Genomic DNA, 115343 nt, shown 5'->3' on the forward strand with positions numbered 1-115343 from the left:
GCCCAAGCCCAGGCACCTAGATAGTTCCAGCGGGCACCCCCAGAGGTTTTCGGGTTTGGTGTAATGATTTCTACACCCGGTTTTACCAGGTCGCCCCAATCCTTGATTTGTTTCGGGTTGCCTTTACGAACCAGGAAGACAATGGTTGAGGTGTATGGTGTAGAGTTGTTCGGAAGTTTCTTTTGCCAGTCAGCAGGAAGTAATTTTGCATTTTTAGCGATTTCATCAATATCTGCTGCCAGCGCCAGGGTCACAACATCTGCATTTAATCCATCAATCACGGCGCGGGCCTGTTTGCCAGAACCACCATGCGATTGTTTAAAGTCAATGTCCTGACCGGTACGCTGTTTCCAGAATGCACCAAACTGCTTGTTGAAATCTGTATAGAGTTCACGGGTCGGATCGTACGACACATTTAAAAACTCTTGTGCTGCAAAAGATGAAACTGAAAGTAATGCGGCAATGACACCGACTTTAACTTGAGAGAAACGCATAAAAAACCCCTTAAATTGACCTGTTATCAGCAGATCTTTAATCACTGTTTGGAATATGTACGCAGCATAGCGCCAGTTTTTTTGCAAAAAAAATAATTAAAATCGAATTTGTTATGAAAAAAATAGAAATAGATAAAACAGATAAGCTTTGCTGAATTATTGATATATAAGAGATTTTTAATTCAGTGGCTGAATTGTTATAATTATTTAAAATCAAAGGCTTATTGTCTTATACCCCGATGACCTCAAAAATGGTGAGCAGGTGCCAGATCATGCAGTGTTATAAAAATGGACAACATGTAGACTCCATTCCTTTATTAGACCGGGCCTTTCACTATGGCGATGGTTGCTTTACCACGGCACGTATTTTTAACGGAAATTTTGAGTTAAAAGAACTACACTTTGCACGTTTAGAACTGGCCTGTAATTGCCTAAGTCTCGATGCCGATTTCTCCATGATTGAGAAGTCTCTGCTGCATTTACAGCAGCAATATGCCATGCTCAACGGGACCTTGAAGGTTGTGATCAGCCGTGGTGAAGGTGAGCGGGGCTATAGTCTTCCTCTACATGCAGCCGACATTTATGTCTGGTATTACCCGAAAGTGCCGCAGGCTGTGCAACCCGAATGGATTGAAAGTGGGGTATTGAATCATGCGCTGGGGCTGAACATGCCACATCTGGTTGGCCTGAAAACACTGAATAGACTGGAACAGGTCTTGTTGCGGCAAGAGGCAGATCAGCATGGCTGGCTGGAAGCCTTGGTCAGTGATGTACAAGGCTATATTGTTGAAGGGGTAAGCAGTAATTGTTTTATTCGTATAAATGATCGATGGATTACGCCTGAACTTCGCTATAATGGCGTCCACGGTGTGATGAGAGCCAAAATCTTGTCGAGAATGCAGCAATACCAGGTTGACTGTGAGCAGCGGTGTATCGATATCAACGAGATTGGACGCATCCAGAGTTTATTTTTTTGCAATGCCTTACATCCAATGAAAGCGGTTGTTCGTTTGAATGCTCGTACCTTAGAGCAGCAACCCTGTCTTGATTTATTTGAAACTTTAAAACTTAGCCAGATTGATTAATATGCCAAAGCCGCCAACCTCCAGCAAATCCAAGAAAAAGCCTAAAGCGCAACCTAAATCGACCTTTTCTTTTTTTAAAGCCTTTTTCATTCTCCTCATTCTTGCGATGGCGGGGATTTTTGGCGTTGTATGGTCAAGCCTGTTTAAGGACTATCCGGTTGAAGGAAAGAAGCATCTGCTGGTGATTTCTGCTGGCGATACCTATTCACGCTTTATTGACCGTTTAGCCAAAGAAAATAAAGTGAACTTTCCGATAGTTTTAAAGCTCTACCAGAAGTTTATGATTCATGACACCATGAAGGCAGGAGTCTATGAAATTACACAAGGCATGAGTATCCGTCAGGTCATGGACATGTTGTCTGATGCAGATAACGCACAAATGAACCGTATTCTGGTGATTGAGGGTACAACTTTCTCCCAGCTTGTCCAGAATCTAAAAAAAGACGCAAATGTTACCAATACCTTGCTTGATCTTCCGCAGACTGAGCTATTAAAACAGTTAGATATTCCATATACACATCCGGAAGGCCTGTTTGCGCCAGATACCTATTTCTTTGCCAAAGGTGAAACCGATAAAAAAATCCTGACCGATTTATATCGCCGCCAGATGAAGTCTCTGGATGAAGCGTGGGCCAAGAAAGCTCCGAACCTGCCATATAAAGACAAATATGAAGCCTTGATCATGGCTTCGATCATTGAAAAAGAAACCAGTCTGGATAGCGAGTTACGACAGGTTTCAGGTGTATTTGTCCGTCGTCTGAAAATGGGCATGCGTCTGCAAACCGATCCAACCGTGATTTATGGTATGGGTGACAACTATAAAGGCAACATTACCCGTAATGACTTGCGTACACCGACTGCCTATAACACTTATACCATCAATGGCTTACCACCGACGCCAATTGCCTTGCCAAGCAAGAAAGCGATTGAAGCAGCGATGCATCCAGACGATGCCAAAAATATCTATTTTGTTGCCACAGGCAATGGCGGACATAAATTTACCGCGTCTTTAGAAGACCATAACCGTGCAGTGCAAGAATATTTAACTGTACTACGTTCAAAGAAAAAGCAGGCTCAATAATGTTTATCAGTTTTGAAGGGACGGAAGGTGTGGGGAAGACCACGCTGATTCGTAAAATTCATCAGTACTTTGAACAGCAAGGTAAAGAAGTGGTGTTAACCCGTGAACCGGGCGGCACACCACTGGCCGAGCAAATACGTTCACTTTTGTTGGCTGTGAATCATGAAGAACAAATGAGTCATGATACCGAGCTGTTATTGATTTATGCGGCACGTGCACAGCATTTACAGCAAGTGATTTTACCTGCATTAGAAGCAGGCAAGATTGTGCTGAGCGATCGTTTTACCGATGCCAGCTTTGCTTATCAATGTTCTGGACGTGGTTTGAGTCAGGAAAAGCTGCAACTGTTAAATCAAACCTTTGTGGCAAAAATGCCGAATATTACCTTTTGGCTGGATGCACCGATTGAGCTGGGTATGACCCGTGCCCGAGAGCGTGGTGCACTGGATCGTTTTGAGCAGGAGAAATTAAGTTTCTTTGCCAAAGTACGTGCGGGTTATGAGTCCTTGTGGCAAGCAGAGCCGGAACGGATCAAGCGTTTGGATGCAACACAAAATGCAGATGTGGTGTTTGAAGAAGCGCTGCAATATTTGAAATAGGCGATTAAATAATAGCTAATCTGAAAATAGCCTGATTTTTACTATTTGAATTCAAGTTGTTATTTGCTATCGAGATTGGCGACATGGATGCCGCCAGTTGGACAGGGGTAACAAGGATGTACCCTATGTCCAACAAGGGATTTTGATTACTTTGATCCTTCAAAGTAATGTATTGCCTATACAAACGAGATCTAATGATTATGTTTATATGAGGCCGTGCCAATTAAAAAATTATAGATGAATAAGTTGAGTGTTATTCATTCACCAACGGCTGTTCTACTTTAAAGTTTGGTGGTGTTAACACGGTCTTGCGAATCTCATTGGAGAGTTCAGGATAATCCAGTGTGTAATGCAAACCACGTGATTCCTTACGCTCCATCGCACAGCGTACAATCATCTCTGAAACCAGAACCAGGTTACGCAATTCAATCAGGTTCTTGCTGACACGATAATCCTGATAATACTCCGTGATTTCATGCTTGAGCATTTCAATACGGTGTAAGGCACGTTGTAAACGTTTGGTGGTACGCACAATCCCCACATAGTTCCACATAGTCGAACGTAGCTCGTCCCAGTTTTGCAGAATCACCACATCTTCATCGGCATCGGTGACTTGCGTTTCATCCCAGGTTGGAACATCAGGGAATTTAAACTCGGCATCAAACTGCTGCTGGATATGTTCTGCGGCGCTCATGCCATAAACAAAGCATTCAAGGAGTGAGTTACTGGCCATACGGTTGGCGCCATGCAGACCTGTATAAGACGTCTCACCAATGGCATATAAGCCATCTAAGTCAGTCTGGCTATGTTCATCGACCACAACACCGCCACAGGTATAGTGTGCTGCTGGCACCACAGGAATCATATCTTTGGTGATATCAATGCCAAGTTCAAGCAAACGGGCATAAAGGGTCGGGAAGTGCTCGGTAATAAACTCTGGCGATTTATGGGTAATGTCTAGCCAGACATGACGAATTCCGAGACGCTTGATTTCATGGTCAATAGTACGAGCCACAATGTCACGGGGAGCAAGTTCAGCACGTTCATCAAAACGCAGCATGAAACGCTCGCCATCTGGCAGGCGCAAATAAGCACCTTCACCACGCATCGCTTCGGTAATTAAGAAAGAACGGGCTTTGGGATGGTATAAACAGGTCGGATGGAACTGGTTAAACTCCATATTGGCCACACGGCAACCGGCACGATAGGCCATGGCAATGCCATCACCTGTGGCAATATCCGGGTTTGAGGTATACAGATAGGCTTTCATGGCACCGCCACAGGCAAGTGCTGTAAAGGGAGCCAGGAAAGTATGCACCTGTTCGGCAGCTTCATCTAAAGCATAGAGGCCGATCGCACGATTGGCCTGATTGTGATGTCCAAGCTTATGCAGGGTAATCAGGTCAATGGCAATATAGTTTTCAAAAATCGTAATATTTTCGCGTTCTTTGGCGCGTTCAACCAAGGTGGTTGAAATGGCCTTACCGGTTGCATCGGCAGAGTGAATGATACGGCGCTGAGAATGACCGCCTTCACGGGTCAGGTGTAATTGCTCATCATCATCTAAAGTAAATTGCACGCCTTGCTTGAGCAGGAAATCGACCGACGGTTTACCGCCTTCAACCGTATGCTTGACTGCTTCCAGTTCACACAGATGACCGCCTGCAATCATGGTGTCATTAATATGTTGTTGAATGGAGTCAGTTTCGTCTAAGACTGCAGCAACACCGCCTTGGGCATAAAAGGTACTGGCTTCCGTCAGTGCGGCCTTGGCCAATATTGCAATGTTGTAATGACTTGGTAAAGAGAGTGCAAGGCTTAAACCTGCACCACCACTGCCCACAATAATCACATCAAAATGGTGAATTGTTTTTAAATCAGGCATGTCGATCTGCTTCAGTTTTAAACGTTTGCTAATGACACCGCTTTTTTGTCAAAAAGGCAAGGGCCAATCTGCCTGGAATTGAGCGAATTTTTAGCGAACGATATTTATTCACCGATTATTTTTTGATTTGTCTGATGTCATCAAAAAGCGATTACGTTTGGGTACATGGTTTTAATCTATGCTTAAGCTGTGCACGCTAAAACCGTACCGGTAATGTGATGGTATGGAAAATCTCCATGATTTATACACATTTGATCATTCTATTTCGTTGTATGCATTGAAGATATAAACATTTTTTTACGAAAAGAATGATAGGCTTATGCTAAAAACATAAACCATAACTTTATTTTAATCATCAGTATGTAGGTTCTTGCTTCATGAAAAGTCGCTATTTACAACAAGGAATGTATGCTGCGGTATTTACGATGGCAGCTGCACAAGTCAACGCTGCTTCGCCAGTGGATTTTTCAAACCTCGTCGAGCAGGTCAGTCCTGCTGTCGTGAGTGTCAACGTTGTAAAGAAAATGACCCAGGAAGAGTTATTGCAGCAACAGGTTCCTGAAATTTTGCGTCGTTTCTTTGGCAATCAGGTCATTATTCCGCAGCAGCAGGGGCCTCAGGAAAAGACTGCATATGGTAGCGCGTTCTTTATTGGTAAGGATGGCTATCTATTGACCAACCGCCATGTGATTGAAGATGCTTCACGGATCAGTATTACCCTGAATGACCGCCGTGAGCTGGACGCAACTTTGGTCGGCAGTGATGAGCGTACTGATATTGCCTTATTAAAAGTAAATGGCAGCAATTTCCCTGAATTGAAAATTGGTAATGTAAATCAGTTACGGGTAGGGGAACCGGTGCTGGCTATCGGCTCGCCATTTGGTTTTGACTACTCGGCCTCAGCAGGGATCGTCAGTGCAAAATCGCGTAATATGAGCGGTGAGACTTCGGTGCCGTTTATCCAGACCGATGCTGCACTCAATCCGGGTAACTCGGGTGGGCCGCTATTCAACCAGCGTGGTGAAGTGGTAGGTGTCAACTCGCGGATCTTTAGTGGTACCGGCGGTTATATGGGCCTGTCATTCTCGATTCCAATTGATGTCGCGATGGATGTGGTACAGCAGCTAAAAACAAACGGTAAAGTCACACGTTCGTATTTGGGGATCATGCTACAAGACATCGACCGCAATCTGGCTGAAGCTTATAAATTACCAAAACCGGAAGGCTCATTAATTACCCAGGTAGCGCCAAAATCGCCTGCTGAAAAAGCAGGGCTGAAGTCAGGCGATGTGATTATGAAGGCTAATGGTGCTTCTATTTTACGTACCAGTGATTTGCTTTATACACTCAACCGTATTGCACCGAACCAGACCGTAAATCTGGAAATTTTACGTGATGATAAGATACGTACCATCGCGGCTACGCTGGGTACTGCACCTGACGATACTGCAGCGACCAAAGATAAAAACAACCCGACCAGTGGCTTGGGAATGAGTATCCGTGACCTGACGCCAACCGAACAGGCGCGTCTGGATGTTCGTGGTGGTATTTTAATCCAGGATGTCAAGCGTGGCGGTCTGGCTTCATTGTCGAATCTGGTGGCTGGTGATGTGATTGTGCAGGTTAATGGTACTCCGATCACTAACAGCCAGATGTTTGCTAAAACTGTAGCTGGCTTACCTAAAAACAGTGTTGCACGCGTTGCAATCATTCGTCAGGGTCAACGTGCCATTCTTGGGCTACGTTTGCCTTAATACGGGTAAATGATATCTACAAACCACCCTGAAACAGGGTGGTTTTTATTTTGTAATATGGATGGGTTTAGACTAGTGTATATAGCTGAACTTTGATTGAAGAAATGAAATAAGCAAGATTATGAGTACGATTTTTGATTTAAAAATACAAGTTCAGCCCGAGCATATTGATGTGCTGGGGCATGCCAATAATGTCATGTATGTCCAGTGGATGCAGGATGTTGCTGCGGCTCATGTTGAAAAGCTGGGCTTGGGGCTGGCCCAATATCTGGAGCTCAAGCATGCCATGGTCGCCGTCGAGCACCATGTGCAATATCGTAAAGCAGCCTTGCAAGGTGAGGAAATTATTTTGCGGACATGGCTGGATGATATTAATGCACTGTATTCTTTCCGCCAATATGTATTTTATCGTCCCAAAGACCAGAGTGTACTGTTTGTTGCAAATACCAAATGGGCCTGTATTGAAATCGAAACCGGACGGCCAAAACGGATGTCTCCAAGTTTTACCCAAGCTTATCAACCGATTGCTGGTGATTTAAATCCCATGGATTTTAGTGTGACTTATTTTACCTAGCCCTAAAGCATGATCGGGCAACGTGGTGAGAGCACAATGCAGCCTTTAAAGATATTACAAACAAAACGTCTGATTTTAAACAGTTTCGAGCGGGAAGATGCGGCATTTGTGCTTGAACTGTTTTCAAATGCACAGGTGCTCGAGTTTTATGATCTGGTTGCCTTTACGGATATTGAGCAGGCTGTTGCACTTATTCAGCGCATGCAGCAGCGCTATCATTCAGCTTCTGGTTTTCGTTATGCGATACGCTTAAAAACGGGTGAAATGATAGGTAGCTGTGGAGTTAACCGTATTCTTGAAGAAGCTGGCGATTATTGTGTAATGATCGGGTATGACTTGCATCCGGACTATTGGGGATACGGTTATATGCTTGAGGCACTGACGGCAATGTTGAACCTGATTGGAAATGAGCTGCTGTTTGACCGGAAAATCCGGCATATAGATGCTCAGGTCATGGAACAAAACAATAAGTCAAAAGGTCTTTTACACAAATTAAAATTTCAACAAATCCAGTCGGTGACTGAAAGAGAGGGGACTCTTTTGCAGTTTAGATTGACGTTATTTTAAGATCGGCGGATAGAGAAACAAAACCATACTGAAAGAGATGTCTCGCTGTAAATTTCTTTCGTCTTCATAACGACCTTCTGTTATAATCGCCAACAATTTTATTAAACCGCTTTGGCTCATTACTTTTTATAAGTATAGGGCGTTCTATTTTCTTAAGGTAACCCATGGCGCAAGCTAAAAAATCCGTAGATATCAAAAATATACGCAATTTCTCGATCATTGCACATATTGACCATGGTAAGTCAACTCTGGCTGACCGTTTCATTCAGATGTGTGGTGGTTTACAAGATCGTGAGATGCAAGCTCAAGTATTAGACTCTATGGAGCTTGAGCGTGAGCGTGGGATTACAATCAAAGCCGCTTCGGTGACGTTGTATTACACCCATCCGAATGGTCAGGAATATCAACTAAACTTCATTGATACACCGGGACACGTTGACTTCTCCTATGAAGTATCACGCTCTTTGGCAGCTTGTGAGGGAGCATTACTGGTTGTTGATGCTGCACAAGGGGTTGAAGCTCAGTCGGTAGCAAACTGCTATACCGCAATCGAGCAGGGGCTGGAAGTTCTTCCTATCTTGAACAAGATTGACTTGCCTCAGGCAGAACCTGAGCGCGTGATCCATGAAATTGAAGAAATTATCGGGATCGAAGCAACAGATGCACCCACCTGTTCTGCAAAAACAGGTTTAGGTGTTGAAGGTGTTCTGGAGCGTCTTGTAGATGTTATTCCGGCACCTGAAGGTGACCGTGATGCATCCCTGCAGGCCCTGATTATTGACTCGTGGTTTGATAACTATTTAGGAGTTGTTTCTCTTGTCCGTATCAAGCAAGGTCGTATCCGCAAGGGCGACAAGATGCTGGTCAAGTCAACAGGCCAGACCCATCCGGTAACTTCGGTTGGGGTGTTTAACCCGAAACATACCGAAACGGATATCCTCGAAGCAGGTGAAGTCGGCTTTGTGATTGCAGGTATTAAAGATATTTTTGGTGCGCCAGTCGGTGATACCATTACGCTTGCATCGACGCCTGAAGTACAGACCTTACCAGGTTTTAAAAAGGTCAAACCGCAGGTTTATGCCGGACTTTTCCCGATCGATTCAAGCGATTTTGAACCGTTCCGTGAGGCGCTACAAAAATTACAAATTAACGATTCAGCTTTATTCTTTGAACCGGAAAGTTCAGATGCATTAGGCTTTGGTTTCCGTTGTGGCTTCTTGGGAATGCTACACATGGAGATTGTACAAGAGCGTTTGGAACGTGAGTATGACCTGGATCTGATCAGTTCAGCACCGACCGTTATTTATGAAGCCCTGACCAAGAAAGGCGATATCATTTATATCGACAGCCCATCAAAAATGCCGGATGGCTCTACGGTTGAAGACCTGCGTGAACCGATTGCCGAGTGCCATATTCTTGTGCCGCAAGAGTATCTTGGTAATGTCATGACTTTATGTATCGAGCGCCGTGGTGTGCAAAAAGACATGAAATTCCTGGGGAATCAGGTTTCTGTCACTTTTGAAATTCCAATGGCAGAAGTGGTCATGGACTTCTTTGACAAATTAAAATCATGTTCGCGTGGCTTTGCATCACTCGACTATAACTTTGTCCGTTTTGAAAGTTCAGCTCTGGTTAAGGTAGATGTATTAATTAATAGCGAGAAGGTCGATGCCTTGGCTATGATTTGCCACCGTCAGGATGCGCGCCATCGTGGTATTGCACTGGTCGAGAAAATGAAAGACCTTATTCCGCGTCAAATGTATGATGTGGCGATTCAGGCAGCAATCGGTGCACAGATCATTGCCCGTTCTACCGTAAAAGCCATGCGTAAAAACGTACTGGCCAAATGTTATGGTGGTGACGTTTCACGTAAGAAGAAACTTCTTGCGAAGCAGAAAGAAGGTAAGAAACGTATGAAGCAGGTGGGAAGTGTTGAAATTCCACAAGAAGCGTTCCTGGCTGTATTAAAAGTCGATAGATAAAGAAATGAGGCCGGATAAAGTATTTTATCCGGCCAGAAGACGGGCAGTGAGACTGCAAGAGAGGGTTTGTGGATTTTGATTTTAATTTGATTCTGGTACCGGCAACACTAATTTTCTTTTTGGTGTGGTTGCTTGATAAGTTGGTGTTCAAACAACGTGCAACCAAAGGACGGAATCAGGAAAATTTTCTGATCACATGGGCATATGATTTTTGGCCAGTTCTGGCGGTCGTACTGATTCTGCGTTCTTTCTTATATGAACCGTTTAATATTCCTTCTGACTCGATGGTACCGACCCTGGAGACAGGTGATTTTATTCTGGTCAATAAATTTGATTATGGTTTGCGTCTTCCTGTAGTGAACACTAAAGTGGTCAATGTCGGCGAGCCTAAGCGTGGCGAAGTGATCGTATTCCGTTATCCGCCACAGCCTACGATTAGCTATATCAAGCGTGTCGTCGGGTTGCCGGGTGACCATATCCAGTTTAAAGCGGGTGAGTTAACCATTAATGGTCAGCAGATTGCAAAGGTTGCGACCCAGTTCTCGCGTGAAAAAGACCAGCAAGATACGCCAACAGCTTTGTATTTTAAAGAAACCTTGGGTGAACACCAGCATTTGATCCGTTATCTGGAAGGGCGTAACCCGCTGGTTGAGCAATTCCAGTTTGCCCAGCTAAAAGGGGCAGAAGCCCTGGTTCCATTTGTGGCCAAAGCCAATGATGTCTTTATTCAGAGCAATGGGCAAGATTGGGAAGTGACTGTGCCGGAAGGACAGTACTTTGCAATGGGTGATAACCGTGACCAGAGTGCAGACAGTCGTTTCTGGGGCTTTGTACCAGAAGCGAACTTAACAGGCCGTGCTTTTTATATATGGATGCATAAAGAGCCAGGCTTTAATCTTCCAAGTTTCAACCGAAATGGTAAGATTGACTGATAAAAACATAAAGGAAATATAAAGATGCGTAAATCTCAACTTGGGACTTCGTATATTGCAATTTTATTTGGGGTGGTTTTGTTTGCAGTTGCCGTGAAGGCGGCAATTGCGATCTGGCCAGCATACTGGGATGACAAGCTGATTAATAATCAGATTGAAAGCCTGTTAAAAGACAGTCCGGCAGATATTACACCGAGTAAATTTGCTTCCCAGATGGATCAACGTTTTGATATGAACGGTATCCGTGATCTGCATTTTAAGGATATTGCGCAAGTGACTTATAAAGATGATCTTGTCGTGGTAAAGAAGTATGAAATCCGTAAGCCTTTCATGCTAAATATTAGTCTAGTTATGACCTTTGAGAAGACTTTTGACCAAAAATCTGCAAAACAAGCTCAATGATACGCGGCTGCAAGGGCGAATTGGTCACCAGTTTAAACAGATTGACTTGTTGAAACTGGCATTGACCCATCGCTCTGTGAGCCATAAACACAATTATGAACGCCTAGAATTTCTAGGCGATTCATTATTGGGAATGATCGTTGCGAATTATTTGTACCATGCTTATCCTCTTGAAAATGAGGGGCGCTTGACGCGTATGCGGGCAACGCTGGTGCGACAGGAAGCATTGGGAAAAATCGCAAATGATTTACAGCTGAGTCGGTCATTAATTTTAAGCACTGGCGAGCTAAAATCGGGTGGCCATCACCGGGAATCGATTTTGGCAGATACAGTAGAGGCAATTATTGGTGCGATTTATTTAGACAGCAATGATCTCAACCTGTTGGAACGCATTGTGCTAAAATGGTATGAACCATATCTTGATCATATCGAACCGACAGATCAACTGAAAGACCCGAAATCACGTTTACAAGAGTATTTACAAGCACGTAAAAAACCTCTCCCAGTTTACGAGGTTGTAGATATTCAGGGCGATGCGCCAAATCAGCATTTCAAGGTGGAATGTCTGGTTGATGGATTGCCAAAAATTCAAGGCGAGGGCTCAAGTCGTCGTTTTGCCGAACAAACGGCAGCGGCAGAGATTTTAAAATTATTGGAGCAATAACCTGATGTCCCATTCAAATGAAAATACGCCAGAGGCCGCTGAGCAGCACGATGGCAATAACCTGATTGATCAATTTTTTAGTTCTCAAGGAACCACGATTCCTTCAGATTTTAAAAGCGGTTTTGTTGCGATTGTAGGTCGCCCGAACGTTGGTAAGTCGACCTTGATGAACCATTTATTGGGTCAGAAATTATCAATTACTTCGCGTAAGCCACAAACCACACGTCACAAGATTGTCGGCATTGATTCGCGTGAAAAATCTCAGGCGGTATTTGTGGATACGCCGGGGATGCATAAGAAAGAAGTCCGTGCCATCAATAAAATGATGAACCGTGCTGCGCACTCGGCATTGCGTGATGTGAATCTGGTGCTGTTTGTGGTAGATGCTCAGAAGTGGACTCAAAATGATGAGCTGGTTCTGGAAAAGCTGAAAAATGCAGATATGCCAGTGATTCTGGTGATCAACAAGCTGGATACTTTCGAGAACAAGAACGAAGCCTTGCCTTTGATCCAGGAGCGTGCCAAGTTAATGAACTTTGCCGAAATCGTTCCTGTATCTGCCTTGCGTGGTGCCAATCTTGAACACTTGCGTGATACGATTGAAAAGTACCTGCCATATCAGCCGCCATTATATTCACTGGACCAGATTACCGATCGTTCTGAACGCTTCCTTGCGAGTGAAATTATTCGTGAGAAAATCATGCGTCAGCTGGGTGAGGAACTGCCATACGATTTGACGGTACAGATCGAATCTTTCAAAACAGAAGAAGCGACTGTCAATGAAAAAACCGGTCGTTTAAAGCCACCTTGTACCTATATTGATGCAACCATCTTTGTTGAGCGCCAAGGGCAAAAAGCCATTGTGATTGGCGATAAAGGTGCGAAGCTGAAAAGTATCGGGATGGATGCACGTGCAGACATGGAAAAAATGTTTGAACAGAAGATCATGCTGACACTTTGGGTAAAAGTGAAGGGCGGCTGGTCTGATGATGAGCGTGCACTGAAAAGCTTGGGTTATAGCGATATTTAAGAATGGGAACCGGTATGAAAACAACAATCCGTGTATTGGCAGTTGTGTCGTGTATTTTGATGTTGCAAGGTTGTGTACATAAGCTGGTAACGGTACCTGTTAAAGTCGCTTATAAGACCACCAAAGGTGTTGTAAAAGGAACGGCTGCTGTAGTGGGTGCCGTGATTCCTGATGGTGATGATGAAAAGGATGAAAAGAAAAAGGACTAATATCATCCCATGATGCGTAATGAAGTCTTGCATGGCTATTTGATTCATCATCGTAAATATCGTGAAAAAAGCCATATCGTGCATTTATTTACGCAAGAATATGGTCGGGTGGATGGAATCTTAAGACAGATTCCGCCACCGCAGTATCAGCCGGTCTGTTTACAAGCCACTGGTAAGTCCGAGCTTAAAAACTTCACTAAACTCGAAATCCTGAACCAGCCTGTTTTCTTTCATGGTGATGCATTTTTTGCTGGCTTTTATTTAAATGAAATCGTGTTGCGCCTTTGTCCGCTTGAAGAAGCCATGCCGCAAACTTTCCAGCAATATCAGTTGACCTTGTTGCAATTACAACAACTTGCCTCACATGAACAGGCCGCTTTGTTTTTGCGGCAAATCCTGCGCCAATTCGAGCATGTTTTATTGCAAGAGTTGGGCTATGCCATTGATTTTTCTGTTGATGCCAATCAGCAGGAGATCCTGCCTGTTCGGCATTACCTGTTTCAGTTGAATGATGGCTTTTTGCCGGTTGCACAAGCAGCATCACGTTCGACACTTTCCGGTTCGCTGATTGCTGCGATGCAAAACTATGAAGATGGACGGGATTTTTCTCACGAACAATTACAGTTATTAGGTAAACTATATCGCCAAATGATTAGTTCATTATTGGGTGACCGGCCTTTAAAAAGCCGTCAACTCTGGATCCAGAGTACACAAACTTGATCTTCCGGATGTATTTGACATCATTATTCGGGACGAAAACGATAGGATATTTTTTATGGCTGCAATCTTGGGTGTAAACATCGATCATGTTGCAACATTGAGACAGGCACGTGGTACAACTTACCCTGATCCGGTTCAGGCTGCCCTGGTTTGTGAACAGGCGGGTGCAGAGGGGATTACCTTGCATTTACGTGAAGATCGTCGCCATATACAGGATGATGATGTGCGTCGTATGCGACCATTATTGCAAACACGTATGAATCTGGAACTGGCTGTGACAGATGAAATGGTTGAGTTTGCCAAGGAAATCCAGCCACAGCATGTCTGTTTTGTGCCTGAGCGTCGTCAGGAAGTGACTACCGAAGGTGGTCTGGATGTGGTAGGACACTTTAAAAAAGTACAGGCGGCTACACGGGCACTTACTGCAATTGGCAGTGATGTATCATTATTTATTGATGCTGATCTTGCACAGATTGATGCTGCAGTCGCCTGTGGTGCACCTACCATCGAGATTCATACGGGTGCTTATGCGGATGCTGAAACCGATGAGCAGCAACAGGCTGAGTTGGTGCGTATTATCAAGGCTGCCGAATATGCTGCAGCCAAAGGTCTGGTGGTCAATGCCGGTCATGGTTTAAACCTGAATAATGTGGCTGCGATTGCTGCGATTCCCCAAATCCATGAGCTAAACATCGGACATTCGATTATTGCAGAAAGTGTATTTGTGGGCCTTGCTCAAGCGGTAAAAGATATGAAGGCAGCGATTGAGGCTGCTGCGAGATAAAAATGAGTAGTATAGATTACGATGAGTTAATGCAACCTGTTATTGCGTTTTTAGGTTGTACCACTCCTCAGGCATGGCTGGATGAAGCGCTGAACAATCTGGACATTCTGATGCAGGACCATGCCAATTGTGAGAAAAAAGCTGCCGGAACGGCCATGAATCTGATGTTCCGCTATAGTTTTTTTACCGATTTACAGGTCAAGTTGGCACAACTGGTTCGTGAAGAGATGCTGCATTATGAGCAGGTGTTGCAATTCATGAATAAACGTGGTCAGGAGTGGAAAGGGTTGAGTGCAGGGCGTTATGCAGGTGAGTTGCGTAAAGAAATCCGGACTTATGAACCGGAAGCCCTGATTGATGTGATGATTATTGGTGCATTTGTCGAAGCACGCTCATGTGAGCGTTTCTATGCGCTGGCACCGATTGTAGATGATGAGCTGGGGCGTTACTACCGTTATTTGCTTAAGTCTGAATCTCGTCATTTTGAGGACTATCTGGCCTTGGCACTGGATGTCGCAAAATCTGCAAAACTCAAAGACCCGGAAGAAGATATTCAGCAGCGGATCAGGCATATCCGTGAAGTGGAGAAAAATCTGATTTTAAGTCCGGATGATACTTTCCGTTTCCATAGTGGGGTACCGGCGAAAGTACCTGCTTAAGCTGAACATAAAAACCTCTGAGCAAACAGGGGTTTTTTTTATATCTGTGCTATGGATGTAGCTATATACCCCCATAAAAAAAGCCCAGATCAATAATCTGGGCTTTTTAGAATCTTGGCTCTCCCACCTGGGCTCGAACCAGGGACCTGCGGATTAACAGTCCGTCGCTCTACCGACTGAGCTATGGGAGAATAGTAGATTGGCTCTCCAACCTGGGCTCGAACCAGGGACCTGCGGATTAACAGTCCGTCGCTCTACCGACTGAGCTATTGGAGAATCTGATGCGCATTTTAGGCATGAAAAGCAGATGCGTCAACAACAATAGTAAATAAAATTAATCGTTTGCTTGATTAATAGTCTTTTTGGCACAAAGTGATCAAAAAATACTAGCAAAACAACTTATTTACTTAAAAATTAATCAGTTAATGTGTTGTTCCTTAAACTTTGCCAGTGCTTCAATTCGATACTGAATCAGCATTTCACCAATTTCCGGGCCGGTCACATGTTCAGGTAAATCCTGCGCACGGATATTTCTGACGATTTGCATTGCATCTAACATATATTGCGCTTGCGGATAAGGACGTTGTTCCAGACCTAAACGGCCTTTGGCATCACATTCACAGGCCTGCACAAAAGCTTCTACTTTTTCCGGTCGACGCAGTACATCCAGACGTTGTAACAGACGCCATAAAGTACCGGGTTTCAGGTTTTTTGCCTGATGGCATTTTAAATGTTCCTTACATACAATCAGGGCCAGACTCTTCAGCGCAGCCGGAACCTTCAGACGGTCACAAATTTGAGTAACAGGCTGGATTCCTCGTTCTTCATGCATGATGTGTCGTGGTAGCTCCTCAACCGGGGTGAGGGCCTTACCCAGATCATGAACCAGTACGGCAAAACGCACTTCAAGGGCATAGTCTGCAAGGCAGGCCTGTTTAAGCGCCATCAGGGTATGCACACCGCAATCGATCTCAGGATGATATTCCGGGCGTTGAGGAATGCCGAATAATGCGTTGATTTCTGGAAATAGGACTTCCAGGGCATCACATGCTTTCAGAACCTGAAAATAAACATCGGCATGCGTTTCCATCAAGGCACGCGAGGTTTCTTTCCAGACACGTTCCGGAGTGAGCGCACTTAATTCTCCTGATCGGGCAATTGTTTGCATCAGTTGCAGGGTTTCATCGGCCACTGAGAACCCGTAAGGTGCATAACGGGCAGCAAATCGCGCTACACGGAGTACACGTAATGGATCTTCGGTAAAAGCGTCGGAAACATGACGCAGGATTTTGTGTTCCAGATCCTGTTGACCCCCATAAGGATCATAAATTTTTCCGGTTTCATCCATGGCCATGGCATTGATGGTCAGGTCACGGCGGATCAGGTCATCTTCTAGTGTGACACTGCGATCTGTAAAGAACTGGAAGCCATGATAACCTACACCAGATTTACGTTCGGTGCGTGCGAGTGCGTATTCTTCTTTTGTTTTTGGATGTAAAAATACAGGAAAATCCTTACCGACAGGTTGATAACCTTCAGCCAATAATTGTTCTGGTGTTGCTCCAACCACCACATAATCTTTTTCGTGATAGGGGTAGCCGAGTAAGTGATCCCGGACTGCACCGCCTACTAAATAAACTTGCATGAAAAAACCTCTATTCTTCACACAATCATGCTACAGAATAGAGGTTTTCTCAAGCGCTCAAAGAAGCTTTTGCAGAAAAGCTTTTTTGTGGTGAACTTTAGTTCTGGCTTTGCTGGATTTCAGCAACCGTTAATGCTGTCATATTGACCAGACGACGAGTCGTTGCTGTAGGTGTCAGAATATGAACAGGTTTTGCCGCACCAAGTAAAATTGGACCAATGGTCACATTATTACCAGAGGTGGCTTTTAACAGGTTGAAAGAGATGTTTGCTGCATCCAGGTTAGGCATGATTAACAGGTTTGCTGACCCTTTAAAACGTGAATTCGGGAAGGCAAAGTGTCGGATATTTTCATCCAGTGCTGCATCGCCATGCATTTCACCTTCAACTTCAAGTTCAGGCGCCTGTTCAGATAACAAACGGTAAACTTCACGCATTTTTTGCGCGCTCGGATCGGTTTGATCGCTACCGAAACTCGAGTGAGAAAGCAGGGCCACGCGTGGTGTAATACCAAAACGGCGGACTTCTTCAGCTGCCAAAATGGTCATTTCAGCAAGCTGGGCGGCCGTAGGGTTAGTATTGACATACGTATCGGCGATAAATAAATTGCGGTCTTCCAGCATCAATGCGTTCAAGGTAAAGAATGTGCTGCGGCCTTCTTTCAAGCCAATGATATTTTTCACGAAGTCCAAGTGAATATCGTAGCTTGAATAGGTACCACATAACATACCGTCAGCTTTACCAAACTTCACCAGCATGGCTGCGATCAGGGTAGAGCGGCGGCGAGCTTCACGTTGGGCATATTCAACAGTCACACCCTTACGTTGCATAATTTGATGGTATTCTTTAGAGAACTCGTCGTACAGAGGATTTTTTTCCTGATCGACGATTTCAATATTGACACCATGTTGCAAACGTAAACCGAGCTTTTTGATATTTTCTTCGATCACGGCGGTACGACCAACCAGAATCGGTTTTGCCAGACCTTCATCTACCGCAATCTGGACAGCACGTAATACACGCAGATCTTCGCCTTCTGCATAGGCAATGCGTTTAGGATCGGTTTTTGCCTGTGCAAAGATCGGCTTCATCAGGAAAGCAGAGTTATAAACGAACTCGGAAAGACGCTGACGATATGCAGAGAAGTCTTCGATTGGACGGGTTGCGACCCCCGAATCCATAGCTGCTTTGGCAACCGCTGGTGCAATTTCCAGAATCAGGCGTTGATCAAGTGGACGCGGAATCAGGTAGTCACGACCAAATGAAGCTGATTTTTCTCCATAGGTTGCTGCATCTGCTTCGACATGTGCCATACGCGCAATGGCGTGAACACAGGCGATCTTCATTTCTTCGTTAATGGTTGTCGCGCCTACATCCAGCGCACCACGGAAGATATAAGGGAAGCAAAGTGCGTTATTGACCTGGTTTGGATAGTCAGAACGGCCCGTTGCCATAATCGCATCTGGACGCACTTCATGGGCATGTTCAGGCAAGATTTCCGGATCAGGGTTGGCCAGTGCAAAAATGATCGGATTCTCCGCCATTTCCTTCACCATGTCTTTGGTTAGGATTCCTGCTGCTGAAAGGCCAAGGAACATGTCTGCACCTGCCATCACTTCATGCAGCTGGCTGGCCTGAATGTCCTGAACGTAGCGTTTTTTCGATTCATCCAGACCTTCACGTGCTGTATTCAGCAGGCCGCGAGAGTCGGCAACAATGATATTTTGCTTGTTTACACCCAAAGCACAGAGTAAGTCGAGGCAAGAAAGCGCAGCGGCGCCTGCACCTGAGGCAACGATTTTAATTTCATCAATTTTTTTATTTACAATCTGCAATGCATTTAGTAAAGCTGAACCGACAATAATACTGGTTCCATGCTGGTCATCATGGAATACCGGAATTTTCATGCGTTCACGAAGTTTCTTTTCAATATAGAAGCATTCCGGTGCCTTGATATCTTCAAGGTTGATCCCGCCAAATGTTGGCTCTAGCGCAGCAACAATATCGACGATCTTGTCTGGATCATTTTCATCAATTTCGATATCGAAGACATCTACACCAGCAAATTTCTTAAATAGAACGCCTTTACCTTCCATCACCGGCTTAGAAGCAAGAGGACCAATATTTCCCAAACCAAGCACGGCTGTACCATTACTCACGACGGCGACCAGATTACCTCGTGCTGTATATTTTGCAGCAGTAGAAGGGTCCCGTTCAATTTCTAGACATGGAGCTGCAACACCAGGGGAATACGCAAGCGCTAAATCTCGTTGGTTAACGAGCTGCTTGTTTGGTGTCACACTGATTTTTCCCGGGGTTGGAAATTCATGGTAATACAAAGCGGCTTGTTTTAAAGATTGATCGTCCATCTGAGTCTCATTTGTTCCGATAATAATCAGACATCTACAAGTCCAATTACTATATTAAGATAAGTGCACAAGAATATAGCACTAGTTCATGCTTTCGCACAGTCAAAAAAGCTTATTTTCACTGAACCATGAAGCTGTTCACAGTCGTTCTTCAGCGTTAGAGAAAGAGCTAAAACGCTGAAAATTGACGGTTAAATGGAATATCCTGCGGTTGACAGGTGAAGATGCTGTTGCAGGTATTCAGTAGCACCTGTTGCAGTCAATGGCTTGGAGAACAGGTAACCCTGCAATATATCGCAATTTTGCCGTTTCAAATAATCACGTTGCTGTTCTGTTTCCACACCTTCAGCCACGACTTTTAGGCCAATGGTTTTGCCCATGGCGATCATGGCATTAACGATTGCATCCTGTTTTGGATCACCAATTTTTAAAATAAATGCGCGGTCAATCTTTAAAATATCAATAGGATATTCGGTGAGGTAGGCCAGAGATGAATAGCCGGTACCAAAGTCATCCAGAGCAATTGAAATTTCACGCTTTTTCAAGGCATTGAGGATGGTTTTTACACTTTCCGTATTCTCCAGAAAGGCAGATTCGGTAATTTCCAGTTCCAGATTTTTACCTGAGATTCCATAGCTGGTCAGGACTTCATCGATATCATGTAATAACTGGCCACGTAAAATCTGCTGGGCAACAATATTGACGGCGATATTAATATTGGAAAAACCTAGTGCTTGCCAGGCCTGTAACTGTTTGGCGGCTTCGTGCAAGACAAATTGGCCTATATCGGAAATTAAACTGGTACTTTCTGCTAAAGGAATAAATATGCTTGGCATAATTAAGCCTTTTGTCGGATGTTTCCAGCGAATCAGGGCTTCAAAGCCATTGACCTGCTGTGTCTGGATGCTGATCTTGGGTTGATAGTAAACCACCAGTTCCTTGTTCTGGATCGCTTTTCTGAGGTCCAGTTCCAGATCACTATATTTCGCAACAAAATTGGCCCTTTCATTGGAATAATAGTGGATGGTATTGCCGCCTAGGCGCTTGGCTTCATTCAGGGCCTGTTCTGCATGGGTATTTAAATTATCCACCTGACGGCCATGTTCCGGATAAATGGCGACCCCAATCGAGATGCTGACAAAATATTCCTGATCGGCAATGTAAAAGGCTTTACTCAAGGTTTCGACAATATTGTTGCACAATTGATGAATAGGCGGATGTAGATGCGACATTTCATAAATGATGGCAAAATCATCGGCACTGAGGTGGGCCACCAGTAAGGCATCGATATTGCTAATCCTGAGCCGCTGTGCAACCTGTTTCAAGAGTTCGTTGCCGGCTTTGTTACTGATAATTTCATTGAGCGCACGGAAGCGGTCGATATTTAGCCGGATCACCGCCAGATGTTGAATGGCAGGCTCATTGACCAGATACTGATGCAACTGTTGCTGGTAATAAAAACGGTTGGGCAGGTCAGTTAGGGTATCGTAATTGGTCAAATAAGACAGGCGCTGTTCCTGATGCTTACGCTCGGTCTGATCTGAAACAATGCCGATATAGTTAATCACCCGGTCCTGTTCATCTTTAACCGCATTGATATGCATCCATAAAAAACAGGACTTTTCCGAGCTATAGGTTTCCTGAAATTCGCCTTCATATTCTTCTGCTTCCAGTAGGGTATCAATAATGGAAAGATGAAAATTATGATGATGCTGTTTATTCTGCTTGGTAATTTCAAAAAGTTGCTTGTTCAGGATGGCCTGTTTGTCCAGCCCGGTTAACTTTTCGTATTTGGGATTGACTTCAATATAGTTAAAGTTTTCATCCAGAATAAAAATACCTTCGGAAGCCTGTTCAAATACACTGGCAGCCAGCTTTAAGCGTTCCTGATCCTTTCTTTCCTGATGAATATCACGATGGATGCCCACCATACGCAAAGGTGTGCCATCTTTGGGATTTCTTAAAATGACCTGACCAACATCATGAATCCAGGTCCATTCACCATTGTGGCGCTTGATGCGGAAAGTTTCCTCATAACGTTTGGTTTGTCCACACAAATGGCTGTAGAGGGTGTTTTTTACCCTTTCAATATCTTCAGGATGGATAATCTTGTGCAGCAGGGCGTAATGATTGGCCGAGTTTCGGGTAACGGCCTGACTATGGGCATTGGTGATCCCGACCGTGTGGTTTTCAAGGTTCCAGTCCCACGGCCGAATACCGGCGGTTTCATGGGCAAAGGTCAAGTTCTGGCGATGTTCCTCCAGACTTTCATTCATTTGGGTCAGATCGAAGGTACGTTCACGGACTTTCTGTTCAAGCAGGTGATTATTGAATTGTAGCTGCGCCTCGATATCCTTGGACTTGTTAACTTCTCGTTGCAATTGCTGGCATAGTTCATCTGTCCACTGATTGTGCTGTTCGGCAACATCGATCAACTGCTTGTTTTTTTCCAGTACCAGTCCAAGCCGTTTATGAATCTTGTAGGTTGCATGTGCACACAGTACCGTTGCAAAAAAAGAACAGTAATACGCCAAATAAAACAGGGTATGTTGATGATCCTGCTGTAATAGCTGGGAAATAAGTAATGGCGTAATACTTGGGATAAAAAATAAAAAGAAATAGCGGATATGTTGCGTTAAAAAGGTGAGTGCAATGATGTGAGAAGCATTTAGCAGCAATGCCGTCAGGGTTAAAACATGTGAAGCGAGCAGTTGCGGAACATCGGTTTCCAAATAATGATTAATGATGACGGTATTGATCCCAACCAGCACACCGGTAAAAAAACAGATCAGCTGGAAAACGCGATGGGTCCGGTGAGTATAGCGTGTGGAAGAATATCGCTTTAATAAAAAATGGCAGGTACCGGCAAACATCAACAGGATAAGTAGGGTTAAACTCATCCATTGGGTAAAAATGTTGGATTCAAAGGAATAAAAAACACCAAAGAGTGCAAAATCTAACAGACAAATACAAAGCACGCTTATGACAAATAAGCGGACATGATTCGGATAACTGATTTGATCCGTATAGATAAACTGAGGCAAGCTTTTTTCCTGAACTCCTAACATATAAAGCATAATCCTTTTCATTTTTTATCTATGTTCACAGTCTTTGTTTTTTTGTAAACACAGCCGAATTTTGTTTTTAAATTAACGTTGTACAAAATGGAAAGCAATGCAGACGCATGTTTAGGAGCTAAAGTGATAATTTAAAATCGACAAGGCGACCACCGGAGCAGTTTCAGTTCTTAAAATGCGCTCGCCGATACACCAGTTTTGAAAATGATGCTGATTGGCCGTGTTAATTTCTGCCTCGCTCAGGCCACCTTCCGGGCCGATCAATAAAGCCAGGTCAGGAGAGCAGTCAAGCAGTACATTTTGCTGGTCTTTGTTGGGAGCCAGCACGAAACGCGCCGCAGGCAGTTCGGATTTGACCCAGTCTGCCAATGCAACCGGAGGGAGAATGACCGGGATGCGATTCATGCCACATTGTTCACAAGCAGCAATGGCGACTGATTGCCAGTGATCCAGCTTTTTTTGATCGCGGTCGTATTTTAAACGCATTTCGCAACGTTCACTGGTCAGCAGCTGAATGGTACTCACGCCAAGCTCGGTGGCTTTCTGGATGGCATAATCCATACGATCACCTTTACTCATGACCTGGCCTAAAATCACCTTGAATGGCGCTGTACGGTCTGCCGCTTCAAACTGGTCTACAGAAGCAAATGCTGTTTTTTTATTGATTTGTGTGAGAGTCACGACATATTCACCACCTTTTCCATTGAAAAAGATGGCTTGATCTTGCTCTTTTGCGCGAAGCACACGGACCCAGTGATGAAAAACCGATTCTGTTAATTCAATCGTATTGCCAGTTGTTAATTCGGTTTCGATATAAAAACGGTTCATGCTTGGGGTGTGCTCGTACAAATTAATTTAAACCCAGATCAACAACGAGTTGTCGAGTCGGTTCGGTTTGGTTCATGGAATAAAAATGCAGGGTTGGCGCACCACCAGCGATTAAACGTTCACAAAGATTGACAATAACTTCGTGACCGAAAGCTTTGATGCTTTCGCTATCATCTCCATAAGCAGCCAGTTGCTTACGAATCCAGCGCGGAATTTCTGCACCTGTACCATCTGCAAAGCGGATCAGGTTACTTGCATTGGTGATGGGCATAATACCCGGTGCAACAGGAATATTCACGCCTGCTTTTGCAATCCGTTCGATAAAATAGAAATATGCGTCCGGATTGAAGAAAAATTGAGTAATACCGGCATTTGCGCCTGCATTGACTTTCTCTACAAAACGCTGAATATCCAGATCAAAGCTATCAGCTTGCGGATGCATTTCAGGATAGGCGGCAACTTCAATGTGGAAGTGATCGCCTGTGTGTTCACGGATAAAGCGCACCAGATCCTGTGCATAAGGCAATTCGCCCAGGCCCACCTGACCTGACGGCAAGTCACCACGCAATGCAACAATACGGTCAATACCCTGAGATTTATATAAATCCAGAAGTTCGGCAATACGGGCTTTATCGTCACCAATACAGGACAGGTGCGGTGCAACCGGCGTACCCTTGCCATTAAATTCATGAATGGCAGCTAAAGTGCGTTCACGTGTAGAGCCGCCTGCACCATAGGTAATTGAAAAAAACTCGGGGTTTAACTGTTGTAATTCTTGATGAACAACTTTTAGCTTTTCCGCACCTGCATCGGTTTTTGGCGGGAAAAACTCAAAAGAAATAGGAACACGTTTTGTCATTTCAAATCCTTTTTAAAATCGCCTGGAAAATTTAGAAAAAAGGGCAGTCCGTAAAACGTCTGCCCTGATTTTCTTAGTATTTATAAGCGTCAGATTTGAACGGGCCTTCTACAGGAACACCCAGATAATCTGCCTGTTCCTGGGTCAGTTGTGTTAACACACCACCAAAACCAACAACCATTGCTGCAGCAACTTCTTCATCCAGTTTCTTCGGAAGTACTTCAACACGTATAGCAGCCTGTTTTTGATCGGCTGGCAAGTCAGCAAACTTCTCGGCAAATAAATGCATCTGGCCTAAAACCTGATTGGCAAAAGAACCATCCATCACACGCGAAGGGTGACCTGTTGCATTACCAAGGTTAACCAGGCGACCTTCAGATAAAAGGATCAAATAGTTGTTTTCATCTTCTGAACGATAGACCTGATGTACTTGTGGCTTCACTTCAACCCATTTGTAACCACGCAGGTAAGCCGTATCGATTTCAGTATCAAAGTGACCGATGTTACATACCACCGCACCTGCTTTTAAGCTATCCAGCATGGCTGCATCACAGACGTGATAGTTACCAGTCGTTGTCACAACAAGGTCGGTATTGCCAAGTAGGTCGTGGTTAATGTCTTCTTTGTTGCCAGTTTGCACACCATTTTTATATGGAGAAACAACTTCGTAGCCATCCATACATGCCTGCATTGCACAGATCGGGTCAACCTCAGTGACACGTACGATCATGCCTTCCTGACGTAAAGATTGTGCAGAACCTTTACCTACGTCACCATAACCGATGACAAGTGCACGGCGGCCAGAAAGTAACATGTCAGTCGCACGTTTGATGGCATCGTTTAATGAATGACGGCAACCGTACTTGTTGTCATTTTTTGATTTGGTAATCGAGTCATTGACGTTGATTGCCGGAACTTTAAGGGTACCTTCTTTCCACATCTCTAACAGACGTTGAACACCTGTTGTGGTTTCTTCGGTAATACCGTGAATACGTTCAAGCAGAGCAGGGTATTTTTCATGCACAAGTGCAGTCAGGTCACCGCCATCATCCAGAATCATGTTGGCATCCCACGGCTGACCATTTACATTGATCTGCTGTTCGAGACACCACATATATTCTTCTTCTGTTTCACCTTTCCAGGCAAACACTGGAACACCGCTTGCAGCAATGGCAGCAGCAGCATGATCTTGGGTCGAGAAGATGTTACAAGAAGTCCAGCGTACTTCTGCACCAAGTTCAACCAGAGTTTCGATTAGCACGGCAGTCTGGATGGTCATGTGGATACAACCCAGAATCTTGGCACCAGCAAGCGGTTTAGCTGCTGAATAACGCTTACGCAAGCCGATCAAAGCTGGCATTTCTGCTTCAGCAAGTTTGATCTCTTTACGACCGTAGTCAGCAAGGGAAATATCGGCAACTTTATAATCTGTAAATGAAGCATTCACCGCGTTCATCAGGATCTCCTAGAAAAAAATAGTATGGATCATTCTGTCCGCGGATGCCGTTGTTGGTTAAAGCGAAGGTCTAACCGATCGTCGAGCCTGGCAAATTGATCTTTAGTGCCGATCAATCGTCGCAGCATCCCTCGACTGGGGCATATGATACTTTGAAATCGGTTTTGTTCCAATAGGAACTGCTGACATTTCACAGATAGTTGCAACATGATTCATTTTGGCTGACAGGTTTTTATCCATTCGCTGGCAGGTTTGACGTGATCAGATATTCTAAGGGTGAATAGTCACTGAAACTATAGCAGGCAATGTAACTATCGTTAGGATGCCCAAAGCATATTTAATTATTGCTCAGCTCTGGAGAGAAGCCGGGGAGAGCCTGAGATTTTATTTAACTGGAAAATGCAGCATTAAATCTGAATCTGGGGGAAAAGGAAGAGGAGATGTATAAATCAAGGATTCCAAATCCCTTTGGAATCCATATATTGAGGAAATTTTGTCATTAGGCTTTTAAATGATCTTCGAATTCTTCACCTAACTGCATTGCTAAAGCGTTACCAGAAAGATCGCCAGTCACCAAACCATATTCTTTTTTAAAGCTAAAGGTAAACCCACGATTATCTGTCAGATTTTTAACGGAATATCCTAATTTTTCTAACCAAATACGGAATGCCAGTACGTTTTTTGCTTTAACAACTCTGTTTTTCATGACAGATCTCCTTGTGAACATGTATTTATTAATAAGGGCCAGATAATTTTTTTTAAAGGGGCATTGCATAGAATTATTTTGCCACATGTAAGTAATGTAAAATTAGCGTAATTTTTCTAGGTAGAATTTTATCTCATAATTTGGTATCTATTTGAATTTAAAAATTAAAATTTTTTGTTTTTCACCTGTTTTAAAATTATTTTTTAAATAAATATTTCATGATAAATGTAAAAAATGATTTCATTTTCTACCTTGAGAGAAAAGTAGAAAATGAATTGTCCGGATTTGAATCAATAATTAAAACTGATCTTTCAGGCTGCGGATACGTGCGAAATCTTCGGCACTTTCGGTACGTAAAAACGGATTGGTCTCAAGTTCCAGCTCAATGGTACTGGGTAAGGTCATTTGTCCGGCAGCTCTTAATACCTTGACCTGTCGCATACGTTCTTGCAAGGCAACATTGTGAGGTTCTACCGTCAGGGCAAACTCGCCATTGGCCAAAGTATATTCATGCGTACAGTATACTTTGGTCTGGATCGGTAAAGCCGCAAGCCGGTTTAATGAGTGATACATCTGTTCGGGGGTACCTTCAAACAAGCGGCCGCATCCCATTGCAAATAAGGTATCACCGCTAAACAGACTGTCTAGTTCTTCAATAAAGTAAGTGATATGGCCTAAAGTGTGACCTGGGGTGGCAATAATTTCAATTTTCAGGTCATTAAAATAAAAATGATCGTTATTTTGTAATGGATTGGAGATTGAGGAAACCTTGCTCAGTTCATCGCGTGGTCCGTACACCAGAAGATTCTGGCTGGCCAGCAAGCCGGGTACACCGCCGGTATGGTCAGGATGCCAGTGTGTCAGCCAGACCTGCTTCAAGGTCAGTTGATGTGCTGCACAAAAATCTATAACCAGTTCAGCTTCGGTCGGATCAATTGCAACAGCTTCCTTGCGCTGCGTATCTTCCAATAACCAGATATAATTTTTTAAGGCATTTTTTACGTCAATTGCATGAATCTTATAATGCATAGCCGGGTCCTGAATCTTTGTAGCGTGTGGTTATAGCGATTGAAACATTAAATGTTTAATGCTTTTTTCTAGTTTAAGTGCAAATCAGGTGAAGTGCAAAAATGGGGCTGCTTCTATGGCAGGACTGACTATTTAGGGCAGATTCTGACGGTCAAATTCACCCGCCCTGTTTGTGGTTGACAACGGTGCCATTTTAAATAAACATTAAATAAAATTTTTATAAGTTAATGGTTTACATTCATCTTTACGGCTATAAAAATACTTTATTAAAGCTAAATAATCTCTACGATTTGATTTAACAAGATAAAGCCGGGGAGTGTTAAATCATGATAACAGTAGGGGGCTTATGTCTGATTTAGTCGATCATGAAGTGGTCAGGATTTTTAAAACATATTTATCTCCGCTCTCTGCCAAGCTGACAGAAATGCTGAATGAGCACTTTAGCCATCAAACCGAGCGTCGGGGGTGTGGCTATACACAAGCGACCCGGGTAATTGCCGAATTTGTTTCACAGACCCGTGATCCGGTGGGCTTTCAGGACTTACGGATTTTTGAAGATTATGAAACCAGAGCCCTGAAGAATATTCTCAATCAATCAGCTTCCTATGGTCTGGCACTGGATACATGGCGCAACCTTGATCTCAATATCGAAGTGCGGCAATGTCTGATGCGTTTGAACCCTGACGAGACTTTTGCCCAGTATTTGCAGCAGGAAGTTGATTTTCAAGCCAGATTAAGAACGGTTTATCAATATGCACAGCTGGAAGAAAGTGTCCTGATCTGCAAGTTACTTGCTGATATTATCCTGCCACAAACAGCCTCAGCCGCAGGGGTGATCGAATGTCGTGCCTTGCCAGAGAAACCCAAGGTTGGCTCTTGTCCTATGGCAGAAAAATTCTTTTTACGTATTGCCCATCACCGTCTATTAAGGCAGGGTGAAATCAATATATTTGTCGATGCCCAGAATCGACCGATTATGATGGAAAAACTGAATATGGGAGACAATCATTCCTGTATCAGTCTGGTGCCTTTAATGATGAATGGCGTGCGCTTGCCTGCAGGTAGCCTGTTTTCAGCGAACTATGCACTTGAGCAACTCAGCAAACATAAAAACAAGCAATATAAAGGCTATGTAATACCGGTTGCCGAGATGAACGGTTTCTGGTTTTTACGCCTGACCACCTTGGCTGTATCTCCGGAAAATCGTGCCCGAGCCTTTGGTTACCACTTTAAACAGCAGGTCGATAACGGACTGTTCCGTCCAGACAGTACTGAATTAAGCCAGCTGATCGATATAGCCCAGGATCAAATTTATGTAGGGCATCCATGTTAAAAGCCTGTTATTCCCCACGCTATTATGCCCAGACCCATACCAACAGTATGGAAAAACTGACCGCTGTTGCAGAGGTGCTGCGTGCCCGGAACATGGTTGAGTTGGTCGATCCCGGACTGATTGATGCTGAAGTTTTAAGGAAATTGCATCACCCGCAATATGTGGATGCATTTTTGTCAGGTGAATCTGCCTTTGCAACCATTCAGGGATTCAAACCATGGAATGAACAGTTGCGGGATGCCATTCTATCTGTGCAGGCAGGGCAACTGTTAGGCGCGCAAATTGCCATGAAAGAAGGGATCGCTGCCAATATTGCCCAAGGCTTTCATCATGCCAGTTATGAGTCTGGTGCGGCCTATTGTACTTTTAATGGTCTGGCACTGGTGGCAAAGCAGTTTCCAGAAAAACGCATTTTCGTTCTGGATTGCGATCAGCATGGCGGTGACGGTACTGCAATCTTTAGCAATCGTTTGAGTAACCTGATCAATTTTGGAATTTTTGGAATCCGTTTTGGCTGTAGGGCTGGAGAACGTAGTTTGACCCGTTATATTCATCCGAAACAGGGCAATTTCGACTTATACCGCGAGGCAATCTTTGAAGCCTTTCAATATGCATCTCATCGGGACACAGACCTGATAATTTATCAGGCCGGGATGGACTGCCATCAGCATGATAAATATGGTTCAAAATGGTTGACCACCGAGTTGCTATTTGAACGTGACCGGCTTGTTTTTGACATGGCCAAGAAAATGAAAATCCCGTTACTGTTTGTATTGGCAGGTGGATATCAGGCGCTGGAAGCATTGGTGCCCTTACATGTCAATACATTCAAGGCAGCCAATGCAATTTACTTTCCATAAGTTCGGCTACTGTGACCCTATTGCCAGAAATAAGCCTAAAGAAATAAAGACTAAACCACCCAATAGGGACATATTTTTTTGTATGTTGCTGGATTTATTGAATTTGTTCATGACAAAACTGGCCAGAAAAACACAAACAAGATCTGCAGAAATAAAGATCGTATTTACAATTAAACCTAAAACTATAAATTGCAACCACATTGGAAAATGAACATTCATCGTGATGAATTGCGGTAAAAATGCGAGATAAAAAATCGCAGTTTTAGGATTTAACACTTCGACCAAAATACTTTGTTTAAATGTTTTTTCAGCTGTCTGTTTGAGGGTATCAGGTGTATCAGGTTTTGGATTACTTTTTATAAGTTTAATCCCTAACCAAATCAACCAGCAGGCGCCGATCAGTTTAATCGTGGTATATAAAAATGGAAATAGATGAAATAGGGTCGTAAGTCCGGCTGCGGTGGCGATGATATGAACGCATCCTCCTATAAACAGGCCTAAAATAGCCATTAAACCTGATTGCCGGCCCTTTGCTATGGTCTGTGCAGCGGTATATAGCATTGCTGGCCCTGGAATATAGGCAAAAATAAAGGTGGTAATCAAAAAAGTACTTAATATTGCAAACGATGCCATGTTGTTCTCATGAATGAATTATTTTACTGTTATTTGAATAGTTTCTTATTTTAGATTATTTGGTTGTTTTTTGAGTATAAAATTAAAGGAATATACTGACTGAGCAATATATTCCTTAATTATGCATCCAGTGAAAATTAGCGTAATTTAGCCAGCCATTCGCCTAGCATCTGCACCAGTTGAACCAGTAGCAGTAACACGATGACCGTTAAAATCACCACGCTGGTATCAAAACGTTGATAACCATACGAAATCGCCAGATCACCGATCCCCCCTGCACCTACAGCACCTGCCATTGCAGTCGCACCGATCAGGGAAATGGTGCCCGTGGTCAGGTTAAGAATCAGGGAACTACGTGCTTCCGGAATAATAAAGCGGAAGATAATTTGCCAAGGCGAGGCGCCCATTGCCTGAGCCGATTCCACAATACCTTCATTGACTTCAAGCAATGAGGTTTCAATCAAGCGGCCTAAATAGGGACCGACATAGATCGTCAGGGGCACAATTGCGGCCCATGTTCCGATTGAAGTACCCACCAGCATTTTGGTAAGCGGGATCACGGCGATCAAGAGAATAATGAAGGGAAGGGAGCGCAGGGCATTCACAATCGGGTTGAGAAAATAATAAATCGCACGATTCTGTAAAATGCCGCCCGTACGCGTAACCACTAATGTAATGCCCTGAACAAGTCCCCAGATACAACCAAATAACAGCGAGAAGAATACCATTTGAAAGGTTTCTTGTAGCGCTGTAACAAACTGGTCGATCGAAAGCGAACTATGCCAAAACGGGGCTGTGGCTTCAGTCAGCCATTGTACAATTAAATCTCTCATTGGCCGACTACTCCCGATTGTTCCACTTTGACACCCTGGCGTTCAAGGAATTGCACGGTCTCCTGAATAATTAATGGATCACCCAGAAGCTGGATAAACATTTGTCCGATCACGGTACCGTTAATTTCGGTCATATTGGCAAACAGAATATTCAGACTGACATCAAACTGCTTGATCGCAGCCTGAATGACGGTTTCCTGTGCCGAAGTACCCAGAAACTGCAAGCTGTAAATACTATTATGATGCTGGTGTTCAAGATTGCTTAAAATGTTCACCGGTAATTGCTGCTGCAATACGGTTTGAATAAAGGTTTTAGTGGTCGGGTGCTGTGGCTGGCTAAAGATATCCAGTGTCGGGCCGGTTTCAATGACACGGCCTGCTTCCATGACCGCGACATAATCACAAACAGTTTCAATCACATCCATCTCATGGGTCACCATGACAATGGTAATGTTTTGTTCCTGGTTAATCTTTTTTAAAAGCGCCAGAACCGATTGAGTTGTTTGTGGGTCAAGCGCCGAAGTTGCTTCGTCACAGAGCAGGATTTTAGGATGGTTGGCCAGCGCACGGGCAATCCCGACACGTTGTTTTTGTCCGCCTGAAAGTTCATCCGGATAGGCATCTTTTTTATGTTTGAGATCGATAAAATCAAGTAGTTCAGCCAGCCGTTTTTCACGTTCGGCCTTGCTGTGACCTAATAACTTAAGTGGCATTTCAATATTCTCAGACACGGTTTTGGTCTGCAGTAAATTGAAGTGCTGAAAGATCATGCCAATATTTGCACGTTCTTGACGAAGGGTACGCGCATCCATTGCAGTAAAGTCTTTTTGATTGATTATCACTTGTCCCTGAGAAGGGCGTTCCAGCAAATTAATCAAACGGATTAACGTACTTTTACCTGCACCACTGTAGCCGATAATGCCAAAGATGCTACCGTCCGGGATCTCTAAATTGATCTGGTTCAGGGCGTTGATCGTTTGACCTTTCAACTGATAGTGTTTCGAAATGTTTTTAAATTGGATCATGTTCGTCAATACTATGCAAAAATGAAAAAACAGGCAAAATCACTTTGCCTGTTTTATGTCAGGGAATTATATTACGAATTCGCTTCAGTGAGATAGCTAGTTGGCTTATTTACGTCAACTTTGGTACCTGCAAAGTGTTCTTGTACATATTTTTTCACAGCTTCAGTATGGTAAAGCGTGCCTACTTTTTGCAAGACCGGATCATCTTTGCGAGATTCTGCAGTCGCCAGTACGTTAACATTCAGCTTGGTGCTCTGGTCTACAGGCTCATAGAAGATCGCATCTTTCAGAACGTTCAAACCACCTTCCATTGCCAGCGTATTGCCCAGTAAAATCGCATCTACTTCATCTTTGACACGTACTGCTGTTGCCATTTGAATTGGTTTGATAACGATTTTCTTAGGGTTCTCGATAATGTCAGCCGGTGTGCCTTTAACCGGATCGAAATCTGCTTTTAGCTTGACCAGCCCCGCACTTTGTAAAAGCAATAAAGCACGTGATTCGTTTGCGCCGTCATTTGGAATGGCAATGGTTGCCCCTTCAGCAAATTCTTCAACTTTTTTAACCTTGCTTGAGTAGATCCCCATAGGTTCTAGATAGGTTGTTGAAACAGGCGCAATCTTGTCTTTATTGGCAGCATTAAATGCCACAAGGTAAGCGTAAGACTGGAATGCGTTCAAATCGACTTCTTTATTTGCTGCTGCTGTATTCATGGCAACATAGTCAGTGAAGTTCTTGATTTCCAGTTTAAGACCCGCAGCTTTAGTTTCAGGTAAAGTTGCGATATAACGCCAGATATCGGCGTCAGAACCTGTAGAAGCGATTACAACAGTTTGTAATGCAGCAGCATCACCTTTTTGCTCGGTAGATGCGGTATCCGGTTGTTTACTGCATGCTGCAAGTAATAACACCGATACACTTAAAAAAAGACTAATCAGCTTTTTCATGTATAAATCCTAATCGGAATAATGTCGAGAAAATCAGCATTTCTCAGGCATTAATGATGGCAATAGGTTTGTATGTTGTAAATTGGCATCGGCCTCAAACAATCACGTGAGTTATTCTTGAGGTTTTCGTAGAGTCCTTTCCACAACACGCGAAAAATAAATGAATATTCATGTTCCCATGTCATATTTATACAGCGGGAAATGCAGTATTCATATCTTTTTCTCATCAAATCTGGATTTAGCTGCAATTTGTTTCGTTAGGCTAAATATTCTAATCATTTGAAATAAATCAAAAAGAATATCGAGTTAACATAAAAACAACATCTAAAATTTCGGCAATCATAGCAATAAATGCATGCAGGGGACAGTGGACAGCGGCGGGTTATGTTGCATAAGAGCCTGATAAGTTAAAGGAAATTCTGGGCAGGGTAAATCTAAACCAATGATAGTTTTATATATTTTTTAAAAAAGATAGTGTGGCAGTTCAGTTGAATAATAAATATATATTTTTCTGAATTTTATATTTAAATAATGAATATAGAAGCCGGAATTATGCAATTTAAAGAATAAAAAAGCCTTCCGAAGAAGGCTTTATACGAAAGTCGTTTATTCTGCTTTTTCACGGGCAATGGCGCGATAACCAATATCGCTACGGTATTGCATACCTGTGAAAGTAACCTGACCACAAACTTCGAGTGCATTGATTTGTGCTTCGAGTACAGTATCACCTAATGCGGTGACACACAGTACACGACCCCCTGCCGTAATGACATGACCATCAGCACTCATCGCAGTACCGGCATGGAAAATCTTGGTGTCTTCTGGAGATTGTCCCAGTCCTGAAATCACATCGCCTTTACGTACTGTTTCAGGGTAACCCTCAGCAGCAAGTACGATCCCAATCGATTTGCGCTCATCCCATTCCGCTTCACTTGGTAAATTACCCGCGATACCTGCTTCCACCAAATCGACCAGAGATGATTTTAAGCGCATCATGATCGGTTGTGTTTCCGGATCACCAAAACGGCAGTTAAACTCGATCACACGTGGTTGACCTTGCTCATCGATCATCAAGCCAGCATATAAGAAACCTGTATAAACGTGACCGTCTGCTGCCATACCTTCTACGGTCGGACGCATCACTTCATTCATGACCCGCTCAAAGACCTCGGCAGTAACTACCGGAGCAGGCGAGTAGGCGCCCATGCCCCCTGTATTTGGACCTTCATCATTTTCAAAAATACGCTTATGGTCTTGTGAGGTTGCCATAGGCAGGATATTTTTACCATCAATCATACAGATAAAGCTGGCTTCTTCACCGGCCAGGAACTGTTCGATCACGACCCGTGAGCCTGCATCACCAAACTTGTTGCCTGCCAGCATGTCATCAATGGCAGCAAAAGCTTCTTCATTGGTCATGGCTACGATCACGCCTTTACCCGCAGCAAGGCCATCGGCTTTAATCACGATCGGTGCGCCGTTTTGCTCAACATACGCTTTGGCAGCGTCGACTTCGGTAAATACTTCATAAAACGCGGTTGGAATGTTATGGCGTTTCAGGAAGTGTTTGGCAAATGCTTTAGAGCCTTCAAGCTGTGCCGCATACTGGGTTGGCCCCCAGATCTTTAAGCCGGCTTCACGGGCAGCATCGACTACGCCATTGACTAATGGTGCTTCCGGGCCAACAATGACCAGAGCTACATCGTTTTCTTTGGCAAAAGCAATGATGGCTGGATTATCTAAAATATTCAGTTCAACATTTTCACATTTGTCTTCAGTTGCGGTACCGGCATTACCAGGTGCAACAAAAACTTTAGTGACTTTTTCATCTTGTGCGATTTTCCATGCAAGTGCATGTTCACGGCCACCGCTACCCAAAACTAAAATATTCATTATAAAGTTATTTCCCTTTTTCCGTATTTAAAGAATATACCTGTTCAGAATAAAAAAGTCCCACTGAATCTCCCCCAAACCCCTCTTTGAGAAAGAGGGGAGCAAGCTTATTCGAGTGAAAAAGTAAGTCCCCCTTTTTTAAAGGGGGATTTAGGAGGATTGCGTTGAGACTCAGATCATTTAATGACGGAAGTGACGCATACCCGTGAACACCATGGCAATCCCGGCTTCATCTGCTGCCGCAATGGTTTCTTCGTCACGCATTGAACCGCCCGGCTGGATAATGCATTTGATGCCAGCTTTGGCAGCATTGTCGATTCCGTCACGGAATGGGAAGAATGCATCAGAGGCCATGACTGCACCTTCAACCACCAGACCTGCATGTTCGGCTTTAATTGCTGCAATACGGGCAGAGTTGACACGACTCATCTGACCTGCGCCGACACCAATGGTCTGACGGTTTTTCGCATATACGATTGCATTTGATTTCACATATTTTGCAACTTTCCATGCAAAAATAAGGTCATCGATTTCCTGTTCAGTCGGTGCACGTTTGGTCACGACCTTCAGGTCATCTTTGGTGATCATGCCTAAATCCTGGTCTTGAACCAGTAAGCCGCCATTGACGCGTTTGTAGTCCAGTTGTGGCGCACGTGCATCAATTGCAGGGAGCTCGCCGCAGACCAGTACGCGGACATTCTTTTTCGCACCGGTGATTTCAAGTACACCCTCTGCAATGCTTGGTGCAATAATCACTTCAACGAACTGGCGATCAACGATTGCTTGTGCTGTTGCAGTGTCCAATTCGCGGTTGAAAGCGATAATGCCGCCAAAAGCCGACTCAGGATCGGTAGCATACGCAAGGTCATAAGCAGCCTTGATGCCATCTAGTGAAACGGCAACACCACAAGGGTTGGCATGTTTGACGATGACACAGGCAGGTTTCGCAAATGATTTGACACATTCAAGTGCTGCATCGGTATCTGCAATATTGTTGTAAGAAAGTTCTTTGCCTTGTAATTGCTTCGCAGTAGAAACAGAGGCTTCTTTGGCATTGGCTTCAACATAGAAGGCTGCGTTCTGATGCGGATTTTCACCATAACGTAAATCTTGTGCTTTATTTAGTTGTGTATTGAAGGTACGCGGGAACAGGTCCGCTTCACCTTCTGCTTTACCCACGCGTGCACCTAAATAAGAAGCAATCATGCCATCGTATTGCGCAGTATGTTCAAATGCTTTTACGGCTAAATCGAAACGTGTTTCATAAGAAAGGTTACCGTTGGCTTTTAATTCGGCAATCACTGCATCATAGTCAGTAGCATTTACAATGATACCGACTGACGCATGGTTTTTCGCTGCTGCGCGAACCATGGTCGGACCGCCAATGTCGATATTCTCAATGGCATCTGCAAGTGAGCAGTCTGGCTTTGCTACAGTTGCGGCAAACGGATAAAGGTTAACAATCACCAGATCAATTGGATCGATGTTGTGTTCTTGCATGACAGCTTCGTCTAGACCACGACGAGCCAGAATGCCTCCATGAATTTTTGGATGCAGAGTTTTTACACGACCATCCATCATTTCAGGAAAACCTGTATGTTCAGAAACTTCTACCACAGCGATATTGTTGTCTTTAAGCAACTTGTAAGTACCGCCGGTAGACAAGATTTCTACCCCTAGCGCTACAAGATTTTGAGCGAATTCAACGATTCCGGTTTTGTCGGATACAGAGATTAAAGCACGTTTGATAGTCATGATTTTAGTCAACAGTTTGAAGTCTACAGATTAAAACAAAGGCAAAAAAAATGCCCACGAGAACGTGAGCATTTTATCAATTATTCACTCATTAAACCGTGAGCTTTTAACTTTTTGCGTAAAGTTCCGCGGTTAAGGCCTAAAATCTCGGCAGCACGTGTTTGGTTGCCACGAGTATATTCTAAGACCACAGATAAAAGAGGTTTCTCCATTTCTGCTAAAACCATGTCATAAACTTGAGATGGTTGCTCACCTTGCAATTGTGCAAAATAATGACGTACTGCGCGATCTACGTGGATGCGAAGAGCGACATCAGATTGAGCCGTAAAAATAGGAGATTTGCTATTCATGCGTGTTAATCCGAAAAATCAAAATATCACTTGGGTAAAGTGATATAAATGTGGTCTAAATTACTGAGCCCTGTTTTAGATCCTAAAACAGTGACTCTAAAACAAAAGAACTATTAGCTTGCCACAAATCCTCGAGTTGTGTAAAAAATAAGCGTAACAATAGTTAAATATTTGTTACCGCCTACTTTCAAAAACAAAAAAACCAACAATGCGCTTATTGGATTAAAGCACAGTCCGTTTAACGATTTTATTGTCTGTAAATTACGAGGAGTAAGTGGGTTAAAGCATTCGTGGCGCGTATCATACCACTGTCAGCGAAAAAGTGAGCAAATTAACTGCACTTTTTTTTGTTTTTTTGTCACTTTTTTGAGCTTTCAGGGCTGTACAAATTCTAAACTATAGTCATTGAAGCTGTTTTTGCTGGCCGGAAGGGTAAATTCAAAGCGGAAAGGGCTGTTAGATGGAATACGCTGAATGGTTTTCAAACTGTCTACCAGATAGTCTTGCGGTTTCAAGGTGGTATTGAAAACAGCCTCACCGTTTTGTTTCAGCACTACTTTAATCGGGGGCAGGACCACACTGTTTTCATCGTGGTTCAGCAGTACCCCCGAGAATCCGGTTGTACTTTGACTAAGACGTTTTAGTTTTACTTTCTCGAAACTGAGCGACTGATACTGTTCATTGGTCGTTTTGCAAGCCAGCAGGCCACAGGCATAATTAAACATTTTGTTTAGTGCCGGACTTTCATGCATGAGCTTGGGATTAAACCAGAGAATCTGGAATGCAAACACCAGAATCAGTGCAATATTACCGACCCCCCAGAGGGTGTAATACAGCCAGCCATGCTGTTTTTCATTATTTTCCTGATCGATCAGCAGGGCATCTTCTGACAGGTTCAGGTTGGGAAGGGCTGTGACAGGCTCAGTATTGAAATAGTTCAGATTATTAAGATAAGTCAGCAGGTCAATATTTGAGTTTTCAATTTTCTGGTCAAAGATCTTCAAGATTTGCATCTGCTTTTCTGCAAATGAACTGTCTGGCTGAATGGACGAGAAAAGTGAACGATTGACAGGTGCAGCAATAGTGTCGTTATCTGTATTTAATAGATTGGTCAACGCATTAAAGTTAATGACACATTTTGGACAACAAACCATACCCTGTGCAACACTGAGTTGTGAAAGGGTCACTTTGTACACAGTTGAACATTTAGGGCAGCGGGTTTGTTTTTCACTCATAAGTTATAAAGTTCTCAGTTTGTTTTTCGTTTTCCTGAAATGCGACACCAGTTTTCTTCACGCTTTTCGATCTCTAATATATCAAAAAACTCAGCGTAAACGCTAGAAACATCAGCAACTTGCTCTTCAATTACACCGGCAAGTGCGAACTCTCCCTCATTTTTTATTAAAGTTGAGAATTCAGGCGCAAGTGCCATAAGCGGAGCGGCAAGAATGTTGGCCACCAGAATGTCTGCCTGTTGAGGTTTGAATTCCTGATCAAACTCTTCAGGCAAACCGACATAAAGACGGTCAAGCACGCCATTTAACTCGGCATTTTGCTTGGTTGCCAGTACAGCTTGCGGATCAATATCGGTTGCATAGACTTTTTTTGCACCCAGCAAAAGGGCTGCAACACCTAAAATGCCTGAACCGCAGCCATAATCGATCACGACTTTGTCTTTGACGTCGGTTTTGCCTAACCATTGCAAGCATAAGAAGGTGCTGGCGTGGTTGCCTGTACCAAAAGCCAGCCCTGGATCAAGCTTGATGTTGGTTGCGTCTGCTTCTGGTGGCTCTAGCCATTCCGGGACAATCCAGAATTTTTCGCTAATCTGGATTGGCTCATAATAATCCATCCATGCACGTTCCCAGACCTGATTTTCAAGGTATTCATGGCGCATCGGCACATCTGGAAGTTGAGCTTTAAGGAAAGTTTCCAAAGCATCTACATCAATCGGGTCATCTTCTTCTTGCTGGTAAATACCGGTCACGATGACCTTGTTCCAAAGCGGGGTCTCCCCAGGTAATGGCTCAAGCAGTGCCTGATCTTCTGCATCATCCAAAGTAACACTCACCGCACCTAATGAAAGAAGCAATGTCTCGGTAAGTTCAACTTGATTTTGATCAACAGTAATATGAATTTGTAGCCAGTTCACAGGAAAACCTAAATAAATGTATTTGTGGGTATTGTAATAGATTAAAACTTATTAAAGGGATTATAAAATAGGCAGATTACAATTTTAAGAGCAAATAATTTGGCAAGCAGGCTTTATCTTATTATTTTTCAGATGGGATTGATAAAAAAAGAAGGCCATAAAGACCTTCTTTATTTGTGCTGCAATTAAGGTGCAGTTTGTTCTACACCTGGAGCTGCCGGTGCAGGTGCGACAGGTGCCGCTTCCATTGGTGCACTACTGACTGGACGAGGCGCTGACTGGGTTTCCGAAATGCGGCTTTGAGTATCTACAGCAGCGTTTGAGGCTGGCATTGGTGGCTGGAAAGCAAGCTTGCCGGCTTCATTCGGTTCACATGAGCCATTGAAAACAACACCTTTATAGGCAAATGAAACTGGATCGCCTTGTTTTTTGCCTTTACAAACCTGTTGATACTTTTTGGCTTGCTGATCTTGGGTTGCTTTGGTATCTGCCGCATGTGCAGCTACACTAAAACATAGGCCACAAATAAGAGATGAAAATAAAAGCTTTGTGTTCATATCATTTTCCTAAAGTATTTGTTATGCACTTTTTAGGATAAGAAATTCATCAAATAAAACAGTGGTGTTCGAGTTAATAGTTTAGGCAGCTCTGTTAAGTATAAGATGAAAATGCAACAGAACGTTTCTTTTTGTATGTTTTGCCGGCGCTAAAGCGGCTTGGGTTCAACAAGAATATCGACGGTTTTTGCCAATTTGATCCAAAACTCCTGTATAATACTCTGTCATTTTTTGAATACATATTTACCACTATGCACTATCCTAAAGTTTACGACGTTATCGTAATTGGTGGCGGTCACGCTGGTACGGAAGCGGCGCTTGCTGCGGCTCGTATGGGAAGACAAACATTATTGTTGACGCATAATATTGAAACTTTGGGGCAGATGAGCTGTAACCCGGCAATTGGTGGTATTGGTAAATCACATCTGGTCCGTGAGATCGATGCCCTGGGCGGCGCAATGGCCCTTGCGGCAGATAAGGGCGGTATCCAGTTCCGTATTCTCAACTCGCGTAAGGGCGCTGCTGTTCGTGCAACACGTGCACAGGCAGACCGTGTACGCTATAAAGCTGCTATTCGTCATACTCTGGAAAATCAGGCCAATCTGGATATCTTCCAGCAGGCAGCGGATGACCTGATTGTTGAAGGCGATACAGTGAAGGGTGTGGTGACCCAGATGGGAATCCGTTTTGACACCAAAACGGTTGTACTGACCACAGGAACCTTTCTGGGCGGCGTGATTCATGTCGGTTTACAAAACTCAAGTGGTGGCCGGGCAGGTGATCCTCCATCAATTGCACTGGCGCATCGTTTACGTGAACTCAAACTTCCGGTTGGACGTTTAAAAACAGGTACGCCTCCGCGTATTGATGCCCGTACTGTTGATTTCTCTGTCATGACGCCACAACCGGGCGATTTCCCGTCACCGGTAATGTCATTTATGGGCGATGTATCCATGCATCCTGAGCAGGTCAATTGCTATATCACCCATACCAGTGAAAAAACCCATGAAATTATTCGTGGCGGTCTGGACCGTTCACCGATGTATACCGGTGTGATTGAGGGTGTAGGGCCACGTTATTGCCCTTCAATTGAAGACAAGATTCATCGTTTTGCCGATAAAGACTCGCATCAGGTCTTCCTGGAGCCAGAAGGTCTGGATACCCATGAGCTTTATCCAAACGGTATTTCGACTTCATTACCATTTGATGTGCAGTTCAATCTGGTTCGTTCGATTCGCGGTATGGAAAATGCACATATCCTGCGTCCTGGCTATGCCATTGAATATGATTATTTCAATCCACAGGCACTGAAATTTACGCTGGAAACCAAAGCCATTCAGAACTTGTATTTTGCCGGTCAGATTAACGGTACTACAGGTTATGAAGAAGCGGGCGCACAAGGTTTGCTGGCCGGTCTAAATGCTGCACGCCGTGCCTGGGAGCAGGATGAGTGGACGCCGAAACGTGATCAGGCATATATGGGTGTACTGGTCGATGACCTGATTACGCTGGGAACAAAAGAGCCATACCGTATGTTTACCTCACGTGCGGAATACCGCCTGATGTTGCGCGAAGACAATGCGGATCAGCGTTTAACGACAATTGGTCGTGAGCTTGGTCTGGTCGATGACGAGCGTTGGGCAGCTTATAGCGAGAAAATGGAAGCAGTTGAGCGCGAAACTTCCCGTTTACAGCATTTGTGGGCAGCGCCAAATAATCCGATGGGTAAAAAATTCGTTGAGATGACGGGCGCTGATCTGAGCAAGGAATGTAGTGCGATTGACTTGCTTAAACGTCCAAATATTAACTTTGAGCAAATTGCAGAATTAACCGGTTCGGAAGTTTCACAGCAAGTGGGTGAGCAAATCGAAATTGCGGTGAAGTATGAAGGTTATATTAACCGTCAGCATGAAGATGTTGCCCAGCTAAAACGCCTTGAGGAAACTCGTATACCGGCTGATTTTGAATATGACGGTATTTCAGGTTTATCGCGTGAGATTACCTTGAAGTTAAAAACTGTACGTCCGGAAACTCTGGCACAAGCAAGCCGTATTCCGGGGGTGACACCAGCGGCTGTACAGTTACTGATGATTACCATCCGTAAAAATAATATGGCAAAGAAGTCGGCATAACTGATAGCTTGGTCTATCAGAAACTGACATTAAAAACACCCTTGATCATAAGGGTGTTTTTTTCTATGGATGCTTTATCCTGATCATCTGGACTGGCTGAGGGCGTGGTAAATGAAGAACTGGATTATCTTGTTTATTGCAATTATTGCAGAAGTGATTGCGACTTCGGCATTAAAAAGTAGTGAGGGCTTTACCAAACCGGTTGCTTCAATTGTTGTGGTGGTCGGGTATCTGGTTGCATTCTATTGCCTGTCCTTGACCCTTAAAACCATTCCTGTCGGGATTGCGTATGCCATCTGGTCTGGAGTCGGAATTGTCCTGATTACCACGGTAGCCTGGTTTGTATTTGACCAGAAACTGGATGTTTGGGGGATCATTGGCATAGTGCTGATCATGAGTGGGGTACTGATCTTAAATCTGTTGTCAAAATCTGCTACACATTAATGCAGCCTCTTAAAACCGAACCTAAATTTCACTTTTAGCCAGGCACTGTTATGTGTGCATTGCTTATTGGCCGGATTGAATAGGTTGGTCTAAAACAGCTGATAAGGCGGCGAAGGGGCGTGCGATTCGGTCAGGCACTTTCTTGATCAGTTTGATTTAAGATGAGCGCTTTAACTTTTGTGGCTTTTTCAAAATGATCAAGCCGATGTTGCATAATCCACCAGTGCGCTGCTTCCATCAAACATTCAGGATCATCATTTTTATTGGCAAAAAAAGCATAAAATGACAGCCCGACATCACTGCCTTTTTTGGCAATTTTTTCTTCGCAGACTTGAATAATTTTGGCCTTGAGTTCAGCTCTCATATTTGAATAATCCGGGGCTTGATCGGGGACGACATAGCATACCTGTCTGATTTGTTAAGTTTCAATGCAAACTACCATAAAGTCATTTTTGATATAAAAGGCAAATATCCTCAATCAAGGCAAACCGTACCTTTATTCCGGGCAGTTTGTGGAAAGTTAACAATCCATATCCATTTCGCTAAAAAGCCGACTGTTTAACAAATAGACAGAAAAAATGAAATCAATAGAAAAGTAATGAAAATGAGAATGATTTTTATTAAAATTGTTGCGTTTGTATATTTTTAAGTTTTTTTTAATTTTAGTCTGCGTTTTTCTGGAAATTTTATGAATTCTTCTTGCTTGGGTGGAAGTGGTGCACCTGTTTTTAAGTTTAGTCTGTTCAGTATCATGATGTTGCAAGCGCACTATGCGATTGCCAATGAGACCAACGCCCCAACCGCAGTGATGCCAACCATTAAAATCGAGGCAATGAGCGAGCTGGATCCAGTCAAGAGTTATATCGATTATCAACAAGCCAGTGTCACACGTAATGGACTCAATAAAAAAGATATTCCACAGACCATTGATACCATTGATGTGCAAAAGTACAAAATTTATGGGGCCAATGACTTGAGTGTGATGCTGCAAGGTACAGCTGGGGTTTCCACCGGGTATGACATGCGTGGTGATGGCATTAATTTAAGAGGATTCAATGCAGATACAGGCGATATTTATCGTGACGGTATCCGGGAAAGCGGACAGGTGCGCCGTAGCACTGCCAATATTGAGCGGATCGAGATTTTAAAAGGCCCGGCCTCTGTACTTTATGGACGTAGTTCGGGGGGAGGTGTCATTAATATGGTGAGTAAGTTTGCCAATTTTGACTCAAAAAGTTCGGTTGGGGTTTATGGTGGTTCTTATGATAATTATGGCACCACCCTCGATTTAAATCAGGTGCTGACCGATAATGTTGCGGTACGTTTAACTGGGGAATATGGCCAGTCAGATAGCTTCCGTTCAGGAATCGAAAATAAGATCGAAATGCTGTCACCAAGTTTTACTTATAAAAATGATGAAGGGCTTACCTGGACGATGCAATATACCTATGACAAATTGCATCGGGTTCCAGACCGTGGTCCATCTTATACGGCTTTGCCAAAGGGCACTTCGATCAAGACCGGTTTTGCGCAGGAAGGAGATTTCGTCAATGATATCCTGCAGGTTGCACGTTCTGACCTGAATTACGAGTTTGCGCCAAACTGGAATTTCCACTGGGCATTGAGCTATCGTCAGGCTGAACAAAACTTTGATCATTTTTATGGTGGTACCTACTGTGCGACCAGATCAACTACAAGTAATGGTGAAAGCAGTAGGGTTGGAGACAGTAATTATGTCCCGGAGGAGCAACGCCGTTGCTATAATAATGTAGGAAAAATTTCGCAAAATTATTATTGGCAGAAAACAAATAATAAAACCACCAGCAATACCTTTGATATTCGTGGTGAGTTTGATACTGGTCGTTTAAAGCATAACCTGCTGGTCGGAGCCGACTGGACCTACGAACAACGTGAACCGCTATTGGCAAATAAAAATATGAATGGTTCAAGAATTGACGGATTTTATGATCCATTAACAGGTGCGCTTACACAACAAAATCGCGCAGGTAATAAAGCCATTAATCAACATAACTACAACCAGTCAGAAGGTTATGGTTTATTTATCCAGGATTTAATTAGCTTTAATGACTATTTTAAAGTCATGCTGGGTGGGCGCTATGACTATTTTAGTTCACAAACCACTAACCGCCTAAAAAACAGTGGCGATAAAGACTACCAGCGCAGCATTGATGGAGAAAGTTTTAGCCCTAATATCGGTTTTATCTGGCAACCTGTTGAAAGCCAAAGCTTCTATGCCTCTTACAGTAAAAGCTTTGCACCATTTGGTGGCCGGGTTGGGGTAAATGTCGTATCTGCAAATACTGATGTAAATGCATTTGATGCTAAACCACAATATAACGAACAGTATGAAGTCGGGGTGAAGAGCGACTGGTTAAATGACCGTTTAAGTACCCAGCTTTCTGTTTATGATATCCGTAAGAATAATATCCGTTATCAGCCAGAACCTGAAAATAAACCTGAAGAATGGGTTGTCGGTGGACAGCATCAGTCCAAGGGTGTTGAGTTTAGCTTTATTGGGCGGGCATTAGACAATCTTTTTGTCCGTGGCGGTTATAGTTACATGGATACCGAGGTGACTAAGGATCACAAGCCGGACAATGTCGGCAAGGTTTTAAACAATACGCCGCGTCATACCGGAAATCTGTTTGTTCGCTATTTACCAACCGATAAGATTTATGGTGAAGTCGGCGCAACATATGTGGGTGATGCTAAAATTTATCCAAATGGTAATCTGGATCGGGTTGCGAATGATTTTGCCGGTTTTACCCGCCTTGATGCAGCAATTGGCTATAGTGCCAATCCATGGAACCTTACTCTTGCGGTCAATAATCTGACGAATAAAGAGTACTGGCGTTCAGAGTCAATGCCGGGAACTCCACGCAATTTCTTGGTGCGTTTAAATTACCAGTTCTAGAGTATTGATCTGGCTTTATGGTCAATTTGCTTTTTGAATATCCCTGTTCTGGCAGGGATATTTTTTTGAAGGGGTTCAAGAAAAAAAGCTCGAAATAAAAAGCTGCTTCTGGGCCTTATCGTCTTGCGATATAAAATGTCATTGCTTAAATTACGGTAATATTCTACTATTTGATTGAGTAAAAAATATTCATCCAAGCATTAAAAACAACTGTATAATTGTGACGTGGTTAACATTTTTGGTTTTATTATGCTTATTTTTACTTCGTTTGGTACTTTTTTGCTAGTATTAAAGCAAATATTAAAATAGAGATAATAATAATGAAGATTGTAGTGACACTACTCGTAAGCTTTGCGATTCTGGTTCTAGGCTATGTGGCTTATGTGGATGCCCAAACAAAAAAACGTCAGGAACTTATCAAGGTCGTTGAGGATGCTGAACATAGCCTGAATACTATTCAGCATGATCCCCGTACACATTTATCTTCTTATAAACCCAACCATTAGTTGATCAGCTCTTGAGTATGCTGGGGAAGTGCTGTGCTTTTGGGGAGTTCGCCGATTAAGTGATCTTTTTTTACTTTGTGGTGCGCAAGTTTTAATGAGAATCTGCTAAAATATTTGCCACTAAATAAAAAGCTGCATCAAGAAATGCGGCTTTTTACGTTTTGATAGCGAAATTAAATTTATACATGTTGTCTATGTAACAAGTACCAAGCTGGCATATAGATTGCTTTCTAGCTTCGGGTACTCTTTTGTGCAAATTCAAACAAGATTGTCGCACAAGAGGATAGATTTCACGTCCTACGATCTTAGATTTTAACAGGTGCTATGTTATGACAACGCCTAATGCTTCAGCTGGTTTGTTAGAACGCTTATTTAAATTAAGCGATAACAAAACTAACTTTAGAACGGAAGTTTTGGCAGGTGTAACCACATTCTTAACCATGTGTTACATCATTATTGTAAATCCGCTTATTCTTTCTGAAACCGGAATGGATCATGGTGCGGTGTTTGTTGCGACCTGTCTGGCTGCTGCAATCGGCTGTTTGGTTATGGGGATTATTGCGAATTATCCAATCGCATTAGCACCTGGTATGGGCTTGAATGCTTATTTTACTTATTCCGTCTGTCTTGGCATGGGTGTTCCATGGCAAACTGCGCTGGCCGCAGTTTTTGTCTCAGGCATTATTTTCCTGGCGATCAGCTTCTTCAAAATCCGTGAAGCCATTGTCAATGCAATTCCGATGTCACTCAAGTTTGCCATTGGGGGCGGTATTGGTTTGTTCCTGGCTTTGGTTGCATTAAAGAACTCAGGGATTATTGTTGCAAATCAGGCAACCTTGGTTGGTTTGGGTGATATTAAACAGCCAACCGTGTTACTTGCCTTGTTCGGCTTTTTGCTGATTGTGTTGTTACATCAGTTTAAAGTACGTGGTGCAATCATTATCAGCATCTTGGCTGTAACTGCAATCGCGACATTACTGGGTTTAAACGAATTTAAAGGCGTAGTGGGAGAGATTCCTTCAATTGCGCCGACATTCATGCAAATGGACTTTGAAGGTCTGTTTACAGCCAGTATGGTGGGCGTGATCTTTGTCTTCTTTATTGTTGACCTGTTCGACAGTACCGGGACACTGGTTGGGGTTTCGCATCGGGCGGGTTTGTTACAAGATGGCAAATTACCGCGATTGAAAAAAGCCTTGTTTGCTGACTCAACTGCCATTGTTGCGGGTGCTGCCTTAGGTACTTCATCAACCACACCTTATATTGAATCGGCATCTGGTGTTGCAGCAGGCGGCCGTACTGGTTTGACGGCTGTTGTTGTCGCATGCCTGTTTGTAGGCTGTTTGTTCCTTGCGCCATTGGCTCAATCTGTTCCGGGTTTTGCAACTGCTCCGGCACTATTGTTTATTGGTGTATTGATGATTCAGGGAATCACCAATATTGACTGGGATGATATTACTGAAGCTGTGCCTGCATTTTTAACTATCGTATTCATGCCGTTTGCATATTCAATCGCTGATGGTATTGCGATGGGCTTTATCAGTTATGCATTAGTCAAGCTGTTAACAGGCAAGGCAAAAACCGTACCATACATGGTGTGGATTATCGCTGCGCTTTGGGTATTCAAATTTGCTGCCTTTGGTGGTTAATCTCATATTTATCATTTTTACCTTATTCCTTGCTTGTATTGTTATTCAGGCAGGGAACCCGAAAAGGGTGTTCATCTGGTAACACCCTTTTTTCTTTAGACGTGGAGTTCATATGAATCAAATCGAGCTGATTCGTGCCTTACCCAAAGCCGAATTGCATGTGCATATTGAAGGGACTTTTGAACCGGAACTGATGTTTGCTATTGCACAGCGTAATCAGATTCAGATTCCCTACCAATCTGTTGAAGAAGTGAAACAAGCCTATAACTTTCATAATCTTCAATCTTTTTTAGATATCTACTATGCTGGCGCAAATGTGCTGGTGCACGAGCAGGACTTTTATGACCTGGCTTGGGCATATTTTGAAAAATGTGCTGAAGATCATGTGGTACATACCGAAATGTTCTTTGATCCGCAAACGCATACCGAGCGTGGGGTGGCATTTGCCACGGTGCTGGCTGGCCTGAAACGTGCCTGCCATGATGCACAGGAAAAATTAGGCATTAGCTCGCACTTGATCATGTGCTTCCTGCGTCATTTAAGTGAAGAAAAAGCGTTTGAAACCCTTGAACAGGCGTTACCATTTAAAGATGACATTATTGCGATTGGCCTTGACTCAAGTGAAGTAGGGCATCCACCTTCGAAATTTGAGCGTGTCTTTGCCAAGGCACGTGAAGCAGGTTTCCTGATTGTGGCGCACGCAGGGGAAGAAGGCCCGCCAGAATACATCTGGGAAGCGCTGGATTTGCTCAAGGTTAACCGGATTGACCATGGGGTGCGCTCGGAAGAAGACGAGCGTCTGATGACGCGCCTGATTGCAGAAAAGATGCCGTTGACGGTATGTCCTTTAAGCAATCTGAAGCTTTGTGTTGTGAAGGACATGGCAGATCACAATATTCGCCGTTTATTGCAAAAAGGCGTTCATGTCACAGTGAACTCGGATGATCCTTCATACTTCGGTGGTTATATGAATGATAACTTCATTGCCATTCAGCAAGCGCTGGAATTGAGTAATGAAGAGTTAAAGCAACTGGCGATTAACTCTTTTGAGGCTTCGTTTATTGCTGATGAAGCAAAGCAAAAGTGGATTGCTGAAGTCAACAAGCTCTAAATGGTTCACATAAAAAAAACCGCGTAAAGCGGTTTTTTTTATGTCTGCATGTTTTACTTTTTCGGCTGACGTAACATGCTCAGTAGCACATTATCTTTATCAACTACATGGTGCTTGATTGCGGCCAGTATATGTCCTGCAACCAGCAAGCCTGCGAACCATGACAGATAAATATGCAGAGGCTTGACGATGGCAAGCAGGTCCGGATTGTCCTGCACTAGACGTGGAATTTCGAATAAATACAGTACAGGTGCCGGGTGACCGGCGCTCCAGCTAAATAAACAGCCTGTAATCGGAAGGGCCAGCAACATTAAGTACAGAAAGAAATGTCCGGCATGGGCGAGGGTTTTCATCATGGGCGACATGCTGTCCGGAAGTTGCGGGACAGGATGGGTATAGCGCCATAAAATCCGGATTACGACCAGAAAAATAATTGTTGTGGCAATATTTTTATGAAGTGTAATGACATTTCCTTTAAAGCTGCCATCAACCTCGTAGCTGAGAAAGTTACCACTATAAAAGCCGATCAGCCAGGCAATAATAAAAATTGCAGCCATAAGCCAATGAAGAATTTGTGCTGTCCGTGTGTAATATTGGGCTGAGGTTGACATCGCAACATCCTAGCTGTGATAGATGAGTCATTTAATTCTAAATAGCACGGTTTCATTCGCATACAACGTAAATGTAACGGAGCGTTTTATGGCTGCAACGGTTGAGCTGGGTTCCCGGTGCAACAATTGTTATATTATGTAAAGATTGCATTGAGTCATATCATAACGTCGGCCATTTAGGCACAATACGCCTGCCAAAAATTTAGATACAGGTTAGAAATCATGAAAAAGTTGGTACTTGTTGTTGCCCCTGTTGTTTTAGCTTTAACAGGATGTGTAACTCCTGATGGAACAAGCTCGGCGGGTGCGACGTCTCAGCAACTGGGCATGGCAGCATTAAAAGTTGCCGTAAATGCAAAATGTATTAATGAGATTAATACCTTGCCAGCATGGAAAACTGCGACCCGTGTAATGACTGCAGAGCAGCGTGATAGCATCCAGACTGAAGTGTGTGGTTGTGTGAGTGAAAAAGCGCCCAATAGCGTAACTGGCGTTGAGTTGGCGACGGCTGCAATTGATCCTGCTGCACGCGCAACAATTGTGACTCAGGTGGTTTCACAGACGGTCAATGCATGTGTAGCTGAAACGTTCAAGAAAGCCGGTTAATAAAGGCTGAGTCATCAGCCTGTTTTGAGAGATGTAGTATGACAATTGCGGGTGTGGATGAAGCAGGGCGCGGGCCACTGGTGGGTTCTGTTGTTGCTGCTGCCGTCATTTTAGATCCAGACAACCCGATAGAGGGGTTGAATGATTCTAAGAAGCTGACCGAAAAGAAGCGGGAAAAATTATTCCTGGAGATTCAGGAAAAAGCCTTGGCATGGTCGATTGCCGAAGCAACACATGCTGAAATTGATGAGCTTAATATCCTGCAGGCAACTTTTCTGGCAATGTGTCGTGCGGTGGATGGTTTGCATGCCCGGCCGCTCAAGGTGATTGTAGATGGGAATCAGATACCGAAAGGGATGGTGATTCCATGTGAAGCAATTGTGGGCGGGGATGCAAGTCATGCCGAGATCAGTGCAGCCAGTATTCTGGCAAAAGTCACGCGTGATCGCCAGATGCAGGCCCTTGACCAGCAATATCCTGATTATGGTTTTGCAAAACATAAAGGATATCCAACCAAGGCTCATTTTGAAGCGATCGCGGCCCATGGTGTCATTGATGAACACCGCCGCAGTTATGGGCCAGTTAAAAAAGCACTAGGCCTATAAACAATTAAAGCGACTAAGAATAGTCGCTTTAATCATTCAGAAAAAATTCTGCACATTAACGGTTGAAGTTATTATGACGAGGGAACTCGTTATTATCTTCTTCGTAAGAATGTTGATAATCTTGATCAAGATGTTGCAGATGCTCATGCATGGCACGTTCATGTTGGATACGTTGGTAAATTTCCTCACGATGCACAGAAACTTCTTTTGGAGCATTTACACCAATACGCACCTGATTGCCTTTTACGCCAAGCACAGTAACACTGACTTGATCCCCAATCATTAATGTTTCTCCGACACGACGGGTCAGAATCAGCATGTTTATCTCCTTGCTAAACGCTTAAACTTGCGACAGGGAATTCATTGTTTGAAAGCACAGCCTAATATACAGAAAATTCTAACAGAATTATGTAAAAAACATTCTTTTTCGTAAGTCCTGTGAGAATCTTCTTAAAAACCTCAGGGCTAATATAACAGAGCCACTATAAAAAAAACTATAGTGGCTCTGTTTTTTTTCTTATTTACTCACAAGTAAATGTGTTTAAGCAGCTAATAATTAAGCACGCGCACTGCTTTCGCCGTGTTCACGGTCTAGGCCAAAAGCTGTATGTAAACAACGAACTGCCAGCTCAAGATAATTTTCTTCAATCAGGACAGAAACCTTAATTTCTGATGTAGAAATCATGAGAATATTAATGCTTTCTTCAGCCAGAGCAGTGAACATTTTGCTCGCTACGCCTGCATGAGAGCGCATACCGACGCCTACGATCGATACTTTTACGATGTCATCACGTGTTACAACTTCACAACCTTCAATGCTGCTTGCTGTCTGGTCGAGGATTGCTTTAGCCTTGGCCAGATCATTGCGATTGACGGTAAATGTAAAATCGGTAGTACCATCTTCCTCAACATTCTGGATAATCATATCCACTTCAATGTTGGCATCACTGATAGGTGACAAGATTTTAGATGCAATGCCTGGCTCGTCAGGAACACCCAAAATGGTTAATTTCGCTTCGTCACGGTTAAATGCAATACCTGCAATGATTGGTTGTTCCATATCGTCTTCTGCCTCAGTCGTAATTAGGGTGCCTACGTTTTGTTTGAAATCTTCATCAAATGCACCATCATCTTCATTATCAAAACTTGATAATACGCGTAATGGAACCTGATATTTGCCTGCGAATTCAACAGAGCGGATTTGTAACACTTTTGAACCTAAAGATGCCATTTCAAGCATTTCTTCAAAAGAGATACGGTCAACTTTTTTCGCTTTCGGTGCAACACGCGGGTCAGTAGTATACACACCGTCCACATCGGTATAAATCTGGCATTCATCTGCTTTTAATGCTGCTGCAAGGGCAACCCCGGAAGTGTCAGAACCACCACGGCCTAAGGTTGTGGTGTTGCCATGCGCATCGTAACCCTGGAAGCCAGCAACCACGATGACACGGCCTGCATCCAGATCGGCCGTCATCACATCAGTATCAATCGATTCAATGCGTGCTTTGGTAAACGCGCTATCGGTTTTGATCCCAACCTGACGACCTGTATATGATTTAGCTTCTACACCAATTGAATTGAGTGCCATAGCTAACATGGAAATCGTTACTTGTTCACCCGTTGACACCATTTGATCCAGTTCACGTGGGTCAGGGGTGCTGGTAATGGCTTTGGCAAGCGCAAGTAAGCGGTTGGTTTCACCACTCATTGCAGATACGACCACGACCACCTTGTGACCATGATCATGCCAGCGCTTGACACGACGAGCAACATTTAAAATGCGCTCAGGAGTACCCATTGAGGTTCCGCCATATTTTTGAACGATTAAAGCCATAGTTGTTCCATATAAGCCATGACCCTGAGAGGCATCAGGGTCAGTTACACAAAAGTGAAGTTCTGATTATTGATTCAGCCAGGCTGGCAAAGCCGCCATGACTTGATCAAACTTCTCGTTAAGTGGCGCGCCACCTTGTGCTAAGTCAGGTTTACCACCACCTTTACCACCCAGCTCTTGAGCCAGGTGTTTGATAATGTCACCTGCTTTTAGAGTTGCAGCATACTGTTTAGCAACTGAGGCGATTAAACTCACTTTATCGCCTTCAATACCAGCTAAAATAATGACTGCATCTTCCAATTTTGATTTTACGCTGTCATGCAGATTGCGTAATGATTTGGCATCTAAACCTTTTACCGATGTAATAAGTGTTTGACGACCGGCAATTTCTTGCACTTGACCTAATAGTTCTGCTGCCTGGAAGCTTGCCAGCTTCTGATTCAATTGCTCGATTTGCTTTTGCAGGCTAGACGCTGTTTCAACAATGCTTTCAACTTTCTCTACAGTCTGGTCTTTTTGGGCTTTCAGCAGTCCGTTAATCGTCTGGATATCGGTTTCTGCTTTTTGTACCACTTCGAGAGCCTTGGTGCCGGTCACTGCTTCAATACGGCGAACACCTGCGGCAACACCACCTTCAGAGGTAATTTTGAACAGGCCAATATCACCGGTACGTTTTACATGTATACCGCCACAGAGTTCGATCGAGAAGTTTTTCTCATCAATCACAGAGCCCATAGACAATACGCGAACTTCCTCGCCATATTTTTCACCGAACAGCATCATCGCACCTTTGGCTTTTGCGGTGTCGATATCCAGCAGTTCGGTACTCACGGCTGTATTGGCAATGATTTCAGCATTAACTAAGCGCTCGATCTGTTGCAACTGTTCAAATGAAACAGGCTGATCATTAGCAAAGTCAAAGCGTAAAACATCGCTTGCAACCAGAGAGCCTTTTTGCTGTACATGAGAACCAAGTATCTGGCGTAGAGCAGCATGCAAAAGGTGAGTTGCTGAGTGGTTACGCGCTGTTGCTGCACGAATGTCTGCCTTAACCGTCGCTTCGACTTGTTGAGCCGCTTTTAAGCTACCAACCGTTACGATCCCCTGGTGTACAAAAGCACCACCCGATTTTTTTGTATCCTGTACTTCAAAGATACCGGTATCGTTCTTGAAAATACCAGTGTCACCAATCTGGCCACCGCTTTCTGCATAGAACGGGGTCTGGTTCAGTACGATCAGGGCTTCATCGCCTTCATTGACTTCGTCAACTTGAACGCCATCTTTATAGATTGCAACAATCTGACCTTGGCCTTGAGTCGCGTCATAGCCATCAAACTGGGTTTCGCCTTCAACTTTTACAATGCTGTTGTAGTCAACTGCGAATTTGCCGGCATCACGTGCACGTTGACGTTGTGCTGCCATTTCCACTTCAAAACCAGCTTCGTCAATGGTCAGATCACGTTCACGAGCGATATCGGCAGTTAAATCTGTTGGGAAGCCATAGGTATCATACAGTTTAAATACGGTTTCACCTGGAATGACATTGCCTTTTAACTGAGCCAGCTCACCTTCAAGTAATTTCAGGCCTTGCTCAAGTGTTTTGGCAAATTGCTCTTCTTCTTTTACCAGCTGCGCTTCAATGCGTGCCTGCTGGGCTGCAAGTTCAGGATAGGCATCACCCATTACTTCAATCAGTGGTTGCAACATCTTGTAGAAGAATGTTCCCGTTGCACCCAACTTGTTGCCATGACGCACTGCACGACGAATGATACGGCGCAATACATAACCACGTCCTTCATTAGACGGGTTGACACCATCGGCGATCAGGAAGCAGCAAGAACGAGCATGGTCTGCAATGACTTTTAACGAAGCCGGATATTCAACCGGTTTATTCTGTGCTTTTGCTTCAGCTTCAATTGCTGATGTATCCAGACCAATGATGTTGGCTGCTGCTTTGAGCAAGTGCTGGAACAGGTCAATTTCATAGTTTGAATTAACATGTTGCAAGACCGCAGAAATACGCTCCAGGCCCATACCTGTATCGACAGACGGTGCTGGAAGAGGGTGCATTACGCCATCGGCAGTACGGTTGAACTGCATGAAAACGTTGTTCCAGATTTCGATGAAACGGTCGCCATCTTCTTCTGGTGAGCCCGGTAAGCCCCCCCAGATATGATCGCCATGATCATAGAAAATCTCAGAACATGGACCACATGGGCCTGTGTCGCCCATTGCCCAGAAGTTGTCTGATGCGTATTGGCCGCCTTTATTGTCACCAATACGGATAATACGGCTGGCATCCAGACCGATTTCTTTGTTCCAGATATCAAAGGCTTCATCATCAGTGTGATAAACCGTGACATATAAACGGTCTTTCGGTAAACCTAACCATTGTTCGCTGGTTAAAAATTCCCAGGCAAACTTGAGTGCATTCTGTTTGAAATAATCACCGAAAGAGAAGTTACCTAACATTTCAAAGAAGGTATGGTGACGTGCGGTGTAACCTACGTTGTCGAGGTCATTATGTTTACCGCCCGCACGGACACATTTTTGTGACGAAACTGCACGGACATAATCGCGCTTTTCCAGCCCAAGGAAGCAGTCTTTAAACTGGTTCATGCCGGCATTGGTAAATAGCAAGGTTGGGTCGTTGGCGGGAACGAGAGAACTCGACGCGACGCGTGTATGCCCTTGCGATTCGAAATAACGCAAAAATGCTTCACGGATTTCAGCTGATGTCATAAAGCGAGTACTCACAACCAAGACACTCCATAATTTTGAATTTGGCTATATGCAACAAGGCACGTTGTCTTTAACGTTCTACAATCGAACCCAGTGCGTGGCATAGATTTTAAAAGTGCTAAATTATAACGGAAAATGCCTGCCTCACCAACGATTTTGCATGCAATATCATATAAAACTGTGTTTAAGCTAAAAATCTATATTCAACAATGTACTTCATGTTTTACCATATAGCATAGATAAGATGATGTTTTGATGAATAAGGACGCTACATGCAACGTATCGCTATCAATGGATTTGGTCGAATTGGCCGGAATGTATTACGTGCATGGTTTGAAAGTCCGAAACAGTTTCAATTTGAAATTGTGGCCATTAATGATATAGCTGACGTACAAACGCTGGTTCATTTATTCAAGTATGATACCACGCATGGCCGTTTTGCCGGGCAAGTTAAAATTCTGATTGAAAATGAAAATATTTTTCTGGATATCCAGTCCAATCAACGCCAGTTAAAACTGCAGGTTTTTAAGCAGGGTAAACCCGAATTATTGCCTTGGGCCAGCTTGAATGTAGATGTAGTTCTTGAATGTACAGGGTTATTCCGCTCACGTGCCGATGCAACCCGTCATGTGGAAGCCGGGGCCAAACGTGTGATTATCGGCGCTGCGCCATTTGATTCGGTAGATGCTGCCATTGTATATGGTGTCAATCACAGCGAGGTCAAAGCAACGGATCAGATTATATCCAGTGTGTCGTGTACGACCCAGGCTTTGGTGCCGCTGGTCAAGATTATTGATGACGCTTTCGGGATTGATACGGCATTAATGACCGAAATACATGCGGTTACTGCTGACCAGTCGGTACTGGACCATGCCCATCGGGACTTACGCCGTGCCCGAGCATCTGGCCAGAATATTATTCCGACGACTTCGAGTGCCTTGGGTGCGTTAAAACAGGTCATGCCGAAAATGGAAAATCGTATTGATGGTTATTCCATTCGTGTTCCGACCATTAATGTCGCCGCCATTGATTTAACCTTTGTCTCGCATTCACCGATTACCGTGCATAAAGTCAATCAAGTCTTAACCAAGGCTGCACAATTCGATTATGCGCAGATTATGCAAGTGACGGATGAAGATCTGGTGTCGAGTGACTTTAATCATTCACCTTATTCTTTAATTGTCGATTTGACCCAAACTATGGTAGTGGGACATCAGGCAAAAGTTTTCGCGTGGTATGATAATGAATGGGGATATGCAAACCGCTTACTGGATTTGTGTGAATCATTTTGTGATTAATTTTTAAATAAATAGATAAAAGAATAATCTGGAGTAATGGATGACAATGATATTGATCTGGGGCTTTTTGCTTTTGTTGTTGATGGCAGTGGTATTTTTATTCTGGCTACAGTTCAAAAATGTAGACGTTCAATCACCGGATATCCAGATGGTGCAACTTGAGGAAAAAGTGCTGCATCTGGAGCTGCATCTCAAGAAAAGTCTGGAAATCATGCAGGATCTGGCGAAAAAAATGCATGTGCAGCAGGAAGTGCTGGACCGGACGGTGGCCAATATTGCTGCACTGGAAAAGCAGAATGTTGAACTGGTCAATGTGTTAGAAATGATGGTTAAAGGAAGCAACAAAAGCCTTTAGTCCGATTTTTATAATTGAATTGACTGATATGAATTTTTTGATAATAAATAATGTAAAGTGATGATATGGTAAAGAATTCTAAAAATAACAAGGTTGGTATTTTCGTAACTACTGTGCTGTTGTCAGCCTGTGGTGGTGGCTCTGGTCATAATGATGAAGCTAAAGTTGAAGAAAAACCTACTCAGGAAGATGTGCTTTACCAGGTTTATTATCAGGAGCCTAAACCCTATGACAATATTGTTGAGGACTATTTTGAGGTAACAAACTATTCTATTAAGAATAATCAGATTAATTTCAATAAGTCACATAACGAACCTTTAGACCAGAAGATATTGACTGAAACAAAAGTGATAGAAAAAGGTACGCCACAATCCAATGTAATAAGAAGGATATCTTCTACGCAATGGTTGTATGAGCGCACGCCTGAACTCAAGCAAAATTTAAACTTTGAATGGATAAAATTAGAAGGTGAAAACATCTTTGATCGGGTCATGCCGGGTTATCGGGAACATTTTGATTTAACAGCCAGCCCGGATCGGCTGGATCAGAATTTAATTAAATTTTACCAAAGCTATAAAAACGCTGTATTCCCTAAAGGGAGCTATTGCTATCGTTTAAAAGAGACTCAGTGGAATCAGGCCCATGTTGAATCTGATCTGTCTTTTAGTGCTTTTCCATCATTTGGTGAGCAGAAGCAATACATTGCAGATCGATATAATCATTTGGCGGAAGATAAGAAATATTACAGACTTTTAGATGCTGAATGGCATGGCTATAAGCTGATTGCATTAGAAAATCTAGAGACGGCTGAAACAGACAGTAGATTGGGAAATAGTGAAAATCAAAGTACCAATAGCCAGTTTGTTTCTGGTCATGTATGGGATGCAGACAAGCATTTGGCCTATGAAAAAAGTCATCCTTATCGAGGTGGAGATTCCCCGATAGATGTATGGCTGAGACAAAGACAAGGTTTAAATATTGCCAAGCTGGAGAAAGGCTGTTTTGCATTCAACACTCAGGCTGTCAATGCAATCAAAACACTGAACCTGATCAACTGGAAGCAAGGCGATAGTTCAGATGTTGGACAGTTCTTGGGGTTAAAAACAACGACGAGTATTTCAAATGTAATCACTCAATCTGTTGAATCTAATCATTAATTTTATATTCGAGTTGAGATGGCCGGATTATAAAACTATAAAGATTTATGCAAATTCGAAGGTGCATCACATAAATCTTCGTGCTACACTACGCTGAATCGGGCATTCACCCGATTTTTTTATGTGGTTGCTTTTTGTGTGGATGCCTCCACATTGAACAGATTTTAGGTTTGGAACATGACCATTTCAGAGACATGGTTGCTCCCTGACGGGGTAGCAGATGTATTGCCCGAACAAGCGCAAGTTGTTGAAACATTGCGTCGAGAAGCACTCGATTTCCTCGCAGCTCGAGGTTATCAGCTGGTTTATACGCCATTTATTGAATACATCGAATCGTTGTCTTTACTTTCAGAATCTAATCAGGATTTAGACCTTGTTACCTTCAAAGTAATTGACCAGCTGTCTGGCCGTTTACTCGGCGTTCGGGCGGATATGACCCCGCAAGTTGCCCGTATTGATGCCCATGTCCGTCCGGTTGAAGGCGTGGCGCGTTATTGCTATGCAGGTTCAGTCTTGCATACCAAACCACAGAATTTTAATGCAACCCGCGCACCTTTACAGTTGGGGGCCGAGTTGTATGGTCATGACAGCATTGAAGCCGATGTTGAGATGGTCAATGTCATGCTGGCTTTAATCGAGCATACGCATACGCTTGAAGGTGCCCATTTAGATCTGGGGCATGTTGGCCTGTTCCGTAGTCTGGTGAAGCGTGCCGGACTCAACAAGAATACTGAAAGCGAACTTTCGGATTTATATCAGCGTAAGGCATTACCTGAGCTGGAAGAGTTTACCCAGAATTTGGCAATGGGTGCGGACTTTTATGCCTTGGGTCGCTATGCAAGTGATCTGGATGCATTACAAGATCATTTAAGTCAGGAAATCTTAAATGATGTTGATTTCAAAATTGCTTTTGATGCTTTGAAAACAACTTTAGCGCAAATCCAGTCAAGCTGGCCAAATCTGAACATCGGTGTGGACGTGGTTGAGCTACGCAGTTACCACTACCACACTGGCCTGATGTATGCCATTTATGCACCGAACCGCGCTGCGCCACTGGCTCAGGGTGGCCGTTACGACGGGATTGGCGAACATTTTGGCCGTTCACGTCCAGCGACAGGATTCAGTTGTGACTTATATGCTTTAGGTGCCACACAGTTTGTAGAGATTGAAACTGTTGTCGCTCCAAAAGGCAATCAGCAGGATTTAGTAAAGGCAATTGCAGAAGCGCGTGCCAAAGGTTTACGCGTGGTGCAGTTGTTAGGTAATGATGATTTAAGCTCGGTACCTTATGCGACCCATCAGATGGTGTCACAAAATGGTCAATGGGTGATTGAACAGATTTAATTGCCAGGTGATTTAACATCTGGTTTCCAATTTTAACAGCATGATGTAATGAGGCTATTATGGGCAAAAATGTTGTGGTACTTGGTACCCAATGGGGCGACGAAGGAAAAGGTAAAATCGTCGACCTGCTCACAGATCAAGCGGCTGCGGTAGTACGCTATCAAGGCGGACACAACGCCGGTCATACTCTTGTGGTAGGTGGTAAGAAGACTGTATTGCACCTCATTCCATCAGGTATTTTACGTGAAAACGTATTATGCTTAATCGGGAATGGTGTGGTTCTTTCTCCTGAAGCATTAATTAAAGAAATGGCAATTTTGGAACAAGAAGGCGTGCCTGTTAAGGAACGTTTACGTATTTCTCCAAACTGTCCATTGATTTTGCCAAACCACATTGCGCTTGATCAGGCACGTGAGAAAAAGCGTGGTAACGCGAAAATCGGAACCACAGGTCGTGGTATTGGCCCAGCTTATGAAGATAAAGTTGCACGTCGTGCTGTACGCGTTGCTGACTTGATCCGTGGCGGCGCATTGCTTGAAGAAAAACTCAAGGAAATGCTTGAGCTTCATAACTTCCAGCTTTCTCAATTCTATGGCGTTGAAGAAGTCAAGTTTGAAGATGTATTGGCGCTTTGCAACCAATGGCGTGAAGTGCTTGCTCCATTAGTGATTGACGTGACCAAAGTGTTGCATGATTACCGTAAAGAAGGTAAGGCAATCATGTTTGAAGGCGCACAAGGTTCATTGCTTGACATCGATCATGGTACATACCCATTTGTGACCAGTTCAAATACCACTGCTGGCGGCGTAAGCTCTGGTTCAGGTATGGGACCACTGCATTTGGATTATGTACTGGGTATTACCAAAGCTTATACAACACGTGTTGGTGCTGGCCCATTCCCGACAGAATTGCACTATGACGCTGCAACCGATACGGGTGATGCGATTGGTCGTCACTTGGGTACTGTCGGTCATGAATTTGGTGCGTCAACTGGCCGTCAACGTCGTTGTGGCTGGTTTGATGCTGAAATCCTGCGCCGTTCGGTTGAAGTAAACTCTTTGTCTGGTATTTGCTTGACTAAACTTGATGTACTGGATGGTTTGGAAGAAGTAAAAATCTGCGTAGGTTATGAAGATGTCGATTCTGGCTGTGCCGGTTCTTCTGATGCGATTTCATTTGAAAGCTTGAAACCGATTTATGAAACCATGCCGGGCTGGAGCGAATCGACTGTAGGTCTTACCCAAATCGACCAGCTTCCTGCAAATGCATTGGCTTATGTGCGCCGTATTGAAACGTTGATTGGTTGCCCGATTGATATCGTTTCAACAGGTCCTGACCGTGCAGAAACAATTATTTTACGTCATCCATTTTCAGCATAAGCTGATGGTGTGAATCAGGCTCCCTTCGGGGAGCTTTTTTATTGGCCTGATTTATATATTCAAAACGCCTAGCAAAAAATCAGCTTTTTATTGCAATCTTTGTTATTTCACAGCTTTAATAATTCTGGTTATATTAGCTCTACGTTCAAACAAAGAGGGTTTTAAGCATGACTAAAAAGAGAATCCGTTACAATGGCTATGAATTGGCGTGCCGATGTTGATCATATCGAAGCGCAAAAAGGTACAAACCAATTTTGATCAAGGCGGGGAGAGAGGTTGGTTTGAACATTTAAAACAATAACAATAAAACTGAGTGTTCAATAATAAAAATGATAAAAGTCGAAGAGAACCGAAAGGTTCTCTTTTTTTATGGCGCATGCTCTTCAATTTCTTTTACTGCATTGTAAACAGCAGCAGGTTCGATATTCAGAATTTTTTTACCAAAACTTCTGAGCCACCAGACCAGTTGTGAAGTAAACGGGACGGTTGCAGAGACTTCTACAATATTTTCTTCTAGGCTTTGAATGGTTTGATCTTTGCTAAGCTGACTTTCATAGAAGCTTTTCGCGGTACTCTCGCTCATGGTGAGTTTTAGCTGAATCTGTTCGGTTGGCTTGTTATAGTCCACACGAAAACCGAGTGCTCCTGATTCTATATAGTCATCGATATCAAAATTCACCGGATGCAAGGCGCGGTTGTCCAGCACGGTTGCGGACTTAAAACGGTGTAAGGCGAAGGTCTGGACTTCGGTTTTATCGTTACGGGTACAGATCAGATAAATTACAGCCCCTTTTTGTACCAGTGCCAGAGGATTTAAAATGTAGGTCTTGTCTTCGCCCTGGTGGGTTCGGGCACGGTAAATACATTCAATCTGCTTATCTTGCAGCAGGCCTTCATAAATCGCCTGCTGGGCATGTTTATCTACGACTGGCGGGATTAAAGGCTGGGTTGCCGGTACAATCCGAACCCGGTTAATCCATTGTCTGACGTTATTCTGGGTAGAAAGGCTACGCTTGGCGAGGTCAAACCATGGCATCATTTCTTCTAGCAAGCTTGGTGGCAGCAGGTGACGTAAATGTTCTTCCACCATCATAAATGTTACTGCTTGCGAGCTGGTCATGTGGGGCAAGCTTTGAATCGGGGCATCAGAGCGCCAGCGCCAGCCCTGAGGGACGGTTTTATTGCTTTCAATAGGGAAGCGCTGCGCAATCTGGTTTAAATCGCGCTGAATGGTTCTTAAGCTAATATCGATACCTTCGCGTTCTAGTATTTCTTGTAATTCCCGGGTACCCATCCATTTTCCGGTCGAAAGGCGGGATAAAATTTGCCACTGGCGATAAAGGCTATTCGAAGTTTCTTTTTCTTGTACGGATGACATAAGCGTAATACGTAATTCAATGGTCTAAAGCACACACAATAAAAAAACTATACTTATTTAGCAAGTCCATCCGGTCAGGATTACGTATTTACGACTGAAATGGATACGCTTTTGCTTAAATATTTTAAATATGAAGAAGAAATAATCATTTCATGGTGTCTATGATTCAACCTTGTGCGTGTTCAATGTAGAGGTAAAAAGATGACCTATTGTTGTGCTTTAAGACTGGAACAGGGGCTGGTGCTGATTAGTGATACGCGTACCAATGCCGGGGTCGACCATATTTCTGTATTCAGGAAGCTGCATACCTTTGGTATAGAAGGGGAGCGCTTTGTCGCCTTGCAGACCTCCGGGAATCTGGCGACGACCCAGGCGGTAATCGGGCATTTAAAAAATGCGCTGGTTTTACGGCAGGAACCGAATCTGAATACCGTCAATACCATGTTTGAGGTTGCTGAACTGATTGGCAAGACACTGCGTAAGGTACTGGCCGATATTAGCTCAGATCCGCATGAGCAGATGAATTATTCTTGCAGCATTCTGGTGGCAGGACAAATCAGGGGCGATAAAATGCAGTTATATAATGTTTATCCGCAGGGTAATTTTATCTGTGCGACCACCGATACTCCTTACTTCCAGATCGGGGAAAGTAAATATGGCAAACCGATTCTGGATCGGGCCTTGTATTATAAGATGCCCTTGGACGATGCCTTGAGATGTGCGCTCATTTCATTTGATTCTACCTTGCGCTCCAATGTTTCGGTGGGTCTGCCGCTAGATGCACTGGTGTATCATAAAGACAGTTTTAAAATCCCTACAGGAAAGCGGATTAGTGAAAATGATCCATATTTTACCCAGATCAGTAAGCAATGGTCAGAAACCTTGCGGCGGGGATTGCAAGAGTTGCCAAAACCGACCGCAGATTATGATCTGTAAATAAAAAATCCAGACATTAGCCTGAATTTTTTATATCTTTTATATCATCTTACGAAGTGGCCGCTTGCTTAAGCGACATAACAATTCATAGCCAATGGTGCCGTTTGCAGTGGCAACATCATCGACCAGACGTCGCTGGCCCCATAGCTCAACCTGGGTACCAAGTTCCGCTGTGACATTGGTGACATCAATTGCCATCATGTCCATGCTGACCCGTCCAACCACAGGCACCAGTTGCTGACCAATGGCCACAAAATTTTGCCGGGTATAGGCCCGTGGATAGCCGTCACCATAGCCGATTGAAACAATCGCAATGGTGGAAGGGCAGGTTGCCGCATAGCTTGAACCATAACCCACACACTCGCCTGAGTGGATCTGGTTTAATGCGATGATTTCTGCGGTAAAGGTCATCACCGGTTTCAGGTCGAGATCGTGCACATTTTTATCGGCGAATGGAGATGCACCATAAAGCATGATACCTGGCCGTACAAAATCAAACTGCAGTTCAGGATATTTGTAGATTGCCGCAGAGTTGCAGCATGAGGCCAGAATCGGCGCGCAAGCCTGCTTGACCTGTAAAAATTGTTCGATCTGCTGGTCATTGAGTGGATGGTCGACATCGGCATTGGCAAAATGCATGGTCAGGACACAGGTAAAACCTTCGGTTTTTAAACGCTGAATGACTTCAATAATTTCAGCAAGTTTAAAGCCTAATCGGTTCATGCCACTGTTGAGCTTGACCCAGACTTTTAAACCCAATGCATTATAGGCCGCTTTGTGCCGGATCAGCCATTCAACCTGTTGAGTGTGATGAACAATACATTCCAGTTTTTGTTCAAGCACATGGGACATTTCATCTTCAGAAAAAACACCTTCAATCAGTGTAATCGGCTGGTTATATCCAAGTCGCCTGATTTCCAGGGCTTCTTCCAGACAGGCGACCCCAAAGGCATCGGTGGCATCCAAGGCGGCTAAACATGCTTCGACTCCGTGGCCATAAGCATTGGATTTGACCATACTTACAATTTTTGAGTTTGGAGCAAGTTGTTTAACACGGTTAAAATTATATTGTAGCGCTTGGCTATCAATATAAACTGTTGCTTGGCGCACCCTGGTTTCTCCTTTGGGATGACTTTGAAACTGAATAAAGCAATTTTAAATGGACTGGAAGTTATTCCTCATCATCATATTGAGCATAGAACTCAGGTGAGAGGTTACTAAAACGGGTATATTGACCTTCAAAGGCCAGACGCACGGTTCCAATCGGACCGTTACGCTGTTTACCGATAATGATTTCGGCGGTACCGGCTTCTTTCGATTCCTTGTTATAGACTTCGTCACGATAAATAAACATGATCAAGTCGGCATCCTGCTCAATCGCTCCCGATTCACGCAAGTCCGACATAACCGGGCGTTTATTTGGCCGGTTTTCCAGACTTCGGTTCAGCTGCGACAGTGCAATCACTGGACAGTGCATTTCTTTGGCCAAGGCTTTTAAGCTTCGGGAAATTTCCGAAATCTCGCCTACACGGTTATCACCCATGCCGGGAACTTTCATTAACTGCAAATAGTCGACCATGATACAGCCGATCTTGCCATCATGCATTTTGGCAATACGACGCGCCCGTGCCCGGACTTCCGTTGGTGGCAGTGCAGAAGAATCGTCGATATACAGGTGCATTTCCTGCAATTGCAGAATTGTACCTGTAACTTTGGTCCATTCATCTGCATCCAGATTACCGGAACGCAGATGACCCTGATGCACTTTCCCCATTGCAGAAATCAAACGCATGGCAATCGAGTCTGCAGGCATCTCCATGGAGAAGACCAGTGCTGGTAAGCGGTTATATTGTAAGACGCTTTCTACCAGGTTCATCGCAAATGTGGTTTTACCCATCGATGGTCGGGCTGCCACAATAATCAAATCGCCGGGTTGCATCCCGGATGTTTTGTTATCTAGCTCCAGGAATCCTGTGGTAAGACCGGTGATGTTGCCGTCTAATTTGGACAGTTCGTCGAGTTTGGAAATAACGTCAGCTGTCACAGAACTGATTGATTTTGGCCCCGCATCTTTCTTATTGTTATTGTGTTGTTCGGCAAGGGAGAAAATACTGGTTTCTGCCAGATCCAGAATTTCACTGACAGGGCGACCTTTAGTGTCATAAGCATTTTGTAAAATATCGCTACTGACCTTGATCATGCTGCGCAGGGTCGAAAATTCTTTAATTTTATTGGCGTAAATTTCCAGGTTATAAAAGCTTGATGGTGAATCGGCCATCAATTGCATCAGATATTCTTCACCACCAATGGCATCAAGCAAGTTCTGCTTCAAAAGCCAGTCACTGACCAAAACGGCATCATAAGGAGAGTTTTCTTGTGCCAGTTTTTCAATGGCACGATAAATATACTTGTGACGTGTTGCATAAAAATCATTTTCTTTGAGCAAGTCACTGACTTGCTCGAATGATTCTGCAACTGTCATTAAAGCGGCCAGAACTGCCTGCTCAATCGCAAGATTATGGGGTGGGGTACGGAATTCTTTTAGTTGACCTGAGTCACTCACTTTACTCTCTGTGGCTGGAGAATTTTTTGTAAAATTGGCATTCGCCTGTGACATAACAAGACCTAATAAAAAAGATAAAACACGACCAGGTGACTATCTTAATCCAAATGGAGCTGATCTGGACAATTTAATTCAGGGAAAATTGTGTAAGTGATGCAATAGCATAATAGATAGTCAGTTCTGCTCTTGCATTCAAGATGGCTGCTTTGGGAAGGTGTCTAATTTAAGGTTTTGCAAACCAGTCCTGTACAAATTTCCCGTTTTTTAACCGGTAGGCCGACAGGCCATAACGCAGGTCATTTTTATGGGCATCCTTAACCAGACCTGTGTCTTTGCCTAAAGAATACAAGAAGGCATCAAGCAAGAGCAGGGTAGCATCAATGAACCACCACAAGCCTAAACCGCCAAAGGTAATTAATTTTAAAATACCGCTGGTCTTTTTGCCGAGGTAAAAACGGTCAATACCAAAGAAGCCTAAAAACAGCGCCAGTACTAAAGCAATAATACGATTCTTCTTGTGCATATTTATGGTCCTATAGAGATCAATAATGATCAAAAATTTAAAAATGAATTGGAATGAGATGTCTTTTTATATTATTTAGACATAAAAAAAGAGCATGTAAAAACATGCCCTTTTTCTTTGCAGAAATTACTCAGATACGATAGTAACGAGAACTTCAGCAACAACATCATGATGCAATTGGATTGCGATGTTGAATTCACCAGTGTGACGAAGCGCACCGTTTGGTAAACGAACTTCTGCACGGTCAACAGCAAGACCAGCATTCGTTAAAGCATCAGCGATGTCACGAGTACCGATTGAACCGAACAGTTTACCTTCATCACCAGCTTTCGCAGTGATCACGATGTTTACTTCGTTCAATTGTTCAGCACGTGCAGTTGCAGCTGCCAATACTTCAGCTTCTTGTTTTTCAAGTTCAGCGCGACGAGCTTCAAAAGCAGCAGTGTTTGCTTCAGTTGCAGCTACAGCTTTACCTTGAGGGATCAAGAAGTTACGACCGTAACCAGCTTTAACTGATACTTTGTCGCCTAATTTACCAAGGTTCTTAATGCGTTGTAATAAGATAACGTCCACAGCTCACCTCACTTACTTATGGTTGTCAGTGTACGGAATCAAAGACAAGTAGCGAGCTTGTTTAATAGCTAACGCTAATTGACGTTGATAACGAGCTTTAGTACCTGTAATACGGCTAGGAACAATCTTGCCGTTTTCAGTGATGTACTGTTTTAAAGTGTCGATATCTTTGTAGTCGATGTACGCAACATTCTCAGCTGTAAAGCGGCAGAACTTGCGACGACGGTAAAAACGTGCCATTGATGTTCTCCTTATTCAGCTTCTTGAACTGCTTGTTGTGCTTCTTCACGTTGAGCTTTACGCGCACGTTTTTCTTCAGCACTCTTAGCAAGTAAAGATTCTTCAGTAATTGCGTTTTCACGACGGATGATGATGTTACGAATGATTGCGTCGTTATAACGGAACAATTCTTCTAATTCATCAAGAGTCGCTTGACCACATTCAACATTCATAAGAATGTAGTGTGCTTTGTGAATTTTGTTAATTGGGTAAGCCAATTGGCGACGGCCCCAATCTTCTAGACGGTGAATTTGACCATCAGCTTCTTTGATCTGAGAGATATAGCGTTCAACCATACCTACAACTTGATCGCTTTGGTCTGGATGTACCAATAGTACGATTTCGTAGTGACGCATTGTCAGCTCCTTACGGTTTAGGCAGCCCCTAATCATAAAAATTAGAAGCAAGGAGTCATAACTCAACAGTTATGTCGCAAATTGCGAAGCGGCGATTATATGCAAATTGGAGGGATAAAGCAAATGTGTGCCGAATTTCGGCGATTTATTTTTTGTGCGGCAAATGTGAGTAGCAAACTGCGTGTTGTTAAATGATCACGTAGAAAAAAGAGGACAGTGATTTGATCGGGCGATTTCATTTGGCAATAAAGAAGAAATTATTTATTGCGCGAAATGAATATGCTAGGGGGAGAATAAAAAGATAGAGCATTCTCTATCTTTTTAAAAAATAGGGAAGAGTGGTGCAGGGCTTTTAAAGGTAAAGCTAAAGCTTAAACTGATGACAGTAACTAAAATTACTGAAAAAAGGAAAAAGCGTTTTGCCCAGAGCTGATCATTCTCAGCTTTAAAGCCTAAAAGACCAATGTAGAACCAGTAGATACACAGTGCATTACAGATCACCAGAAAGATGGTATTGGTGTAACCATAAACATACAGTGCATTCATCGCTATGGTAAAGAGAACGACATAAATCAGTGATTCGATTTTGGTTCTCAAAATTGAGCGTGCTACAGGTAAAATTGGAACGCCCGCATTTTTGTAATCGTCAAAACGATAAATTGCAATTGCCCATGAGTGTGGCATCTGCCATAAGGCATATGCAACAAAAATCAATAGGGCTGCCATATCGAATTGATGACTTACAGCCGTATAACCAATAACAGGAGGACTCGCTCCGGAAATGCTACCGATGACGGTCTGATGGATTGTGGTGCGTTTGGTCCACAAGCTATAAAAACCGACATAGACCACAAAACCAATGACAGCGAATAAAAATGCATAGGCATTCACATAAAACCAGAGAATGCTAAAACCAATAACACCCAGGATCAGTGCATAGCACATTGCGACAGCAGGGGAAATGGTTTTGGTCACAAGCGCACGGTTCATGGTGCGTTGCATTTTTTGATCGATGTCCTGATCAATTACATTATTCACCACACATCCGGAAGCAACCACAAACGTTGTTCCTAGCAGGGTGAGTAATAATAACAGGAGGTCTATAGAGCCTTGGGCGGCTAAGAAGAAGCCGCCCAAGGTGGTAATAAAATTACCGAAGAGAATTCCTGGTTTAGTCAGGAATAAGTACTTTTTCCACATGACAATCAGTTTAGATCATCATGTTGTAGTGTAGGTAATTCATAATCCACACAGAGCCGACTAACAGTACAGCGATACATAAGATTGTGTAGATAAATGCAATAAGGTTCCAACGTTGTTCAGATGATGTATTCATGTGCAAGAAGTACACAAGCTGTACAAGTACCTGAGCAACCGCAGTAATTGCAATTACAGTAACCAGAACACCACGACTGAAACCGCCAGCCATCACCATCCCGAACGGGATGATGGTCAGGATAACAGATAGAATAAATCCAACAGTGTATTGTTTAAAGTTACCGTGTGACGCACCTGCAGCATTATGGTCATGACTACTCATTAGAGAACTCCCAGTAAGTAAACGACGCTGAATACACAGATCCAAACGATGTCAAGGAAGTGCCAGAACAAGCTTAAGCAAGCAAGACGACGTGTATTCGGTAAGGTCAAACCATTCTTTTTGATTTGATACATCAATACCAGCATCCAGACTAAACCAGAAGTTACGTGGATACCGTGTGTACCTACCAGGGTAAAGAATGATGATAGGAATGCACTGTGAGTAGGACCATGGCCTTCGTGTACAAGGTGACGGAACTCATAGATTTCCATACCAATGAACGATGCACCAAAAAGGAATGTAATGAATAACCAGGTGATCACCTGACCTACATTCTTTTTATAAGATGCCAGTACAGCAAAACCGAAAGTTACCGATGAGATCAAGAGGGCAAATGTTTCAGTTAATACAAAGCCTAATGAATCATGGAACAGGTCGTATGCACTTGGGGTTCCTGGTGGAATATGACTGCTTAATACAGCGAACGCGATGAAGAGTGATCCGAAAAGAATCAAGTCACTCATCAAGTATGTCCAGAAACCAAAGACCGTTAAATCGGTATCATCATGTTCATGATGACCGTCGTGGCCGTGGTGGTCGTGATGAAGTACTTCAGCCATTTCCTTAGTCCTTCTTCAAGTGTTTTTCAAGTAACGCGTAGCGTTCGTTTTCAATACGCTCAACTTCAGCAGCAGGAACGTAGTAATCAACATTCTTGGTGAATGAGCTTACGATCAAGCTAACGACAGCTGCAACGAATGAAACAACAACAAGCCACCAAATATGCCAGATAAGAGCAAAGCCAAGTAATGTAATGAACATTGCAATGACAAAACCAGCAGCACGATCAGTCGGCATGTGGATGTCTTCATATTTAGTGTTACGTGCGTATGCTACACCATTTTCTTTGTCAGTCCAGAAACGGTCGATACCGCTTGCATCTGGTTCATGCGCAAAGTTATAGAATGGAGCAGGGGAAGAAGTCGCCCATTCAAGCGTACGACCATCCCATGGATCGCCTGTGTGGTCCATGTTGTCTTTGCGCTGTAAGAAACCAACGATGATTTGCATCAAGAAACATGCAATACCGATCGCAACAAGAACAGCACCGAACAATGCGATAGCCAGATACGGATCCCATTCTGGGTTGTCATATGTATTCAAGCGACGAGTCATACCCATGAAACCAAGGATATAAAGTGGCATGAATGCAAAATAGAAACCGAAGAACCAGAACCAGAATGCAGCTTTACCCCATGCTTCATTGAGCTTCCAACCAAACATTTTTGGCCAGTAGAAGATGATGCCGGCAAACATACCGAACACCACACCACCGATAATCACGTTATGGAAGTGAGCGATCAAGAATAATGAGTTGTGTACAAGGAAGTCCGCAGGCGGAACAGCCATAAGTACACCAGTTAAACCACCAATACCGAATGTTACAAGGAAGCCAAGCGTCCATAACATTGGAGTAGTAAAGGTGATGCGACCTTTATACATGGTGAATAACCAAGAGAAGATTTTCACACCAGTCGGAATCGCAATAACCATGGTCATGATACCGAAGAACGCATTCACGTTCGCACCAGCACCCATGGTGAAGAAGTGGTGAAGCCATACAACAAACGCAAGTACAGTAATCGCAATTGTTGCATACACCATAGACTTGTAACCGAACAACGCTTTACGAGAGAAGGTTGCAACGATTTCCGAGTATAGACCAAATGCAGGTAATACCAGGATGTATACTTCAGGGTGGCCCCATGTCCAGATCAGGTTCACATACAGCATTGGGCTACCGCCAAGCTCGTTTGTGAAGAAGTGGAAACCAAAGTAACGGTCAAGCGTCAGCATTGCAAGTGTACCTGTTAATACAGGGAAAGATGCAATGATCAGTACTGCCGTACAAAGTGAAGTCCAGGTAAAGATCGGCATGTCCATCAGTTTCATGCCAGGTGCACGCATCTTGATGATGGTAACGAAGAAGTTAACACCAGATAAAAGCGTACCCAGACCAGAAACCTGCAGAGCCCAGATATAGTAATCAACACCAACACCAGGAGAATACTGAATGCCAGACAGTGGAGGGTAAGCCATCCAACCTGTTGCAGCAAATTCACCTAATACGAGTGAAAGCATCATCAAACCAGCAGCGCCGGCAAATAGCCAGAAGCTTAAAGAGTTCAATAATGGGAAAGCAACGTCACGTGCACCAATCTGTAAAGGTACAGAGATGTTCATCATACCGACAACGAGACCCATTGCCACGAAGAAGATCATGATGACACCGTGTGCGGTGAAGATCTGGTCGTAGTGGTCTGGATGTAGATAACCTTCACCGCCGCCTTTAGCGAGGAAAAGTTGTAAACGCATCATGATCGCATCGGCGAAACCACGCAAAAGCATGACGACAGATACGATGATATACATGATACCGATCTTTTTATGGTCTACTGTTGTAAACCATTCATTCCACAAGTATCCCCATTTTTTGAAATAGGTGATACCGCCAAGCACAGCAATTGCACCAAGTGCCATAAAGACCATGGTGACAAGTACGATTGGCTCTGTCGGGATTGAGTCCCAACCCAGTTTACCAAAAATCATATCCATGTCTTATTCCCCTTGAGCAGCGTGTTCAGCTGCAGCATGAGTTTCTGCTGTTGCATGCGCAGCAGAGTGGTCAGCACCGTGATAGTTACTCATATAGTGGTTGATAATTGTTTCAAACAATTTTGGTTCAACTGATGAGTAATAAGTCACAGGGTGTGGCTTAGTCGGGAACGGTTTCATCGCTTCAGCTTTAGCAAGCGCTTCTTCATCACCCGCAGCTTTAGCACGATTGACTAAATGCTCGATCTGATGCTTAGAACGATCACCATCTTTAAGCGTTGCTAGCTCTGCCTGGTCAAGCGTACCTTTTTGAATTGCTTCAGGGTTAATGCTTGTACCGTTACCAGCTTTAACTGCTTCTACCCATTGCGCAAATTCTGGTTCAGTTACACTGTGTGCCTTAAAGCGCATTTGTGAGAAACCGTAACCTGAATAGTTTGCCGAGAAACCACGGAATACACCCGGTTCATCTGCCAATAGGTGGAGGTGAGTCTGCATACCCGCCATCGCATAGATCTGGCCGCCTAACTGTGGGATGAAGAACGAGTTCATCGTAAAGTTAGAGGTAATCCTAAAGCTGATAGGCGTTTGTTCTGGGAAGCGTACTTCGTTTACCGTTGCGATGTTTTGCTCAGGATAGATAAAAATCCACTTGAACTGTTCAGCGACAGCTTGAATAGTCAACGGTGCTTTATCTGATTCTAACGGACGGTAAGGGTCGTACTTGTGGGAACCCCACCAAGTTAACCAAGCTAAAATACCAATAATAATGACAGGAACACCCCAAACAACGATCTCAATTGTCGTAGAGTGTGCCCAAGTAGGTTTATAGTCTGCATCTTTATTCGATGCGCGATATTGCCAACCAAACCATAATGCCATAATAATTGATGGAATCACCACCAATAGCATTAAGTAGATCGCAGTCATCATCAAGTTACTTTGACCTTGACCAACTGGACCTTTGTTGTTTAGAAGTACCATATCACCACCGCACCCAGTTAAGAGTGCAGCCATCGTTGATAAAGACAATACAGCTAAAATCGTTTGTCTCATTTTACAACCTCGGTGAAGAGTCCCATTCCCTAATTAAATTATGGGATAGCGATTAAAGTGTCGCGTGATTGATAAGAAATTGTTTAAAAAATGCTTAGCAATCACGCGACACCGCTACGTTGTTGGGCATTATGCCTCATATTGAAGAACTAAGCTACTGATAAAGTGGCCTGAAATGCTTGTTTTAAAACCCGATTTATCTTGTAGGGATTGTACTTGAGTTAAGTTCTTTTTCTATAGATATCAACTTAATATAAAAGAAAAGAGGATTAAATCCTCTTTTCTTTATTGATTTGTGATTACTGTTTAATTACCTTGGTTTTTGCTAGTTTATCGTGCAATGCCTGACGATTTTTACCCAAAGCGAATAAAGATTCGATAACCGAGATCAGGGGAACGATCATCAAATTTAAAATAATAAAAACAATACTTCTGAGCCAGAATGCACGGATTGAACTGACAGCCGTATATGTTTCAGCATCCACAATTTTAATTTTTGTTAATTTTTTTCCGATGCTCTGGCCAGATTTGCCAATGAAAAAAGCTTGTACCATCAGCATCGCAATGATGTAGATACACATTGCCATCCAGGCCTGAGTTGGAATGATGCTAACAATTTCTGCCTGTACCTTTTGGGCCAGGGCAATATCAGCAGAACGGTCAGACATTAAATGCAGCAATTGTTCATTGAGCTGGGTAAATTTCTGAGCCTGTTCCGGGCTGAAAAAAGCTGTCAGTATGAATGTAGCAGGAATCCATAATATGACATCAATCAGTTTGGCAAGGAAACGTGAGTGCAGAGGAGCGGACTCTGGTGTCGCTTTGTGTTCAACCTTGATTTTAAAAGAGCTGGTTGTTTCCGGTTGGGCCGGTGTACTAAAAGGTGAATAACCTACAGGTTCGTATACAAGTTTACCTTGAGTAAGTTCACCAAGTGTTTTCCATTCAGTCATACCTTCGTGCCAAGCCAGATCAGTCAATAGTACCTGTTGACTGGCAAGCATCTGGTTCACTTGTTCTAAACTATAGGGACCAGCTTGTTGATTGTTACGAGCCAAGTAAATTTGCATAATTTAAAAATCTCAATTACAAGGGTGTGTAGACATTTCAGACATGTCTTGTGTTATAGGCTAAAACAACCCAGACAAGGCATGAAACGTAGACAATGGCAGGCCGCTTGTCAAGTTTCATAACGAAGCTGGATACAGTTTTGGCCATCATCTGAGTCATCACAAAACATCGCTCTGATTGCAAAAAGCCCAGACCAAAAATGGCACATGCTACAATTATCTCTAAAATGCCCACATCCCTATGATGAAAAAAGACCCTGCAAAAGAGGGCCTTTTTCTAAAAAAGACTAGGCTTTCTTGATTTGTTCTTCAGCAAGGAAGAACCAGGTATCAAGAACAGAGTCAGGGTTCAGTGACACAGATTCAATCCCTTGCTCCATGAGCCATTTGGCAAGATCAGGATGATCTGAAGGGCCCTGGCCACAAATCCCTACATATTTACCAGCTTTACGGCATGCATGAATCGCCATGGAAAGAAGGGCTTTTACTGCCGCATCACGCTCATCAAATAGGTGGGAAACGATACCTGAGTCACGGTCAAGACCAAGCGTTAACTGGGTCAGGTCATTTGAGCCGATAGAGAAGCCATCAAAGTGTTCGAGGAACTGTTCAGCCAGTAATGCATTGGTTGGAAGTTCACACATCATGATGACCTTGAGGCCGTTTTCACCACGCTTCAAGCCGTTTTGAGCAAGCAGTTCAATTACACGTTTTGCTTCAGAAACTGTACGTACGAATGGAATCATGATCTGGATATTGGTAAGACCCATTTCATCACGTACTTTTTTCAATGCACGGCATTCAAGTTCAAAACAGTCACGGAAGTTGTCTGAAACATAACGGCTCGCACCACGGAAGCCCAGCATCGGGTTTTCTTCTTCTGGTTCGTACAGTTTACCGCCGATCAGGTTGGCATATTCATTTGACTTGAAGTCAGACATACGAACGATTACAGGCTTGTCTGCAAATGCTGCTGCAAGTGTCGAAATCCCTTCAACCAGCTTCTCGACATAAAACTCGATTGGAGAAGAGTAGCCCGCAGTACGCGCCATTACTGCTGCACGGGTTTCACGTGGCAGGCTGTCAATGTTCAATAAGGCTTTCGGGTGCACACCGATCATACGGTTAATGATGAACTCGAGACGTGCAAGGCCAATCCCTTCATTCGGGATCTGGGCAAAGTCAAATGCACGGTCAGGGTTACCGACATTCATCATGATCTTGAACGGTAATTGTGGCATTGAGTGGATGGAGTTGCGCTGTACCTCAAAGTCCAGGGCACCTTCATAAATGAAGCCTGTATCACCTTCTGCACATGAAACGGTAACTTCCTGACCGTCACTCAGTACTTCTGTTGCATTGCCACAACCGACAATGGCAGGGACACCCAGTTCACGCGCAATAATGGCAGCGTGGCAGGTACGGCCACCACGGTTTGTCACAATGGCTGCGGCACGTTTCATCACTGGTTCCCAATCCGGATCAGTCATGTCAGATACCAGTACGTCACCGTCCTGTACCTTGTCCATTTCCTTGATAGAAGTCACAACACGGACTTTACCTGAACCGATACGCTGACCGATTGAACGGCCTTCACAAATTACGGTACCGCGCTGTTTTAACAGGTAACGTTCCATTGTGCCCACATTCTGGCGGCTTTTGACTGTTTCTGGACGTGCCTGAACGATATAGATCTGGCCATCATCACCGTCTTTTGCCCATTCGATATCCATTGGAGAGCCGTAATGCTTCTCAATGATTAATGCCTGTTTTGCAAGCTCATGCAGTTCATGATCATTTAAGGCAAACTGTTGACGTTCCTGTTTTTCGACATCGACGATCACGACAGATTTGCCTGCTGCGCCTTCTTCACCATAAATCATCTTCTGGTGCTTAGAACCCAGGTTGCGGCGTAGAACAGAATGTTTGCCCGCATTTAAGAGTGGTTTGGATAAATAGAATTCGTCAGGGTTCACTGCGCCCTGTACCACCATCTCGCCGAGGCCATAAGATGCAGTAATGAATACTACATCACGGAAACCTGATTCTGTATCAAGGGTAAACATCACGCCGGCAGCGCCTGTTTCAGAGCGAACCATACGTTGCACGCCAGCAGAAAGGGCAACAACACTGTGTTCAAAACCTTGGTGGACACGGTAAGCAATGGCGCGGTCATTATAAAGAGAGGCAAATACTTCCTTGATCGCGATAAGAATGTTATCAATACCACGAATATTCAAGAAGGTTTCTTGTTGCCCTGCAAATGAAGCGTCTGGTAAGTCTTCAGCAGTTGCAGAAGAACGTACAGCAACGGCAATGTCTGGGTTACCGTTGGAAAGTGCTGCAAAGGCATCACGAATTTCTTGTTCTAATGTAGCAGTAAGCGGAGTATCAACAATCCATTTACGGATTTTCGCACCAGTTTCAGCCAGTGCATTTACATCATCGACGTTGAGTTGGCTAAGTTCAGCCTGAATACGAGCATTTAAGCCGCTTTGATCCAAGAACTCACGATAGGCAGCAGCAGTTGTTGCAAAACCACCCGGTACCGATACACCAGCATTGGATAAATGGCTGATCATTTCACCCAGAGATGAGTTTTTCCCACCTACGAGTTCGACATCGTGTTTTCCTAATTTTTCCAGACCGATTACGCGCGCTTCCAAAGTATTTACTCCACTTTTTTTGCAGTATGAATGACCATCATTGGTATGAAATTATACAAAAGTGCCTAGATTTAGTATTTTACTAAGCGACAGTCATGTTAGATGAGTTTACTATAAAGATTATAGAGCACTAAGACAAATGTTTAAGGAGAATTTTGATGCCCGTAAGTAAAGAAATTAAACGGAGCGTTTTTTTTATTTCGGATGGTACCGCGATTACCGCAGAAACCCTTGGACATTCACTACTTGCGCAATTTCCAAACGTGGATTTTGATATCCATATCATGCCTTATATTGCCACCGAAGAGGCTGCCATGATCGCGGTGGCAGAGATTAATGCCTGTCAGTCCCGTGACGGTTCTTTGCCTCTGGTTTTTGATACGCTGGTTGACCCTCATGTCCGTGAAATCATCAATACGGCAAAAGCAGTCAATCTGGATGTGTTCGAGGGCCTGATCAGTAAACTGGAACAAGAAATCGGGGTGCCACCAACCACACTGGTCGGGCAAACGCATGCGGTTACCGATTCTGAATATTATAAAGCCCGTATCGATGCGGTGCATTTCGCGCTGGACAATGATGATGGCGCCAGAACACGTCATTATGATAAAGCCGATATTATTTTGATTGGGGTATCGCGTTCCGGAAAAACCCCGACCTCGATTTATCTGTCATTACAATTCGGGATTCGGGTTGCAAACTATCCTCTGACTGAAGAAGATCTGGACGATAACCGTTTGCCAAAAGTGCTGCGTGAACATAAAAACAAACTGTTTGGCCTGATGATTGATGCCGAGCGTCTGGTGGCAATCCGCAATGAACGTAAAGCCAATAGCCGTTATGCAAGTTTCAGTCAGTGCCAGATGGAGCTGCGTGCAATTGAGGGGATTTATATTTCAGAAGGAATTAAATACCTGAATGTCACCGAAATGTCGATTGAAGAGATTTCAACACGCATTTTACAAATGACCGGTTTAAAACGTCGTATTGGTTAAAACAGCTGGAACACTGAAAAAGCGTGGACAGTGGACTGCGCTTTTTTTCGGGATGATAAAAACAGGAAAAATATAATGAAAATAGGTTTAGTGCTTTGTGCTTTTCTGGGGATGTCGCAAGCCCACGCTGAAACCTTGGCACAATTTGAAAAAAAGCTCATTCAAAAATATGAAAATAATGCTTTTTATCAGGTTAATCAGGCAGTCGAGTCAGATATTGTTAATAAAATAGAGCATGATCCTGCCAGTTTCGATTATTCCTTTCGAGCTTTTCAAGACCGTTACCATGTGCGGATTCAGTTTTCACCGGATCAGCAGTTAAAGTTTTATACATTTGATATTGGTGGTGGAGGCACGATGGGGGAATACGCCTCCTATGTACAAACCCGGACAGGTGACAAGACGCGCTTAACCGCGATTGAAACGGGTGCGATTCTGGAGGTGAAGCAAACCGTATTGGCGCAACAACCGGTTTATCTGGTAGAGAGTTACTATAAAGGCAGTAGTTGCGTTGGTGCTTATGCGATTGGTGCATTTCAGGCGAAGGCGGGTGCGGTACAGGCAGTAAAGGTATTCCAGACCAAAACCAGATTACTGGATCACATCCAGGTCGATTTTGACTGCAATAATCATGAGGGACCGACAGATGTGCCTGACTATATTCGCAGTGATAAAAAACTAGATACGATTGATATTATGCTGCTGGATCAAAATTCAAAACCGCAGGCCAAGTATTTACGTTATCGCAAAAGCGATACAGTGTACAAGTATATCGGGGTCGTGCGCTAAGCACCCTTATGGATCGGGGATGCTTAGCTTCCATCGAGCCTAGTTCTGTTGAATATCCATTAACAGGCTAAAGTTGTCCAGACGTTTCTGGGTATCATAAATATCACAGGTAAAGATAAACTCATCCACCTCATATTGACTGGCAATTTTATTGAGACCGGCTTTCACGGTGTCTGCCGAACCGATCTGGGCCATGGCATAGAAATTTTGTATAGCCAGCTGTTCGGCAGCAGTAGCTAGACCTTGAGTCGATGCAACGGGCGGTTTGAGCTTCAGACTGTGGCCACGGATCAGATTCAAGATACGTTGATAAGAACTGGTTGCCAGATATTGCGCCTCGTCGTCTGTCTCGGCAACTACAGTCGGTACACCCATTGAAACATAAGGCTTATCCAGATATTCAGAAGGCTGGAAATTATCCCGATAGAGGTCGATGGCCTGACCCAGCATGCGTGGGGCAAAATGCGAAGCAAAGGAATAGGGAAGTCCCAGTTTGGCCGCCAGTTGGGCGCTAAATAAACTAGAGCCTAACAACCAGACGGGTACATGGGTATCTTGACCCGGTGTGGCAATAATTCGCTGACCCGGTTGAGGCGCTTTAAAATATTGTAAAATTTCCAGTACATCTTGCGGAAACTGATCTTCGGTTTCCTGACGACCCCGTCTTAATGCGCGCATGGTCACCTGATCTGTGCCCGGTGCACGGCCTAGACCGAGTTCAAAACGGTCCGGATAGAGGGTGGCCAATGTTCCAAACTGTTCTGCAACAACCAGTGGAGCATGGTTGGGCAACATGATGCCGCCTGAACCTAAACGGATCTTGTCGGTATGTGCTGCAATAAAGCCTAATAAAACAGCAGTCGCAGAACTGGCAATACCATCCATATTGTGGTGTTCTGCCAGCCAGAAGCGTTCATAACCTAATTTTTCGGCATGTTGTGCCAGCTCCAAGGCGTGGCGTAGTGAAAATTCAATACTCTTGTCATCCCTGACGGGAGCAAGTTCCAGTATAGAGAACTTTATGTCTTGTAGTGTTTTCATCATGACTTCTCAAAGCAATATATCGAAATAATACGATATAAGTTTGAGCTTGTATATCGAATTTGATCGATATATTGTAAGGAGACACAAAAAAAGCACCCGAAGGTGCTATAAAGGGTAGAACGATTGACAATTCGTCCGGATTAACGGTCTTTGTACCAGCCACGATGACGGCCATTGTCGTGGCGATAATGATGACGTGAATTGTAGTAACGGCGATCATCATAAGAGCGGCGATTGTCATAACGGCGATCATAGCGACGGTCATCATCACGATCCTGGCCTACTTTTTTGCCCAAGGCAGCGCCACCAGCAGCACCTAACGCTGCACCAATATAGCCACCATTGGTGCCGCCCATGTTACGGCCCACGGTATAACCACCGACGCCACCAAGACCACCACCAATGGCAGCTTCAGTACGGTCACGTCGGTTACTTGATGCAGCGGCACCACCCGCACCACCAATGGCTGAACCGATCATGGCTCCTGTATTGCCACCCAGCTGTTTGCCTATTGCTGTACCGACAACGCTACCGAGTGCGGAGGTTGCTGCAACACGAGTTGTGTTGTCTGCATGCGCTACAGTCACCATTGATGTTGATGCAAGGATGATGCTGCATAACCACATATTTGCTTTCATGATGAAACTCCTTATCCATTCTTTTGGACAGTATTCTTTTTGCTTGTGACAAATGTAACAAGACTTTTTAGCGAAAATATGGAGTGCAATATCCGGATTGAGAGTGTTTGACGAGGGTTTTGTATTGGTTCTATTACAAGTGGAGAAATTGTGAATAAATTATAAAAATAAAGAATGAATACGCAATGAACAACGGGCTTTGTGCTAATCGGGTACAATGGAACAAGTTTGGTTGAGGATCCCGATATGCTGCTGGAAAAAATTTTGCAATCTCAAGGCTTTGGCTCACGTAAGTATTGCCAGCAGTTAATTAAAAACGGTTCTGTCCTGATTGATCATCAGGTTTGTGATAATCCCAAGCAGAACATCAATACCGATCAATTGGTGTTTCAGGTGTTTGGTGAAGAATATCAATATCGCGAGCATGTCTATCTGGTTCTGAATAAACCGCAAGGTTACGAATGTTCCCATCAGGCCACCCATCATAAAAGTGTATTCAGTTTATTTCCTGAAATTTTAATTCATCGTGGCATTCAATGTGTAGGTCGGCTAGATCAGGATACGACAGGCCTGTTACTTTTGACTGATGATGGGCAGTTTTTACAGGCATTGACCCATCCCCGTAAACATGTGCCTAAGGTTTATCATGTCACCACAGCTGATCCGGTGAGTTCCGAGCAAATACAGGCGTTGCAGCAGGGCGTCGAACTTCGTAATGAAAAAGGAATTTATGCGGCAACAGATGTTAAGTTATTTTCCGAATATCAGTTAAGCATGACCATTCATCAAGGGGTTTATCATCAGGTCAAGCGGATGCTGGCTGCTGTCGGAAACAGAGTCGAGGCTTTACATCGCCATCAGGTCGGCCGGCTTGAATTGCCTGACTTGCAAGCAGGGCAATGGTGTTATTTAAGTGCAGAACAAAAACTGCTCAGTCAAAATATGGCTATAGAAGATAAATAAACTATTTCAGGAAGCAATGGTAGGTTTTAAATTCGCTATCCTGAATAAATCCCATCTGCTCATAAAGACGATGGGATTGATAGTTATTTTTCTGGGTCTCCAGACTGATACGCAGTGCATTTTCATGGCGTGCAAACAGGATGGCGGTATCAATCAGCTGTTTGGCGGAACCCTGTTTCCGATAGCTTGGCGTTACATAGACATCATCTAGAATATAATAGGTTTCACAGGCAACCGACGAGAAGGCGAGGTAGAGTAGTACAAACCCTGTAATAACATCATCTTTGACATGAATGAAAATAACACTTTCTTTATTGTCAAAACGCTGTTTGAGAAATTGATAAGATTGTTCTAAATTGGATGATGCACCGTAGAACTGACGATATTCGTCAAACAAGACAGCAAGTTGATGAAGGTCTTCCTTTGTGGCTCGCTTAACAATCATTCCAGCCCGTCCTTACACTTATAATTTTATTTGGACTGTCAGAATAGCGAAAAAAATTCAGCTTAAAAAATAAAAACTTGTTTATAAATGCAACATTGTTAAGTTTTGTCACTTTCACCGAGTAGTGCATTTAACTCTTCAAACAGATCTTCATGGTCGTCTTCAATCCCGACTGTAGCCGGACTCTCGGTAGAGGCTGCTGCCTTGGACTTACGTAATTTAAGCAACTGTTCCATATTGATATTCTGGTTTTCAATTGCAAATGGAATAGATTTGGTCAGTACCACCTGTTTAAAGAAAAGGCGGACAGCTTGGGCAGGGGAGATCCCTAACTGCTTAAACACGGCAAAGGCCTGTTTCTTTTCCTGAGAATCGAGACGAACCTGATAAACTTCTGTTTTACGCATGAAGAATGTAACCACATATTTTTAGTTATCGTTATGTATTTTAAACCATTGCAATGTAATTTCAATATTTTTGAGGTGAAAAAATAGAATTTTTGTCATTACGATGTAGCTACAGTGTCAGTTCAAATCGGGAGCTAAAGGACATTTCCTGTTGCAAGACAGGATCAATGAAATAAATTTCCTTGGCCAGCAACTGTAATGGATGGCTAAAGTCATGTTCTGCCTTGTGGGCAATTACCGGATAAAACGGATCGTTTAAAATGGGAATGCCCAGATAATTCAAATGAACACGTAACTGGTGCTGTTTGCCTGTTTTAGGTTTGAGGCAGTACTTTGCAAAGTACTGGTTGTGCTGCAGTAATTCGATTGAGGTTTGCGTATTCTGGGGCTTATCTGGATTGACCTGCATGGTGTAAAAGGGAGTGCCTTTTTCCAGATGCAATTGCAAGGTTTGTGGAAAATTGAGTTCTGGCCGATGCGCTGCAATGGCATGATAGGTTTTTTCGACTTTGCGCTCGGCAAACAGCTGCTGGTAAATACCACGGGTAGCCGGTGTTTTGCAAAATAGCACCACACCCGCTGTTTCCCGGTCCAGTCGGTGAATCGGTGTAAGCTCAGCATAACCGGTCTGCTTCTTTAATCTCACCAGAAGCGTTTCCTGAACATATTGTCCAGTGGGTGTCATGGTAAGAAAGTGGGGTTTGTCGACCACCAGCAGATCTTCATTTTCAAATAAAATTTCATGTTCAAACGGTACATGGATTTCATGGGCAAGAAAACGGTAATAAAAGATGTGGGTATTGGGAGTATAAATATGTTCTATACCGAGTTTGCTACCATCTGCTGCATAGATTAATCCGTCACTAAAGCGTTGTTGCCATTCTTGTGGCTGGATATGCGGAAAATGGTGGCACAGATAGTCAAAAATGGTATTTGCAGAAGTATCAGGAGGTAAAAAGACCTTACTGGCACTCACGCCGTCGATCAGTGGCGGGGTAAAATCTGTATTTGAGAATTTATTCATAGAGTTAAATTATGCCCTTAAAAAAACAAGATGCGCATTTTAAGGTCAAATCAGAGTAAGTATACCGTTGATGTTATTGCTGAGATTGACATAATCAGAATTGATGAATTGCCTGTGTCCATCAATTCCTCTATGAATGATGGCATGAGTGGTCGGATGAAGCTCTTTGTCGCTAGCAACTTGAATAAGATGCTCTACGAAATCTTTAGCTTGTTGAGGGGCATATTTAAATTCTGCAGTCAAAGTAAAAATGGCAAGTTTATGAATCTCTAAAGCGGGTAGCTGATTTAAAAAACATTGGGCATGAATGGCACCGAAACTAAAACTCGCAAGAATTTGCCTTTCTAGCTCAGTTGTTTTTTCAAAAGGTTTCCCGATGGATAAAAAAAGCTGATGCGTAAATTTCGAAATGAGTATCCGATGTTCTTCCACAACAGTTTCCTCAGAAAATAATTTAGAAGTTGTTTTAAAAAGTAGCAACTTCTTTCTATGGATTAGGCTTTGAAGCAGGGCAATGTTATCATAGACAGCATCCCAATTTTGTTCTATTTGCCATGTCATATTCAGTGAAATTTAACTTAAATCATGAACAGGACACACAACAGTTTGCACAGTTACTGTCGCAGCATGTGCATTCAGGCATTATTTACTTGATTGGTGATTTAGGGGCTGGCAAGACCACCTTCACCCGGTATTTCTTGCAAAACCTCGGTCATCAGGGGGCGGTGAAAAGCCCGACTTATACATTGGTTGAACCCTATATTATTCAGGGCAAGGAAATTTTTCATTTCGACCTGTATCGTCTGGATGACCCTTATGAGCTGGAGCTGATGGGTATTCGTGATTATCTGGAAACGCCCGGCGCCTTATTCCTGTTTGAATGGCCCTCTAAAGGGGGCGATGAAATTCCGAAGCCGGATATCGTGATTGATATTCAAAAATCAGAAGATGAATTGACCCGGTCTGTCACTTTAAGCACAGAATCAGAATCTTTAATTCAAGTTTTGCAGGAACAATTGAATGGCGCATGATTCAACTCGTCGTATTCATACCCTTGATGCAGCCTTAGCCAACCAGATTGCCGCGGGTGAAGTGATTGAACGTCCTTCATCAGTGGTCAAGGAGTTGCTGGAAAACTCGATTGATGCGGGTGCAACCGAACTGATTATCCGGGTGGCGCAGGGCGGTTCTACCCTGATTGAAATCATTGATAACGGTAACGGGATTCATCCGGAAGATTTGCCTCTGGCCGTGATGCGACATGCCACCAGTAAAATTCAGACGGCAGATGACCTGCATGCCATTGTAAGTCTGGGCTTTCGTGGTGAGGCACTGGCGTCAATTGCTGCTGTGTCGCGCTTAACCTTAACCAGTAGCCAGGATGAACAGGGGGTGGGCTATCAGGTTGAAGTGAATGGAACGGCGTTTGATCATCAGCAGGTACAGGCGGTTGCAGCACAAAAAGGCACACATATCCGGGTGCAGGATTTATTTTTTAATGTCCCGGCACGCCGTAAATTTTTAAAAAAACCGGCTACCGAATTTAATCATATTGAAGAAATTGTGCGCCGTCTGGCGTTAACCCATTTCGATATCCGCTTTGTACTGGAACATAACGACAATATCCGTCTAAACTTGCCGGTAGCCGATAGTGGTGAGCTACGTTATCAGCGTGTACAACAGTTATTGGGACAGCAATTTATTCAAAATGCATACTGGATTGATGCTGAAAGTATCAATATGCGCTTGTCCGGCTGGCTGGGGCATCCCTCCGATGCGCGAGCGCAGGCAGATTTGCAATATGTCTATGTCAACGGACGTATCGTCAAGGACAAAACGATTTCACATGCCTTGCGTATGGCTTATGACGGGATTTTGCATGGCCATCAGCATTCATCGTATTTGCTGTTTTTAGAGGTTGATCCTGAAAATATTGATGTCAATGTGCATCCGACCAAACATGAAATCCGTTTCCTGAACCAGCGTGAAGTGCATGAATTTGTCCGGCACTATGCCAAGGCAACCTTGTCACAATTCCAGACTGCAACGGCTGATCTGGCACAAGCGATGAAAGCAGGTGAGACAGATAATCATGTACAGCCACAGCCAAAATATCAGGAACAGTTCAATTTACACCGTGCAGCCGTAGAAACAGTACCTGAGCCAGATCAGCCGGTTCAGGTCTCGACAGAGTTATTGACCGAGTTTAATCAAAGCCGGCCACAGGCAGTACAGTACAGTTCGGCACAAACTCAGCAGCCCAAATATAATGGCTCGGTACAATTAAATAATGCCTTGAAAACCTATCTGGCACCTTTGCGTGATGATGAGCAAATCCCCTCAGCCCTCATTAATAAAGGAGGAGTAACAGATGATCAAGCAATGTCATCTCGAGTGGATGAGTTTCCGTTAGGTATAGCCATTGCTCAGCTACATGGCATCTATATTCTGGCCCAAAATACGGAAGGCCTGATTATTGTGGACATGCATGCTGCCCATGAGCGGATTTTGTTGCAACAGATGAAATCGGCCTGGGATAAGCCCGAGTTCTGGACATCACAACAATTACTGATACCGAAAGTGGTTACGATTACCCGGATGCAGGCGACACGGATTGAAGATTTGCAGCCGCAATTGCAGCGTTTAGGTCTGGAAATTGATCAATACGGCGATGAACAGGTGATTGTCCGTGGAGTACCTGCCATTTTGCACAAGGCTGATTTTGGCAAGCTGATTCCTGAATTGCTAAACGATCTTGACCCAAATGATGAGGCGAGAGGTTTATTGCAAAAACGTGATGAACTGCTGGCCGGGATGGCCTGCCATGGTGCAGTACGGGCGCATCGTCAGTTAAGCCTTTCAGAAATGAATGCCTTATTGCGCCAGATGGAACAGACCGAGTTTGCCAGTCAGTGTAACCATGGCCGTCCTACCTGGCGTGCCTTTCCGTTGCATCAACTAGATAAATTATTTGCTCGAGGAGAGTAGTTTTACATGTCGAATCAATTGCCCGTCATCAATTTAATGGGGCCTACCGCAAGTGGTAAAACAGCATTGGCATGTGAACTTTACGAGCGCGGTAATTATGAACTGATATCCGTGGATTCGGCTTTGGTTTATAAAGATATGGATATTGGCACAGCCAAACCCACCAAAGAAGAACAGGCGCAATATCCACATCATTTGATCGATATTATTACACCTTTAGAAGTGTATTCGGCGGCACAATTTGTGGATGACGTCTGTCCATTGATTGATGACATGCATGCACGTGGCAAGACGCCGATTCTGGTAGGCGGTACCATGCTGTATTTTAAAGCCTTGCTGGAAGGTCTGGCGAATAATTTGCCAAATGCTGACCAGACCATTCGTGATGCGATTCTCGCCAAGGCTGATCTTGAAGGCTGGCAAGCGGTTTATGATGAACTGGTTGCGGTCGACCCGGTCGCAGGACAAAAATTTAAGGTATCTGACAAACAGCGGATTATCCGCGCATTGGAAGTGTACCGGATTACCGGTCAGCCGATAACAAAACTACAGGCGGAACAACCTAAAAATCAACCATATCGTTACACATTTTATAACTACGCACTGATGCCGGATCGGTTAGAATTACATCAACGCATTGAGCAAAGATTGCGCAGGATGTGGGATATTGGTTTTTTGAATGAAGTAGAGGCACTAATTGAAAAATACGATTTAAACGAAGATTTACCATCTATGCGGTCTGTTGGTTATCGTCAAGCTTTAGAATTTTTATTAAAAAGTGACTTGAGTCTCGAAAATAAAGTAGAAATGGAGAACAAAGCGCTGTTTGCTACTAGGCAATTGGCTAAACGTCAATACACTTGGTTACGTTCTTTGCAAGAAATACACGATTTTAAAACTTACCTGACGATAAAGCAGGCGAAAGAAGACTTGCGAAACTTCTTTGGATAAAGCAAAATTCGCAGGCTGTCTTTTTAATAATTTTTAGTTGAAAAATAAAGATAGTTTTTTTGCGCTGATTTAAAAATTTTTTGGAGTTAAAAATGTCTAAAGGTCAAACTTTACAAGATCCGTTCTTAAATTCTCTCCGTAAAGAACGTATTCCAGTTTCTATTTTCCTTGTAAACGGTATCAAATTACAGGGACACATTGAGTCTTTTGACCAATATGTCGTTTTATTAAAGAACACTGTAAGTCAAATGGTTTATAAACACGCGATTTCTACGGTTGTTCCTGCACGTAACCCTCGTCCAGCAGGTGCTCAAGGCGCTGCAGGTGGCTTCCCGGCTCAAGGCGCTGCGGGTGGCTTCGGCGGTCAAGGCTCTACTGGTGGCTTCGGCGGTCAAGGTGGCTTCGGCGGTCAAGGCGGCTTCGGTGGTCAAGGTGGCTTCGGCGGTCAAGGCGGCTTTGGTGGTCAAGGTGGCTTCGGTGGTCAAGGTGGCTTTGGCGGCGGTCAAAGCGGCTTCGGTGGTCAAGGTGGCTTTGGTCATCAAGGTGGCTTCGATGGCGAAACTAAATTTGAAGATGGTCAAGAAGACGAAAATAATCGTTAATTGATCGATGATCTTTAAGAAAATGCCAGTCTGTTGATCGACTGGCATTTTTTTGTGTGTTAGAAAGCTAGAATAAATATTATGGAAATGATTGTTGCTGCGGCATGTTGTAGTGTTCTCGTCTCGATTGTATTGAAATATCTAAAAGCAAAGGGATTTGATGTTTTTCAGATGATTGCATGGAATTATTTAAGTGCAAGCATTTTATGTTTTTACTGGTTTAAGACCGATATCACCCATATTTCCTTAAATCATACCCCTTGGTGGCTGATTTTAATTCTTGCTGTTTTATTACCCGGTATTTTTCTTTGTCTGGCCAAGTCGTTGCAATTTGCCGGAATCCTGAAAACCGAGATTGCGCAACGTCTTGCGGTGATTTTATCTTTATTGGCCGCTTATTTTATATTTGGTGAACAGTTTAGCCAGCTAAAGTTGGTCGGCGTGGGCTTGGGAATCGTTGCAATCCTGGCGATCATTATTGGTCAGTCGACTGAAAAAAACGGCACGGGATTAAATTTAAAGTCTGCCTTGTTTTTATTCAGTGTCTGGGCCGGTTATGCCGCAGTCGATATCCTGCTCAAGTACAGCAGTAGTCTGGGTTTGCAGTTTGCGGTCACCCTCAATTTGACTTTTATTGCAGCCTTTGTTTTATCTATCGCTTATATCTCGATTACCCAGTCAAACTGGCAGCCTAAAAATATTTTTACAGGGCTGTTTTTAGGGGTGCTGAATTTCGCCAATATTGCCTTGTATGTTAAAGCGCATATGCTATTTAAAGAAACACCTGCCATTGTGTTTGCGGGTATGAATATTCTTGTGGTGGTATTAGGTGTCTTAAGTGGCGTGGTTCTGTTTAAAGAACGTTTGCAAGCTTATAGCTGGATCGGGCTGGTGAGTGGCATTGTGGCGGTGCTATGTCTGGCAAAAGCGATGATGTAAAAAAGGGAGTTTGCACTCCCTTTTTTCAAGTTTATAAACGGGTAAAAATGGCCTGATCTGGCAGGCGTGATTTAGGTAATCGGGCATTGAAGTCATCTTCGCTACGATAACCTAAAGATACGATCACGGATGCCTTTAAGCCTTTTTCAGCTAATCCAAACTCTTTATTAATGGTTTCACGGTCAAAGCCTTCCATCGGAGTGGCATCGATACCTTCAAGACCGGCAGCGAAGAGAAGTTGTCCTAATGCCAGATAGGTCTGATTTTCCATCCATGCTGAAAGATTTTTTAACTCGTTACGGTAAAATTCGACATAGCCTTCACGGGTGTTGCGTTGTCCCTGTTTGGCTGCTTCATCTTTAAAACGGCCACTCAGTTCATCTTGCTGCAATAGCTGCTCCAGATATTCGGGTGAGATATCAGTACGGGTGCAAAAGATCAGGGTATGGGATGAATGAAGGACTTTAGCAGCATTATAAATATAAGTGCCGGTCAGGCCTGTGGCAACCCGTTGCTTGGCTTCGTCAGTTTCAGCAATCAGAAAATGCCAGGGCTGGATATTCACTGAAGAGGGGCTAAAGCGTAAGATTTCCAGCAGCTTTTCAAATTGGGCCTGAGGGATTTTTTTATCGGCATCATAAGCTTTGGTTGCATAACGTGTTTTTGCTGTAACTAAGGTATCCATCCGTCATTCACTCAATTAAAAAATTTAATTTATTTTACTTGATCTGCCTGCTGCTAAAAGTAGCTAAATGTGATTTCTATATGGATTTGGTGATAAGCGCTATCGTGGGTGAGGTAACTGAAGCTAATGCACAGTGAAATAGATCGAAATGCTGTATCCGGCTGAGGTAATAAAGAAAAGAGCAGCTCAGGAAGTTACACTAGCTAATAGCGCCATTGCTTAAACTCCAGTTGATAATGATTTTGCGGACTGATCTCCAAAATCCAGGCTGAATCTGCACGCCAGTCTCCTAAGACAATGCGCTGTTTGTTCTGGAGCTGATGTATTTCAGGACGATGGGTATGACCATGAATCAAGAAGTCGACTTGTGAAATCACATTTTCTACCGCTTGTGCATTTACATCCATGATGTCATCGCTTTTCAGCTGCTTGGTTTCACTGCTTTTTTTCCGGAAACCATTGGCAAGTTTCTGCCTGAAACTGAGCGGTGTACGCTTGAGTAGGCCTAACAGCACCGGGTTGCGAATCACTTTACGGAAGCGCTGGTACGCAATATCATCGGTGCACAGTGCATCGCCATGTTCAAGACGAAATTTCTGTTGATTGATGTCCAGAGAATAGACATCCGGCAGTAGAATGCCGTTAAATAATTGCAGAAATTTTTTGCCTAGGGCGAAATCACGATTGCCGACCTGAAAGTAAATCTGGTTATTTGCTGCAGTAAAGCGTTGCAAGGCAGTGACAATTTCATCGAGCCAAGGCGCTGTATAATCATCACCAATCCAGGCATTAAACCAGTCACCCAGAATGTAGAGTCGGGTGTTTTTATGTTGGTATGCGTCCAATAAGGCTAAAAACCCTCGAACGAGTCGAGGGTGATCAGGTGACAGGTGTAAATCTGAGATAAACAGGTAGGTCACATATTTTTCCTATTTTATAATCCCTTCTAACCTCCCTTTGTAAAGGAAGGAGTTCCCTCTTTTTAAAAAAGAGAGGTTAGGGGAGATTTTTATTCAGAAATAATTTTAGCAGATTCAATCACAACGTTTTCTAAAGGAACGTCGGCGTGATAACCACGGTTACCTGTACGAACACCTTTAATTTCGTTGACAACGTCCATACCTTCAACAACTTTACCAAATACGGCATAGCCCCAGCCTTGTGCTGTTTTACCCGTGTGGTTCAGGAAAGAGTTGTTTTTAACGTTAATGAAGAATTGGGCAGAAGCAGAGTGCGGAGCTTGAGTACGCGCCATTGCAATTGTGCCTTCATCGTTGCTTAAGCCGTTATCCGCTTCGTTTTCGATAGAGTCGCGAGTTGCTTTTTCTTTGAAGTTTTCATCCATGCCACCGCCCTGGATCATAAAACCATCAATCACGCGGTGGAAAATTACGCCGTCATAGAAACCGTCGCGTACATATTCTAAGAAATTTGCAACCGTTTTTGGTGCTTTTTCAGCGTTAAGCTCAAGAACAATACGACCTTTATTGGTATTTAATTCGACTTGAGGAAAACTCATTACATTAATCTCCTAAACATGGGCAAATTGACCATGGGTTTTTGGTTGAGAGAAGCATAAGCAAACTGTAAACTACAAGGCAAGTAAAAAACGTTAAAATCTTTCAGAAAAAGCAAAGATTGCGTTTTTATTTCCTATTTTTTAACTGTAAGAAGTGATTTACACCCTATGAAGCCAAATGATGTTGTTTCAGAACTGCCAAAGACCCCGACACCGAATACTCATGCCTCTGTCGATGCTGCGCAGCAAGAACAACAGGCAGGCTTAGATTTTGTTCGTCAGGTCATTACGGATGATCTAAAAGAAGGTCGTACCCAGAAAGTCATAACACGTTTCCCGCCTGAGCCAAATGGTTATCTGCATATTGGCCATGTCAAGGCCATCTGTTTGAACTTTGGTATTGCCGAAGAGTTTGATGGTCTATGTAACCTGCGCTTTGACGATACCAACCCGGATGCCGAAGAACAAGAATATGTGGATGGGATTGCCAATGATGTGAAATGGTTAGGCTTCCACTGGAATGGTGAGCCCCGCTATGCATCGGGTTATTTTGATCAGTTATATGCATGGGCAGTGCAACTGGTTGAACAGGGCGATGCCTATGTCGATTTGCAAACTCCTGAGGAAATCAAGCTAAACCGCGGTAACTTCGTTGAACCGGGTAAAAACTCACCTTACCGGGATGCATCGGTTGCAGAAAACCTGGCACGTTTTGAACAAATGCGAAATGGTGAAATTCAGGAAGGTGGTGCTGTCCTACGTGCCAAAATTGATATGGCAAGCCCGAATGTACATATGCGTGATCCGATTCTTTATCGTGTACTGCATTCAGAACATCACCAGACAGGTGACAAGTGGAAAATGTACCCGATGTATGACTATGCTCATCCATTGTCTGATGCCATTGAAGGGATCACTCATTCACTGTGTACATTAGAGTTCCAGGATCATCGACCATTCTACGACTGGATTGTCGCGAAAGTTCACTCGCCAGCTGTGCCTCGTCAGTACGAGTCTTCACGTTTAAATGTCGACTATACCATTACCTCTAAACGTAAATTGCGTAAGCTGGTTGAAGGCAACTATGTACAGGGGTGGGATGACCCACGTATGCCAACGGTTGTTGGGATGCGCCGTCGCGGTTTTACGCCAGAAGGTTTACGTGATTTCTGTAAGCGTGTGGGTGTTTCAAAAACAGATGGTATTGTCGATGTGGCAATGCTTGAGTTCTGTATTCGCCAGTCTCTGGAAAATACTGCCGCGCGTGGTATGGCCGTACTGAATCCGCTCAAGGTTACATTGACGAATTTACCTGAAGAATTGGATCTAACCCATGCACGCCATCCAAATGTTGATATGGGCGAGCGTATTATTCCATTAACCCGTGAACTGTATATTGACCGTAAAGACTTTGAAGAAGTACCACCAAAAGGCTTTAAGCGTTTAATTCCGGATGGTGAGGTGCGTCTGCGTCATGCGTATGTCATCAAGTGTGATGAAGTCATTAAAGATGCCAATGGTGAAGTGGTCGAGCTTAAATGTTCAATCGATCCAGACACACTAGGCAAGAACCCTGAAGGCCGTAAGGTGAAAGGGGTGATTCACTGGGTGTCTGCGAGCAAGGGTGTACCGGCTGAGGTACGTATTTATGATCGCTTGTTTACTGAAGCAGCACCGGATGCAGATGATGATTTCCTGGCAAATCTCAATCCGGAATCATTAAAAGTTGTGCAGGCCGTGATTGAGCCGGCTTTGGCGCAAGCAAAACCGGAAGATCGCTTCCAGTTTGAACGTGAAGGTTACTTTGTTGCAGATCAGCATGATCATCAGACTGAGAAACCTGTATTCAACCGTATTCTTGACCTGAAAGACAGTTTTAAAGTCGAGAAGAAGTAATGATAAAAAAGGGCCTGATATGATTTAGGCCCTTTTTATTTAAACAAGGCATCTTGCCGGTTTGGCTGTGTATTTTCAGCTTTAAATCTGGAACGTTGTCATTAAAGTGGATTAATCTGGTAGAAATAGATCACTAACACCAATAATAAAATAACAGCCAAAACTAAATAGGTGTTCATGGTATGAAAACTTTTGATGAATTTTAAAATACTCATTTTGCTCCATTACCGAAATAGGATTAATAGTTGGTCATGATCCTAAGACTGGTTCACAGTAGAGTGAATTGGGTGAGCTTTCAATATTTTGCGATTTAAGAACCTGTATTTGTCCTGAAGCGTATTGGTTTTCTGTCTGAACTGTTTTTTTTATTAGTGTTTGTGCGTTGATTTTGCTTGGTTTAGAGTAAAACTGAAGTGTTTTAGCCATTAAAACACTCCATTTGCTATTTTATGCCTTGAAGAGGTTTGGATTAAGCCTGTTCCAGCTGTGTCAGAAAATGCTGGATAACTTGAGCCGTGTGCGTTTCCAGCTGGGCTGCATAATTGAGATTATCCTGTCTGAGTTGGGGAATAGACAGGCCTGCCTGACGTATTTCACAGGTATGGCCAATCAGCCATTTTTCAAAGTTGTGCCCGACCACTTCCAGATGGAACTGTAATGCCAGAATATTATTTCCGACAGAAAAAGCCTGGTTGGGATAGATTGCCGAACTTGCCAGTAAAGTTGCATTATCTGGCAAATCAAAGGTGTCGCCATGCCAGTGTAATACTTCAACATGTTCAAGCGGTGCTAAGGGATTATTGGCAACCGCTTTGATTTCCAGCTGACTCCAGCCGATTTCTTTTTGATGGCCTGCATAAACTTTTGCACCGAGTGCATGGGCAATTAACTGTGCACCCAGACAGATCCCAAGGGTAGGCTTGTTGGCTTTTAAGCGTTGTTTTAGCCCGGCAATTTCATTTTCCAGAAAAGGATAATCCTCGGTTTCGTATACTCCAATCGGCCCACCTAATATAACGGTCAAGCCTTCATAGTTAAGGGCAGGGCTAAGGTCATCAACACCTGCTTCAAAATAACGTACGCGAAAACCGAGCTGATAAAAAACATCTTCCAGAGAACCTAGATCTTCAAAAGCAAGATGCTGAATTACATTGACTGTTTTCATAAAGGTTGATTTTGTCATTATCGCGTACCAAGGATAGAAATAGGAAACCCATGCATCTTAAAGCATTTGCATCATCGATGTCTTTAGTCCGTTTCCAGTTGAATAGAACCATACAGCCTGGATTAAAGCATTTTTAAAATAATAGTTTAAGTGGATAAGATTGCTCTAGTACGGGGACCACATGCTCATCTTTAAGATCGATACCAGAGCGGCCGAGTTGTCTGGTGGTGAATGATAAAACAGATGCTCAAACACTATCAGGATAGTTGAGCATCAAAAAGCTCATGAGGGTCATTGAAGTTTTTCTGAGAGCCAGTCAAACAGTGCCTGATAGACTTTTTCCCGTACCGGTGGGGCTGAAAGCACAAGGTCATGTACACCATTATGTATTGCCAAGGTCTGTACATCACCTTTCATTTTCTTGGCATTATGCGTCATGTCTTTGACATCCAAAATGATATCGCTTTGCTGTGCATCAATACCCCATTTTTTCGGATAGCGGGATTGATGAGAATGCATGATCAAGGTTGGAACACTTAAACTTACGCCGTGATGAATTTCTTTCTGCGCTTCATGAATGGCTGTGACAAAACTCAAACTCACAAATGGCAGGGTCTTGGGCTTCCAGTCGAGATTAAAATCCCATTCCCCATAAAAATCTTGATGCAGGCTAGGGGTATACCATGGGTTGAGCCCACTTGGGAACTTTGCCTTGGGGAATCGTTTACCAACTTCACTCAGGAGCGGAATACCTAGTTTTTTCTCGATGGTACTTTTGTAGAAATCATAAAATGGACTGTTGGCCCAGACGGCCTTGATTAAACGGTGATCCGGATAATGTGCCGCATAAAGTGTCGCAATCAGACCGCCAGTCGAATGCCCGGCCAGTAGAACCTGTTGATGATTTTCCTGACCAATAATCTCCAGCGCTTTACTGATTTCAGCGTCATATTCACGTAGATCAAGTACATAATAGAATTTTTGATGGGGCAGTCTGGAACGGCCATATTTTCTCAGGTCGAGTGCATAAAAATCATAACCATGCTGGTTAAACTGCTGTGCCATTTCTTTTTGAAAAAAATAATCGGCAAATCCATGAATGTATAAAACGGCCTTTTTGGTGGCTTGAACGGCTTTTTTGCGTATCAGTGTTGCGACAACTTTTCCATCATAATCATCAGCAAAGTTCAAAGTCAGTTGCTGATAATCTTCACCTAATATATCTGGTTGATAAGAATAAGGATTTGAAGTCGTCATTTTTATAGATCAAGCCTGGATTCATTCATAAATACCATAAATGAAAACCTCTGGATGTCAATCTCAATCTCTGACCGGTGCAGTTGCAATGACGTAATGGACAAACACTGCAGAATATGGAGGAAGCTATACTATTTTTATTTTCAGCAAAAAATCGTTAAGCTATGCACTGTTGTTTTTGACTGAAGAAATTATGAAACAAGAGACTGCACTGAAGTTACTAAAAGCTGGGGAAAATGTTTTTTTAACGGGATCAGCCGGTGCAGGAAAAACCTATACGCTTAATCAGTACATTCATTATTTAAAAGCACGTAAAGTTCCTGTGGCGATTACCGCATCGACCGGTATTGCGGCAACGCACATGAATGGAATGACGATTCATACCTGGGCGGGTATCGGGATTAAAGACAGCCTGAGTGATGATGATCTCAAGCGTATGAAAGAACGTAAATATTTAAAAGAGCATTTGGAAAATGCCCAGGTTCTGGTGATCGACGAAATTTCCATGTTGCATGCCAAGCAACTCAATCTGGTCAATCAGGTGTTAAAGTACTTTAAAGAAAGTGACGAAGCTTTTGGTGGCATTCAGGTGATTGTGGCAGGAGATTTTTTCCAGTTACCGCCTGTGGGGAAAAAGGACGAAAATAACCGGGACAAATTCTGTTTTATGTCTGAAGCATGGGTCGAAGCCAAATTTCGCGTTTGCTACTTGACCGAACAGCACCGGCAGGATGACGAAATCCTGAACCAGATTCTGAATGCGATTCGGGCACAGAATATCCAGCATCATCATATCTCGGCATTACAACAATCTCGACAACATGATATTGGGGAAACCTTTACCCGTTTATACACGCATAATATGGATGTGGATAATATCAACTATCAGCATCTCAATGAAATCGATAACGAAAGCCATCAGTTTAATGCGGTTCTGGATGGTAATGAAAAATTAATCGAAACCCTGAAATCCTCAGTCCGTGCGCCTGAAGAACTGACCCTTAAAAAACATGCCAAAGTGATGTTTGTTAAAAATAACTTTGATATGGGGTATATCAATGGCAGCTTGGGCGAAGTCATTGGCTTTGAAGAAGATGATAAGCAAGGTATTTTACCGAAAGTCAAACTGACTGATGGCACTACTTTTCTGGTTGAGCCAGAAACATGGTCAATCGAAAATGAGGCAGGCAAGGTGATTGCCAGTTATCAGCAGATTCCTTTACGTCTGGCTTGGGCCATTACCATTCATAAAAGCCAAGGCATGACGCTAGAAGCCGCAGAAATCAATTTAAGCCATACCTTTGAAAAAGGTCAGGGCTATGTGGCTTTATCCCGTTTGAAGTCACTGACCGGATTGAAACTGCTGGGCTTTAATGAGCAGGCGCTGGAGCTGGATAGTCTGGCCATTAAAGCCGATCGCCGTTTTCAGGAGCTGTCTGCCGAAGCGGAAGCCAACTTTGAAAATATTGACCTCACGACCCAGCACAATGCCTTTATTCGTCATTGCGGTGGTACGCTGAATGCGACTGAAATTGCACGCAATGAGAAGAAAATTGCCAAAGGCGGCAAGCAGAACTATGCTGCAGCGACCTTAGATGAAACCCGTGCTTTATTTGAAGGCGGTTATGAAATTGAAGATATTGCGCATGAGCGTGGTTTAACGCCTGCCACGATTATCAATCATCTGGCACGGCTTCATCGTGAGCAGGGGCTGGATATTTCCGTGGCCAGCCCGGGGGATGAAGTGATTGAAGAAGTGCGCAAGATTTATAAACGACTGCATAAGCGTAAAAATCCGGAACATTTCACTGATGATGGTGCAATCAAGTTGCGTCCTATCGTGGAAGCCACCAGCCCGCGTATGGCCTATGATCAGGTTCGTCTGGCTTTACTGTTTATTGAATAGGATACATCAAACATGCCTCATCTCGTTGCCAACTATTCAGCCAATCTGACTGAACTGGATCAGCACACATTGCTCAGCAGTGTCAATTCGGCACTGATTGCAACCCATCTGTTTAGCCCGAATGACGTAAAGTCGCGTATTTTTAAAGATGAGGCTTTTTTGATTGGAATGGGCGATACGCAAGATGCCTATATCCATTTAAAGCTGTATTTGCTCAGTGGTAGAACTGCGGCACAAAAGCAGGATTTAGGCCGTGTTTTACTGGCGATACTGGAACAAAAAGCCTATTTGCCTGTCGTACATGAATCGCCGATCCAGTTTTGTGTGGAAGTAATTGATATGCCAAGCGAGTATTATTTTAAGGCAACGGTCTGATGTGAGCTGAATCAACTGCACTTGAGTGCAGAGGTGAAGTTGATTCATTTTTGAAAAAATATTCCTGATTTTTGGACTACTCCGTACAGTGAGCTATGTTTTTATTTTTTCATATGTTTTTTGTTTAGCGTAGCAAAGCAGATAGTGGCATAACGTTAAAAATATAGACAAGTATGTATGCTGTTTATAAAATGCGCTAAAGTTTATTAAATAACCTATAAAAAAATGCTGAATCATATCTTTCACGTTTTAGAAAGCTTAGGGCTGAGTGCGCAAAAACGTGCAATTCATGCTCAATTTTCCAACTCTGCTTTAAATGATCAAGTATTCTTACAATATGTCGAAGGCACCCATCAGCTTAATCAGGGCATTGAGCTTCAGTTGCTCTGTCTTTCGACCAGTGCCGTCATTCCATTAAAAAGTTTTATTGGCAGTCAGGTCGCCATTGATATTGTGACTGATCGGGCTGAACTGAACCGTATCACCGGTATCGTGACCCAGGCTGATGTTGGAGCGAGTGATGGTTCGCTCACCCTGTATAAACTCGGTGTACAAGACCCGACAGCTTTATGGAGGCATCGACGTAATAGCCGTGTGTTTATGGCGAAATCAGTTCCAGATGTTATCCAGACCATCTTTAAGGAATGGCAGTCTAAAAGTCCGTTATTTGCTGCCAGTTTGACTCTGGATGTCAGCGGGCTTGGCAAAGACTATGATGTTCGTCCTTTTATTATGCAGAGCAATGAAAGCGATTATGACTTTCTGACCCGTTTGATGCGGAGTGAAGGGATCAACTGGCTGATTGATGAAGCCCGGTTAAAAGTCGCCAGCTCAAGTGAACAGATTCAGGCCCAGAAACTCAGACTGATTGATGATAATAGTCATTATAACGCTTTGGATCGCCGTCATATCCGTTTTCATCGCAGTAGTGCTACGGAAACACAGGACAGTATCACGGCATTGGTTGCACAGCGTACATTACAACCTGGCGCGGTCCATGTACAGCGTTGGCAGGCTGACGCTTTGGAACAGGAAGAAGGTGCGGGTAGTGTTCAGAGCAAGCATCAACATAGTGACCAGCATGATAACCAGCAACTGGCACTGGAACAGGCATGGCATTTTTCACCGGCCTGGATTCAGGACCTGAATGGTGAAGATGGCACCACCAAAGCAGGCAATGCCCAGATCGAAAAACTGAATCAGAATTTAGGACAATACTACGATGCTCAGGCCAAGCAGTTTGTTGCAAATTCGACCGTTCGGGATGCACAGGTCGGTTACTGGTTTGAATTGAAGGAACATCCTGAAATTGATCAGCATCAGGGTGCAGACAAAGAATTTTTAATTACCTCAAAGCACTTTTATAACCAGAATAATTTACCCAAGGATCTGACGGATCAGGTGCATGCCTTACTCCAGCATAGTCATTGGCAGTTAAAAGGCTTGAATGCAGCACAGGCCGACGAACGCCAGGCGAATCAGCTGACGCTACAGCGCCGTAATGTGGCATTGGTGCCAGAATACAATCCCTTGCAGCATCGACCAGCAGCCCATCCGCAACGCGCGCGCGTGGTGGGACCGAGTGGTGATGAGATCCATGTCGATGAATGGGGGCGTATTAAAATCCGCTTCCTGTTTACCCGTACAGAGGACCATAGCCACGATGGGGGTGCTGGTGCCAATGACAACGACACCGATTCAGCCTGGATCGATGTGCTGACACCGTGGGCAGGTGAAGGTTATGGTGCACGTTTCTTGCCACGTATCGGTGAGATTGTGGTGATCAACTTCTTTGACGGTAATATTGACCGCCCTTATGTGGTGGGGCGAATTCATGAAGCACAGCGTAGCCCGACCAGGTTTGATAATGCTGGCAAGCTGCCGGATACCAAGAAACTGGCCGGGATCAAATCTAAAGAAGTCCAAGGCGAAGGTTTTAACCAGTTACGTTTTGATGACACCACCGGACAAATCAGCGCGCAACTGCAAAGCAGTCATGCCGCCAGCCAACTGAATCTCGGTAAACTGAGCCATCCAAAGGACAAGGCTGAGAGTGAGGACCGTGGTGAAGGTTTTGAACTGCGTACCGATCAATGGGGGGCTGTGCGTGCAGGTCAAGGTTTGTTGCTGAGTACGCAGAAACAGGATCAGGCGCAAGGCGAGCATCTAGATGCGCAGCCAGCCAGACAACAGATCGAAGGCAACCAAAGCAATGCCAAAGCCTTAAGCGAAGTTGCCAAGAACCAACAGACTGACGAAATTGAATCGGTTGAACAATTGAAAGCATTTGCAGAACAGATTGAAGCAAAAATTGCCAGATTTAATAAAGCTTTATTGTTGCTGAGCTCACCCGCGGGAATTGGCCTGAGTACCAATGAAGATATTCATCTTTCAGCAGATGGACAGATTAATCAGCTGGCAGGCGATAGTATTAACCTGAGTACGCAAAAGAATCTGATTACGCATGCGCAAAATCGAATCAGTCTGTTTGCAGCACAGAATGGGATCAAGCAGGTCGCTGCCAAAGGTAAATTTGAAGCGCATGCCCAATCGGATGGCATGGATTTACTAGCCAAGCAAGGCATCCAGATTATCTCGACTGAAGATCGTATTGAAATTACCAGTCCAAAAGAAATTGTAATTACAGCGGGTGGATCTCAAATCAAGCTCAATGGCTCAGGGATTTTTCCGACCACAAGTGGCAAGTTTGAGGTGAAGGCGGGGCAGCATTTGTTTATGGGCGGGGCGAAAGCGAATGTACAATTACCCGCTTTGCCTAAATTCGATAATAAAAATTGGATTGCTTTGGAGTTACTGGATACCTTGGGTGAACCATATACTGATATTAATTATAAAATTCATTTTGAAAATAATCAGGTTATTGAGGGGAAGCTTGACTCGGAAGGTAAAGCTCATCATGACAATGTTCCTCAAAAGGCGATTAAAGTGGAATACGAATTTGATCCAAGTGATGATCCTTGGCCAGATTTTGATGAATTATTCCAGGCAGTAGAAAGAAATATTAAGTAGAGAAAAAATATGTCGGATTTTTTAGATGATGTTGCAAATAGTGCAAAGAAAATAAAAAACACAATCACAAATACGATTTCTACTGGTGCTTCTAATGCACAAAAAACAGTTGCGTCGGGATATGACACGGCTAAAAAAGGAATAAACCAGGCTCAAAAAGAAATTTCTGAGAATATAGATGCTGCTAAAAAGAAGGCACAAGAAATCAGCACTGATATTTCTAAAAATTTAGATGAAGGTAAAAAGAAACTAGAGGCTGCAAAAAAACAGGTGCAAGGGGCTGCTCAACAGGCTGCGGATGCGGTTACTGATCAGACTCTTAAAAATGCTTTAGCTTTTTTTTCAGCTGCACAAAAAGGTAGTGAGGCTGCTAAAAATGTTGGGATATGGCTATGGGAAGTTATAAAAGGTGACTTTCATGAAGATCCGACTACAGCACAAATTGCTACAGGTATGGTTGTTTCAATGATCCCTGTCGTGGATCAGATTTGTGATGTACGTGATTTCTTTGCATGTGCAATTCAAGTTAGAGAGAAGCCCGACGACAATATGCCTAAAATTATGATGGTAATTACCGTTGTTGGAATTGTTCCAACTGTAGGTTCTTTTGCAAAAGGTATGTTGAAAATTATACTTTCAACGCTTCGACGTAGTTTTAAAAATGTACCTGCCAATTTTCATCGTTTACCTGTATTCGAGAAAAAAATAGATGAAACGCTAGAAAAAGCTTTAAAACAAGTCAGAATATTTTTAAATAGGGCTGATGTTCAGAAATATATTCAATTTAAAAAAATTGGTGATCCTTATAAATTTGTAGCTAAAAAAATTGAAATAATAATTGCAGAAACAAGTAAAAATAGCTCATTTGTAATTAAACAATCAAAGTATTTATTGAGTAAATTTGATCAGCTGATTACTTATGTTAAGCGTCTGGGCGGAAATAATAAGCTAGTACAAGAAGCCTTGGAAGAGCAAAAAAAATTACAGGACTTTGTGAATAATAAATTACCAAAGCTGTTGCAAGATAATGAAGTCTTAGGAACAGTGATTAAAATGCTGAGAAAAATTCAACGTCGTTTAGAAATTGAAAGTGATATGGCTTTTAGGGCATCTGTAAATAAAACCAATCTGGATCGAGTCTGGTTTCCATATCTAGATGAACTGGAACAGATGAAAAAGAAAACACCAAGTTGGGCTGACAGAAATGTAGATAAATTGGCTAATCCACCACATATGTCTGCTAAACCTCCTAACAGTCAAGCTGAATTTTTAACAGAAGGGTATCCAGATATAAAAAATGATTTTAAAACATTCGCTAAAAATGCAGCTAAAGCAACTGAGTTTAAAGAGGGAGAAGTTTTATACCGAGTAATTTCTCCTGCTTCTATGGATAATTCAGTTTGCTGGATGCGTGAGTCAGAATTTAAAAAGCTCAAGAATAAGGATGACTGGCGTCGTAACTTTGCTGTATGGGGGAGCTGGAATAGTAATGGCGAATATGTAACCTATACTGTTCCTAAAGGTGGTCTAAAAGCTTGGGAAGGTAAGGTTGGTTCTCAAGTTATGGATACAGCAGGGAGAAAACCAGCAGGTCTGTCTGATGCAGAATGGGCAAAAAAACTGGAAGAAGCAAAGGAATTTTCTTTAGAAGGTGGAGCAATCCAAATTGTACTGGATCCTACAATGTTGCAGTCTTCCAATATAAGTGCGCGTAAAGCAACAGGCTGGGGCTATGGAGATAATGAATTAGGTCATACAATTGATCTAGTGGGAGTACCAGTGCTTAAAAATAATGTGAAGTCGTGAGTAAATATGATTGATTTAAAGAAACTAGAGTTATTTCCGCAAGAGATCTATGCGATTGAACAATTTATTTCATATAACTATTACTATGAAACGGTAAAGTTATGGGAGGAATTGATTCAATATGCTGAAGAACTATTAGATAAATATAGTGCTCATTTAGCACTCGATCATCGTGCTCAGCACCCATCTCATCAAGCCGATTATGTCTGGGGAACCATCGTACTACCAAATTTTAAAGGAGTCCTCCATCATTTAGTTGATGGCCTGGATGACTTAAAAGAAGGTTTTTTGCCTATATTAAGAAGAATGAGTAGCATTAATAATGCTGTAATCGCACAGGGTAGAGATTATCCCTATGATTGGATGGACAAAGTAGAAAAAGGAGCCGTAGAGCAATATGAAGCCAAAGAGAAAATTGTTCTAACTCGAGCAACGAATATCTATATTGCTAGTGATTATTATACAGCTCAATGGGATTATAAAGATCTATTAAAAGATGAGTACGTTGTGGGAATAGATTTTCCAGAGCATTTACCTAAATATCAGCTCAATACGAATATTATGGTCAAAACTGGTGAGCCAATCATGGTGACAGGGATTTATCGTTCAATTGAGTCATACTCTGCTTGTAATTTTATGATAAAAGAAGAAAAAATGTCAGCCAAGCATCCTGAAGACTGGAAATTAGCCCCAGCGGTTCAGTGTTTTAAAACGAATCCTGACCTTTTTACGACATCAGATACAATTGAAAATTCAGAAGAGGTAGAAACGACATGGATACTGGTGGAAAAAGTAGTTGAGGATGGGGGTAGCAGTTCGGTATTTAGTAAAAAGAAGATTTCTCAATAAACTTTATCACTGGTGTAAAATGATAGATTACGCTAAAAAAATTTTATTAGGCTTTTTACCTATTATTTTATGTATCAGTTGCAGCAATGGTCATCCAACTGCCCAGACAGATTCTGATACCGAAGGGTTTATAAAAAAATTAAATCCACAACATCAGTTTAAGGTGCATGGCTGTGCAATTAATTATAATGGTACAGATCTCTATATGAACTCGACTGTTGAGCCTTGGATCAAGGCATTAGGAAAAAATTATAGAAAAGTGGACAGTACGGATGGAGCTAACTTAACCAATTTATATATCTATGATGATATAGGTGTTCGCTTGGTTGAGAGAAAGAATGACAAGCAAATCGATAGTTTGCGTTTCCGTTTAGAAAGACCTGAGCATGATATAAAGAAAGAAACCGATGCAGTAATAGAAGAAGAGTTGAAGAAACCTGATACAGGGCAAGTGAGAAGTATCTTTAAAGATGCGATTGATGTAGATGGTGTACTTGTTGGCGCTTATCCAATGCATGATGAAATTAGAAGTAAATTTCATTCAAAAACACGGGTGAGCTACAATTTTACGGCGGTCTGTAATCAAAATCAAAAAGGTGAGGAATTTGGAATTGAGTTAAGTACCAGCTTTAATGATCCAGAAGTAATTGATCATATGTTTTTTTATAATTACTTAGATTCGATGACTGAGGAACAAAAAAAGGAATTAGGACGTAGAACTGATGAAAATGGCAGGGAAATTTGTGGCGAATATTTTGATGTAAAAACTATGAAAATTGTTCCAAGTTACTGTACGCCAGAACAATTGGGGGAGGAAAAGAATAAGAAATAGTTTTAAGAAAATGACGTGTTCTTGGTAAAACTTTCCTGTGATTTAAATAGATTGCTTTTTTATCTATGGGTAACCTGATATATGAACTTATTTTACTCAACGGAGATATTACCATCGCTTCCTAAAGCAGATGGGGAATGCATTAGGGTTCTTGGATATTGAAAAAAATAATCTATCCCATGAAAAAAACGCACTCATCCGTGCGTTTTATCTCGTCCATATGGTGCATCAAATAACATCAATATCAACATACTGCTGGATTAAATTATCATCAAGCATATGAACATAATCCAAAAATGCGATATTAAAACTACCGACAGTCTGCGCATGCTCAAAGGCCAGTTTTCCTGCGATAGCAAAATGAATATGTGCAGCCAGCGCTGCAATTGTAGCTGGAGCAACTGCATGATAGGCCGAGGTTAAAGCCCCTAAAGCACAGCCAGTGGCGGTAATTTTAGGCTGTAAATGACAACCACCATTGACCTGAATAACCGCATCGAGTTGCTTGGATATGATGAAATCAGACTCGCCAGAGACCGCGATACATTCACTATGCTGCAACAAACTTTTTGCCTGTGCATATACATCCTGACTATTTAAGGTACTGTCTACACCTTTAGACTGGTTTTGGTTACCAGCTAATGTACTGATTTCAGAAGCATTGCCTCGAATAATACCGGGGCGATATTGCAGAAGCTGATCAACAGTTTCGCTACGCCATTTCAAAACTGCGCCATAACCTACCGGATCAAGCACCCAAGGCACCTGACGCTGCTGGGCTGTTTGAGCCGAAATTAACATGGCCTGGGTCTGCTCAGTGGTAGGAGTGCCAATATTAATACTTAATGCTGAACTGATTTTGGTAAAATCTTCAGCTTCAAAAGGGTTGTCAATCATGGCTGGTGAAGCGCCCGCAGCCAATAAAATATTGGCTGCATAATTACTGGCAACACTATTGGTGATACATTGCACCAATGGTGTTTGTTGTTGTAGCCCATGCCAAGCCTGAATAACCTGATCGATCAGTTGTTGCTTTTGTGACATGACATCTCCTTCAGACAAGCTCGTCATTGGCGGTTAACGGGTAAAATAATGATCTTGATGTTTACATTTACGACAGATCAAAGAGACATAGTCCTGAGCATCATAATCTACGACCAGATCGTTGGAACCACAATACATACAGCGTTTAACCGAATAAAAGTTTAACCTCGGTTCGATTTTCCGCCACGATTTCCAGACCGGCTGGATAAAAATACTCTCATCATAGCCCAGAAATTTAAACAGCAAGATTTCACTCATTTTACTGAATGGTATGGTATAAGGGCGAGGCAAGGTGGTGGTTTCCCAGCGTTCGGCCAAGGCCCGTTCTCGATATTGTTCCAGCGTTTTTTTCAACAGATTGGTATTGATAAACTTGTCATTGCGGGGCTGTAAGGCCTTTTGTTTATAAAGATATTCCAGGGCCGTCTGGATCAGATAGAAAATCTGTCCGACCGCGAGGCCTTCCATCAGGCGATAACAGAAAGCCTGAAACGGCCGGTTCCCTGCAATCTGAATGCCCCAGGTCCGGCAATAGAACTGCATAAACTGGACAATCTCCTGATAGAGCACCAAATACAGTGCATCTTTAACTTCATCTGTATTTTTAAACGGGATGCCCAAACTCAGGTTCTCATAAAACCAGTGGCGTAATTGTTGTGTAACGCTAAACAGGCTCGGGTCTGAATATCCATCAAGCCGGATATTCAGATAGAAATGTTCGGTTTCAATATCACTATCTTGTGATTTTAATACCCCTAATTTCAGCAGTTCCTGAACAATCTGGTTCTGAAACAGGTAGTTGGGGGTAAAGTCATGATATTTAATGTTTTGCCAGTGAATCAGCTCATCATGCGGTACGTCTTCACGGGCGTAACGGTCGAGTAAACTCAATAAAAACAGCTTATGCAGGAAGCTCAGCTGGTTAAGGCTATAAACCACTTCATCTTTAACTTTATACTTGCGCTGTTCTTGTAAAATGGTCTGCTGGGTCTGCTTTTTACGCTGGGCGGTACATTGTGCACAATGACAGTTGAGTCTACTATCGCTCTTAAATACCCGATGCTGGCAATGGCTACATTCATGGAACTGAAACTCTTGCGAATATTGTTCAGCTTCAATCCAGAGCATGGAAGCCTGACAGAGGGGACAATGGCTACTTTCATCTAACTGTTTTTGTAGAATCTGTAAATCCATTGATGTTAAGCCTGTAACCATGAAAAAAAGGAATTATACATGTTGTATGGGGGAGTGATGCAAAGTTTATGTTCAGTTAAATCGCCATGCTTCAATGCGCTTTTATAAGCTGAATGAGATCGGTAGTAAATATAAAAGTAGCTCAACAATATTAAAAGGAGCGGGTTTTTCTGGCGGTATTTCTGTCATGAGCTGTATGGACAGTGCCAGGTCAGAATCACCAGTCATCCATTCAGTCACCGTACATTTTTTAGAAGGACTAAACGAATACTTCGGGCTTTTTTATTTCACTAAAAAGTAACGCTGATGCGATCTTCAGAACAGTCACTTCTTATGCAAATGAACGCTAGCGTACAGTGTAACTTTATGAAAATTGTGATAATTTTCGTGGCTTAAACCTATAACGTTAAATAGGTTACTTTTTTAGATGGGGTCAATATGCTAAATCGTTTACTCATGAAAGGAATCATGGGATTCACTTTTGCCTGCGCGAGCGCAGCATCATGTTCTGCTTCAATTGAAGGATACTGGAAAAGTATTGAAGAACGTACCGGTGAACAACTGTCTATTGTCGAAATCCGTAAAGGAAATGACGGGCGTTATCATGGAAAGATTGTTTACCGGTATCCAAACTCACATGGGATTGCATTGACAAATTGCACAAAATGTCCGGCACCCAATACCAACAAGCCGATTCTGGGACTGGAAATCTTGTCGGGTTTTAGAGAAGACCCGAACAAGGCAGATGCTTATATTGATGGACGTGTACTCGAGCCGACATCGGGGCGTGTCTATAAAGGAAAAGGTGTGGTCACAGGTGAGGGGAAGCGCTTGCGTATGCGAGGGTATATGGGGGTTTCTGCACTTGGCCGTACAGTCGTCTGGTTACGTACTGACAGTGCAACGCCATAATGAGCATAAAAAAACCTCGATCAGATATCGAGGTTTTTTTATGGTTAAAGTGAAGTATTAGACCGGGCATGGCAAGTTCTCGTCTTCCTGTCCGATTTTTTTCGCTGCAATTAATGCCTGAACCTTTTTACTCGGCAGTTTTTCTTTACCCAGTGCATCATAGGTATTGACAATATTGCTCACTTCCAGCGCACTTAAGTTGACGCCTTCTGCGGTCAAAAAAACGGAAATGACATGATGATCCAGACCCGCCTTGGCGAGTTCATGGATCGCCTTGATATTTTCTAAACGATAAAGATGTGATTTTAATTCCATGGTAATTGCCCTCTTTTGCTATTTATCTACATTGGCATAAAAGGTTAAGCAATAACCGTGCACAAAATGTAAAACCCGGCGAAAAAATGTAAGGGCGGCTTATAAAAACGATCGGTTCTGTAGTTTTTATTTAAAAACAGAAAACAGTGTTGTGATTTTGTCTAAACAACATGCTTCTGTGTGGCCTAAATTTGAAAATTTGCATAGTAAACCCAATAAAATGCTTAAAACGGCAATGTCGTTTTAAAGACAGGTCATACAAGTTGGCGTATGATCGGATAGGATCTATCGATCATTCATTGCAAGTGCAGCGAATGTCGGGGCCGGGCAAACTGCTACGGTAGCTGGCTTTAGGCATGATTTGTGCAACCGAATGACTCCAATCAAGAAGTCTTGCCAACAAGACCATTTAAACGACATGATGAAAGACAAGGAATACTGATGAATATTGCGGCACAGCCTCCGGTACAAGCAGACCAAACAATTTATTTAAAAGACTATCAAAAACCTTCATTTCTGGTGGAATCGATCAATCTGGATATTCAGGTCTATGATGACCATACCATTGTCGATTCAACCTTGGTCATGAAGCGCCAGACTGCTGGTAACTTGATTCTGCTGGGTCGTGATCTTGAGTTAAAATCCATCCAGTTAAATGGTCAGTTGCTTAATGCCGGTCAGTATCGTCTAGACAGTGAACAGTTGGTGATCACCGATGCACCAGATGAGGTCATTATTCAGACCCGGGTGCTGATCCACCCAGAATCCAATACCCAGCTTGAAGGACTATATCAGGCAGGTGATCTGTTCGTGACCCAGAATGAGCCGGAAGGTTTCCGTAAAATTACCTTCTATCCTGATCGTCCTGATGTACTGTCAGTATTTACGACCCGTGTAGAGGCTGACAAGAAATATCCGGTGCTATTGGCCAATGGTAACTTGCTCGAGACTGGTGAGGTCGGGGAAAACCGGCATTTTGCCATCTGGCAAGATCCGACCAAAAAGCCAAGCTATTTATTTGCCTGCGTCATTGGCGATCTGGCTGTACTCAAAGACCGTTATACCACCTCGGAAGGTCGTGATGTTGCCCTTGAAATTTACGCGATTGAAAAAGATATTCCAAAATGCCATATCGCGATGGAAGCTTTAAAGCATTCGATGCGTTGGGATGAAGAACATTATGGTCGCCCTTATGACCTTGATAACTACATGATTGTTGCGGTGAGCCAGTTCAACATGGGCGCAATGGAAAATAAAGGTTTAAATATCTTTAATACCTCCTGTGTGCTGGCCGATGAAGAGTACACTACCGATGCTGCGATCATGCGGGTACAGTCGGTGATTGCCCATGAATATTTCCATAACTGGACCGGCAACCGGATTACCTGCCGTGACTGGTTCCAGTTATGTCTAAAAGAAGGTTTGACGGTTTTCCGTGATCAGTCTTTCTCTGAAGATTTACAATCTGCCGCCGTGCAGCGTATTGATGATGTGGCCGTGTTGAAATCGCACCAGTTCCCTGAAGATGCAGGCCCATTATCGCATCCGCCACGTCCGGACCATTTTGTTGAAATTAATAACTTCTACACGGCGACGGTGTATGAGAAAGGTGCGGAAATCAACCGCATGATGGCGACCTTACTGGGTAAGGAAAAATACCGTCAGGGTACCGATGAATACTTCCGCCGTCATGATGGGCAAGCGGTTACAGTGGAAGACTGGGTTGCTGCATTGAGTGCAGGTTCAGGTGTTGACCTGTCTAACTTCCTGACCTGGTATAACCAGCCTGGTACACCGAAGCTTGAAGCCAAAGGTGAATATGATGCGGCTGCGCAAACCTATCGCCTCAGCTTTAAGCAAAGTCTGAAAGCCCATCCTAAGTATCCGGACCTAAAAGCCGTGCCGATTCCGGTGGCCTTGGCGTTATTTAATGCCCATACAGGCGAGCAATATACCTTGCATAGTGCCGACCTGTTTGTAAATGAGGTTAAGGATGGGGTGTATTTATTTGACCAGAATGAAGCCACTATCGAATTTACAGGGGTGACAGAGCAACCGGTTGTCTCGCTACTGCGTAACTTCTCTGCGCCTGTCAATCTGGTGTTTGATTATTCAAATGAAGATCTGGCGTTCCTGATCCAGCATGAAACCAACGGTTTTAATCAGTGGCAGGCCACCCAAACCTTGCTGGAACGGATTTTACTGGAAGATCATAAAGCCGACATTTACATTCAGGCGATTCAGAACACCTTGCCTGAGCTGGTCAATAAAGATCCTCTATTGGCATCCCGTTTATTTGATGTGCCAAGTGAGAATTATTTAGGCAGCCGTATTGATCACGACTATGAGCCTGAGCTGGTGCTGGAAAAGCGCGAAGCGGTACTTAATCGTCTGGCGCGTGAATTGGGCAGTTTCTGGAAAGATACCTATCTGGCGCTGGATCCGGATCAGCAAAAAGAGTTTTCTCTGGCTATGGGGGTACGTGCGCTAAAAAATATCATGCTGAATATGCTGGCACGCCAAGGCGATGATGCCGTGTTTGAGCTGGCTTATGCGCAATACCAGGAAACAGGCAACATGTCTGAACGCTTAGGTGCGTTACGGGTACTGGTCTGGAACGATGCACCGCAGGCACCGGCGGCACTTGCTGATTTCTATAACCGGTTTAAAGATGAAGCCTTGTCTCTGGACCAATGGTTTAGCATTCAGGCATCCAATCCGAATGCAACGGCTGAAACCATCCGGTATCTCACCACACATGCTGATTATGATCTTGGTACACCAAACCGTATCCGTGCGGTCAGTGGCGGATTGGCGGCAAATCCTGTCAACACCTGGAGCTTTGGTGTTGATCATTTCATTCATCTTGCCGGTTATCTGGATGAGAAAAACCCGATTTTAGGTTCGCGTCTACTACAGGTGCTTTCTCGATGGTATACGCTGGCTGAACCACAGCGCACACAGGTACAGCAGGCACTACAGGCATTGCAACCAAAAGTAAAATCTAAAAATGTAGCTGAAACATTAAATAGCTTATTAAGTATTTAATTCAGGCTTCAACTCCATTGCAAAAGGGATGTCGTCAGACATCTCTTTTTATTTGACAATAATAATTGTCAGAAATAGTATGAAAACGATATAAATGCAACGGATGACTGCAATGGAAATAAAAACAATCACATTACCCACCCGTTAAATCGAAGTGGAAGTCTATGCGCCTGCACAGACTTCGGACAAGGTTCCAGCGATTTTATTATTACACGAGTTATTTGGCATACTTGATGTGTACCGGGAAGATGCCCGGGATTTGGCAAGCCGTGGTTATCTGGTCTATGTACCGAACCTGTTTAGTGGCGGGGCTGTGAAATATTGTATTCGCGCCATGGTGAGCAAAGCAGGGCGCAGTAATACAGCGGAGAGTGAGGTTAATCAGGAAATCCATGTATTGCTGGATGCGCTTAAAGCAGACCCTCGTGCAAATGGCCGTTTAGGAATGCTGGGGCAGTGCTTAACTGGTGGTTATGTGATCCAGATGGCAAAACGTGACGATATGCTGGCACCCGTGGTTTATCATCATTCATTAGGGATTGAAGGGGCAGGTGTTCCGAAAAAAGAATCTCTGGATGATATCCGTATTTTACAGGGACACTGGTCAAACATAGACCCATTTTGCCCGGCCCGTAAACGCAATCAGTTGCTCCGGCAATTGGGTGACCGGGTAGAGGCTTATACCTATAACATGCCGCATGGTTTCAGAAGTGTCAGTCGTGGCTTGCCGGAGGCAAAAGTAGCATGGCAGCGTTCCCTTGATTTCTTTAACCGGGAATTAAAACAAAACTTAATATAAATCATTGGAACAACAGGTTATTATGCTTAATCATCGATTTTTTTATAAATAAAAAGTGAGGGGAAAATGTCTGATAAATACGAGTATGCAGGCTTCTGGATTCGTGTCGGTGCAGCAATTATCGACTCGATTATCGTAATCGTTGCGATGATTCCGTTAACCATGATTTTTGGTGGGGGCGAAACTACAGTCGCTTCTGATGGATTTTCATCGTTCCAGTTTATGTCAACCTCGGACTGGATCTGGCAAATCATTACGGCCGTATTTTATGTTTTCTGCTGGATTAAATTTGCCGGCACACCGGGTAAGCGTTTACTTCGTTTAAAAGTGCTAGACGAAAAAACCGGTGAAAACGTGACAGTTGGACAGGGGATTATCCGTTATATCGGTTATATTCCTGCTACTTTAGTATTTTTTATTGGCTTGATCTGGGTGGCTTTCGATGCCAAGAAACAGGGCTGGCACGACAAAATGGCAAAAACAGTAGTGGTCAGAGAGCTTTGATTTAGCTCGAAATTTTATCATGTAATCAAAAATTCATACGATAGGACTTGTGAATCAGTTCGCATGTCCTATAATGCCTTTGAATTTATTCACGGAGATCCTAAATGGGTAGTTGTTCGAGGTTCGGGTTTAACAGTCGATTAAACCAAAGCGAATACTGAGCAAGAGTGCCTGTTAGGTGGGCTATCTTGCAATGAGATAGCTTTGATAAAAATGTTTTAAACCCTTCTATAAAATTTTGCTGTACACACAAAATTTACGCTATTAACTGCAACCTGTTTAGTTTCTCACCTACAATGGGGAGAAGCCTATGTTCTTTCACGCTTCCATGCAATGGTTAGCTGTCGTTAATGTATTGGTTTTATCGGGATTATTGCTGACACAAAAAAGTAAGGCCGGTCCGCTGGTCAATACAGATGATATCTCGATCACAAATGCACAGCAGTGCCAGCTGGAAAGTACCTATACACGTAATAAGGATGGTAGCTGGGCTTATCAGGTCATACCTGCCTGTAACCTGAAGGATAATCTGGAAATATCCTTAGGTTATCACTCCAGTAAAGATGCTGATCAGATTCATGGATTTTCAGCTCAGGCCAAAACCATGCTCAAACCGATGGAAAATCACTGGGGCATTGCCAGCAGCCTGTTGCTCTCGCGTGATGATGTTACTCATCATGGTGGCAAGCTGGACTGGTTTTTCAATGTCCCGGTGAGTTTTGAGTTTCTGGAACAACGTCTGGCGCTGGACACCAACATTGGTTATCAACATGCCGATGAGCGTCTGGTTCGTTGGGGCGTGGCTTCGACCTATAACCTCACAGACCGGGTGGGTGTAACGCTTGAAACCTATAATCAGGACCGTCAGGCGCCGTTCTATCAGGCTGCATTGCAGTACAGCCTCATTCCCAATGTATTAAGTCTGGAAGCCTCCTTTGGTGATCGCTTGCGTGCAGAAAAACAGCACTGGTTTGGTCTGGGACTGAGTTTTACGCCGTCATCATAATTGTAGCTTTTCTCCTTATCCTTCCTTCAAAATCATAGATAAGACACAGGTGAAACATGCAATTAAAATTTTTACAGCAGACCGATTTTACAAATATTGTGGATAGTTTAATCAGCCTTTCAGTGGCATTTGTTCTGGGGGCACTGATTGGTTTTGAACGTCAGTACCGGCAGCGGACTGCCGGGTTACGGACTAATGTACTGGTTGCGGTCGGTGCGGCCATTTTTGTCGATATTGCAGTGAATTTGACCGGTGCAGATGGCGCTGTTCGGGTGATTGCCTATGTGGTTTCTGGCATTGGCTTTCTGGGGGCCGGTGTGATTATGCGCCAGGAAGGCAATATTCATGGTCTCAATACCGCAGCAACCTTATGGTGTTCGGCGGCAGTCGGGGCTGCCGCTGGTGCTGATCTGGTGATTGAGGCGATACTGGCAACCTTGTTTATTCTGGCCGCAAATACCCTGTTGCGGCCGATTGTACATGCCATTGATCGCCGCCCACTGGATGATGACACTGAAGTGTTGCATGTGATTTATATTATTTGTGACCGTAGCCACAGTAAAACAGTGATGGATGAGCTGAACCTGACTTTGAAACATCATAACTATCCTGCCAAAGATATTGATGTCACGCCATTTGGCGAAAAAGAGGTCGAGATTGAAGCAACCCTGATCGCAACCTCGATTGAAGCAGAGGAAGCCCAGCATATCATCAACCATCTCAATGCCATGCCACAAATCCGTCAGGCATTCTGGGACAAAAATGCCATAAGCTGATCTTGGGCAGATATTGTCTTACTGGTCAAAGTGGGATGCATTGTCCTATATATGCTATATATGGCCTTTATTGTTTAACCTAAAATAAAACCAGCTTGATAACAATGAGAACAGTATGAGTTCAGAAGCACATTCAATCAGTTTAATTGCCCCTGTGGTTTTGCTGGCAGCAGCTGTTGTTGCAGTCCCGATTTTTAAGCGGATCGGGTTGGGATCGGTTCTTGGTTATCTGATTGCCGGATTGATCATTGGCCCGTTTGGATTTGCATTTTTTCATGATTCGGCCTCGATACTGCATATTGCAGAGCTGGGGATTGTGATGTACCTGTTTGTGATTGGCCTTGAAATGCAGCCTTCCCATCTATGGAGTTTAAGGCGGGAAATTTTTGGACTGGGTACTTTACAGATTGTGGCGTGCGGTTTGGCCCTTACTGGTGTCGGGATGCTGTTTGGTTTTAGCTGGCAGGTGGCTTTTATTGGTGCTGCCGGTTTTGTCCTGACCTCGACTGCCATTGTCATGCAGCTGCTGGGAGACCGGGGTGATATTACCCAGCCTCATGGTCAGAAGATTGTCGCCATCCTGTTATTTGAAGATTTGCTGATTGTACCCTTGCTGGCCATTGTTGCTTTTATGGCGCCAAACCATGTGGTGGAAAATAGCTCTGCACGTCTTGAAAGTATCGGCATCGGTTTAATTGCAATTGCCGGACTGATAGCTGCAGGTTACTGGCTATTAAATCCTTTATTCAGGTTGCTGGCTGCTGCAAAAGCCCGTGAAGTCATGACAGCTGCTGCGCTTCTGGTGGTGTTGGGTGCAGCCTTGCTGATGCAGGTCAGCGGACTGTCTATGGCCATGGGGGCTTTTCTTGCGGGGGTATTATTATCGGAATCTACCTTTAGGCATCAGATTGAAGCCGATATTGAACCTTTCCGTGGCTTATTGCTGGGGCTGTTTTTCCTCGGTGTCGGTATGTCACTTGATTTATCGGTAGTGGCACAAAACTGGCAGCTGATTATAAGTGGCGTCATCGCCATGATGTTTGCCAAAGCGCTGATGATCTATATCGTTGCGCGTGTAAGCAAAAGTCCGCATCGCGAGGCTCTGGATCGTGCTTTATTGATGGCACAAGGCGGCGAGTTTGCCTTTGTGCTGTTTGCAGCTGCGGTGAGTGCCCAAGTGATTGATAATACCATCAAGTCTAACCTGACTGCGATTGTGGTGCTTTCTATGGTGCTGACCCCGATCGTGGGAATTCTGTTTAAACGCTTCACCCAAAGCAAAGACCCGATTAATCTGGACAATGTCACAGTTGCCGAAGGTTTGAGTGGCAGTATCTTAATGATTGGCTTTGGGCGATTTGGTCAGGTGACCAGTCAGTTATTGCTGGCCCGTGGGGTTGATGTCACCATTATTGATAATGATATCGACATGATTCAAAACGCAGAGAAATTCGGTTTTAAAATCTATTATGGCGACGGTTGTCGTCTGGATATCCTGCATGCTTCGGGAGCGGCCACAGCGCAAGCCATTGTCGTCTGTGTAGATAGCAAAGAAACCACCAATCGTATTGTAGAGCTGGTTACACATGAATTTCCGTTAGCCAAGCTATTGGTGCGTTCTTATGACCGTGAACATTCACTTTATCTGGTCAAACAGAAAGTGGACTATATGATTCGTGAAACCTTTGAGTCTGCCATCAAGTTTGGGGGCGTAATCTTGCAGCAGCTCGGCGTGGCTGAGGATGAAGTACAACGGATTACCGATGAAATTCGTGACCGGGATGAAGAACGTTTTGAAACCGAAATAGCCGCTGATAATGTATATGCAGGTGTCGGTTTGCAATATAGCCATGCGCATCCAAGACCGACTGCACCATTGATTCGCCCTAAACAGGCAGCCCGAATTTTAAATGACGAAGAAGCACAAAAGGACTTAGCTGAAAAGTAACGAACAACACGACTGATTGAGCCCTCATTTGCTGAGGGCTTTTTAATTGAAGTTTTTGAGATAAATTAAATGATATATCTCGTATAATGACAGTATGGGGCGTTGCTATGAATGTATTTTGACTTGGTAACCGATAAAAATGGAACAAAATTGATCAAGACAGGGTAGAGGTTGCCAGTCTTAAACCGAAACCAAAGAATAAAATGCCAACCAGACAAATGCCACTGGCTGCAAGTTTATAATTATGTTTGAAAAATCCGGAAAGCTTGATTCCGGAAAAGATTAATGCTGTCAGATAACTGAAACTCACCAGTTGCAGGATGATCGCCAGCACTAAAAAGCTTAAAGCCGGATAGGCATAACTTGGCTCAACAAACTGTACAAAGAAAGACAGGAAAAACAAGATCGCTTTCGGGTTAAGCAGGCTAATGCTCAAAGCGGTACGGTAGGGATGGATCCGGTCTAAATTTGGCAGAGCTGCCAGTTCAGCATGATGCGGTGGCTTGTTCCAGGTCTGATAGGCTCCTTGTAGCAATTTAAAGCCCAAGTACGCCAGATAGCAGGCGCCTGTTAATTTAAGAATCACGAATAAAATCGGAAAGGCTTTTAATAAGGAAGCTGCACCCAGAACCGTACACAGGATTAAAATAAAATCACCGGTAAATACGCCACAGGCTGCTGCATAACCAGTACGGATG

107 protein-coding genes and 2 tRNA genes (2 of these 109 only partly in view) are annotated in these 115343 nt (G+C 43.5%); 53 read left to right on the forward strand and 56 right to left on the reverse strand.

Going from position 1 to position 115343, the window contains the following annotated elements; translation table 11 throughout:
* Positions 1–494, reverse strand: the 5' portion of a protein-coding gene (locus tag OC23_RS13505) for a sulfate ABC transporter substrate-binding protein (protein WP_038345401.1). 514 nt of this gene lie to the left of the window's left edge; 494 of the gene's 1008 nt are visible here — the first part of the coding sequence; its start codon is at positions 492–494; its stop codon lies off the left edge, out of view.
* Between the two features lie 272 nt (positions 495–766).
* On the opposite strand from OC23_RS13505, the gene pabC reads away from it, so the two are divergent.
* Genes pabC through tmk form a run of 3 tightly spaced genes read left to right on the forward strand, consistent with a single transcriptional unit; the run spans position 767 to position 3259 of the window.
* A complete protein-coding gene (gene pabC / locus OC23_RS13510; RefSeq protein WP_038345402.1) occupies positions 767–1579 on the forward strand; it encodes an aminodeoxychorismate lyase in 813 nt (270 codons plus the stop codon).
* Position 1580: 1 nt separating this feature from the next.
* Positions 1581–2660 (forward strand): endolytic transglycosylase MltG, encoded by a 1080-nt coding sequence (gene mltG, locus OC23_RS13515; RefSeq protein WP_038345404.1) that lies wholly within the window; start codon positions 1581–1583, stop codon positions 2658–2660.
* Positions 2660–3259 carry a dTMP kinase gene (gene tmk / locus OC23_RS13520; RefSeq protein ID WP_038345405.1) on the forward strand — a complete coding sequence of 200 codons (600 nt, stop codon included), beginning with the start codon at positions 2660–2662 and terminating at the stop codon, positions 3257–3259. Before mltG ends, tmk begins: the two co-directional genes overlap by 1 nt.
* A 253-nt stretch (positions 3260–3512) precedes the next feature.
* Here tmk and nadB read toward each other — a convergent pair whose 3' ends face one another.
* Positions 3513–5150 (reverse strand): L-aspartate oxidase, encoded by a 1638-nt coding sequence (nadB, locus tag OC23_RS13525; RefSeq protein WP_171194803.1) that lies wholly within the window; start codon positions 5148–5150, stop codon positions 3513–3515.
* A 371-nt stretch (positions 5151–5521) separates the two neighbouring features.
* Between nadB and OC23_RS13530 the strand changes: the two genes are divergently transcribed.
* From OC23_RS13530 to OC23_RS13585, 12 genes are all read left to right on the forward strand, one after another.
* A complete protein-coding gene (locus OC23_RS13530; RefSeq protein ID WP_038345408.1) occupies positions 5522–6898 on the forward strand; it encodes a Do family serine endopeptidase in 1377 nt (458 codons plus the stop codon).
* Positions 6899–7019: 121 nt separating this feature from the next.
* Positions 7020–7472, forward strand: a complete 453-nt coding sequence (locus tag OC23_RS13535; protein ID WP_038345409.1) for an acyl-CoA thioesterase — start codon at positions 7020–7022, stop codon at positions 7470–7472.
* 36 nt (positions 7473–7508) lie between these two features.
* Positions 7509–8039 (forward strand): GNAT family N-acetyltransferase, encoded by a 531-nt coding sequence (locus tag OC23_RS13540; RefSeq protein ID WP_038345612.1) that lies wholly within the window; start codon positions 7509–7511, stop codon positions 8037–8039.
* Between the two features lie 164 nt (positions 8040–8203).
* The gene (gene lepA, locus OC23_RS13545) at positions 8204–10021 is read left to right on the forward strand and encodes a translation elongation factor 4 (protein WP_038345410.1); all 1818 of its coding nucleotides are present in this window, start codon (positions 8204–8206) and stop codon (positions 10019–10021) included.
* 68 nt (positions 10022–10089) lie between these two features.
* Entirely contained in the window at positions 10090–10953 is an 864-nt protein-coding gene (gene lepB, locus OC23_RS13550) for a signal peptidase I (protein ID WP_038345411.1), read from the forward strand.
* Positions 10954–10977: 24 nt separating this feature from the next.
* Complete coding sequence (locus OC23_RS13555; protein WP_038345413.1) at positions 10978–11355, forward strand: DUF4845 domain-containing protein; 378 nt, start codon at positions 10978–10980, stop codon at positions 11353–11355.
* Positions 11324–12019 carry a ribonuclease III gene (gene rnc, locus OC23_RS13560; protein WP_038345414.1) on the forward strand — a complete coding sequence of 232 codons (696 nt, stop codon included), beginning with the start codon at positions 11324–11326 and terminating at the stop codon, positions 12017–12019. The genes OC23_RS13555 and rnc overlap by 32 nt, the downstream gene beginning before the upstream one ends.
* A gap of 4 nt (positions 12020–12023) precedes the next feature.
* Positions 12024–13049: a GTPase Era gene (gene era / locus OC23_RS13565; protein WP_038345415.1), complete on the forward strand. Its 1026-nt coding sequence runs from the start codon at positions 12024–12026 to the stop codon at positions 13047–13049.
* A 14-nt stretch (positions 13050–13063) separates the two neighbouring features.
* Positions 13064–13258: an NF038104 family lipoprotein gene (locus tag OC23_RS13570; protein WP_038345613.1), complete on the forward strand. Its 195-nt coding sequence runs from the start codon at positions 13064–13066 to the stop codon at positions 13256–13258.
* A gap of 9 nt (positions 13259–13267) precedes the next feature.
* Positions 13268–13978, forward strand: a complete 711-nt coding sequence (recO, locus tag OC23_RS13575) for a DNA repair protein RecO (protein WP_038345416.1) — start codon at positions 13268–13270, stop codon at positions 13976–13978.
* Between the two features lie 55 nt (positions 13979–14033).
* Positions 14034–14762 carry a pyridoxine 5'-phosphate synthase gene (gene pdxJ, locus OC23_RS13580; RefSeq protein WP_038345417.1) on the forward strand — a complete coding sequence of 243 codons (729 nt, stop codon included), beginning with the start codon at positions 14034–14036 and terminating at the stop codon, positions 14760–14762.
* A 2-nt stretch (positions 14763–14764) separates the two neighbouring features.
* Positions 14765–15421, forward strand: coding sequence for a tRNA-(ms[2]io[6]A)-hydroxylase (locus tag OC23_RS13585; protein ID WP_038345418.1), 657 nt, complete (start codon positions 14765–14767; stop codon positions 15419–15421).
* A 115-nt stretch (positions 15422–15536) separates the two neighbouring features.
* Here the strand turns inward: OC23_RS13585 and OC23_RS13590 are convergent.
* The 10 genes from OC23_RS13590 to gloB form a co-directional block, all read right to left on the reverse strand.
* Positions 15537–15612, reverse strand: a tRNA-Asn gene (locus tag OC23_RS13590).
* Positions 15613–15621: 9 nt separating this feature from the next.
* Positions 15622–15697: transfer RNA gene (locus tag OC23_RS13595), tRNA-Asn, on the reverse strand.
* A 142-nt stretch (positions 15698–15839) separates the two neighbouring features.
* A complete protein-coding gene (locus tag OC23_RS13600) occupies positions 15840–17066 on the reverse strand; it encodes a multifunctional CCA addition/repair protein (protein ID WP_038345419.1) in 1227 nt (408 codons plus the stop codon).
* 97 nt (positions 17067–17163) lie between these two features.
* On the reverse strand, positions 17164–19434 hold the full coding sequence (locus OC23_RS13605) for an NADP-dependent malic enzyme (protein WP_038345421.1): 2271 nt from the start codon (positions 19432–19434) through the stop codon (positions 17164–17166).
* Between the two features lie 191 nt (positions 19435–19625).
* Positions 19626–22502 (reverse strand): EAL domain-containing protein, encoded by a 2877-nt coding sequence (locus tag OC23_RS13610; RefSeq protein ID WP_038345422.1) that lies wholly within the window; start codon positions 22500–22502, stop codon positions 19626–19628.
* 120 nt (positions 22503–22622) lie between these two features.
* Positions 22623–23339, reverse strand: a complete 717-nt coding sequence (locus OC23_RS13615) for a 16S rRNA (uracil(1498)-N(3))-methyltransferase (protein ID WP_038345423.1) — start codon at positions 23337–23339, stop codon at positions 22623–22625.
* A 22-nt stretch (positions 23340–23361) separates the two neighbouring features.
* Positions 23362–24198, reverse strand: a complete 837-nt coding sequence (gene metF / locus OC23_RS13620) for a methylenetetrahydrofolate reductase [NAD(P)H] (RefSeq protein ID WP_038345424.1) — start codon at positions 24196–24198, stop codon at positions 23362–23364.
* 73 nt (positions 24199–24271) lie between these two features.
* Positions 24272–25654: an adenosylhomocysteinase gene (gene ahcY / locus OC23_RS13625; RefSeq protein WP_038345425.1), complete on the reverse strand. Its 1383-nt coding sequence runs from the start codon at positions 25652–25654 to the stop codon at positions 24272–24274.
* Positions 25655–26153: 499 nt separating this feature from the next.
* Positions 26154–26360: a hypothetical protein gene (locus tag OC23_RS13630; RefSeq protein ID WP_004771531.1), complete on the reverse strand. Its 207-nt coding sequence runs from the start codon at positions 26358–26360 to the stop codon at positions 26154–26156.
* 297 nt (positions 26361–26657) lie between these two features.
* Complete coding sequence (gene gloB, locus OC23_RS13635) at positions 26658–27389, reverse strand: hydroxyacylglutathione hydrolase (protein WP_038345426.1); 732 nt, start codon at positions 27387–27389, stop codon at positions 26658–26660.
* Positions 27390–27735: 346 nt separating this feature from the next.
* Here gloB and OC23_RS13640 point away from each other — a divergent pair, with 346 nt between their 5' ends.
* Both OC23_RS13640 and OC23_RS13645 read left to right on the forward strand, forming a co-directional pair.
* On the forward strand, positions 27736–28722 hold the full coding sequence (locus tag OC23_RS13640; protein ID WP_038345427.1) for a hypothetical protein: 987 nt from the start codon (positions 27736–27738) through the stop codon (positions 28720–28722).
* Positions 28716–29582 carry a histone deacetylase gene (locus OC23_RS13645; RefSeq protein ID WP_038345428.1) on the forward strand — a complete coding sequence of 289 codons (867 nt, stop codon included), beginning with the start codon at positions 28716–28718 and terminating at the stop codon, positions 29580–29582. The genes OC23_RS13640 and OC23_RS13645 overlap by 7 nt, the downstream gene beginning before the upstream one ends.
* Positions 29583–29588: 6 nt before the next feature.
* On the opposite strand, the gene OC23_RS13650 is transcribed toward OC23_RS13645, so the two are convergent.
* From OC23_RS13650 to OC23_RS13695, 10 genes are all read right to left on the reverse strand, one after another.
* Positions 29589–30215: a LysE family translocator gene (locus OC23_RS13650; protein WP_038345429.1), complete on the reverse strand. Its 627-nt coding sequence runs from the start codon at positions 30213–30215 to the stop codon at positions 29589–29591.
* A 137-nt stretch (positions 30216–30352) separates the two neighbouring features.
* Positions 30353–31048 carry a methionine ABC transporter permease gene (locus tag OC23_RS13655; RefSeq protein ID WP_038345430.1) on the reverse strand — a complete coding sequence of 232 codons (696 nt, stop codon included), beginning with the start codon at positions 31046–31048 and terminating at the stop codon, positions 30353–30355.
* Positions 31045–32073: a methionine ABC transporter ATP-binding protein gene (locus OC23_RS13660; RefSeq protein WP_038345432.1), complete on the reverse strand. Its 1029-nt coding sequence runs from the start codon at positions 32071–32073 to the stop codon at positions 31045–31047. Before OC23_RS13660 ends, OC23_RS13655 begins: the two co-directional genes overlap by 4 nt.
* A gap of 71 nt (positions 32074–32144) precedes the next feature.
* Complete coding sequence (locus tag OC23_RS13665; RefSeq protein ID WP_038345433.1) at positions 32145–33020, reverse strand: MetQ/NlpA family ABC transporter substrate-binding protein; 876 nt, start codon at positions 33018–33020, stop codon at positions 32145–32147.
* A 606-nt stretch (positions 33021–33626) separates the two neighbouring features.
* Positions 33627–34913 carry a phosphoribosylamine--glycine ligase gene (purD, locus tag OC23_RS13670; protein WP_038345434.1) on the reverse strand — a complete coding sequence of 429 codons (1287 nt, stop codon included), beginning with the start codon at positions 34911–34913 and terminating at the stop codon, positions 33627–33629.
* Between the two features lie 180 nt (positions 34914–35093).
* Entirely contained in the window at positions 35094–36668 is a 1575-nt protein-coding gene (purH, locus tag OC23_RS13675; RefSeq protein ID WP_038345435.1) for a bifunctional phosphoribosylaminoimidazolecarboxamide formyltransferase/IMP cyclohydrolase, read from the reverse strand.
* A gap of 80 nt (positions 36669–36748) precedes the next feature.
* Complete coding sequence (gene fis, locus OC23_RS13680) at positions 36749–37018, reverse strand: DNA-binding transcriptional regulator Fis (protein ID WP_001086304.1); 270 nt, start codon at positions 37016–37018, stop codon at positions 36749–36751.
* 374 nt (positions 37019–37392) lie between these two features.
* On the reverse strand, positions 37393–38253 hold the full coding sequence (locus OC23_RS13685; protein WP_038345436.1) for a DUF3426 domain-containing protein: 861 nt from the start codon (positions 38251–38253) through the stop codon (positions 37393–37395).
* A gap of 14 nt (positions 38254–38267) precedes the next feature.
* Positions 38268–39170 (reverse strand): 50S ribosomal protein L11 methyltransferase, encoded by a 903-nt coding sequence (gene prmA, locus OC23_RS13690; protein ID WP_038345437.1) that lies wholly within the window; start codon positions 39168–39170, stop codon positions 38268–38270.
* A 185-nt stretch (positions 39171–39355) separates the two neighbouring features.
* Positions 39356–39727: a hypothetical protein gene (locus OC23_RS13695; protein ID WP_038345438.1), complete on the reverse strand. Its 372-nt coding sequence runs from the start codon at positions 39725–39727 to the stop codon at positions 39356–39358.
* Between the two features lie 251 nt (positions 39728–39978).
* Here OC23_RS13695 and mnmG point away from each other — a divergent pair, with 251 nt between their 5' ends.
* Together mnmG and OC23_RS13705 are read left to right on the forward strand one after the other, a co-directional pair.
* Positions 39979–41859, forward strand: a complete 1881-nt coding sequence (gene mnmG, locus OC23_RS13700; RefSeq protein WP_038345439.1) for a tRNA uridine-5-carboxymethylaminomethyl(34) synthesis enzyme MnmG — start codon at positions 39979–39981, stop codon at positions 41857–41859.
* 111 nt (positions 41860–41970) lie between these two features.
* Positions 41971–42303, forward strand: coding sequence for a DMT family transporter (locus tag OC23_RS13705; RefSeq protein WP_038345440.1), 333 nt, complete (start codon positions 41971–41973; stop codon positions 42301–42303).
* Positions 42304–42433: 130 nt separating this feature from the next.
* Here OC23_RS13705 and OC23_RS13710 read toward each other — a convergent pair whose 3' ends face one another.
* Positions 42434–42667 (reverse strand): DUF6500 family protein, encoded by a 234-nt coding sequence (locus OC23_RS13710; RefSeq protein WP_038345441.1) that lies wholly within the window; start codon positions 42665–42667, stop codon positions 42434–42436.
* A 324-nt stretch (positions 42668–42991) separates the two neighbouring features.
* Here OC23_RS13710 and OC23_RS13715 point away from each other — a divergent pair, with 324 nt between their 5' ends.
* The 4 genes from OC23_RS13715 to OC23_RS13730 all read left to right on the forward strand — a co-directional run bounded on the left by OC23_RS13715 (position 42992) and on the right by OC23_RS13730 (position 48504).
* The gene (locus OC23_RS13715) at positions 42992–45238 is read left to right on the forward strand and encodes a TonB-dependent receptor (RefSeq protein WP_038345442.1); all 2247 of its coding nucleotides are present in this window, start codon (positions 42992–42994) and stop codon (positions 45236–45238) included.
* 320 nt (positions 45239–45558) lie between these two features.
* Positions 45559–45744, forward strand: a complete 186-nt coding sequence (locus tag OC23_RS13720) for a hypothetical protein (RefSeq protein WP_038345443.1) — start codon at positions 45559–45561, stop codon at positions 45742–45744.
* A 329-nt stretch (positions 45745–46073) separates the two neighbouring features.
* Positions 46074–47393, forward strand: coding sequence for an NCS2 family permease (locus OC23_RS13725; RefSeq protein WP_038345445.1), 1320 nt, complete (start codon positions 46074–46076; stop codon positions 47391–47393).
* A 112-nt stretch (positions 47394–47505) separates the two neighbouring features.
* Positions 47506–48504, forward strand: a complete 999-nt coding sequence (locus tag OC23_RS13730) for an adenosine deaminase (RefSeq protein WP_038345446.1) — start codon at positions 47506–47508, stop codon at positions 48502–48504.
* A gap of 53 nt (positions 48505–48557) precedes the next feature.
* Here OC23_RS13730 and OC23_RS13735 read toward each other — a convergent pair whose 3' ends face one another.
* Positions 48558–49115 carry a cytochrome b gene (locus OC23_RS13735; RefSeq protein WP_038345447.1) on the reverse strand — a complete coding sequence of 186 codons (558 nt, stop codon included), beginning with the start codon at positions 49113–49115 and terminating at the stop codon, positions 48558–48560.
* A 222-nt stretch (positions 49116–49337) separates the two neighbouring features.
* Here OC23_RS13735 and OC23_RS13740 point away from each other — a divergent pair, with 222 nt between their 5' ends.
* Together OC23_RS13740 and rnhB are read left to right on the forward strand one after the other, a co-directional pair.
* Positions 49338–49721 (forward strand): hypothetical protein, encoded by a 384-nt coding sequence (locus OC23_RS13740; protein WP_038345448.1) that lies wholly within the window; start codon positions 49338–49340, stop codon positions 49719–49721.
* The gene (gene rnhB, locus OC23_RS13745) at positions 49721–50326 is read left to right on the forward strand and encodes a ribonuclease HII (RefSeq protein WP_319802644.1); all 606 of its coding nucleotides are present in this window, start codon (positions 49721–49723) and stop codon (positions 50324–50326) included. Before OC23_RS13740 ends, rnhB begins: the two co-directional genes overlap by 1 nt.
* 55 nt (positions 50327–50381) lie before the next feature.
* Here rnhB and csrA read toward each other — a convergent pair whose 3' ends face one another.
* The 3 genes from csrA to alaS all read right to left on the reverse strand — a co-directional run bounded on the left by csrA (position 50382) and on the right by alaS (position 54920).
* Positions 50382–50645 carry a carbon storage regulator CsrA gene (gene csrA, locus OC23_RS13750; protein WP_004771563.1) on the reverse strand — a complete coding sequence of 88 codons (264 nt, stop codon included), beginning with the start codon at positions 50643–50645 and terminating at the stop codon, positions 50382–50384.
* A 237-nt stretch (positions 50646–50882) separates the two neighbouring features.
* Positions 50883–52163, reverse strand: coding sequence for an aspartate kinase (locus OC23_RS13755; RefSeq protein WP_038345450.1), 1281 nt, complete (start codon positions 52161–52163; stop codon positions 50883–50885).
* Positions 52164–52229: 66 nt separating this feature from the next.
* Positions 52230–54920, reverse strand: a complete 2691-nt coding sequence (alaS, locus tag OC23_RS13760) for an alanine--tRNA ligase (protein ID WP_171194795.1) — start codon at positions 54918–54920, stop codon at positions 52230–52232.
* Between the two features lie 257 nt (positions 54921–55177).
* Here alaS and OC23_RS13765 point away from each other — a divergent pair, with 257 nt between their 5' ends.
* The 5 genes from OC23_RS13765 (at position 55178) to OC23_RS13785 (ending at position 60438) form a co-directional block, all read left to right on the forward strand.
* Entirely contained in the window at positions 55178–56203 is a 1026-nt protein-coding gene (locus OC23_RS13765) for a type I glyceraldehyde-3-phosphate dehydrogenase (protein WP_038345452.1), read from the forward strand.
* A 40-nt stretch (positions 56204–56243) separates the two neighbouring features.
* On the forward strand, positions 56244–56558 hold the full coding sequence (locus OC23_RS13770; protein ID WP_038345454.1) for a hypothetical protein: 315 nt from the start codon (positions 56244–56246) through the stop codon (positions 56556–56558).
* A 65-nt stretch (positions 56559–56623) separates the two neighbouring features.
* Positions 56624–57715 (forward strand): hypothetical protein, encoded by a 1092-nt coding sequence (locus OC23_RS13775; protein WP_038345455.1) that lies wholly within the window; start codon positions 56624–56626, stop codon positions 57713–57715.
* Between the two features lie 177 nt (positions 57716–57892).
* Entirely contained in the window at positions 57893–59059 is a 1167-nt protein-coding gene (locus tag OC23_RS13780) for an ATP phosphoribosyltransferase regulatory subunit (protein ID WP_038345457.1), read from the forward strand.
* 59 nt (positions 59060–59118) lie between these two features.
* Positions 59119–60438 carry an adenylosuccinate synthase gene (locus tag OC23_RS13785; RefSeq protein WP_038345458.1) on the forward strand — a complete coding sequence of 440 codons (1320 nt, stop codon included), beginning with the start codon at positions 59119–59121 and terminating at the stop codon, positions 60436–60438.
* A gap of 367 nt (positions 60439–60805) precedes the next feature.
* On the opposite strand, the gene OC23_RS19370 is transcribed toward OC23_RS13785, so the two are convergent.
* A complete protein-coding gene (locus OC23_RS19370; protein ID WP_038345459.1) occupies positions 60806–61816 on the reverse strand; it encodes a helix-turn-helix transcriptional regulator in 1011 nt (336 codons plus the stop codon).
* 201 nt (positions 61817–62017) lie between these two features.
* On the opposite strand from OC23_RS19370, the gene OC23_RS13795 reads away from it, so the two are divergent.
* Positions 62018–62752 carry a proteasome-type protease gene (locus tag OC23_RS13795; RefSeq protein WP_038345460.1) on the forward strand — a complete coding sequence of 245 codons (735 nt, stop codon included), beginning with the start codon at positions 62018–62020 and terminating at the stop codon, positions 62750–62752.
* A gap of 39 nt (positions 62753–62791) precedes the next feature.
* On the opposite strand, the gene alr is transcribed toward OC23_RS13795, so the two are convergent.
* The 13 genes from alr to ppsA form a co-directional block, all read right to left on the reverse strand.
* Positions 62792–63862 (reverse strand): alanine racemase, encoded by a 1071-nt coding sequence (alr, locus tag OC23_RS13800; RefSeq protein ID WP_038345461.1) that lies wholly within the window; start codon positions 63860–63862, stop codon positions 62792–62794.
* A 61-nt stretch (positions 63863–63923) separates the two neighbouring features.
* Positions 63924–65369, reverse strand: coding sequence for a replicative DNA helicase (gene dnaB, locus OC23_RS13805; RefSeq protein ID WP_038345462.1), 1446 nt, complete (start codon positions 65367–65369; stop codon positions 63924–63926).
* 169 nt (positions 65370–65538) lie between these two features.
* Positions 65539–65838, reverse strand: a complete 300-nt coding sequence (locus OC23_RS13810) for a TM2 domain-containing protein (protein ID WP_038345463.1) — start codon at positions 65836–65838, stop codon at positions 65539–65541.
* 126 nt (positions 65839–65964) lie between these two features.
* Positions 65965–66411 (reverse strand): 50S ribosomal protein L9, encoded by a 447-nt coding sequence (gene rplI, locus OC23_RS13815; RefSeq protein ID WP_038345465.1) that lies wholly within the window; start codon positions 66409–66411, stop codon positions 65965–65967.
* 12 nt (positions 66412–66423) lie between these two features.
* Complete coding sequence (gene rpsR, locus OC23_RS13820) at positions 66424–66651, reverse strand: 30S ribosomal protein S18 (RefSeq protein WP_000090661.1); 228 nt, start codon at positions 66649–66651, stop codon at positions 66424–66426.
* An 11-nt stretch (positions 66652–66662) separates the two neighbouring features.
* On the reverse strand, positions 66663–67046 hold the full coding sequence (gene rpsF / locus OC23_RS13825; RefSeq protein WP_038345466.1) for a 30S ribosomal protein S6: 384 nt from the start codon (positions 67044–67046) through the stop codon (positions 66663–66665).
* Between the two features lie 321 nt (positions 67047–67367).
* A complete protein-coding gene (gene cyoE / locus OC23_RS13830; protein ID WP_038345468.1) occupies positions 67368–68246 on the reverse strand; it encodes a heme o synthase in 879 nt (292 codons plus the stop codon).
* Positions 68247–68256: 10 nt separating this feature from the next.
* Positions 68257–68586: a cytochrome o ubiquinol oxidase subunit IV gene (locus OC23_RS13835; RefSeq protein ID WP_004654404.1), complete on the reverse strand. Its 330-nt coding sequence runs from the start codon at positions 68584–68586 to the stop codon at positions 68257–68259.
* On the reverse strand, positions 68586–69206 hold the full coding sequence (gene cyoC, locus OC23_RS13840; protein ID WP_038345469.1) for a cytochrome o ubiquinol oxidase subunit III: 621 nt from the start codon (positions 69204–69206) through the stop codon (positions 68586–68588). The genes OC23_RS13835 and cyoC overlap by 1 nt, the downstream gene beginning before the upstream one ends.
* Before the next feature lie 4 nt (positions 69207–69210).
* The gene (gene cyoB, locus OC23_RS13845) at positions 69211–71202 is read right to left on the reverse strand and encodes a cytochrome o ubiquinol oxidase subunit I (protein WP_038345470.1); all 1992 of its coding nucleotides are present in this window, start codon (positions 71200–71202) and stop codon (positions 69211–69213) included.
* 3 nt (positions 71203–71205) lie between these two features.
* Positions 71206–72258, reverse strand: coding sequence for a ubiquinol oxidase subunit II (gene cyoA, locus OC23_RS13850; protein WP_038345471.1), 1053 nt, complete (start codon positions 72256–72258; stop codon positions 71206–71208).
* Positions 72259–72557: 299 nt separating this feature from the next.
* Positions 72558–73328 carry an RDD family protein gene (locus OC23_RS13855; protein WP_038345472.1) on the reverse strand — a complete coding sequence of 257 codons (771 nt, stop codon included), beginning with the start codon at positions 73326–73328 and terminating at the stop codon, positions 72558–72560.
* Positions 73329–73615: 287 nt separating this feature from the next.
* A complete protein-coding gene (ppsA, locus tag OC23_RS13860; RefSeq protein WP_038345473.1) occupies positions 73616–75994 on the reverse strand; it encodes a phosphoenolpyruvate synthase in 2379 nt (792 codons plus the stop codon).
* Between the two features lie 158 nt (positions 75995–76152).
* Here ppsA and OC23_RS13865 point away from each other — a divergent pair, with 158 nt between their 5' ends.
* Both OC23_RS13865 and OC23_RS13870 read left to right on the forward strand, forming a co-directional pair.
* A complete protein-coding gene (locus OC23_RS13865; RefSeq protein ID WP_038345474.1) occupies positions 76153–76989 on the forward strand; it encodes a pyruvate, water dikinase regulatory protein in 837 nt (278 codons plus the stop codon).
* 75 nt (positions 76990–77064) lie between these two features.
* On the forward strand, positions 77065–77778 hold the full coding sequence (locus tag OC23_RS13870) for a hypothetical protein (RefSeq protein WP_038345476.1): 714 nt from the start codon (positions 77065–77067) through the stop codon (positions 77776–77778).
* A 39-nt stretch (positions 77779–77817) separates the two neighbouring features.
* Here OC23_RS13870 and OC23_RS13875 read toward each other — a convergent pair whose 3' ends face one another.
* Together OC23_RS13875 and OC23_RS13880 are read right to left on the reverse strand one after the other, a co-directional pair.
* A complete protein-coding gene (locus OC23_RS13875) occupies positions 77818–78819 on the reverse strand; it encodes an LLM class flavin-dependent oxidoreductase (RefSeq protein ID WP_161792298.1) in 1002 nt (333 codons plus the stop codon).
* Positions 78820–78962: 143 nt separating this feature from the next.
* Positions 78963–79460: a hypothetical protein gene (locus OC23_RS13880; RefSeq protein ID WP_038345478.1), complete on the reverse strand. Its 498-nt coding sequence runs from the start codon at positions 79458–79460 to the stop codon at positions 78963–78965.
* A gap of 246 nt (positions 79461–79706) precedes the next feature.
* Here OC23_RS13880 and OC23_RS13885 point away from each other — a divergent pair, with 246 nt between their 5' ends.
* Entirely contained in the window at positions 79707–80423 is a 717-nt protein-coding gene (locus tag OC23_RS13885) for a pseudouridine synthase (protein WP_038345479.1), read from the forward strand.
* Between the two features lies 1 nt (position 80424).
* On the opposite strand, the gene OC23_RS13890 is transcribed toward OC23_RS13885, so the two are convergent.
* The 4 genes from OC23_RS13890 to imm48 form a co-directional block, all read right to left on the reverse strand.
* Positions 80425–80868 (reverse strand): GNAT family N-acetyltransferase, encoded by a 444-nt coding sequence (locus OC23_RS13890; protein WP_038345480.1) that lies wholly within the window; start codon positions 80866–80868, stop codon positions 80425–80427.
* A 98-nt stretch (positions 80869–80966) separates the two neighbouring features.
* Complete coding sequence (locus OC23_RS13895) at positions 80967–81275, reverse strand: type II toxin-antitoxin system RelB/DinJ family antitoxin (protein ID WP_038345481.1); 309 nt, start codon at positions 81273–81275, stop codon at positions 80967–80969.
* Positions 81276–81384: 109 nt separating this feature from the next.
* Complete coding sequence (locus OC23_RS13900) at positions 81385–82299, reverse strand: pseudouridine synthase (RefSeq protein WP_038345482.1); 915 nt, start codon at positions 82297–82299, stop codon at positions 81385–81387.
* 45 nt (positions 82300–82344) lie between these two features.
* A complete protein-coding gene (imm48, locus tag OC23_RS13905; RefSeq protein WP_227505561.1) occupies positions 82345–82860 on the reverse strand; it encodes an Imm48 family immunity protein in 516 nt (171 codons plus the stop codon).
* Between imm48 and tsaE the strand changes: the two genes are divergently transcribed.
* From tsaE to OC23_RS13930, 5 genes are all read left to right on the forward strand, one after another.
* Positions 82854–83330, forward strand: a complete 477-nt coding sequence (tsaE, locus tag OC23_RS13910) for a tRNA (adenosine(37)-N6)-threonylcarbamoyltransferase complex ATPase subunit type 1 TsaE (protein WP_038345483.1) — start codon at positions 82854–82856, stop codon at positions 83328–83330. The genes imm48 and tsaE overlap by 7 nt on opposite strands.
* The gene (gene mutL / locus OC23_RS13915) at positions 83320–85287 is read left to right on the forward strand and encodes a DNA mismatch repair endonuclease MutL (protein ID WP_038345484.1); all 1968 of its coding nucleotides are present in this window, start codon (positions 83320–83322) and stop codon (positions 85285–85287) included. The genes tsaE and mutL overlap by 11 nt, the downstream gene beginning before the upstream one ends.
* A gap of 6 nt (positions 85288–85293) precedes the next feature.
* Positions 85294–86238 (forward strand): tRNA (adenosine(37)-N6)-dimethylallyltransferase MiaA, encoded by a 945-nt coding sequence (miaA, locus tag OC23_RS13920; RefSeq protein ID WP_038345485.1) that lies wholly within the window; start codon positions 85294–85296, stop codon positions 86236–86238.
* 92 nt (positions 86239–86330) lie between these two features.
* Positions 86331–86840: an RNA chaperone Hfq gene (gene hfq / locus OC23_RS13925; RefSeq protein ID WP_038345486.1), complete on the forward strand. Its 510-nt coding sequence runs from the start codon at positions 86331–86333 to the stop codon at positions 86838–86840.
* Between the two features lie 81 nt (positions 86841–86921).
* On the forward strand, positions 86922–87779 hold the full coding sequence (locus OC23_RS13930; protein WP_038345487.1) for a DMT family transporter: 858 nt from the start codon (positions 86922–86924) through the stop codon (positions 87777–87779).
* 31 nt (positions 87780–87810) lie between these two features.
* On the opposite strand, the gene nfsB is transcribed toward OC23_RS13930, so the two are convergent.
* The 3 genes from nfsB to OC23_RS13945 form a co-directional block, all read right to left on the reverse strand.
* Positions 87811–88464 carry an oxygen-insensitive NAD(P)H nitroreductase gene (gene nfsB, locus OC23_RS13935; RefSeq protein ID WP_038345488.1) on the reverse strand — a complete coding sequence of 218 codons (654 nt, stop codon included), beginning with the start codon at positions 88462–88464 and terminating at the stop codon, positions 87811–87813.
* Between the two features lie 203 nt (positions 88465–88667).
* Positions 88668–89384 (reverse strand): UDP-2,3-diacylglucosamine diphosphatase, encoded by a 717-nt coding sequence (locus tag OC23_RS13940; protein ID WP_038345489.1) that lies wholly within the window; start codon positions 89382–89384, stop codon positions 88668–88670.
* An 89-nt stretch (positions 89385–89473) separates the two neighbouring features.
* Complete coding sequence (locus tag OC23_RS13945; RefSeq protein ID WP_038345490.1) at positions 89474–89983, reverse strand: peptidylprolyl isomerase; 510 nt, start codon at positions 89981–89983, stop codon at positions 89474–89476.
* A gap of 168 nt (positions 89984–90151) precedes the next feature.
* Between OC23_RS13945 and OC23_RS13950 the strand changes: the two genes are divergently transcribed.
* On the forward strand, positions 90152–91879 hold the full coding sequence (locus tag OC23_RS13950) for a glutamine--tRNA ligase/YqeY domain fusion protein (protein WP_038345491.1): 1728 nt from the start codon (positions 90152–90154) through the stop codon (positions 91877–91879).
* A gap of 469 nt (positions 91880–92348) precedes the next feature.
* Here OC23_RS13950 and OC23_RS13955 read toward each other — a convergent pair whose 3' ends face one another.
* Together OC23_RS13955 and OC23_RS13960 are read right to left on the reverse strand one after the other, a co-directional pair.
* The gene (locus OC23_RS13955; protein ID WP_038345492.1) at positions 92349–93062 is read right to left on the reverse strand and encodes a glutamine amidotransferase; all 714 of its coding nucleotides are present in this window, start codon (positions 93060–93062) and stop codon (positions 92349–92351) included.
* A gap of 273 nt (positions 93063–93335) precedes the next feature.
* The gene (locus OC23_RS13960; protein ID WP_038345493.1) at positions 93336–94301 is read right to left on the reverse strand and encodes an alpha/beta hydrolase; all 966 of its coding nucleotides are present in this window, start codon (positions 94299–94301) and stop codon (positions 93336–93338) included.
* 193 nt (positions 94302–94494) lie between these two features.
* Here OC23_RS13960 and OC23_RS13965 point away from each other — a divergent pair, with 193 nt between their 5' ends.
* The 6 genes from OC23_RS13965 to OC23_RS13990 all read left to right on the forward strand — a co-directional run bounded on the left by OC23_RS13965 (position 94495) and on the right by OC23_RS13990 (position 103099).
* Positions 94495–96207, forward strand: a complete 1713-nt coding sequence (locus tag OC23_RS13965) for an AAA family ATPase (protein ID WP_038345494.1) — start codon at positions 94495–94497, stop codon at positions 96205–96207.
* Between the two features lie 12 nt (positions 96208–96219).
* The gene (locus tag OC23_RS13970) at positions 96220–96582 is read left to right on the forward strand and encodes a 5-carboxymethyl-2-hydroxymuconate Delta-isomerase (RefSeq protein ID WP_038345495.1); all 363 of its coding nucleotides are present in this window, start codon (positions 96220–96222) and stop codon (positions 96580–96582) included.
* A 225-nt stretch (positions 96583–96807) separates the two neighbouring features.
* Complete coding sequence (locus tag OC23_RS13975; protein WP_038345496.1) at positions 96808–99612, forward strand: type VI secretion system Vgr family protein; 2805 nt, start codon at positions 96808–96810, stop codon at positions 99610–99612.
* Between the two features lie 9 nt (positions 99613–99621).
* A complete protein-coding gene (locus OC23_RS13980) occupies positions 99622–101418 on the forward strand; it encodes a hypothetical protein (RefSeq protein WP_038345497.1) in 1797 nt (598 codons plus the stop codon).
* A 6-nt stretch (positions 101419–101424) separates the two neighbouring features.
* Entirely contained in the window at positions 101425–102267 is an 843-nt protein-coding gene (locus OC23_RS13985) for a hypothetical protein (RefSeq protein WP_038345498.1), read from the forward strand.
* 19 nt (positions 102268–102286) lie between these two features.
* Positions 102287–103099: a hypothetical protein gene (locus tag OC23_RS13990; protein ID WP_038345499.1), complete on the forward strand. Its 813-nt coding sequence runs from the start codon at positions 102287–102289 to the stop codon at positions 103097–103099.
* Positions 103100–103327: 228 nt separating this feature from the next.
* Here the strand turns inward: OC23_RS13990 and thiM are convergent, their stop codons facing one another.
* On the reverse strand, positions 103328–104143 hold the full coding sequence (gene thiM / locus OC23_RS13995; protein ID WP_038345500.1) for a hydroxyethylthiazole kinase: 816 nt from the start codon (positions 104141–104143) through the stop codon (positions 103328–103330).
* Between the two features lie 33 nt (positions 104144–104176).
* On the reverse strand, positions 104177–105337 hold the full coding sequence (locus OC23_RS14000) for a hypothetical protein (RefSeq protein WP_038345501.1): 1161 nt from the start codon (positions 105335–105337) through the stop codon (positions 104177–104179).
* Between the two features lie 438 nt (positions 105338–105775).
* Here OC23_RS14000 and OC23_RS14005 point away from each other — a divergent pair, with 438 nt between their 5' ends.
* On the forward strand, positions 105776–106249 hold the full coding sequence (locus OC23_RS14005) for a DUF2147 domain-containing protein (protein WP_038345502.1): 474 nt from the start codon (positions 105776–105778) through the stop codon (positions 106247–106249).
* 57 nt (positions 106250–106306) lie between these two features.
* Here the strand turns inward: OC23_RS14005 and OC23_RS14010 are convergent, their stop codons facing one another.
* The gene (locus OC23_RS14010) at positions 106307–106564 is read right to left on the reverse strand and encodes a hypothetical protein (protein WP_038345503.1); all 258 of its coding nucleotides are present in this window, start codon (positions 106562–106564) and stop codon (positions 106307–106309) included.
* Positions 106565–107005: 441 nt separating this feature from the next.
* Here OC23_RS14010 and pepN point away from each other — a divergent pair, with 441 nt between their 5' ends.
* The 6 genes from pepN to OC23_RS14040 all read left to right on the forward strand — a co-directional run bounded on the left by pepN (position 107006) and on the right by OC23_RS14040 (position 114645).
* On the forward strand, positions 107006–109612 hold the full coding sequence (pepN, locus tag OC23_RS14015; RefSeq protein ID WP_038345504.1) for an aminopeptidase N: 2607 nt from the start codon (positions 107006–107008) through the stop codon (positions 109610–109612).
* Positions 109613–109760: 148 nt separating this feature from the next.
* Entirely contained in the window at positions 109761–110411 is a 651-nt protein-coding gene (locus tag OC23_RS14020) for a dienelactone hydrolase family protein (protein ID WP_227505563.1), read from the forward strand.
* Positions 110412–110477: 66 nt separating this feature from the next.
* Complete coding sequence (locus OC23_RS14025; RefSeq protein WP_038345505.1) at positions 110478–110915, forward strand: RDD family protein; 438 nt, start codon at positions 110478–110480, stop codon at positions 110913–110915.
* Between the two features lie 310 nt (positions 110916–111225).
* On the forward strand, positions 111226–111921 hold the full coding sequence (locus tag OC23_RS14030; RefSeq protein ID WP_038345506.1) for a hypothetical protein: 696 nt from the start codon (positions 111226–111228) through the stop codon (positions 111919–111921).
* Positions 111922–111977: 56 nt separating this feature from the next.
* The gene (locus OC23_RS14035) at positions 111978–112697 is read left to right on the forward strand and encodes an MgtC/SapB family protein (RefSeq protein WP_038345507.1); all 720 of its coding nucleotides are present in this window, start codon (positions 111978–111980) and stop codon (positions 112695–112697) included.
* A 115-nt stretch (positions 112698–112812) separates the two neighbouring features.
* Complete coding sequence (locus OC23_RS14040; protein WP_038345508.1) at positions 112813–114645, forward strand: monovalent cation:proton antiporter-2 (CPA2) family protein; 1833 nt, start codon at positions 112813–112815, stop codon at positions 114643–114645.
* A 154-nt stretch (positions 114646–114799) separates the two neighbouring features.
* On the opposite strand, the gene leuE is transcribed toward OC23_RS14040, so the two are convergent.
* Positions 114800–115343, reverse strand: partial view of a leucine efflux protein LeuE gene (leuE, locus tag OC23_RS14045; protein WP_038345509.1) — the 3' portion only. Its footprint extends 107 nt past the window's final position; 544 of the gene's 651 nt are visible here — the last part of the coding sequence; its start codon lies off the right edge, out of view; the stop codon is at positions 114800–114802.

The organism is Acinetobacter sp. A47, from assembly GCF_000805455.1.
GTDB lineage: Bacteria > Pseudomonadota > Gammaproteobacteria > Pseudomonadales > Moraxellaceae > Acinetobacter.

Bases quoted from the DNA above. Each gene is read 5' to 3' on its own strand.
- cyoA (WP_038345471.1), bottom strand. From the start codon at position 72,258: ATGAGACAAACGATTTTAGCTGTATTGTCTTTATCAACGATGGCTGCA.
- pdxJ (WP_038345417.1), top strand. From the start codon at position 14,034: ATGGCTGCAATCTTGGGTGTAAACATCGATCATGTTGCAACATTGAGA.
- miaA (WP_038345485.1), top strand. From the start codon at position 85,294: ATGTCGAATCAATTGCCCGTCATCAATTTAATGGGGCCTACCGCAAGT.
- OC23_RS13535 (WP_038345409.1), top strand. From the start codon at position 7,020: ATGAGTACGATTTTTGATTTAAAAATACAAGTTCAGCCCGAGCATATT.
- imm48 (WP_227505561.1), bottom strand. From the start codon at position 82,860: ATGACATGGCAAATAGAACAAAATTGGGATGCTGTCTATGATAACATT.
- OC23_RS13890 (WP_038345480.1), bottom strand. From the start codon at position 80,868: ATGATTGTTAAGCGAGCCACAAAGGAAGACCTTCATCAACTTGCTGTC.
- OC23_RS13705 (WP_038345440.1), top strand. From the start codon at position 41,971: ATGAAGAACTGGATTATCTTGTTTATTGCAATTATTGCAGAAGTGATT.
- mutL (WP_038345484.1), top strand. From the start codon at position 83,320: ATGGCGCATGATTCAACTCGTCGTATTCATACCCTTGATGCAGCCTTA.
- cyoE (WP_038345468.1), bottom strand. From the start codon at position 68,246: ATGTGGAAAAAGTACTTATTCCTGACTAAACCAGGAATTCTCTTCGGT.
- metF (WP_038345424.1), bottom strand. From the start codon at position 24,198: ATGACAAAACGTGTTCCTATTTCTTTTGAGTTTTTCCCGCCAAAAACC.
- OC23_RS14005 (WP_038345502.1), top strand. From the start codon at position 105,776: ATGCTAAATCGTTTACTCATGAAAGGAATCATGGGATTCACTTTTGCC.
- rpsR (WP_000090661.1), bottom strand. From the start codon at position 66,651: ATGGCACGTTTTTACCGTCGTCGCAAGTTCTGCCGCTTTACAGCTGAG.
- OC23_RS13650 (WP_038345429.1), bottom strand. From the start codon at position 30,215: ATGGCATCGTTTGCAATATTAAGTACTTTTTTGATTACCACCTTTATT.
- OC23_RS13990 (WP_038345499.1), top strand. From the start codon at position 102,287: ATGATAGATTACGCTAAAAAAATTTTATTAGGCTTTTTACCTATTATT.
- dnaB (WP_038345462.1), bottom strand. From the start codon at position 65,369: ATGTCACAGGCGAATGCCAATTTTACAAAAAATTCTCCAGCCACAGAG.
- OC23_RS13875 (WP_161792298.1), bottom strand. From the start codon at position 78,819: ATGAAAACACTACAAGACATAAAGTTCTCTATACTGGAACTTGCTCCC.
- OC23_RS13965 (WP_038345494.1), top strand. From the start codon at position 94,495: ATGAAACAAGAGACTGCACTGAAGTTACTAAAAGCTGGGGAAAATGTT.
- OC23_RS13740 (WP_038345448.1), top strand. From the start codon at position 49,338: ATGAAAAAGTTGGTACTTGTTGTTGCCCCTGTTGTTTTAGCTTTAACA.
- OC23_RS13605 (WP_038345421.1), bottom strand. From the start codon at position 19,434: ATGGACGATCAATCTTTAAAACAAGCCGCTTTGTATTACCATGAATTT.
- mnmG (WP_038345439.1), top strand. From the start codon at position 39,979: ATGCACTATCCTAAAGTTTACGACGTTATCGTAATTGGTGGCGGTCAC.
- recO (WP_038345416.1), top strand. From the start codon at position 13,268: ATGATGCGTAATGAAGTCTTGCATGGCTATTTGATTCATCATCGTAAA.
- gloB (WP_038345426.1), bottom strand. From the start codon at position 27,389: ATGCATTATAAGATTCATGCAATTGACGTAAAAAATGCCTTAAAAAAT.
- ahcY (WP_038345425.1), bottom strand. From the start codon at position 25,654: ATGAACGCGGTGAATGCTTCATTTACAGATTATAAAGTTGCCGATATT.
- pepN (WP_038345504.1), top strand. From the start codon at position 107,006: ATGAATATTGCGGCACAGCCTCCGGTACAAGCAGACCAAACAATTTAT.
- mltG (WP_038345404.1), top strand. From the start codon at position 1,581: ATGCCAAAGCCGCCAACCTCCAGCAAATCCAAGAAAAAGCCTAAAGCG.
- OC23_RS13855 (WP_038345472.1), bottom strand. From the start codon at position 73,328: ATGCAAATTTACTTGGCTCGTAACAATCAACAAGCTGGTCCCTATAGT.
- OC23_RS13770 (WP_038345454.1), top strand. From the start codon at position 56,244: ATGACAATGATATTGATCTGGGGCTTTTTGCTTTTGTTGTTGATGGCA.
- purD (WP_038345434.1), bottom strand. From the start codon at position 34,913: ATGAATATTTTAGTTTTGGGTAGCGGTGGCCGTGAACATGCACTTGCA.
- OC23_RS13895 (WP_038345481.1), bottom strand. From the start codon at position 81,275: ATGCGTAAAACAGAAGTTTATCAGGTTCGTCTCGATTCTCAGGAAAAG.
- OC23_RS13555 (WP_038345413.1), top strand. From the start codon at position 10,978: ATGCGTAAATCTCAACTTGGGACTTCGTATATTGCAATTTTATTTGGG.
- OC23_RS13715 (WP_038345442.1), top strand. From the start codon at position 42,992: ATGAATTCTTCTTGCTTGGGTGGAAGTGGTGCACCTGTTTTTAAGTTT.
- OC23_RS13765 (WP_038345452.1), top strand. From the start codon at position 55,178: ATGCAACGTATCGCTATCAATGGATTTGGTCGAATTGGCCGGAATGTA.
- cyoB (WP_038345470.1), bottom strand. From the start codon at position 71,202: ATGGATATGATTTTTGGTAAACTGGGTTGGGACTCAATCCCGACAGAG.
- OC23_RS13810 (WP_038345463.1), bottom strand. From the start codon at position 65,838: ATGCACAAGAAGAATCGTATTATTGCTTTAGTACTGGCGCTGTTTTTA.
- OC23_RS13660 (WP_038345432.1), bottom strand. From the start codon at position 32,073: ATGATCCAATTTAAAAACATTTCGAAACACTATCAGTTGAAAGGTCAA.
- OC23_RS13970 (WP_038345495.1), top strand. From the start codon at position 96,220: ATGCCTCATCTCGTTGCCAACTATTCAGCCAATCTGACTGAACTGGAT.
- OC23_RS13930 (WP_038345487.1), top strand. From the start codon at position 86,922: ATGGAAATGATTGTTGCTGCGGCATGTTGTAGTGTTCTCGTCTCGATT.
- OC23_RS13630 (WP_004771531.1), bottom strand. From the start codon at position 26,360: ATGAAAAACAGAGTTGTTAAAGCAAAAAACGTACTGGCATTCCGTATT.
- OC23_RS19370 (WP_038345459.1), bottom strand. From the start codon at position 61,816: ATGTCATCCGTACAAGAAAAAGAAACTTCGAATAGCCTTTATCGCCAG.
- rpsF (WP_038345466.1), bottom strand. From the start codon at position 67,046: ATGCGTCACTACGAAATCGTACTATTGGTACATCCAGACCAAAGCGAT.
- OC23_RS13615 (WP_038345423.1), bottom strand. From the start codon at position 23,339: ATGAACCGTTTTTATATCGAAACCGAATTAACAACTGGCAATACGATT.
- OC23_RS13975 (WP_038345496.1), top strand. From the start codon at position 96,808: ATGCTGAATCATATCTTTCACGTTTTAGAAAGCTTAGGGCTGAGTGCG.
- OC23_RS13730 (WP_038345446.1), top strand. From the start codon at position 47,506: ATGAATCAAATCGAGCTGATTCGTGCCTTACCCAAAGCCGAATTGCAT.
- OC23_RS14030 (WP_038345506.1), top strand. From the start codon at position 111,226: ATGTTCTTTCACGCTTCCATGCAATGGTTAGCTGTCGTTAATGTATTG.
- hfq (WP_038345486.1), top strand. From the start codon at position 86,331: ATGTCTAAAGGTCAAACTTTACAAGATCCGTTCTTAAATTCTCTCCGT.
- OC23_RS13735 (WP_038345447.1), bottom strand. From the start codon at position 49,115: ATGTCAACCTCAGCCCAATATTACACACGGACAGCACAAATTCTTCAT.
- tmk (WP_038345405.1), top strand. From the start codon at position 2,660: ATGTTTATCAGTTTTGAAGGGACGGAAGGTGTGGGGAAGACCACGCTG.
- OC23_RS14010 (WP_038345503.1), bottom strand. From the start codon at position 106,564: ATGGAATTAAAATCACATCTTTATCGTTTAGAAAATATCAAGGCGATC.
- OC23_RS13655 (WP_038345430.1), bottom strand. From the start codon at position 31,048: ATGAGAGATTTAATTGTACAATGGCTGACTGAAGCCACAGCCCCGTTT.
- OC23_RS13870 (WP_038345476.1), top strand. From the start codon at position 77,065: ATGAAAATAGGTTTAGTGCTTTGTGCTTTTCTGGGGATGTCGCAAGCC.
- OC23_RS13960 (WP_038345493.1), bottom strand. From the start codon at position 94,301: ATGACGACTTCAAATCCTTATTCTTATCAACCAGATATATTAGGTGAA.
- OC23_RS13945 (WP_038345490.1), bottom strand. From the start codon at position 89,983: ATGAGTTTTCCTCAAGTCGAATTAAATACCAATAAAGGTCGTATTGTT.
- OC23_RS13795 (WP_038345460.1), top strand. From the start codon at position 62,018: ATGACCTATTGTTGTGCTTTAAGACTGGAACAGGGGCTGGTGCTGATT.
- OC23_RS13775 (WP_038345455.1), top strand. From the start codon at position 56,624: ATGGTAAAGAATTCTAAAAATAACAAGGTTGGTATTTTCGTAACTACT.
- OC23_RS13720 (WP_038345443.1), top strand. From the start codon at position 45,559: ATGAAGATTGTAGTGACACTACTCGTAAGCTTTGCGATTCTGGTTCTA.
- OC23_RS13955 (WP_038345492.1), bottom strand. From the start codon at position 93,062: ATGACAAAATCAACCTTTATGAAAACAGTCAATGTAATTCAGCATCTT.
- OC23_RS14040 (WP_038345508.1), top strand. From the start codon at position 112,813: ATGAGTTCAGAAGCACATTCAATCAGTTTAATTGCCCCTGTGGTTTTG.
- OC23_RS13710 (WP_038345441.1), bottom strand. From the start codon at position 42,667: ATGAGAGCTGAACTCAAGGCCAAAATTATTCAAGTCTGCGAAGAAAAA.
- OC23_RS14025 (WP_038345505.1), top strand. From the start codon at position 110,478: ATGTCTGATAAATACGAGTATGCAGGCTTCTGGATTCGTGTCGGTGCA.
- OC23_RS13570 (WP_038345613.1), top strand. From the start codon at position 13,064: ATGAAAACAACAATCCGTGTATTGGCAGTTGTGTCGTGTATTTTGATG.
- OC23_RS13665 (WP_038345433.1), bottom strand. From the start codon at position 33,020: ATGAAAAAGCTGATTAGTCTTTTTTTAAGTGTATCGGTGTTATTACTT.
- OC23_RS13950 (WP_038345491.1), top strand. From the start codon at position 90,152: ATGAAGCCAAATGATGTTGTTTCAGAACTGCCAAAGACCCCGACACCG.
- OC23_RS13885 (WP_038345479.1), top strand. From the start codon at position 79,707: ATGCTGCTGGAAAAAATTTTGCAATCTCAAGGCTTTGGCTCACGTAAG.
- OC23_RS13600 (WP_038345419.1), bottom strand. From the start codon at position 17,066: ATGCAAGTTTATTTAGTAGGCGGTGCAGTCCGGGATCACTTACTCGGC.
- OC23_RS13835 (WP_004654404.1), bottom strand. From the start codon at position 68,586: ATGAGTAGTCATGACCATAATGCTGCAGGTGCGTCACACGGTAACTTT.
- nfsB (WP_038345488.1), bottom strand. From the start codon at position 88,464: ATGGATACCTTAGTTACAGCAAAAACACGTTATGCAACCAAAGCTTAT.
- era (WP_038345415.1), top strand. From the start codon at position 12,024: ATGTCCCATTCAAATGAAAATACGCCAGAGGCCGCTGAGCAGCACGAT.
- lepA (WP_038345410.1), top strand. From the start codon at position 8,204: ATGGCGCAAGCTAAAAAATCCGTAGATATCAAAAATATACGCAATTTC.
- OC23_RS13865 (WP_038345474.1), top strand. From the start codon at position 76,153: ATGCCCGTAAGTAAAGAAATTAAACGGAGCGTTTTTTTTATTTCGGAT.
- OC23_RS13695 (WP_038345438.1), bottom strand. From the start codon at position 39,727: ATGAACACAAAGCTTTTATTTTCATCTCTTATTTGTGGCCTATGTTTT.
- purH (WP_038345435.1), bottom strand. From the start codon at position 36,668: ATGACTATCAAACGTGCTTTAATCTCTGTATCCGACAAAACCGGAATC.
- OC23_RS14000 (WP_038345501.1), bottom strand. From the start codon at position 105,337: ATGGATTTACAGATTCTACAAAAACAGTTAGATGAAAGTAGCCATTGT.
- OC23_RS13540 (WP_038345612.1), top strand. From the start codon at position 7,509: ATGCAGCCTTTAAAGATATTACAAACAAAACGTCTGATTTTAAACAGT.
- OC23_RS13785 (WP_038345458.1), top strand. From the start codon at position 59,119: ATGGGCAAAAATGTTGTGGTACTTGGTACCCAATGGGGCGACGAAGGA.
- OC23_RS13640 (WP_038345427.1), top strand. From the start codon at position 27,736: ATGTCTGATTTAGTCGATCATGAAGTGGTCAGGATTTTTAAAACATAT.
- OC23_RS13880 (WP_038345478.1), bottom strand. From the start codon at position 79,460: ATGAAAGCAAATATGTGGTTATGCAGCATCATCCTTGCATCAACATCA.
- tsaE (WP_038345483.1), top strand. From the start codon at position 82,854: ATGTCATATTCAGTGAAATTTAACTTAAATCATGAACAGGACACACAA.
- OC23_RS13725 (WP_038345445.1), top strand. From the start codon at position 46,074: ATGACAACGCCTAATGCTTCAGCTGGTTTGTTAGAACGCTTATTTAAA.
- OC23_RS13900 (WP_038345482.1), bottom strand. From the start codon at position 82,299: ATGAATAAATTCTCAAATACAGATTTTACCCCGCCACTGATCGACGGC.
- fis (WP_001086304.1), bottom strand. From the start codon at position 37,018: ATGAATAGCAAATCTCCTATTTTTACGGCTCAATCTGATGTCGCTCTT.
- pabC (WP_038345402.1), top strand. From the start codon at position 767: ATGCAGTGTTATAAAAATGGACAACATGTAGACTCCATTCCTTTATTA.
- OC23_RS13685 (WP_038345436.1), bottom strand. From the start codon at position 38,253: ATGAGTGAAAAACAAACCCGCTGCCCTAAATGTTCAACTGTGTACAAA.
- OC23_RS13985 (WP_038345498.1), top strand. From the start codon at position 101,425: ATGATTGATTTAAAGAAACTAGAGTTATTTCCGCAAGAGATCTATGCG.
- OC23_RS13755 (WP_038345450.1), bottom strand. From the start codon at position 52,163: ATGGCTTTAATCGTTCAAAAATATGGCGGAACCTCAATGGGTACTCCT.
- OC23_RS13530 (WP_038345408.1), top strand. From the start codon at position 5,522: ATGAAAAGTCGCTATTTACAACAAGGAATGTATGCTGCGGTATTTACG.
- OC23_RS13980 (WP_038345497.1), top strand. From the start codon at position 99,622: ATGTCGGATTTTTTAGATGATGTTGCAAATAGTGCAAAGAAAATAAAA.
- csrA (WP_004771563.1), bottom strand. From the start codon at position 50,645: ATGCTGATTCTGACCCGTCGTGTCGGAGAAACATTAATGATTGGGGAT.
- thiM (WP_038345500.1), bottom strand. From the start codon at position 104,143: ATGTCACAAAAGCAACAACTGATCGATCAGGTTATTCAGGCTTGGCAT.
- OC23_RS13585 (WP_038345418.1), top strand. From the start codon at position 14,765: ATGAGTAGTATAGATTACGATGAGTTAATGCAACCTGTTATTGCGTTT.
- OC23_RS13645 (WP_038345428.1), top strand. From the start codon at position 28,716: ATGTTAAAAGCCTGTTATTCCCCACGCTATTATGCCCAGACCCATACC.
- OC23_RS14035 (WP_038345507.1), top strand. From the start codon at position 111,978: ATGCAATTAAAATTTTTACAGCAGACCGATTTTACAAATATTGTGGAT.
- OC23_RS13780 (WP_038345457.1), top strand. From the start codon at position 57,893: ATGACCATTTCAGAGACATGGTTGCTCCCTGACGGGGTAGCAGATGTA.
- cyoC (WP_038345469.1), bottom strand. From the start codon at position 69,206: ATGGCTGAAGTACTTCATCACGACCACCACGGCCACGACGGTCATCAT.
- OC23_RS13610 (WP_038345422.1), bottom strand. From the start codon at position 22,502: ATGTTAGGAGTTCAGGAAAAAAGCTTGCCTCAGTTTATCTATACGGAT.